Source organism: Colwellia psychrerythraea, from assembly GCF_000764225.1.
In the GTDB taxonomy this organism is placed as follows: Bacteria; Pseudomonadota; Gammaproteobacteria; order Enterobacterales; family Alteromonadaceae; genus Colwellia; species Colwellia psychrerythraea_D.
In genome coordinates, this window is record NZ_JQED01000017.1 from 115,344 (window position 1) to 230,686 (window position 115,343).

The 115,343-nt window shown below is 38.4% G+C and carries 110 protein-coding genes and 1 riboswitch (2 of these 111 cut by a window edge); of the genes, 59 read left to right on the plus strand and 51 right to left on the minus strand.

Going from position 1 to position 115,343, the window contains the following annotated elements; all coding sequences use genetic code 11:
* The 3 genes from ND2E_RS22385 to ND2E_RS12190 form a co-directional block, all read left to right on the plus strand.
* A protein-coding gene (locus ND2E_RS22385; protein WP_052056449.1) for an alpha-L-fucosidase crosses the window boundary here: on the plus strand, positions 1-404 show its end. It extends 1,456 nt beyond the left edge of the window; only the last 404 of its 1,860 coding nucleotides appear in the window; its start codon lies beyond the left edge, outside the window; it ends in the stop codon at positions 402-404.
* Positions 405-710: 306 nt separating this feature from the next.
* Positions 711-1,835 carry a DUF3083 family protein gene (locus tag ND2E_RS12195; protein WP_033093748.1) on the plus strand — a complete coding sequence of 375 codons (1,125 nt, stop codon included), beginning with the start codon at positions 711-713 and terminating at the stop codon, positions 1,833-1,835.
* A 165-nt stretch (positions 1,836-2,000) separates the two neighbouring features.
* Positions 2,001-2,999 (plus strand): aldo/keto reductase, encoded by a 999-nt coding sequence (locus ND2E_RS12190; protein WP_033093609.1) that lies wholly within the window; start codon positions 2,001-2,003, stop codon positions 2,997-2,999.
* 525 nt (positions 3,000-3,524) lie between these two features.
* Here the strand turns inward: ND2E_RS12190 and ND2E_RS12185 are convergent.
* Both ND2E_RS12185 and ND2E_RS12180 read right to left on the minus strand, forming a co-directional pair.
* Positions 3,525-4,064: a hypothetical protein gene (locus tag ND2E_RS12185; protein ID WP_033093610.1), complete on the minus strand. Its 540-nt coding sequence runs from the start codon at positions 4,062-4,064 to the stop codon at positions 3,525-3,527.
* 33 nt (positions 4,065-4,097) lie between these two features.
* Complete coding sequence (locus ND2E_RS12180) at positions 4,098-6,578, minus strand: hypothetical protein (RefSeq protein WP_033093611.1); 2,481 nt, start codon at positions 6,576-6,578, stop codon at positions 4,098-4,100.
* Between the two features lie 329 nt (positions 6,579-6,907).
* Between ND2E_RS12180 and ND2E_RS12175 the strand changes: the two genes are divergently transcribed.
* On the plus strand, positions 6,908-7,810 hold the full coding sequence (locus ND2E_RS12175) for a GntR family transcriptional regulator (protein ID WP_033093612.1): 903 nt from the start codon (positions 6,908-6,910) through the stop codon (positions 7,808-7,810).
* 129 nt (positions 7,811-7,939) lie between these two features.
* Here the strand turns inward: ND2E_RS12175 and ND2E_RS12170 are convergent, their stop codons facing one another.
* From ND2E_RS12170 to fucP, 10 genes are all read right to left on the minus strand, one after another.
* Positions 7,940-9,397: a sulfatase-like hydrolase/transferase gene (locus tag ND2E_RS12170; RefSeq protein WP_033093613.1), complete on the minus strand. Its 1,458-nt coding sequence runs from the start codon at positions 9,395-9,397 to the stop codon at positions 7,940-7,942.
* A 72-nt stretch (positions 9,398-9,469) separates the two neighbouring features.
* On the minus strand, positions 9,470-9,823 hold the full coding sequence (locus ND2E_RS12165) for an L-rhamnose mutarotase (RefSeq protein ID WP_033093614.1): 354 nt from the start codon (positions 9,821-9,823) through the stop codon (positions 9,470-9,472).
* A gap of 45 nt (positions 9,824-9,868) precedes the next feature.
* Positions 9,869-10,834 carry a sugar kinase gene (locus ND2E_RS12160; RefSeq protein WP_033093615.1) on the minus strand — a complete coding sequence of 322 codons (966 nt, stop codon included), beginning with the start codon at positions 10,832-10,834 and terminating at the stop codon, positions 9,869-9,871.
* Positions 10,831-11,481, minus strand: a complete 651-nt coding sequence (gene eda, locus ND2E_RS12155) for a bifunctional 4-hydroxy-2-oxoglutarate aldolase/2-dehydro-3-deoxy-phosphogluconate aldolase (RefSeq protein WP_033093616.1) — start codon at positions 11,479-11,481, stop codon at positions 10,831-10,833. The genes ND2E_RS12160 and eda overlap by 4 nt, the downstream gene beginning before the upstream one ends.
* Positions 11,475-12,947, minus strand: a complete 1,473-nt coding sequence (locus ND2E_RS12150; protein WP_033093617.1) for a mannitol dehydrogenase family protein — start codon at positions 12,945-12,947, stop codon at positions 11,475-11,477. Before ND2E_RS12150 ends, eda begins: the two co-directional genes overlap by 7 nt.
* 21 nt (positions 12,948-12,968) lie before the next feature.
* Positions 12,969-14,483, minus strand: a complete 1,515-nt coding sequence (locus ND2E_RS12145) for a UxaA family hydrolase (protein ID WP_033093618.1) — start codon at positions 14,481-14,483, stop codon at positions 12,969-12,971.
* 86 nt (positions 14,484-14,569) lie between these two features.
* The gene (locus ND2E_RS12140; RefSeq protein WP_033093619.1) at positions 14,570-15,400 is read right to left on the minus strand and encodes an amidohydrolase family protein; all 831 of its coding nucleotides are present in this window, start codon (positions 15,398-15,400) and stop codon (positions 14,570-14,572) included.
* A gap of 27 nt (positions 15,401-15,427) precedes the next feature.
* On the minus strand, positions 15,428-16,444 hold the full coding sequence (locus ND2E_RS12135) for a zinc-binding alcohol dehydrogenase family protein (RefSeq protein WP_223303590.1): 1,017 nt from the start codon (positions 16,442-16,444) through the stop codon (positions 15,428-15,430).
* 431 nt (positions 16,445-16,875) lie between these two features.
* Positions 16,876-18,381 carry a sulfatase-like hydrolase/transferase gene (locus ND2E_RS12130; protein ID WP_033093620.1) on the minus strand — a complete coding sequence of 502 codons (1,506 nt, stop codon included), beginning with the start codon at positions 18,379-18,381 and terminating at the stop codon, positions 16,876-16,878.
* A gap of 129 nt (positions 18,382-18,510) precedes the next feature.
* Positions 18,511-19,929, minus strand: a complete 1,419-nt coding sequence (fucP, locus tag ND2E_RS12125; RefSeq protein WP_052056457.1) for an L-fucose:H+ symporter permease — start codon at positions 19,927-19,929, stop codon at positions 18,511-18,513.
* Positions 19,930-20,228: 299 nt separating this feature from the next.
* Here fucP and ND2E_RS12120 point away from each other — a divergent pair, with 299 nt between their 5' ends.
* A complete protein-coding gene (locus ND2E_RS12120) occupies positions 20,229-22,409 on the plus strand; it encodes a multiheme c-type cytochrome (protein WP_033093621.1) in 2,181 nt (726 codons plus the stop codon).
* A gap of 93 nt (positions 22,410-22,502) precedes the next feature.
* On the opposite strand, the gene ND2E_RS12115 is transcribed toward ND2E_RS12120, so the two are convergent.
* Entirely contained in the window at positions 22,503-23,768 is a 1,266-nt protein-coding gene (locus ND2E_RS12115; protein ID WP_033093751.1) for a leucine-rich repeat-containing protein kinase family protein, read from the minus strand.
* Between the two features lie 93 nt (positions 23,769-23,861).
* Positions 23,862-24,164 carry a hypothetical protein gene (locus ND2E_RS12110; RefSeq protein ID WP_223303591.1) on the minus strand — a complete coding sequence of 101 codons (303 nt, stop codon included), beginning with the start codon at positions 24,162-24,164 and terminating at the stop codon, positions 23,862-23,864.
* 167 nt (positions 24,165-24,331) lie between these two features.
* Between ND2E_RS12110 and ND2E_RS12105 the strand changes: the two genes are divergently transcribed.
* The 4 genes from ND2E_RS12105 to ND2E_RS12090 all read left to right on the plus strand — a co-directional run bounded on the left by ND2E_RS12105 (position 24,332) and on the right by ND2E_RS12090 (position 29,728).
* Positions 24,332-25,111 (plus strand): SapC family protein, encoded by a 780-nt coding sequence (locus ND2E_RS12105; protein ID WP_033093622.1) that lies wholly within the window; start codon positions 24,332-24,334, stop codon positions 25,109-25,111.
* Between the two features lie 161 nt (positions 25,112-25,272).
* Entirely contained in the window at positions 25,273-27,093 is a 1,821-nt protein-coding gene (locus ND2E_RS12100) for a coiled-coil domain-containing protein (RefSeq protein ID WP_033093623.1), read from the plus strand.
* 370 nt (positions 27,094-27,463) lie between these two features.
* Positions 27,464-28,099 (plus strand): YjaG family protein, encoded by a 636-nt coding sequence (locus ND2E_RS12095; RefSeq protein WP_033093624.1) that lies wholly within the window; start codon positions 27,464-27,466, stop codon positions 28,097-28,099.
* Between the two features lie 54 nt (positions 28,100-28,153).
* A complete protein-coding gene (locus tag ND2E_RS12090) occupies positions 28,154-29,728 on the plus strand; it encodes a serine hydrolase (protein WP_033093625.1) in 1,575 nt (524 codons plus the stop codon).
* Positions 29,729-29,805: 77 nt separating this feature from the next.
* On the opposite strand, the gene ND2E_RS12085 is transcribed toward ND2E_RS12090, so the two are convergent.
* Positions 29,806-30,360 carry a methylated-DNA--[protein]-cysteine S-methyltransferase gene (locus ND2E_RS12085; RefSeq protein WP_395858419.1) on the minus strand — a complete coding sequence of 185 codons (555 nt, stop codon included), beginning with the start codon at positions 30,358-30,360 and terminating at the stop codon, positions 29,806-29,808.
* 26 nt (positions 30,361-30,386) lie between these two features.
* Positions 30,387-31,025 (minus strand): 16S rRNA (guanine(966)-N(2))-methyltransferase RsmD, encoded by a 639-nt coding sequence (gene rsmD, locus ND2E_RS12080; protein WP_052056459.1) that lies wholly within the window; start codon positions 31,023-31,025, stop codon positions 30,387-30,389.
* A gap of 155 nt (positions 31,026-31,180) precedes the next feature.
* Between rsmD and ftsY the strand changes: the two genes are divergently transcribed.
* From ftsY to hemB, 12 genes are all read left to right on the plus strand, one after another.
* Positions 31,181-32,554, plus strand: a complete 1,374-nt coding sequence (gene ftsY, locus ND2E_RS12075; protein ID WP_033093627.1) for a signal recognition particle-docking protein FtsY — start codon at positions 31,181-31,183, stop codon at positions 32,552-32,554.
* 270 nt (positions 32,555-32,824) lie between these two features.
* A complete protein-coding gene (gene ftsE, locus ND2E_RS12070) occupies positions 32,825-33,532 on the plus strand; it encodes a cell division ATP-binding protein FtsE (RefSeq protein WP_033093628.1) in 708 nt (235 codons plus the stop codon).
* Complete coding sequence (ftsX, locus tag ND2E_RS12065) at positions 33,516-34,490, plus strand: permease-like cell division protein FtsX (protein ID WP_033093629.1); 975 nt, start codon at positions 33,516-33,518, stop codon at positions 34,488-34,490. The genes ftsE and ftsX overlap by 17 nt, the downstream gene beginning before the upstream one ends.
* Positions 34,491-34,782: 292 nt before the next feature.
* A complete protein-coding gene (gene rpoH / locus ND2E_RS12060; RefSeq protein WP_033093630.1) occupies positions 34,783-35,640 on the plus strand; it encodes an RNA polymerase sigma factor RpoH in 858 nt (285 codons plus the stop codon).
* Positions 35,641-35,936: 296 nt separating this feature from the next.
* On the plus strand, positions 35,937-38,390 hold the full coding sequence (locus tag ND2E_RS12055; RefSeq protein WP_033093631.1) for a TonB-dependent receptor plug domain-containing protein: 2,454 nt from the start codon (positions 35,937-35,939) through the stop codon (positions 38,388-38,390).
* 253 nt (positions 38,391-38,643) lie between these two features.
* Entirely contained in the window at positions 38,644-38,901 is a 258-nt protein-coding gene (gene tatA, locus ND2E_RS12050) for a twin-arginine translocase TatA/TatE family subunit (protein WP_033093632.1), read from the plus strand.
* A 3-nt stretch (positions 38,902-38,904) separates the two neighbouring features.
* Complete coding sequence (tatB, locus tag ND2E_RS12045; protein ID WP_033093633.1) at positions 38,905-39,369, plus strand: Sec-independent protein translocase protein TatB; 465 nt, start codon at positions 38,905-38,907, stop codon at positions 39,367-39,369.
* On the plus strand, positions 39,366-40,127 hold the full coding sequence (gene tatC, locus ND2E_RS12040) for a twin-arginine translocase subunit TatC (RefSeq protein WP_033093634.1): 762 nt from the start codon (positions 39,366-39,368) through the stop codon (positions 40,125-40,127). Before tatB ends, tatC begins: the two co-directional genes overlap by 4 nt.
* Positions 40,127-40,651, plus strand: a complete 525-nt coding sequence (locus ND2E_RS12035; protein ID WP_033093635.1) for a hypothetical protein — start codon at positions 40,127-40,129, stop codon at positions 40,649-40,651. Before tatC ends, ND2E_RS12035 begins: the two co-directional genes overlap by 1 nt.
* Before the next feature lie 12 nt (positions 40,652-40,663).
* Positions 40,664-41,494, plus strand: a complete 831-nt coding sequence (locus ND2E_RS12030) for a TatD family hydrolase (RefSeq protein ID WP_150113736.1) — start codon at positions 40,664-40,666, stop codon at positions 41,492-41,494.
* Complete coding sequence (locus ND2E_RS12025; RefSeq protein WP_223303593.1) at positions 41,491-42,372, plus strand: GGDEF domain-containing protein; 882 nt, start codon at positions 41,491-41,493, stop codon at positions 42,370-42,372. Before ND2E_RS12030 ends, ND2E_RS12025 begins: the two co-directional genes overlap by 4 nt.
* A 12-nt stretch (positions 42,373-42,384) precedes the next feature.
* Complete coding sequence (gene hemB / locus ND2E_RS12020; RefSeq protein WP_033093636.1) at positions 42,385-43,431, plus strand: porphobilinogen synthase; 1,047 nt, start codon at positions 42,385-42,387, stop codon at positions 43,429-43,431.
* A 123-nt stretch (positions 43,432-43,554) separates the two neighbouring features.
* On the opposite strand, the gene ND2E_RS12015 is transcribed toward hemB, so the two are convergent.
* A complete protein-coding gene (locus tag ND2E_RS12015) occupies positions 43,555-44,202 on the minus strand; it encodes a glutathione S-transferase family protein (RefSeq protein WP_033093637.1) in 648 nt (215 codons plus the stop codon).
* A gap of 329 nt (positions 44,203-44,531) precedes the next feature.
* On the opposite strand from ND2E_RS12015, the gene ND2E_RS12010 reads away from it, so the two are divergent.
* On the plus strand, positions 44,532-45,101 hold the full coding sequence (locus ND2E_RS12010) for a TetR/AcrR family transcriptional regulator (RefSeq protein WP_033093638.1): 570 nt from the start codon (positions 44,532-44,534) through the stop codon (positions 45,099-45,101).
* Positions 45,091-45,384 carry a hypothetical protein gene (locus ND2E_RS12005; protein ID WP_033093639.1) on the plus strand — a complete coding sequence of 98 codons (294 nt, stop codon included), beginning with the start codon at positions 45,091-45,093 and terminating at the stop codon, positions 45,382-45,384. The genes ND2E_RS12010 and ND2E_RS12005 overlap by 11 nt, the downstream gene beginning before the upstream one ends.
* Positions 45,385-45,423: 39 nt before the next feature.
* Here ND2E_RS12005 and ND2E_RS12000 read toward each other — a convergent pair whose 3' ends face one another.
* Together ND2E_RS12000 and rhlB are read right to left on the minus strand one after the other, a co-directional pair.
* The gene (locus ND2E_RS12000; protein WP_052056461.1) at positions 45,424-46,389 is read right to left on the minus strand and encodes a Ppx/GppA phosphatase family protein; all 966 of its coding nucleotides are present in this window, start codon (positions 46,387-46,389) and stop codon (positions 45,424-45,426) included.
* A gap of 30 nt (positions 46,390-46,419) precedes the next feature.
* The gene (rhlB, locus tag ND2E_RS11995; RefSeq protein WP_033093640.1) at positions 46,420-47,706 is read right to left on the minus strand and encodes an ATP-dependent RNA helicase RhlB; all 1,287 of its coding nucleotides are present in this window, start codon (positions 47,704-47,706) and stop codon (positions 46,420-46,422) included.
* A gap of 427 nt (positions 47,707-48,133) precedes the next feature.
* Between rhlB and trxA the strand changes: the two genes are divergently transcribed.
* The 4 genes from trxA (at position 48,134) to fre (ending at position 52,501) form a co-directional block, all read left to right on the plus strand.
* The gene (gene trxA / locus ND2E_RS11990) at positions 48,134-48,460 is read left to right on the plus strand and encodes a thioredoxin TrxA (RefSeq protein WP_011041050.1); all 327 of its coding nucleotides are present in this window, start codon (positions 48,134-48,136) and stop codon (positions 48,458-48,460) included.
* Positions 48,461-48,702: 242 nt separating this feature from the next.
* Positions 48,703-49,962, plus strand: coding sequence for a transcription termination factor Rho (gene rho / locus ND2E_RS11985; protein WP_033093641.1), 1,260 nt, complete (start codon positions 48,703-48,705; stop codon positions 49,960-49,962).
* 84 nt (positions 49,963-50,046) lie between these two features.
* Positions 50,047-51,528 carry a 4-hydroxy-3-polyprenylbenzoate decarboxylase gene (gene ubiD, locus ND2E_RS11980; RefSeq protein WP_033093642.1) on the plus strand — a complete coding sequence of 494 codons (1,482 nt, stop codon included), beginning with the start codon at positions 50,047-50,049 and terminating at the stop codon, positions 51,526-51,528.
* A 253-nt stretch (positions 51,529-51,781) separates the two neighbouring features.
* Positions 51,782-52,501 carry an NAD(P)H-flavin reductase gene (fre, locus tag ND2E_RS11975; RefSeq protein WP_033093643.1) on the plus strand — a complete coding sequence of 240 codons (720 nt, stop codon included), beginning with the start codon at positions 51,782-51,784 and terminating at the stop codon, positions 52,499-52,501.
* A 107-nt stretch (positions 52,502-52,608) separates the two neighbouring features.
* Here the strand turns inward: fre and ND2E_RS11970 are convergent, their stop codons facing one another.
* From ND2E_RS11970 to coaBC, 4 genes are all read right to left on the minus strand, one after another.
* The gene (locus tag ND2E_RS11970; protein WP_033093644.1) at positions 52,609-53,268 is read right to left on the minus strand and encodes a response regulator transcription factor; all 660 of its coding nucleotides are present in this window, start codon (positions 53,266-53,268) and stop codon (positions 52,609-52,611) included.
* 369 nt (positions 53,269-53,637) lie between these two features.
* A complete protein-coding gene (locus ND2E_RS11965; protein WP_033093645.1) occupies positions 53,638-55,101 on the minus strand; it encodes an aminoacyl-histidine dipeptidase in 1,464 nt (487 codons plus the stop codon).
* Positions 55,102-55,244: 143 nt separating this feature from the next.
* Positions 55,245-55,841: a nucleoid occlusion factor SlmA gene (gene slmA / locus ND2E_RS11960; protein WP_033093646.1), complete on the minus strand. Its 597-nt coding sequence runs from the start codon at positions 55,839-55,841 to the stop codon at positions 55,245-55,247.
* Between the two features lie 62 nt (positions 55,842-55,903).
* Positions 55,904-57,115, minus strand: a complete 1,212-nt coding sequence (coaBC, locus tag ND2E_RS11955; protein ID WP_033093647.1) for a bifunctional phosphopantothenoylcysteine decarboxylase/phosphopantothenate--cysteine ligase CoaBC — start codon at positions 57,113-57,115, stop codon at positions 55,904-55,906.
* A gap of 124 nt (positions 57,116-57,239) precedes the next feature.
* Between coaBC and radC the strand changes: the two genes are divergently transcribed.
* The 8 genes from radC (at position 57,240) to mutM (ending at position 62,102) form a co-directional block, all read left to right on the plus strand.
* A complete protein-coding gene (gene radC, locus ND2E_RS11950) occupies positions 57,240-57,977 on the plus strand; it encodes a RadC family protein (protein WP_081962026.1) in 738 nt (245 codons plus the stop codon).
* Between the two features lie 95 nt (positions 57,978-58,072).
* Complete coding sequence (locus ND2E_RS11945; protein ID WP_033093648.1) at positions 58,073-58,387, plus strand: PilZ domain-containing protein; 315 nt, start codon at positions 58,073-58,075, stop codon at positions 58,385-58,387.
* A gap of 106 nt (positions 58,388-58,493) precedes the next feature.
* On the plus strand, positions 58,494-59,162 hold the full coding sequence (locus tag ND2E_RS11940; RefSeq protein WP_033093649.1) for an AAA family ATPase: 669 nt from the start codon (positions 58,494-58,496) through the stop codon (positions 59,160-59,162).
* On the plus strand, positions 59,149-59,586 hold the full coding sequence (locus ND2E_RS11935; RefSeq protein WP_033093650.1) for a hypothetical protein: 438 nt from the start codon (positions 59,149-59,151) through the stop codon (positions 59,584-59,586). Before ND2E_RS11940 ends, ND2E_RS11935 begins: the two co-directional genes overlap by 14 nt.
* Positions 59,587-59,845: 259 nt before the next feature.
* Entirely contained in the window at positions 59,846-60,082 is a 237-nt protein-coding gene (gene rpmB / locus ND2E_RS11930; RefSeq protein ID WP_033093651.1) for a 50S ribosomal protein L28, read from the plus strand.
* A gap of 24 nt (positions 60,083-60,106) precedes the next feature.
* Positions 60,107-60,262, plus strand: coding sequence for a 50S ribosomal protein L33 (gene rpmG / locus ND2E_RS11925; protein WP_011041084.1), 156 nt, complete (start codon positions 60,107-60,109; stop codon positions 60,260-60,262).
* 473 nt (positions 60,263-60,735) lie between these two features.
* On the plus strand, positions 60,736-61,251 hold the full coding sequence (locus ND2E_RS11920) for a hypothetical protein (protein WP_033093652.1): 516 nt from the start codon (positions 60,736-60,738) through the stop codon (positions 61,249-61,251).
* 35 nt (positions 61,252-61,286) lie between these two features.
* Positions 61,287-62,102, plus strand: a complete 816-nt coding sequence (gene mutM, locus ND2E_RS11915; protein ID WP_033093653.1) for a bifunctional DNA-formamidopyrimidine glycosylase/DNA-(apurinic or apyrimidinic site) lyase — start codon at positions 61,287-61,289, stop codon at positions 62,100-62,102.
* Here mutM and coaD read toward each other — a convergent pair.
* The gene (gene coaD / locus ND2E_RS11910; RefSeq protein WP_033093654.1) at positions 62,099-62,578 is read right to left on the minus strand and encodes a pantetheine-phosphate adenylyltransferase; all 480 of its coding nucleotides are present in this window, start codon (positions 62,576-62,578) and stop codon (positions 62,099-62,101) included. The genes mutM and coaD overlap by 4 nt on opposite strands.
* A gap of 237 nt (positions 62,579-62,815) precedes the next feature.
* Here coaD and ND2E_RS11905 point away from each other — a divergent pair, with 237 nt between their 5' ends.
* The gene (locus tag ND2E_RS11905; RefSeq protein WP_033093655.1) at positions 62,816-63,472 is read left to right on the plus strand and encodes a TetR/AcrR family transcriptional regulator; all 657 of its coding nucleotides are present in this window, start codon (positions 62,816-62,818) and stop codon (positions 63,470-63,472) included.
* Positions 63,473-63,478: 6 nt separating this feature from the next.
* Here ND2E_RS11905 and ND2E_RS11900 read toward each other — a convergent pair whose 3' ends face one another.
* The 3 genes from ND2E_RS11900 to bioH form a co-directional block, all read right to left on the minus strand.
* Positions 63,479-64,486, minus strand: coding sequence for a putative metalloprotease CJM1_0395 family protein (locus ND2E_RS11900; protein WP_033093656.1), 1,008 nt, complete (start codon positions 64,484-64,486; stop codon positions 63,479-63,481).
* Between the two features lie 26 nt (positions 64,487-64,512).
* Positions 64,513-64,815, minus strand: coding sequence for a hypothetical protein (locus ND2E_RS11895; RefSeq protein ID WP_033093657.1), 303 nt, complete (start codon positions 64,813-64,815; stop codon positions 64,513-64,515).
* Between the two features lie 106 nt (positions 64,816-64,921).
* A complete protein-coding gene (gene bioH, locus ND2E_RS11890) occupies positions 64,922-65,743 on the minus strand; it encodes a pimeloyl-ACP methyl ester esterase BioH (protein WP_033093758.1) in 822 nt (273 codons plus the stop codon).
* Between the two features lie 71 nt (positions 65,744-65,814).
* Here bioH and ND2E_RS11885 point away from each other — a divergent pair, with 71 nt between their 5' ends.
* Entirely contained in the window at positions 65,815-66,597 is a 783-nt protein-coding gene (locus ND2E_RS11885; RefSeq protein WP_033093658.1) for a ComF family protein, read from the plus strand.
* Between the two features lie 12 nt (positions 66,598-66,609).
* On the opposite strand, the gene ND2E_RS11880 is transcribed toward ND2E_RS11885, so the two are convergent.
* Positions 66,610-69,198 (minus strand): M14 family metallopeptidase, encoded by a 2,589-nt coding sequence (locus tag ND2E_RS11880; protein WP_052056463.1) that lies wholly within the window; start codon positions 69,196-69,198, stop codon positions 66,610-66,612.
* 184 nt (positions 69,199-69,382) lie between these two features.
* Between ND2E_RS11880 and nfuA the strand changes: the two genes are divergently transcribed.
* From nfuA to ND2E_RS11855, 5 genes are all read left to right on the plus strand, one after another.
* A complete protein-coding gene (gene nfuA / locus ND2E_RS11875; protein ID WP_033093659.1) occupies positions 69,383-69,961 on the plus strand; it encodes a Fe-S biogenesis protein NfuA in 579 nt (192 codons plus the stop codon).
* Between the two features lie 25 nt (positions 69,962-69,986).
* The gene (locus tag ND2E_RS11870) at positions 69,987-70,259 is read left to right on the plus strand and encodes a hypothetical protein (protein ID WP_033093660.1); all 273 of its coding nucleotides are present in this window, start codon (positions 69,987-69,989) and stop codon (positions 70,257-70,259) included.
* The gene (locus tag ND2E_RS11865; RefSeq protein WP_033093661.1) at positions 70,260-70,622 is read left to right on the plus strand and encodes a VanZ family protein; all 363 of its coding nucleotides are present in this window, start codon (positions 70,260-70,262) and stop codon (positions 70,620-70,622) included. It begins immediately after the preceding gene.
* Between the two features lie 114 nt (positions 70,623-70,736).
* Positions 70,737-71,018, plus strand: a complete 282-nt coding sequence (locus ND2E_RS11860) for a hypothetical protein (RefSeq protein WP_033093662.1) — start codon at positions 70,737-70,739, stop codon at positions 71,016-71,018.
* A 172-nt stretch (positions 71,019-71,190) separates the two neighbouring features.
* The gene (locus ND2E_RS11855; RefSeq protein ID WP_033093663.1) at positions 71,191-72,264 is read left to right on the plus strand and encodes a polysaccharide deacetylase family protein; all 1,074 of its coding nucleotides are present in this window, start codon (positions 71,191-71,193) and stop codon (positions 72,262-72,264) included.
* Between the two features lie 42 nt (positions 72,265-72,306).
* Here the strand turns inward: ND2E_RS11855 and ND2E_RS11850 are convergent, their stop codons facing one another.
* The 11 genes from ND2E_RS11850 to ND2E_RS11800 form a co-directional block, all read right to left on the minus strand.
* Positions 72,307-72,972, minus strand: coding sequence for an SCO family protein (locus tag ND2E_RS11850; protein WP_033093664.1), 666 nt, complete (start codon positions 72,970-72,972; stop codon positions 72,307-72,309).
* Between the two features lie 91 nt (positions 72,973-73,063).
* A complete protein-coding gene (cyoE, locus tag ND2E_RS11845; RefSeq protein WP_033093760.1) occupies positions 73,064-73,984 on the minus strand; it encodes a heme o synthase in 921 nt (306 codons plus the stop codon).
* A gap of 25 nt (positions 73,985-74,009) precedes the next feature.
* Positions 74,010-75,068 (minus strand): COX15/CtaA family protein, encoded by a 1,059-nt coding sequence (locus tag ND2E_RS11840; RefSeq protein WP_033093665.1) that lies wholly within the window; start codon positions 75,066-75,068, stop codon positions 74,010-74,012.
* Between the two features lie 4 nt (positions 75,069-75,072).
* The gene (locus ND2E_RS11835; protein ID WP_033093666.1) at positions 75,073-75,708 is read right to left on the minus strand and encodes a hypothetical protein; all 636 of its coding nucleotides are present in this window, start codon (positions 75,706-75,708) and stop codon (positions 75,073-75,075) included.
* Between the two features lie 45 nt (positions 75,709-75,753).
* Positions 75,754-76,572 (minus strand): SURF1 family protein, encoded by an 819-nt coding sequence (locus tag ND2E_RS11830; protein ID WP_033093761.1) that lies wholly within the window; start codon positions 76,570-76,572, stop codon positions 75,754-75,756.
* Positions 76,573-76,582: 10 nt separating this feature from the next.
* Entirely contained in the window at positions 76,583-77,467 is an 885-nt protein-coding gene (locus ND2E_RS11825) for a cytochrome c oxidase subunit 3 (RefSeq protein WP_033093667.1), read from the minus strand.
* A gap of 26 nt (positions 77,468-77,493) precedes the next feature.
* Positions 77,494-78,069, minus strand: a complete 576-nt coding sequence (locus ND2E_RS11820) for a cytochrome c oxidase assembly protein (RefSeq protein WP_052056465.1) — start codon at positions 78,067-78,069, stop codon at positions 77,494-77,496.
* 5 nt (positions 78,070-78,074) lie between these two features.
* Complete coding sequence (gene ctaD / locus ND2E_RS11815) at positions 78,075-79,697, minus strand: cytochrome c oxidase subunit I (protein ID WP_033093668.1); 1,623 nt, start codon at positions 79,695-79,697, stop codon at positions 78,075-78,077.
* A 10-nt stretch (positions 79,698-79,707) separates the two neighbouring features.
* Positions 79,708-81,282, minus strand: a complete 1,575-nt coding sequence (gene coxB, locus ND2E_RS11810) for a cytochrome c oxidase subunit II (RefSeq protein ID WP_033093669.1) — start codon at positions 81,280-81,282, stop codon at positions 79,708-79,710.
* A 590-nt stretch (positions 81,283-81,872) separates the two neighbouring features.
* Complete coding sequence (gene lexA / locus ND2E_RS11805) at positions 81,873-82,508, minus strand: transcriptional repressor LexA (protein ID WP_033093670.1); 636 nt, start codon at positions 82,506-82,508, stop codon at positions 81,873-81,875.
* 53 nt (positions 82,509-82,561) lie between these two features.
* Entirely contained in the window at positions 82,562-83,167 is a 606-nt protein-coding gene (locus ND2E_RS11800; RefSeq protein WP_033093671.1) for a HutD/Ves family protein, read from the minus strand.
* Between the two features lie 187 nt (positions 83,168-83,354).
* Positions 83,355-83,452, plus strand: a riboswitch (TPP riboswitch).
* 139 nt (positions 83,453-83,591) lie between these two features.
* On the opposite strand from ND2E_RS11800, the gene thiC reads away from it, so the two are divergent.
* The 6 genes from thiC (at position 83,592) to ND2E_RS11770 (ending at position 90,055) form a co-directional block, all read left to right on the plus strand.
* Positions 83,592-85,580: a phosphomethylpyrimidine synthase ThiC gene (gene thiC, locus ND2E_RS11795; RefSeq protein ID WP_052056466.1), complete on the plus strand. Its 1,989-nt coding sequence runs from the start codon at positions 83,592-83,594 to the stop codon at positions 85,578-85,580.
* A gap of 13 nt (positions 85,581-85,593) precedes the next feature.
* Positions 85,594-86,793 carry an FAD-dependent oxidoreductase gene (locus ND2E_RS11790; protein WP_223303594.1) on the plus strand — a complete coding sequence of 400 codons (1,200 nt, stop codon included), beginning with the start codon at positions 85,594-85,596 and terminating at the stop codon, positions 86,791-86,793.
* Positions 86,793-87,005 carry a sulfur carrier protein ThiS gene (gene thiS / locus ND2E_RS11785; RefSeq protein ID WP_033093672.1) on the plus strand — a complete coding sequence of 71 codons (213 nt, stop codon included), beginning with the start codon at positions 86,793-86,795 and terminating at the stop codon, positions 87,003-87,005. The genes ND2E_RS11790 and thiS overlap by 1 nt, the downstream gene beginning before the upstream one ends.
* Positions 87,005-87,802, plus strand: coding sequence for a thiazole synthase (locus ND2E_RS11780; protein ID WP_081962028.1), 798 nt, complete (start codon positions 87,005-87,007; stop codon positions 87,800-87,802). Before thiS ends, ND2E_RS11780 begins: the two co-directional genes overlap by 1 nt.
* A gap of 146 nt (positions 87,803-87,948) precedes the next feature.
* Positions 87,949-89,562, plus strand: coding sequence for a thiamine phosphate synthase (gene thiE, locus ND2E_RS11775; protein WP_033093674.1), 1,614 nt, complete (start codon positions 87,949-87,951; stop codon positions 89,560-89,562).
* Positions 89,563-89,593: 31 nt separating this feature from the next.
* Positions 89,594-90,055, plus strand: coding sequence for a methyltransferase family protein (locus ND2E_RS11770; protein ID WP_033093675.1), 462 nt, complete (start codon positions 89,594-89,596; stop codon positions 90,053-90,055).
* A gap of 121 nt (positions 90,056-90,176) precedes the next feature.
* Here the strand turns inward: ND2E_RS11770 and ND2E_RS11765 are convergent, their stop codons facing one another.
* Positions 90,177-91,028 (minus strand): delta-class carbonic anhydrase, encoded by an 852-nt coding sequence (locus tag ND2E_RS11765; protein ID WP_033093676.1) that lies wholly within the window; start codon positions 91,026-91,028, stop codon positions 90,177-90,179.
* Between the two features lie 404 nt (positions 91,029-91,432).
* Here ND2E_RS11765 and ND2E_RS11760 point away from each other — a divergent pair, with 404 nt between their 5' ends.
* Both ND2E_RS11760 and ND2E_RS11755 read left to right on the plus strand, forming a co-directional pair.
* Positions 91,433-91,639: an AbrB/MazE/SpoVT family DNA-binding domain-containing protein gene (locus ND2E_RS11760; protein WP_033093677.1), complete on the plus strand. Its 207-nt coding sequence runs from the start codon at positions 91,433-91,435 to the stop codon at positions 91,637-91,639.
* A gap of 44 nt (positions 91,640-91,683) precedes the next feature.
* Positions 91,684-92,391 (plus strand): lipoate--protein ligase family protein, encoded by a 708-nt coding sequence (locus tag ND2E_RS11755; protein ID WP_033093678.1) that lies wholly within the window; start codon positions 91,684-91,686, stop codon positions 92,389-92,391.
* A gap of 66 nt (positions 92,392-92,457) precedes the next feature.
* On the opposite strand, the gene ND2E_RS11750 is transcribed toward ND2E_RS11755, so the two are convergent.
* Positions 92,458-93,045, minus strand: coding sequence for a peroxiredoxin family protein (locus tag ND2E_RS11750; RefSeq protein ID WP_033093679.1), 588 nt, complete (start codon positions 93,043-93,045; stop codon positions 92,458-92,460).
* 209 nt (positions 93,046-93,254) lie between these two features.
* Here ND2E_RS11750 and ND2E_RS11745 point away from each other — a divergent pair, with 209 nt between their 5' ends.
* Positions 93,255-93,470, plus strand: a complete 216-nt coding sequence (locus ND2E_RS11745; protein WP_033093680.1) for a cysteine-rich CWC family protein — start codon at positions 93,255-93,257, stop codon at positions 93,468-93,470.
* A gap of 134 nt (positions 93,471-93,604) precedes the next feature.
* The gene (locus ND2E_RS11740) at positions 93,605-95,092 is read left to right on the plus strand and encodes an FAD-dependent oxidoreductase (RefSeq protein WP_033093765.1); all 1,488 of its coding nucleotides are present in this window, start codon (positions 93,605-93,607) and stop codon (positions 95,090-95,092) included.
* A gap of 70 nt (positions 95,093-95,162) precedes the next feature.
* Here ND2E_RS11740 and ND2E_RS11735 read toward each other — a convergent pair whose 3' ends face one another.
* Positions 95,163-95,843, minus strand: coding sequence for a phosphoglycolate phosphatase (locus ND2E_RS11735; protein WP_033093681.1), 681 nt, complete (start codon positions 95,841-95,843; stop codon positions 95,163-95,165).
* A 356-nt stretch (positions 95,844-96,199) separates the two neighbouring features.
* Here ND2E_RS11735 and ND2E_RS11730 point away from each other — a divergent pair, with 356 nt between their 5' ends.
* Positions 96,200-96,754, plus strand: a complete 555-nt coding sequence (locus ND2E_RS11730) for a hypothetical protein (protein WP_033093682.1) — start codon at positions 96,200-96,202, stop codon at positions 96,752-96,754.
* On the opposite strand, the gene ND2E_RS22390 is transcribed toward ND2E_RS11730, so the two are convergent.
* Together ND2E_RS22390 and ND2E_RS11725 are read right to left on the minus strand one after the other, a co-directional pair.
* Positions 96,751-99,588 carry a serine/threonine-protein kinase gene (locus ND2E_RS22390; protein WP_052056470.1) on the minus strand — a complete coding sequence of 946 codons (2,838 nt, stop codon included), beginning with the start codon at positions 99,586-99,588 and terminating at the stop codon, positions 96,751-96,753. The genes ND2E_RS11730 and ND2E_RS22390 overlap by 4 nt on opposite strands.
* Before the next feature lies 1 nt (position 99,589).
* Positions 99,590-100,630 carry an FHA domain-containing protein gene (locus ND2E_RS11725; RefSeq protein WP_052056472.1) on the minus strand — a complete coding sequence of 347 codons (1,041 nt, stop codon included), beginning with the start codon at positions 100,628-100,630 and terminating at the stop codon, positions 99,590-99,592.
* A 222-nt stretch (positions 100,631-100,852) separates the two neighbouring features.
* On the opposite strand from ND2E_RS11725, the gene ND2E_RS0121440 reads away from it, so the two are divergent.
* From ND2E_RS0121440 to ND2E_RS11710, 5 genes are all read left to right on the plus strand, one after another.
* Positions 100,853-101,773 (plus strand): GGDEF domain-containing protein, encoded by a 921-nt coding sequence (locus ND2E_RS0121440; protein ID WP_052056474.1) that lies wholly within the window; start codon positions 100,853-100,855, stop codon positions 101,771-101,773.
* Between the two features lie 237 nt (positions 101,774-102,010).
* Complete coding sequence (locus ND2E_RS11720; RefSeq protein WP_223303595.1) at positions 102,011-102,331, plus strand: hypothetical protein; 321 nt, start codon at positions 102,011-102,013, stop codon at positions 102,329-102,331.
* Positions 102,331-103,962, plus strand: coding sequence for a PepSY-associated TM helix domain-containing protein (locus tag ND2E_RS11715; protein WP_052056478.1), 1,632 nt, complete (start codon positions 102,331-102,333; stop codon positions 103,960-103,962). Before ND2E_RS11720 ends, ND2E_RS11715 begins: the two co-directional genes overlap by 1 nt.
* The gene (locus tag ND2E_RS0121445) at positions 103,962-104,285 is read left to right on the plus strand and encodes a DUF3325 domain-containing protein (RefSeq protein ID WP_052056479.1); all 324 of its coding nucleotides are present in this window, start codon (positions 103,962-103,964) and stop codon (positions 104,283-104,285) included. The genes ND2E_RS11715 and ND2E_RS0121445 overlap by 1 nt, the downstream gene beginning before the upstream one ends.
* 85 nt (positions 104,286-104,370) lie before the next feature.
* Positions 104,371-105,129 carry a TSUP family transporter gene (locus tag ND2E_RS11710; protein WP_033093683.1) on the plus strand — a complete coding sequence of 253 codons (759 nt, stop codon included), beginning with the start codon at positions 104,371-104,373 and terminating at the stop codon, positions 105,127-105,129.
* A gap of 51 nt (positions 105,130-105,180) precedes the next feature.
* Here the strand turns inward: ND2E_RS11710 and ND2E_RS11705 are convergent, their stop codons facing one another.
* The 5 genes from ND2E_RS11705 to ND2E_RS11685 all read right to left on the minus strand — a co-directional run bounded on the left by ND2E_RS11705 (position 105,181) and on the right by ND2E_RS11685 (position 111,158).
* The gene (locus tag ND2E_RS11705; protein WP_033093684.1) at positions 105,181-106,881 is read right to left on the minus strand and encodes an OprO/OprP family phosphate-selective porin; all 1,701 of its coding nucleotides are present in this window, start codon (positions 106,879-106,881) and stop codon (positions 105,181-105,183) included.
* Between the two features lie 237 nt (positions 106,882-107,118).
* Positions 107,119-107,415, minus strand: a complete 297-nt coding sequence (locus tag ND2E_RS11700; RefSeq protein WP_033093685.1) for a cytochrome C oxidase subunit IV family protein — start codon at positions 107,413-107,415, stop codon at positions 107,119-107,121.
* Positions 107,416-107,424: 9 nt separating this feature from the next.
* Complete coding sequence (locus ND2E_RS11695; protein ID WP_033093686.1) at positions 107,425-108,045, minus strand: cytochrome c oxidase subunit 3 family protein; 621 nt, start codon at positions 108,043-108,045, stop codon at positions 107,425-107,427.
* Between the two features lie 125 nt (positions 108,046-108,170).
* Positions 108,171-109,553 carry a cytochrome c oxidase accessory protein CcoG gene (ccoG, locus tag ND2E_RS11690; protein WP_033093687.1) on the minus strand — a complete coding sequence of 461 codons (1,383 nt, stop codon included), beginning with the start codon at positions 109,551-109,553 and terminating at the stop codon, positions 108,171-108,173.
* 180 nt (positions 109,554-109,733) lie between these two features.
* Positions 109,734-111,158 carry a sigma-54 interaction domain-containing protein gene (locus tag ND2E_RS11685; protein ID WP_033093688.1) on the minus strand — a complete coding sequence of 475 codons (1,425 nt, stop codon included), beginning with the start codon at positions 111,156-111,158 and terminating at the stop codon, positions 109,734-109,736.
* 406 nt (positions 111,159-111,564) lie between these two features.
* Here ND2E_RS11685 and ND2E_RS11680 point away from each other — a divergent pair, with 406 nt between their 5' ends.
* Complete coding sequence (locus tag ND2E_RS11680; protein ID WP_052056481.1) at positions 111,565-112,827, plus strand: GGDEF domain-containing protein; 1,263 nt, start codon at positions 111,565-111,567, stop codon at positions 112,825-112,827.
* Positions 112,828-112,888: 61 nt separating this feature from the next.
* On the opposite strand, the gene ND2E_RS11675 is transcribed toward ND2E_RS11680, so the two are convergent.
* Entirely contained in the window at positions 112,889-113,869 is a 981-nt protein-coding gene (locus tag ND2E_RS11675) for a methylenetetrahydrofolate reductase (RefSeq protein ID WP_033093689.1), read from the minus strand.
* A 609-nt stretch (positions 113,870-114,478) separates the two neighbouring features.
* A protein-coding gene (locus tag ND2E_RS11670) for an MlaD family protein (RefSeq protein WP_033093690.1) crosses the window boundary here: on the minus strand, positions 114,479-115,343 show its 3' portion. Its footprint extends 2,231 nt past the window's final position; only the last 865 of its 3,096 coding nucleotides appear in the window; its start codon lies beyond the right edge, outside the window — the gene reads right to left on this strand; it ends in the stop codon at positions 114,479-114,481.

The window sequence follows — 115,343 nt, forward strand, 5'->3', positions numbered from 1 at the left end:
TAAAAGATTTCTCTCGCCGTTGGTATGTAAAGGTGCCAACTGCAGGTAGCTATCAAGTAAAAATAAGCTACAAAATGCACTTTAAAGAGAAAGATTTTATTTTGATGAGCCCCAATGATGAATTGGCTTTTAGCCTTAAAGGCCAGAAAGGAACAGCGGAAAATTCTCAGGTATTCGATGGAAATGAAGAGACTTTTGAAACCACCAATAATGTCGGCAAAAATTATCATAGTATCATTGGTAATTTACACTTTAGTGCAGCAGGTATTCAAAAAGTTACTTTAAAGCAAGGACAGCTCTTCGAACTAAAAGCGAGTACTAATGCATTTAAGGCTCAAGATCAGCGCTATCGAGCAATGAATATAGAGATAGATTCAATAGAGTTACTTACACCAAAAAATTGATTTTTGTTTCTATTAAAGCTTTGGCTAGACGGCTAAGAAGTTACCCAATACAGACAGTCTCAATATTTTTGAACTGAGCTAAAGTTTCACTGGTTTAATCATTTCATTGATCAATTGATGCGTAATAATTGATTGTATTCATACTGGCTTGCAATAGTGTTTTGATTGCTACTAGCGAAAAAGTATCTTTAAACTGGGTGATCATTATTGACATTTTTTCTTACCTATTATAGTGTTTGTTATAAATAAAGGTCACTATTGGTGCTTGTAGCATTTATCAATATTAATATAATATGTGAGGGTAATATGAAAAGAGCTAGTTCAATAGTAAGAAAACATCGAGCATCAGAAAAAGTATATGTACCTGCCAATGCTCGCGATAACCACTATATTATTGCTGAGATGCCACTAACTGATACGCTGATTAAGCTAATGGGTGAAGAAATAAAATTATCATCTGATCAACCTTATCTGAAGTTTTATCAGAGCTTAGCCAAATTGGTTTGGGATGTGGTCGAAGAGTGCAATATCGAACATGCTAATTTTGTTGCTAATAATCGTTTAGTACGTGTAAGAAATAGTGATGAACAACAGGTTTTACACACAGATAAACAATCCTTTTTCTTTTATAACCCTATGAATAATAGCACTTTCAAGGGCTATTTTGATGGTGCAATACGGTCTAATAAAGTTAAATTTTTGTTTTTAGCGACCGGTGAAAACCTGCGTGAAGGTGCGGCTAAGTTTCATCAAAAAGTTTATAAAGCGGTAAGAGAAATATCTCAACGTATTGGTCTTAAACAAGGTGAGTTGAAAGTGCGTGATCATCAGCACCTTACGTATGATATTTTTGCCAGAGAGAAAGGGAGTAGAGAAAGTATTAGTCATACTTTTCGTGAAATCTCGACTCGCTATTTACAGCAAGAGGTAGTGATTGAGGGCGATTATAGTGCCGTAACCTATGCTGTAGTTAGTGTGCCTATGACGAGACGTTTGTTAAAAGGCACAGAAATAGACTATGAAGATAATAAGCCCTTTTCATTGTTGTATGAAAAAATTTACCAGGCTTTTACTGAGTCAAATTTAAAAAATCATATTAACCGTGCGACTATGATAGCTAACGGTTTATCCCCCATTGTTCGTTATGATGAAAATGAAAGAGTTATCGTTAATGGGGACATTATTTCGCTAGGTTATAACCCAAGTGATGCAAGCGGCAAGATTAATTGTCAATGGGAAGCTGAAAAGTTAGTTGACACAATTCGGTTGGTCTTTTTTGCTACAGATTTAGATCAAAGCCACAAGACCTACGGCAAGTTTGTTAATCAAGTTGTCAAGTCTGTAGAAAATATGGCAGAAATACTTGATTGGAAAAGAGATAAAGATTATATGCTTATGCGCATGAATCAACAACTTGTTCGGCGAATCTAGTTTGGCTTTTCACTACGTACACAGGTTTTCATGTGCAGGAATGTGGATACTAGTAGCTTGAGTAAAACGTTATAAAAATAGCATAAAATTATGAAACAATTGTACGGTATTGAGATTGACTACAATTGCACTTGGTTAGATAGGTAAATGGGCAGAGCGTAAAAGATGACTGAAAAGAATTCATTTCCAAAAGTAATATTTGGTACTAGCAGTTTAGGTAATTTATTTGTTGAGTTAGACAGTGTGACTAAAAATCAGCTGGTGAAAGCGGCAGTGGAGAGTAGTCCTAATACTCCTGTGTTTGATAGCGCAGGTAAATATGGTGCTGGTTTGGCATTAGAGTCGTTAGCAGCAGGCCTTAAGGCGCAAGGAGTCTCTCCTAGTGCTGTGAAAATTAGTAACAAGCTTGGCTGGAAGCGCGTGCCATTAAAAACTTCTGAACCTACCTTTGAACCAGGAGCATGGATAAATCTGAAACACGATGCGGTACAAGATATTTCATATCAAGGCATACTTGACTGTTACCAACAGGGTAATGAGTTGCTCGGTGATTATGAGGCAAAAATTGTTTCTATTCATGATCCTGATGAATACCTTGCTCGTGCCGAAAATAAAGCTGATTTAGTAAAGCGAGAACAAGACATTCTTGATGCGTATAAAGCGCTGATAGAACTTCGCGATGCAGGTAAAGTCGACTCAGTTGGTGTTGGCGCAAAAGATGTCAGTATTATCGACTTTATCAGTGATCATATCCAACTTGATTGGGCTATGTTTGCTTGCTCGGTAACACCGTATACGCATGAAGCATCGACAATATTGCTGTTAAAGAAATTAAATAAGCAAGGTGTTAAAGTGATTAATTCAGCAGTATTCAATGCAGGCTTTTTGATTGGAAGTGATAACTTTGATTATAAAAAAATAAGTAGAGAAACACATGCCAAAGAATTTGCCTGGCGAGATAAATTTAATGCTTTGTGTGAAGAGTTCGAAATAAAACCAGCAGAGGCGTGTGTGCAATTTTCATTTTTATTTGATGGGATTGTATCGATAGCCTTGAATTCTAGCTCACCTAAAAGGATTAAGAGTAATATCTTATTAGCAGAAGCGAAGGTTCCAGATAAATTCTGGCAAGCGATGAAAAGTCATGGGTTAATTTCAATATAGTCAGCTACTCTAACCTTATTTTTTAGTATAGCCCTTACTCCGATAAGTGAAGGGTTATATGTTTTGTATTTTCCCTCGTTTATTAACCCTTGGCGTCAAGTACCACTGAGTTATAAGTAGTTGACGCTAACAGGCTAACTTCCAGCATGCTAGTGCTGCCAAATCATCCAGCGTCGACAATTCTCTTCAATTCTAGTTCAATGTTAAGCAGAGCACTTTGCTTTTGAACCACGAAAGCAAGGCTGTTAATTTAGGTATATATCTCGTTGTCTGACTTTAGATAAACCTAATGATGAAACTCATCTTATGATGCCGCTTTAATCGTTATCTGGCATATGCCGCTAATGCTTTTGTATGAATGTAGATCTTAACTACAGGCCTTATGATGTAGAGTCATTTGGTCACATGAATTATGTCGGATAGAGCGAAATAGCTTATGCCGTAGATTATTAAGGCTTATCTAATGACTAAAAAAAGCAGTGCTTTTAAAGCACTGCTTTTGAGTTTTACTTTTTATGTAAATAATTACTTCTTAAGTCTTTGGTGTTGAACCAGAGACATTAATATAGCTAATCCGAACAAGATGACTGTTTGTGGTTCTGGAACAGAGGTAATTGACATTGAATCACTATCTATGTCAGATAGGTTGAACGCGAAAGGTTCGTAAAATTCAATATTAGAAAATGAAAAATTAGAAGTTCCTACAGCTGAAGCTGTCAATTCGAAGCTGGCCAAAACAAAATTGCTAGCATCTGCTATTGTCAGTATCGGTTCAAAAATACCAAAATAACTAAATGCTAGTCCGTTTGGAAACTCGGTAACTGCATACGAAAAAGGGTCTAACGGGGTTATATCACTAGTAAAACTTGTTGAATCGTAACTAAATAAACTCGTATCGAAATTTAAGTCGAAATTAAATAGGTCTGTCGTAATATCGTTAGCAATTATATCGACCTGTATTTTCTCTCCAATTACCACTTCGGTATCAGACAGGTTTATTGAAATTAACCCCGCATGGGCATTAAAACTTAAAATAAATGTAACTAAAGCTATTATTTTTTTCATATGAATTCCTAATAATTTATATTTAATGCGTTGCTATAGAGCACATCGGTTACGTGTACATAAGTTAACTAATGCGCGCACATCTAAACCATTAATAGTGCCATCGCCATTAATATCGAATGCCAAATTAACTGGTAATCGAGCTCTTAGTGCAGACATTAGGCCTCTAATGTCGTTGTTATCTATATCGCCATCTTCATCCCAATCACCTTGTAAACCAGCAGTTTTAAATTGCCATAAATCGCCAGAAACGGTGCCTGAAGGTGTCACCGCATCTACACGCCAGTAATAATTTTGGTTAGGTTGCAATGTACCAGGGTCAAAAATATTGTTGGTTAGGGTGCTTACTAATGCGAGGCTAGCTTCATTTTTACCTAAGTAAACATGATAGCTTGTTGCTTGATATGCTGGTCGCCAAATTAAATCGGCGGTTAATGCAATATTTTCGCTTGCTAACGAGGGTATTGCGCCTGTAGTTTTAGCTTCACGACGACCAGGATACCAATAATTGTTTATACCTGAACGGTAGCTTCCTGAATAGGTTAAAACCCCACCATGATGTGCTGTTAAATCAGCATCGGTAATAGCATCACCTGTATGTAAAGCGGAATAGGTTGTTGGCCTAAAGTCATTGTTTTTAGGATCGCGTAACTGTTTAGATACTAAGGTGCCAATGTCATTTGCGTTGAAGTTGTAACCATATTCAACTCTATCAAGAATATCTGCAACTGAAGCCCTTTGACTTGAAATAACATCTCCGGCATTGTTTGTGATAATACTGCCACGGTTTGCTCCACCTAACACCCCTCCAACATTGGCATCATCTAGGATAATTAAATCACTACGCTTAGCTTCTTTTGTATCAAAAACAGTATTGTGATAAACACGGTGATCTTCACCTTTGACCATCATGCCATTAGCATTCCATATCACGTTATGATGGGCTAGTGAATCACTGCCATAAATCCGAGCCGGAATTGGCGCATCAAAACGGATCCCATATTTACTTGAATCATGTAGCCAATTATATCTAACAACAGAGCCTCTTTGCCCAGGAATTCTTAGTTGAATTAAAGCGCCATCACTCTGTGCAAAGCCTGTATCAGAGATATCATTGTATTCAACGGTAATTACACCGCCATCGACACCAGTATATTTACCTTTTCCTTTCGGTGGAGCATACGTTGTTGCAATTGTTTCAGAAGTTCCTGCGGTTTTGATGGTGTTTTGACGAAAAGTTGAATAGTTTCCGTGGAACACTAGAGAGGAGCTTGGTGCATAAGTTTCTGTTGCGGCCCAATCAATATTTTCAAAAAGAGAGTTTTCAACGAGCGTTTTATTTCCTCTCATTAATAGACCCTGTCCATCAACATTTCTCATCGTGATATTACGTACTATATTCTTGCTATCATGAGTTGGGGTTAAGTTATTTGAAGCAATGAAAAGTATCTCAGATTTTTGTCCTACTTCACCTAATGCTCGACGTGATGAACCACCATATTCAAAGTTTGCATTTTCCAAAGTAAAGCTTTCACAACTACCGCAACGTAATGATTCTGCAAATACATCGATATTTTTAATGGTTGCATGCTCCCATCCGCCAATATCAAAAGCGTAAGCTTGTCTCTTAGCTCTAATTTTTTGCGTTGGTGCACCAGATGAAGAATATAAATAAGCGGTCTTGGTTTCTTTATTAAAGTACCACTCATTATCATTATCAAGTAACTCAATAAGACCTTCTACATAGTAGTAAAAGTGCTTTTGATTTTTCCAGATTCGTTTAGTGGCTTGATATTCGAAACTATTAGAGTTTTCTGTATGATCAGTTATCCTTTTAGTCCATGTATCAAAGCTACCAACATTAGCAACCACTATTGCATCTGTCAGGTTGATATCTCGTAGGTTTTCGTCACTGGCTAATGAATTATCAACCATTAACCCTGATGCGTTACCGCTAGTATTCGCATGTGCCCAACTATTTCTAGTGTATATTGAGGCAATGCCATCTTTAGCATCACCAAAACGAGCATTTGGCCATCGAGCGTTGTTTTTTTCTTGCCAGGTATCACCCTCTTCAACAAATAACTGCCAAATATCTTCTCCAATATACTTACTGTAAATATTACCGCCTTCATTGTGCCAGTCGTTAGAAATATCTATCGAGCCATCGAAGAGCACTTTCTCATCTTGGTAGGCTTGCACGGTAATTGGACGGGTAGGTGATCCCTTAACACCACTTCTAGTGACAGTCTCTGTATATCTACCTTCTCTTAATTGAATAGTATATGGAGATCTATCTTCGCCGCGGTTATATTTTGTTTCGGCATAATCAAGAGCATCATTGATCCTTTTAAAAGGGTGAGTGATAGACCCATCAACTCCAGCAGCTCCTTTTAATTGTCCACTTAGTGGATCAACAAAAATGTCTTTATCTTCTGCTGCAATAGCTAAGGGGTTTATTAGACTGGATAAAATGACGAGCAATTTAAACTTTTTAAAAGTGGGAGGGTGCATGTGTGCCTCTTATTATATTTTATGATTATTAATAAATGTGTTTTCTATAGGTAAAACACACCCACCTTGTGCGTTGTATAAATAAAAGTCAATTTAATTTGTTTTGATATGAGTTTTTAACTGGACATTTTTTATTTTTATATATAATAATCATTTTCATGATGGAAAGGGGGGCTAAGCAAGGTAAAAGGCAAAAATTTGATATAAATTTATGTATTAATTCCGATAAAGACATAAAGAATTGATACAGCATTAATAAATCAATGTTACTATTAATAAACAACACCTAGGTATGTTATACCTAATTTAGGACGAGAGGGAATGTTATTGTGAATGTTCAAAGTTACCTTATTCAAGAAACAGTAAATGGAATTTTAACGGAAATTTCTGACTTCCAAGAGGGTGAAATGCTGGTATTAAAAGATAATACTTTGGCAAAGAAACTTAAAGTGAGTAGAACAACCATTCGTACAGCAATCACTGAGCTGGAAACAAAGGGTATTGTCGAAATTAATGGTTCACATAAACAAGTGCTTAGGTCACCGAACAGTTCAGATTACTTTGATACTAGTAATAGTGTTTCTTCGAAAGAGGAAATAATTGAAAAATATTTTTTAGATTTGATTAATCGTGGAAAGCTTCTACCTGGTGATAAGTTTTCTGAATTAGAGTTAGCCAAATCATCAGGTTGTAATACTATTACAGTACGTGAATTTTTAATTAAATTCTCTCGCTTTGGTCTGATAGAAAAAAGTCCTAGAGCCAAATGGCAGATGGTTAAGTTTGATGAAAAATTTGCGCTAGAATTGGTTGAATTTAGGCGAATACTAGAAATGAACTCTATTACTCAATTACTAGCCGTACCTGAAGGTGACGCTGTTTGGAGTGAATTAAGTGAATTATTGGATAAACATCTTGCTGTGCTTGAAGATGTTGAAAACCGATACACTGAATTGAGTGAGTTGGATCGTAAATTCCATTTTATTGTGCAGCGTGCATCTGATAATAGATTCTTTATGCAATTTTTTGATGTAGTTTCACTGATATGTCATTACCACTATCAATGGAATAAAGGAGATGAATTAGAGCGAAATAAAGTTGCGTTAGAAGAGCATGTTGAGATTATTACCCAGCTATTGGCTCATAATACTTCAGGTGTCATTATCGCTATGGAAACCCATTTAAATACAGCGAAGAAAACCTTACTACGTTCCGCACATGGTTTAGAATAAGGCTATATAGTTTACCTATAAACTATAATAAAGGGCGCATAGTCCTTTTTTATTACGTTCTATTAAGCTCGTTAAATGGGTAAGAGTAGCTCTAACAGCGTTGATTTAATGATATGTGGTATTTGGTACTTATTGCTTCCAAAGCTGACTTTGTACAGTAATAGCCTTATCCCAACTTAACTCTTGTCTTTTGCGATACTTCGGATCGTTATCTTGTTTAGGTTGTGCCTTTGCAACGTTAACTAAGGCTATTTTTGCTGCGACAATTTTAGGTTCTTTACTATCAATTAAATTAACCTTTTCTTCAGGATCATTTTGTAAATCCACTAGCTTTTCAAAAGCAAGTTGAGGTGAGGCTTTTACATAGAGTTTGTATCTTTTATCGCGGATAACTCGATCTCTAAAAATATATTTATTTTCAACCCCTTGATTTGATACTTCAGCCTCATTTTTGCCACCCATAGATAGAATTGAGTTGCGTGATCCATCTGCTTCTTGATTAAGAATATAAGGGGCAAAGGATTTACCATCTAATTTGTAGCTCTTTGGAATATCAGCCTCAGCTAAGTCGGCAAGTGTTGGCAATATATCGGTGAAGTCTATTAAGGTATCGCTCACTACGCTTGTTGGTACAAGACCAGGTGCACTGACAATAAATGGGGAGTTGATACCATTTTCAGTGGTTAACATTTTACCACCACGAACTTTACGCCCATTAAGTGTGCCAACTAGACCCTTATTGGTGCCATTATCTGTTGTCCAAATAATGATGGTATTTTCATGCTCTCCCATCGCTTCAAGTCGTTTGATCATTTTAGCTAAAATATAATCAGCATATTCAACCATGGCTTTATGCTTATCAATATTGCTGGCTAATTTAGTTTTATGGGGTGTAGTGGTGTAAGGAGCATGGGGCAAATTCATAGCGAAATACGCGAACCAAGGTTGCTCTTTATTTTTATTAATGAAGTTTAATAAAAACTCAGAAAAAATATCTTCACCAAACTTACCGGTATAAGTTCTACTACCTGTTTTGGTGTGAATGTAAGGATCCCAATAACGTTTGGCACTGGCAGGCACACCAGTTTCATAACCTGTCCACATAGCATAGTCATCAAAGCCGTGTTTGCTCATAGCTTTTGGTTCAATCCGAAAATCATTTACCTGCCATTTACCAGCAGCGGCTGTTGCGTAACCTGAATCATTCAAAACTTTTGCCACACTTTGGTTTTGTTGCCAATCCAGATAAGCTTGTCCCCACCGAGGTGTATCCCAATGGTTGACCCAACCATTGTGGTACGGATATTGTCCCGTGATTAAAGAAACACGAGAAGGCGTGCATTGTGGATGCGACCAGACATTATCGAATCGAATTCCTTGATCGGCTAATTGATCAATATTAGGCGTTTTTATATCTTCTGCACCATAGGCACTTACCCATTCTTTACCTAAGTCATCGGCCAGAATAAAGAGTATGTTAGGTCTTTTATCTTCATTCTGTATGCCATCAGCACTTGCAACTGCTGCTAGGGTGAAAGAGCTGAAGATACTTAGCGAAATTAAAGCGTTTATATGTAACTTTTTCATTATATCATCTTTATTGTATGTATCGTGCTCAAGGTACTTTATGGTCTGAGGGAAGATAGTTGTTATTATTGGTTATGGCTGCTCAGTTAGTTTGAAAATTTCTTCCATAGGTAGCCACTTTTCACCCGCTTTAGCCCATGGTAAAGCTTGTTGAAATTGCCACATTAAGGTTTCCCATCTTTGCACTTCTGGGCATAGCGCATCAGCTTTGGCTTTGGTGGCAGCATCAAATGAATTATCGACTTCCATAATCATAAACAAACGATTTTCAATTAAGTAAATCTCCATTTCAACAATGCCGGCATCACGAATGCTTTTAGCTACGGCAGGGAAACCCTTTCCTGGCTTGTGGTATTCTTTATATTTTTTGATTAGCTCAGGGTTGTTTTTTAAATCTGTCGCTAAACAATGGCGGATAGTTTTCATAGTGTTTCCTTAGTAAAACTGAGTCCCTTCTGCATGTGCTTTACGCTATATTGGACAATCTAGTAAGTGTTTAGAAAATGCAGAATCATCGACAATTGCGCCCTTGTGTTGAATAACACAAGCAGACGCCTTAGCGGCAAAGTTTGCTGCTTGCCTAGGCGTTCTTCCAAGTAATCTTGAACTCAGGTAAGCACCGTTAAAGGCATCTCCAGCTGAAGTGGTATCAACCACCTTTTTAACTGGGTCTACATCAATATAGCTACGAATTCCGTCAACACTTAACAACATGCCTTGCGAGCCATTTTTTATAATAATTTCATTAATAGCAAACTGTTCTAGAAAACCTGCAACGTCCTCAGCACTTTTGGCATTGTATAACACCATATGATCATCAACACCTGGTAAGGCGATATCTGCCAATTCAAATGCTACGGCGTAAGCTGCTCTTGTTTCATTGATAGTACTCCATAGTGTTGGTCGATAGTTGGGATCGAAGATGATTTTAGTGCCTGATGCTTTAAGCTCAAAGATAAAACGCCATAACTTTTGTCTGTCTCTTTCAGATAAAATCGCAATAGAAATACCTGAGAAAAAGAAGCTATCTACATTTTTAAGTGCTGGGTTATCTAAATCATCACTGAGAAATCTAACCACTTGCTTTGCCGCTGATGTTTCACGCCAATAACTAAAACTTCGTTCGCCTTCATCATCAACATCGATTAAATACAAACCCATTTGCGCACTGTTTGATTTATAAACTAAGTTTGTTTCAATTGACTCATTTTTCATCATAGCGAGCATTTCATTGCTGTTTTCATCAGTCCCAATAGCAGTTAAAAATTTAACGTTGGCTTGTTCTTTAACACAGCGTTTAATGTAAATTCCTGTATTGAACACATCACCAGCAAAGCTCTTTTTATAGAGGTTACCACTACTTGATAAGCTAGTCGCACGGCCGAACTCCACCATACATTCGCCCATGACTATTATATTGGCTATGTTTGTTGTCATGCGCATCTTCCCAACTTATGAATGGCAGCAATAGCTTGCTCACTTAACAAAGTGATAGCGTCCCAATCTTTGTTAGCAATAAGATCTTTAGGAACCATCCAAGAGCCGCCTACAGCAAAAATACTGTCATTGGCAAAGTATTCACCTAAATTATCAAGACTTACACCACCTGTAGGGCAGAATTTGACCTGACTAAAAACACTCGCTAATGCTTTAATTGTTTTAATACCGCCATATTGTTCGGCAGGGAAAAATTTGACTTCTGTAATGCCTAACTCTAATGCTTGGGTAATTTCAGAAGGTGAAACTGTACCTGGCAACATAGGTAAACCCGTTTTAATCATGGCTGTAGCTAATGTTCTCGTTAATGATGGGCTTACTAAAAATTGAGCACCAGCAGCTACTGAATCGATAACCTGTTTTGGAGTAGTTAAGGTGCCGACACCTACGGTCATCTCAGGTACTTGCTTTCTTACTGCTTTAATACAATCTAAGGCAACTGGTGAGCGTAAAACGATTTCAGCACAGGTGATGCCACCTTTATACAAAGCTCGGCTGACATGAACAGCTTCTTCAATACTTTCCATGTGTAACACGGGGAGAATAGGACTATTTTTAACTAAGTCTGAAAAACTTGGCTTTAACATAACTTCTCCACGACTGAATTGATATTACTTACTTCGCTAAGCCGTAGGGCTGATAAGCTATTGACTAATTGGGCTTTTAACTTAGTATTCTTTGCAAGTGTTTGACCAAAAATAGACTCAATAGTTAAAAAGGCTTCGACAACTTCTGCGCTGTCATTACTAAGTAGTGCTGGCTGTTTGGCAAAGTCGCTCGCAAGTGGGTCAATAATCTCTCTACCTTCTTTTAAAGCTCGACAAATAAACTCGAACCAACAGGCCAAAGATAAAGACAGCAACTTGGTCGAACGACCAAGCGCTAAGTTATCTTCAATGATAGGTAAAATTCGCATTTGTACTTTTTGTGAACCATCCCATGCAATTTGTGCCAATAAATGACGAATTTCAGGGTTTAAAAAGCGTTCAATAATCTCTTTACTGTAGCTTTCAACATTTAGTTCTTTCGGTGGAACGAAAGAGCCAATCACTTCTTGGTTTGCAAGCTGACAGATGAAATCATAAAAAGCTTCGTCGCTTGTAACATCATAGACAGTTTCAAAGCCAGCAAGCGAGCCAGCATAGGCTAATGTTGAATGTAAGGAGTTAAGTAAGCGTAGTTTGGCTTTTTCAAAACCATCAACGTCTGAGGTGAATACTACGCCAACTTTTTCCCAAGCTGGGCGAGAACCATTCCAATTGTCTTCGATAACCCATTGAGTAAATTGTTCACGTTGAATTGGCCACTCATCCCGAGCTCCTATTGCACTTGTTACACTATCTACGGTGTAATCTTCAGTCTTAGGGGTAATACTATCAACCATGGCATTAGGGAAAGCGACATTAACTTCAATCCAAGTAGCTAAAGCTGCATCTAATTGTGTCGCGTAATCAATAACAGCGCGGCGCAGTTTATCGCCATTACCTGAAACGTTATCGCAACTTAATACGTTAAATGCAGCAACACTATTGATTTTTCTTTGTCCTAAGGCTTGTACGATGTAACCAATAGCACTGATAGGTTGACTTCGGTTAGATAAGTCATGAGCTATGTCACTGTGCTCTAAATCAAGACGACCATCTGAGCCAAGACAGTAACCTTTTTCTGTGATGGTTAAGGTCACAAGTTTGGTATTTGGTGATGTTAATCGGTCCATTACTTGTTGCAGTTGCTCACTGGCAACCAATACTTCTTTAATGGCGCCAATGATTTGATAATTAATTTCTTTATCTAAAATGGCTAAAGTGTATAGATTGTCTTGCTTAGCCAATACGTCACGTGCGGTAGCACTTCTTAATGACACGCCACAAATACCCCAGTTGCCACCGGCTAAATTCATGGCATTTTCTGTGTATACAGCCTGATGCGCTCGATGAAATGCACCAGGACCTAAATGCACAATACCTATTTCGGTATTTTCTCTGTCGTATTGAGGGGTTACTATAACTGGATTAGTAGCTACTTTTGCTACGGTGTTACTTGCTAAATTCATGATTATTTATCGACATGACCCTTACAGGGTTACACCGCCTTTCCAAATTGATATTTCTTTAAATTGATTAAGTTCATTTTTCGTTGCTTTACCGGAGGCTATTTCAAGTAATAAATTAAAAAACTCGTTGGTACATTCATCTTGCGTTTTATCAAGACGTAGCAACTGCCCAGCATCATAATCAATCCAATGCTTTTTGCGCGTTGCTAAGTTACTATTTGAAGCAATTTTAACAGTTGGTACTGGCACGCCTAATGGTGTGCCACGTCCAGTGGTAAATAGCACCATGTTGGCACCACTCGCTGCTAGTGCTGTACAAGAAACGGCATCATTGCCAGGGCCTTGCAATAAAGTAATGCCATTTTTAGCGGTAGCTTTTTCTCCATATTTGATGACATCTTGCACTGGTGCATTACCACCTTTTTGAATAGCGCCAAGAGACTTGTCTTCTAGGGTTGTTAAGCCGCCGTCTTTATTACCGGGGGATGGGTTTTCATAAACAGGCTGATTGTTCTCGATGAAATATTGTTTAAAGCCATCAACAAGAGAAACTATGTCTTTATAAACGGACTCACTTGCCGCGTTGTTCATTAAGACCTGCTCAGCGCCAAACATCTCTGGTGTTTCGGTTAGAATAACTGTTGCGCCATAACCGGCCATTTTTTCGCTGATACGGCCTAACAAAGGATTAGCAGTCAAACCACTCAAACCATCAGAGCCACCACATTTCATTGCTAATGTTAGTTTTGATACTGGGCAGGTTACACGTTTGTCATCGGCCATGGTAGCCAACAATTTCTCAATATGTGCCATACCCTCGGCTTCTTCATCCTCAACTTGTTGCGCGTTGAAGTAAGAAATACGCTCACTCATTTCGCTTGGTAGCTCAGCTATTAACGCCGACAATTGGTTGTTTTCACAGCCTAAACCTAAAAATAAAACGGCCCCTGCATTGGGATTGCCAGCAAGTGATGCAAGTAGCTGTTTAGTTTGTGCTAAATCATCTCCTAATTGTGAACAGCCAAAAGGGTGAGTGACAGCGAGAAAATCATCGGCCAACTTACTAAATTGTGCTTTACATTGGCGTACTAAAGATTGAGCTAAATGGTTAACACAACCAACACTGTTGATAATCCATAGTTCATTACGAATACCCACTAAGCCGTTGCTGCGCGGATACCCCATAAAGGTTGGCATCGTTTCATTATCATTCGCTAAACTATGTTTAGCTGGTTGGTAGGAGAATTTATCATCATCACTTAACAAGGTTTTTAAATTGTGACTATGAACCCAATCACCAGCTTGAATAGCTGATGTTAGGTAACCGATTGAATAACCATATTTGATAATTTTTTCATTTTCCACTTGATTGCTTAACGCAATTTTGTGACCACGGTTAATATTTTCGTTTAAGGTGATATCTTGATTGTTTAGCGAAATAATTGAGCCTTTCGCTAAGTCTTCAAGCGCCACGGCAACATTATCTTTGTTATGGACTTGAATAAAACTTCTTACTTGTGGCTGTACTATGCTCATGATGTTTTCTCTTAACATATTTTCTAAGCTTGCTAACTCGCAGTATCATTGAACCTTGGTAAGGTAACTTAGCAATATAGTCTGATTTATAACTGGTAAAACTCTTGGGCATTTTGCCCCAAAATTAAGTCTTTAGCGTGTGGGGCATTTTCGTTGACAAAATCAAGTACTATCTCTTTGGTTTGGCTATATTCTGCGGCGACTAAACAGACTGGCCAGTCAGAGCCAAACATAATTCTGTGTGGTCCAAACAAATGCAAAACCGTTTGCATAAAGGGGTGAAAATCTTTTAGTTGCCAATTAAGCCAATCAGCCTCGGTGACCATGCCTGAAAGTTTGCAATAGCATTTTGGATTACGTGCAAGGATGCCCATACCTTGTTGCCAAGTATTGAAGTCACTTTTTGACTTAATATCGGGCTTGGCAATGTGGTCAATAACCACATGTAAATGAGGCACTTGCTCAAGCATTTTTATTGCTGCAGGTAGCTGATGAGAAAAAATCAGTAAATCATAACGATAACCTTTATCAGCAAGCATTTGTAAACCGCGAATAAAGTCAGGGCTTTGCATAAAATCAGGGTCTGTTTCCCCTTGAATAACATGACGAAAGCCTACTAATTTTTTATGCTTTTTAAGTCGATCTAACTGTTGTGATAAAGTGTTACTCTTTAGGTCTATCCAGCCTACGACCCCTTTAATTAAAGCCGTATTTTGAGCAAGTTCTAATAACCATAAGGTTTCCTCTATGGACTGTCGAGCTTGTACGGCTATGCTGCTTGAGAAGCCATTATGATGAAGTGTTTTCTCAAGATCTCTGATAAGGAAGTCTTTTTTTAAAGCTGCCATTGAATCATCGATCCAGTCGTAATCAACTGGATCGAATTTCCATAAATGATGGTGGGCATCGATATACATGCAGACCTCCTAATAGTTAATAATTCTCTAGTTAATTTCAATAACGGCTTTAACAACACCTGTTTGTGGTTTAACCCACTCAGGAAAGATAGCTGGGAAGTCATCAAAGCTAGTTTTGTGTGTAACCATAGCCGTAGACTTAACCGACCCATTACTTAAACAAGTCACTACGTGTTCGAAGTCTTCTTTGGTGGCATTACGACTACCTTTTAAAGTGGTTTCACGTTTATGAAACTCTGGATCATTAAAGCTAATATCAGCCTTAACCACACTAACAAATACCAATGTACCGCCGTGAGCTAACCAACCAAAGGTTGATTGCATCGCTCCAGGATTGCCAGTGCAGTCAATAATCACTGTTGGGAAATCACCGTTTGTAAGACTGTCAAGCTGAGCCTTAACATCGTTTTTACAGTCAACGGTAGCATCTATGTTCAATTCAGCTTTTGCGAACGCTAGGCGCTCATCATTAACATCGGCAATAAAAGTTTTAGCGCCAGCAACTTTAGCAAATTGCGCAGCACCTAAGCCTATAGGGCCAGCGCCAAGTACCATTACTGTATCTTTGCTTGTTACCTCACCGCGGCGAACTGAATGAGCACCAATCGCTAAACATTCAACTACGGCTAATTGATCAAAAGGCACACCTTCAGTAACCACTGCATGCGAAGCAGGTAAACATAAGTATTCGCACATGCCGCCATCACGATGTACACCAATTACTTCAATATCAGTACAGCAGTTTGTTTTACCTGTTCGACAGGCAACACAATCACCACATTCTAGGTAGGGAATCACATAAGCAGGTTTACCTACAGGTAAGTCTACACCAGCACCCACTGCTTCAATTTCACCAGAAAGCTCATGGCCAAGTACACGAGGGTAGCTAAAGAATGGCTGATTACCACCATAGGCGTGAATATCTGTACCGCAAATACCAATAGCGCGAATTTTAAGTAATACCTCACCTGGTTTAGGCTGTGGCTTAGTGCTTTCTAAAAAATTTAGCTCTCCGGGTTGTTGGCAAACGATTGACTTCATCATAGGTGATTCCTTTTGGCGACTATAAAAACCTGTATGCTTATAGTTTATTAAGTTGTGTACATTAATTATAGTGTACACCTAGGTGTGTTTTAATGAAAGGACTTTTTTATCTTTTTATAAGTTTCTAGTTAATAGAAGACAAAATAAAGATTGCAACATGGCAGGTGAAGCTCGTTAGCTGCTTGAATTTTTAAGGAGTACAGTGGTATTAAAGCGGCTTACTTTGTGAGGAGACTTTTTTGTGTATTTTATAAGTAGGTGGCAAATTTAATGGAGGAGAATAAGTGAAAAATTATTGCTCATAATGGCAACATATAGCCCAATACAGCTAATACTTGAAATATAGAACGTTTTTTGAATTAGGGTTAAAAGGTACTTACCTCAAAGATTAGAATAAGAGGTAAGTACAGGGAAATTATTTGGTGTTGTGATTAATGTTCTTTGAAAACGGTTTGTTTAATACCTATTTTATCTTTTTGAAAGCCAGGTCTTACTTTCCCTGTGAAAGGCTGATAACTATTGACAGGATCATCGTTAGTTAAAGGATCGCCTACTTCAACTTTTAGCTCTTCCAATTTAGCAGTTAGTTCTTGAATAATACTAGCACTGCCTTCTGCATTTGAAATATCGTGCATTTCCCAAGGGTCATTCATTAAATCAAACAATACATTTCTTTTTAGTAATGGATAGTAAACTAATTTGTACCTGTGGTTTCTGGCCATACGTTGAAAATGTCGATAACTTCCATAGATATAATTATTCATGACAGTCTTTTCACCACGGATAATAGGTAGCACACTCGGGCCTTGAACAGATTCTGGGGTATCAATACCAGCTAGTTCTGCTGTTGTAGCAAAAATACTGTTTAAATAAAACATACCCTTTGCACGAGTATTTTCTGGAATCCCATTACCGACCATGATAAACGGAGTACGAATACTATGATCATAAACACTTTGCTTCCCAGCTAATCCATGCTTTCCAACTGCTAAACCGTGATCGGAAGTAAAAATAATATATGTATTGTTAGCGTATGGTGATTTTTCTAAACTATCAAGGATTCGACCAATTTGATCATCCATGTGTTCAATCATGGCGTAGTACTCACCAATAAATTCCTTTGTTTGTTTTTCAGTACGTGGGAATGTCATTAAAGCTTCATCACGAATATTATAATCACCTGCATCTATTTCTGGCATAGGTAAAAAGTTTGGCGGTAGGTTGATACTTTCTGCTGGGTACTTATCCACATAAGACTGTGGAGATTGGCGCGGGTCATGTGGTGCTGTAAAGGCCACATACATAAAAAAGGGATTGTTGTTTCTTTTTTCTTTAGTTTCAATATAACTTATTGCTGCATCAGCAAAAGCTTCGCTGGTGTGTTGGTTTTTTTGCTTTTTAGCCCACTTAATTTTCTCGCCGAAATCAGTCAACCAAGGCTTCCATTGACCACCTTTTCTTATGGGAGCCATTCCTCCTTCATGTACGGCGCGACCTATATTAAATGAGCGTTTTAATGCATTGTCACCCACATGCCACTTGCCGGTAATAAAGGTTTCATAGCCTGATTGACGAAAAGTTTCACCCATTAACGGGTAGGTAGTTTTATTTGACACAGGAGAGAAGCCCGTCATATGTAGATTACGGCCAGTGTTAATCATTTGGCGGCTTGGCGCACAAACGGCACCAGACCATGAGCCTTGGTTGAAGACATGGGTAAATGCCATACCACTGTGTGCTAGCCTATCTATATTAGGTGTTTGGATTGCTTTGTTGCCTAATGCGTTGATTGTATCTATAGATTGGTCATCTGTGATAATCAGTAATATGTTAGGGCGCTCATTTTGTTCAGAATAACTTGGTGAAACTGTAAGGGAGCTTATTGCGCACAATATTATAAATAGAAATTTTATTGCTCTAAAGGTGTTGTTCATCATAAACCTTAATTTAGTTTTGCTTATTATAAATAGAAATTGTCATGGGTAATGGTTAATTTTTATCTACTATTTTTAAATAAAAGAGCAACTTAAGCAGCCCTTTTTATGATTGTTATTTGCTTTAACTCGTTACGCTTTATGGATGTTATGAGCTCTATAGCCATAAGCAGCGATGACAATAAAGCAAATTAGTGGTAATAAAAATGAAGTTTGTACCGAAGGAATACCAGCAATAATTGATGGGCCATCTATCATATTACCTTGTAGTGGTGGCATTAATGCGCCTCCAACAATAGCCATGACTAAACCCGCAGAAGCTAAGCTTGCATCATTACCTGTATCTTTTAGAGCAATACCATAAATTGTAGGGAACATTAATGACATACAAGCTGATGTAGCTATAAGGCAGTACAACCCAGCCATACCACCAATAAAGATAGTACCAAATGACAGTATAATGCCGCCAATAGCTAATATTTGTAGTAGTTGTCCAGGGCGGATTTTAGCTAGTAGGAAGGTGCAAATGAAACGACTGGCTAAGAAAATTCCCATCGCAATTATATTAAATTGTTGTGCTTGAGCGGCAGTTAAACCAACGGAAGTGATCCCGTAATGTATAATGAAAGTCCAACACATAATTTGTGCACCAACATAAAACGCTTGGGCGATAACACCTTCACGGTATCTCGCGTTGGAAAGTAAACGAACAAAAGTAGCTTTTAATACATGAGCGCTTAAAGGCTCATCATGAGTAATAGTGTCAGGTAATTTTCGAAATAAAAACACAAGAAATAGTAATGCCACTACCGAAGCAATGGCAATATAGGGGCCGCGAACCGTTATTAAGTCAGCAGCTTGCATAGCTTGATGAGCAGCTGGCTCTGCAGTTGAAAAGTCAACCAAAGCTTGTGTTAATTTCCCATCAACTACAGAAGGTAACATCTCTGCGTATTCAGGATGAGCAGACTTTTCAAGCGCACGGAACTCCTCAACTTTGAGCTCACTTAAAATGTAATTGGAAGCAACGAACATACCGCCAAGGGAGCCAATAGGGTTAAAAGCTTGCGCTAGGTTTAAACGTTGTGTTGATGTTTCTGGAGAGCCCATTGAAAGAATGTAAGGGTTGGCAGTTGTTTCTAAGAGGGCAAGTCCGCAAGTTAACACACATAAAGCTAATAAAAAGAAGTTAAACTGAGCGGTGATACTGGCGGGTAAAAACAATAATGCGCCAAGAGCATAAAGTGCTAAGCCTAGTAATATTCCTGCTTTGTATGAGAAACGACGGATAAAAATAGCTGCTGGTATTGCCATAATGCCATAACCTAAATAAAAGGCGAATTGCACCATCGAGCTTTGGGCATTGCTAATTAGGAAAATATCTTTAAAAGCTTTTACTAATGGATTAGTGATGTCATTAGCGAAACCCCATAATGGAAATAATGCCGCGACGAGTATAAAAGGAAACAGGTACTCCTTAGATAGTATGGGCGTTTTAGAAACGTTTGATTGGTTGATAGTATTGTCTACTATCTTGGCTGTGGTTGTCATATTGACCTCTCATGCATTAGTTTATCACTTTTTAGATATTATTTTTCAGCACTGTCAGGGCTTAATATTGTGTGATTTTTATAGTTAATGTACACAAGGTACTTATTATAGGCTATTCTGTCAACACATTAACTGTTGATTATTATTAAAGGTCAATATGGTTTGTCGTTGTTATTTGGTTAAGAGCTGTCACTTTCAGCTACGATGGTGACAAGATATTGGGCTATTATTTTTGTAAAGTAATGACATTGATTGACAATTTAAACAGATGAAATTCGGCTTCTAGGAACTTAATTGAAATGAGAAATACCTATCTACTACTAATTATTGTTATCAGCTTAAACTCTCTTATGATAACTGAAAGCTATGCAAAAAGTACAATTGAGGATAGCCAATCTGATCAATCATGTATTCGTTGTCATACTAGTTCAGTACAAGCATGGCAAAAATCTGATCATGCCAAATCAATGGCTTTGCCGGATAAAAATTCAATACTTGCTGATTTTAATAATACTGACATTGAACATTATGGACAGAAGGCACACTTTTTTATTAAAGATAATGAATATCAAGTAACTATTTCTTATAACAATAATATTGACCAATACCCTATAAAGTACACTTTTGGATATTTCCCCGTACAACAATATTTAGTTGAAACGGAGAAAGGAAAATTGCAAGTATTACCCTTCGCTTGGGATGCTAGAACCAAAGAAAATGGTGGCCAACGTTGGTATCATAACTATAGCCATGAAGAAATTAGGCCAGAAGATAGGTTACATTGGCGTCAACCTCTACAAAACTGGAATGGCATGTGCGCCGATTGTCACTCTGACGGTCTTAAAAGAAATTACGATAGCGACCAAAACCAATTTGAGACGACATTTGATAATATCAATGTTGGTTGTTTATCATGTCATGACGATATGTCGGAACATGCAAAAACAACTAAACGTAATGTTGCCAATGATATCACCTCAACAAAACACCCTACCGGTCAGTGGCTAAGAGCAGCGGCAGATAAAACCGCTAAATGGCAGGGCGCGAAACGCAATAATAGTTTTATGGATAACTGCTTTGCTTGTCATGCTTTGCGCGCTCCACTAACCGATGGTATTAAAGTCAACACACCTTTTCTGGATCAGTTTATGCCACAACTACCTTCTGCCCCTAGCTACCATGCTGATGGACAAATCAAAGAAGAAGTTTATGTCTATGGCTCTTTTTTACAGAGTAAAATGTATAACAAAGGCGTTAACTGTTTGGATTGCCATGATAAACACACCATGAAATTAAAAATTGAAGGCAATGGCTTATGTCTACAGTGCCATGGCGGCGAAGTTTATAACGTGACATCTCATCATCAACATCAGGAGTCATCGACTGGGGCACAGTGTGCTAATTGCCATATGCCGACAAACCGCTATATGGGCGTAGATGACAGACGAGATCATAGTTTTAAAATTCCAAGACCAGACTTATCTGTTGATTTTAATACACCTAATGCGTGTACACAGTGCCATGAGGATAAAACTAATCAATGGGCGAGTGATAACTTAGAAAAATGGCATGGTAAGCCAAAAGCTATATCAAAGAGTAAGCAGTTTTTAATAGTATTAAATAACGGCCAAGCTATTAACCTTGAAGATCACTTAAGTATTATTGCCGATACCAAGCTTGATGTAATAAGCAGAGCCAGCGCGCTACAAATGCTTAGCTTCACTACGCAAATGATCACCATTGAGATATTAAAACCCTACTTAGAACACTCAGAGAGTTTATTACGACTCAGTGCTGCAAATGCTGCATTATTGTTAACTCCAGTGGAAAGAGTAATACATCTTACCCCTTTATTAGTTGATGAATTTAAAGCGATCCGAGTAGCAGCGGCAAGAAATTTAGTGGCGAGCAAAATTTCAGCAAAAAATCAGCAAGCGTTTGATGAAGCGCTCAGTGAGCTATTTGATACGAATGAGTTGAGTAGTTGGCGCGGAGAAGGTCGAGCTAATCAAGGTGCTATAGCTATAGAAACAAATGATTTCTTGGCAGCAGAAAAATATTTTCGAGGATCGATAATAATTGAACCATACTTTGAGGCAAGTTATATCAATTTAGCTGATGTCTACCGAGTTCAGCAACGTTCAATAGAAGCCGCTGCAGTGTTAGTTGAAGGAACAAAAAACTTACCAAAATCAGCAGTAATTAAATATGCGTATGGTTTGCATTTAGTTCGACAGAAAAATTATGTTAACGCAGTTACTTTGTTCGAAGAAGCTGTGCATTTATCTCCTGAAAATTCTCAATATGCTTATACCCTTGTGCTTGCGTTAGATGGAATAGGGCACAGTAAAAAGGCATTAAGCAAACTTAAAACTCTCATTCTAGATTATGAAGATAAGGCTAAATTAAAAGAGCTTGGTTTGTATCTTTCTCAAAAAAGCAATAATAAAGCTGATTATGATTGGTTTATTAAGTTATAAGTGACTTGGGACTTCCACTTAATTATTTTTACTGTTAAATGCACGTATGCTTCCTTGTTGTAGCTTGTAGTTACTTCCTTTTTTAATAAAGCTTTAGTTATTAACGTGTTTTTTTAACAGATTGAATTCGTTTGAATTTATATCTTCTTCAGCACAAATACTTAACAGGTCGTCAATAAAGTACTTTAACGCTCTGCTTTCAATATTTTTAACCTTTTCTTGTTGTGTAGGCGTTAGCATTTGATAGCTAGTCGCCGCACCAAAGTCACCAAAAATAATATTACCTTGGCTATCAAATAAGGTGTTGTGAGCGTATAAATCACCGTGACATACTTGATTGTTATGCAAGTGCACGAACACGTCTTGCATTTGGCTGACGATGCGGTTAATGAGCTGAATGGGTAAGTTAAAACCTGGTGGAAAGGTATCTCGGGTGCAGCTTTTAAAACAAGGTGGTAAACCTAAGTTTTGATAATTCTCAGGGATCAACGTCATGATTAATGCAAGATAGTTTTCTTCATTCACTTGCGCCACTGATGCTACTAAATTTGGATGATGCCCGGCTTGTAAGCAAGCTTGTAACTCATCTTGCGGGTAACCATCGCTGGTGATTTCACCTTTAAATACTTTTACGGCGATTTCTTCAGGAAATTGTGATTGTGGTGCATTCCAATGAGCCTTGGAAATAATACCTGAAGCGCCTTGGCCTAATACATTTTCTAAGGTATAGCTTGCTGATGAAATTTCAGGGACGGATTTTATTTGGGCGTGAATATCACTATTAATCTTAGCTTCAACCTTTGTAAATGGGTTGCCGGCAAAGGCAAACCAGGCCAAATTAGGTAGATCTAATAGTTGTTCAGGGCATTCTGTTAGTTGATTAGCAGAAATACGTACCAGCTCTAGGTTACGAGATTGTGCTAATGTTTGCGGCAGATGTGTTAACTGGTTACCCGCTAATGCTAACTTTTGTAGCCTTGGGCGCTCACCTAAACTATTGGGTAGAGTTTCAATTAAATTATCCGTTAAGATTAACCAACGTAATTGTGCTGGCAGCGATTGTTCGGACACCCGCTTTATTTTGTTTGACTTAAAACCAATCATTTCTAAGCTAGGTAGCTGCCCTAATATGTCAGGCAAATGTTCAAATTTATTCTGTGAGGCAAAAATAATTTTGAGCTTTTTCATATGAGCTAATTCATCAGGCAATGATGATAAGGCATTATTAGATAAATCGAGGATCTCTAAACTGTCAGCTAACGTTAAAATTTCTAGGGGGAATGTCTTCAGGCTTTCAGATAATTTTAATTGACTGATGCCGGCGAGCTTACCAGAGCGAAGTTGAGAAAGCGTATGCAACATAAAATGTCCGTAGAAAAGAATAAAAAGGCGCGCTAGTGTACAAGAAACTCGTTATTAAATCTTGGGCAATCGCGCAGTGATATTTTGCCTTTATCTCTTTTGATATTTTGGATGTAAACTCAAATAGTCACACCAAATACTAAAGTTAGAGTGATTGTAACGTATGTCCGTAGCAGTAAACCATTTTGAATATTCAATGGCCTTGAGACGAAATAGAATTTTATTACCGTCAATAGCAACATGACAGATTAAATTTTCCATGGTCTTATTACTTACTTGCACTTGGGCAAATCCCTTGGCATTACGTTGATGTTTTACTGCTATCTTAGGCATAGATAAAGCGCTAACAGAGAATAAGAATGCAGTGAGCAAAGCAAATAGCTTTATAGTCATTGTTATGTTATTTCAACCATTTATAAAATAATGTCAAGTTTAGCATTGAAAGCGAATTAAGTGTCTCCATAACTTATAACAACGCGGTAATTTCATACTAATTATTGCAACTCAATTACAATATTTTAAAAATATGCTTAATAAAAGCATTTACAAGAGATAAAGTCATGGCTAATTTCGTACCTGTTAGAAAAGAACAACATCAAAATCTTAAACTTGCTAGCAAGCGCGATCTTGCACATATTGCTGGTCAACACATTGTTTCTTTAACCGCTGCTGAATATGCGCAAGCATCGGCAAGTTATCCTGTGTTACTCGTTAAAAATCCGAACTCACCTCGTTACCGAAGCGTTGCTATGTTAGGTTTAGAATCAGGTGAAAACTTATATTATAAAGATGAAAAGTGGAGTGGTTTATCATTACCACAAAGTGTTGGCATGGCACCCTTTGCTTTGGGTTTAGATCCTGACAAAGAAAATACCCTAACAGCCTGTGTTGATATTGATAGCGATTTAGTTGCTGAAGACAAAGAGCTTGCTTTGTTTGACGCTGACGGAAAAGAAACAGAGTTATTAACTAACGTACAAAACTCACTAGGTCGTTTATATGAAAATGAAAAAATGACTGAAAACTTCATTAAGGAACTTGAAGAAAATGAATTACTACAAGAGCTTGAGTTAAATATTGATTTTAATAATGGTGAAAAGAAAAAGCTTACAGGTATTTTTACTGTTAATGAAGATAAAGTTAAAGCATTAGCCGACGACAAAGTTTTAGATTTCCACAAACGTGGGTTGTTTGTGCCAATTTATGCAATGTTAGGTTCTTTAGGGCAAATTAACCGACTAGTACAATTGCGTAACCAAACTGGTAATGCTCAAATTACTAGCATTCAAATTGCACCCTTAGCTCAAGAAGAAATAAAAGAAGAAACTGCAGAGAGTTAATTCATCTGCTTATACGGTAGTAATAAAATATATAGAATAATATCAAGGGGCTTTTGCCCCTTTTTTGTTGCTTTTTTGTTAAAAAAAATTACTTTTCATATTCCTGTGCTGGTACACCTGTGATAATTTAAGCTATAGCGATTTATAATAATGAGAATAATATGGTCGATAAAAATAAATTTTCTAAGGATGTAGAAGAGCAAATTCAAAGCTTAGCTAGTGATATATATATTCAAGTAGAAGATAAATTAACGCATTTAATATCTGCTGCAGTTAAGACTGAGGCGAGTAAAAACATTGATCAGCAAAACCAATATCTGTCAGAGAAAGAACAATCATTACATAAAGATTTTGCGGAAAAACAGCAATTACAACAAGAAGAAGTTTCACAGCTTAAACAAGCGTTAGCTGAAAAGCAGTTAGATGAAGCGACAAATAAGCAAAATTTTCAGGTAGAACTCACGCAAAATACTATTAATTACACCGAAACTATTGAATGTCTAGAAAAAGAAATTGTTAATTTAAAACAGCAACAAACGCTGCAACAAGACAGAAATCAAAGTAGTGATAATAAGTTAGATGAGAAACTGATTGAAACAGAACAAAAATTAAATGATAAAAACCAAGAAATTGACGGCTTAAATGGCCGAATTATGGTCTTAACTGAGCAAGAGCAAAGTTTGACCACACAATTAACTGCTGCTAAAGAACAGGTTCAGCTAACGGCAAAGCAACAAAGTGAGGCTGTAACTGCCGCTAAATCTCAAGCCGATGCATCCGCTAAAAAACAAATTGACATATTGACTGAGAAATTACAGTTAAATGAAAAGCAGCATAGTGAGGCGCTCACAACGATTAAAAATGAAACGGAAGCCTCTGCTAAGCAACAAATTGAAGCGCTAACTGAAAAATTTAAGGTAAATGAAAAACAGCAGGGTGAAGCGGCCTCAGTTATTAAAAATCAAGCAGAATCAGCGGCTAAACAAAAAATCGAGGTGTTAACCGAGAAGCTACAGAAACTTGAAAGTGACAGTGCTCAAATTCTGGCTGAAACACAGCAAAAGGGAAATACGAAAGTAACAGAGTTAGAGCAACAGATTTCTCAGTTAGAAAAGCAAGCGCAGCAGCAAAAAAACAGCGAGACTGAATTACAGCAGAAACTATTGGCACAGCAAAAATTAATTGATTCAGCACAAGATAAACATAAGAAATCTGAACAAAAAAGCCAAGATTATCAATCACAAATAATTAAAGTTACCGAACAAGCAGCCATTGATAAACAGCAACTTTTGGATGAAGCAAAGTCTCTCAAAGAAAAGGGTGAACAAGAAATACAGCAACACCTTGAAGAGAAAAAAGTCATTAATGAGAGCGCTGAGCAAGTAAAACAACAGCACCTTGATGAAATAAAAGCAATTCAACAGCAAGCTGAACAAGCAAAGCAGGTACACCTAGAAGAAATAAAAGCTGTTCATGAAAGCACTGAAAAAATCAAACTGCGACATCATGATGAAATGAAAGTGATTAACGAAACAGCAGAACAAGTTAAGCAATCGCACCTTGATGAGATTAAAAAAATTAATGAAAGCGCTGAAGAAGTGAATAAATTACAAGCAGCAGCGCAGCAAAACATTATCGAATTAGAAAAAGCTAACGAGCAACTAAACAATCAAATAGCATCTGAACAAGATGAGGTGAAATTATACCAGCAACAAATTTCAGTACTTAATGAACAAGTGAAAGTCGCACAAGAAGGGCAAGAAAACATTTTGCAACGGTTTAATAAAAATCGTGAGAAACAAGAAATTGAAAATAATAAAGTGCGAGAAACCATTAAATTCTTACGTGATGAGAATCATCAATTGATTAGTGATATCAGTGAACAAAAAGCTCAATTTCATGATCAAATAAGTGAACTGGAACATAAGTTAACCGAGTATAGATTGAAGTTTGAGTATGCACAGAAACAATTAACCAGCTAGTTGTTTCGATATCTATATACCCAAACCACTTGAAGATGAGTATTTCAGTATGCTTGAGCGATTCATGATCAAGACGCCTCTTTTTATTAAGGGTTATTTCCTTAAAAAAGGAGGCAACGAAGAGCATGGCTTGCTCACACGTCCCCGCAGGGCTGGTTTAGAAACGCTTTATACTGCGTTATTGATTTTGACAATATAATAACTATTCTCTTCAACCAATGCCTTGCCTAAAGGCATTTCTAATTCCAGCTGAAACCTGCATCTTCAGGTAGTTTGGGTATACAATACAGCCATGAGTAAACCAAGCTTATTCGCATTTTGCATAAGCTTGGGTATAATCCAGTTAATTATCTCAACCGAGTATATATAAGTGGCTATTCACCTTCCTTTTGCCAAGTTAAGTCATTGGCATCAAATTGCTTTCTCTGCAGCATTACTTGAGCGCATGTTACCTAATTATCAAATGTTTAGTGAAGGGGCTGAATTTGGTAATGCTAACGTATTACGTAATCAACTCGATATTATTTGGCAATGGCTTGATAATAGCAGTACGGTAAAAATTAATAGCGATGCCCAATTACTTAAATTAGAAGCTGAAACTCCGGACCCCGAAGCGTTTGATTCTTTTGGTGTCTTTCCAGCGCTTGATGCTTGCATGGCGCTGTCAGCTTTGTGGCAATTAATGCAAGTTAAACCGCAGAAGAAACCAAAAATATCAGAAGTTGATATTGACGACATCCAAAGCATCAGTCGTTTATCTCACAATAGTGTGAGTTACTATGTTGAGCTGTTATTGCTTGAAGAAGTGGCAGAGTCTGTTGAGGAGGAATTTACTATCAGTCCTGAACAAATGGCTGAACATCCCCTGATGCAGTGGGAAAAAGACACGCAAAATGAGCTGTTTGATTTTCTAAAATTTGCTGCCGCCGATAAACGTACTTGCAAGTTAGCTAAGCAGATGAGTTTGTCTGAAGGTTTATCTAACTTAGGCATAGAGATCGCTTAGTAATGAAGCTTAACCTCAAGTTCAAATAAAAAACTCTTAATTTAGGAAATTAATATGAAGTTATTTAATTGTGCATTTTTTGCAATTATCTTGTTTGCCATTATGCCCGTGCATGCAAAAGCTGTTGTTGATAAAAACACTAAAATTGAGCAGGCTATTACGCAAGCTATGACAAGGTTCCAAGTGCCCGGTGTAGCCGTAGCAATTATTAAAGATAATACCGTGGTAATGAGTAAGGGGTTTGGTGTTATTGAACATGGAAAACCCGCTAAAGTTAACGCTGATACAGTCTTTGGCATTGCTTCTAATACTAAAGCGATGACTGCTGCGTTGTTGGCTAATTTAGTCGATGAAGGCAAGTTAACTTGGCAAACAAAAGTTATTGATATCATCCCTGAATTTCAGATGCCAAATGCCTATGTGACCCGTGAATTTACTATTACTGACTTACTCGCTCACAATTCAGGTTTAGGCTTAGGTGCTGGCGATCTAATGATTTGGCCACATACTACATTAACTAATGATGATGTTATTAAGGGTTTAAAGTACTTACCAGAAGTCTCGAGTTTTCGTAGTGAATTTGCTTATGATAATTTAATGTACATCATTGCTGGCGAAGTAATTACTCGTGTTACTGGCAAACCTTGGAGTGATGTAATTCAAGAGCGCATTTTTACTCCCCTTGGCATGAAAAATACTAGAGCAACTTTCTCATTAATCGAGAAGGAAAATAACAATGTAGCAAGAGCGCATGTACCACTTAATGATGAGTTGAATGTTGTAGGGGGCAACTTGTTAGAGAAGTTTTCATCAGCTGGCTCTGTGGCGTCTAGCGTTAATGATATGAGTTTGTGGTTAAAGGCTCAGTTAAATCAAGGTGCTTATGGTGACAAATTAAATGAAAATTCCCCTCGTTTATTTTCAGCTAAACAAAGTCATACCATGTGGAAACCACAAACCTTACTTGCCGTTTCAGACAAAGCAACAGTGCAAGATAAAACACATTTTTCAGCTTACGGTTTGGGCTGGTTTATGAAAGATTATCATGGGGTTAAGTTGATTCATCACAGCGGTGGTATTTTAGGCATGGTTTCTAAAGTAGTGTTAGTGCCTGAAGAAAATCTCGCCTTGGTCATTTTAACTAATCAACAATCAGGCTACGCTTTCAATGCAATTTATCAGCAAATTTTAAATGAGTATCTTGAATTACCTAAAAAAGATTGGGTTACTTATTATTATGAGAAGCAGCAGAAAAATGTTGCTAAAGAGCAAAAGCGTTTAGCTCTCGCGGCAGAGACAGTAAATAAAAATTCAGCGCACTCCTTAGTATTGCGCGAATATGCGCAGACTTACGTTGATAATTGGTATGGTGAAATTCACATTAGCTTTAAAAATAATAAGTTACATATGCAATTTGGTAATACTCCAGAATTAATAGGCAGCTTAGAGCATTACCAGCATAATACCTTTATTGTTCGTTGGCATGATAGAACGCTTGAGGCTGATGCTTTTGTTAACTTTAATCTCAATGAAGACGGCGGAATTAATTTCGTCACGATGAAAGCAGTATCTCGAGCAACAGACTTTAGCTTTGACTTTCATGACTTAAAGCTAGTGCCGAAGAAATAATCGCAGATATTTAGCAACCTAAAAGGAGTGCTCAGTGGTACTCCTTTTTAATGTTAAATTTTTAAAATAGTGAAGTATTAGCGTAGGAACTGTGTTTTTCCTTGGCGTTTGTGAATAACATCCTTTATATCTAATCGGTTATTCTCATCGGAATTTTTTACCTCAACCCCTTCATGATTTAGTAGCCATAATTTCCGCTCAATACCACCGGCATACCCAGTTAATGAGCCATTACCACCGATAATGCGATGACAAGGAACAATCAAGGTAATAGGGTTGCGACCGTTAGCACCGCCTACAGCTTGAGAGGCTTTCGGTTTATTGAGCATCTTGGCTATTTCGCCGTAGGATTTCACTGTTCCAAAGGGAATTTTTACTAAGCAGTCCCATACGGATTGCTGAAATTCAGTGCCTTGGGGGTCTAATGGCACGGTGAAAACTTGACGCTGGCCAGCAAAGTATTCTATTAATTGTCGCTTGCACAGAGCCGTGATGTCATTGGCTTTGCTTTTAGCTGTTATGTCAGCATTGACTTGCTCACCACAAAAAATGGCCTGGCGAATACCTTGCTCGGTTGCCATAAATTCAAACAACCCCAATGGCGTGTCGAGATAATCAATGTACATATTCATGGTCCCCTAAAATACACCGAATGAGCTTATCCCTGATATTGATACAGTTGATAAATTACCTGACCAGAAATTTTTTCTTTAATTAGTTGCCAATTTTCGGGCATAGCTTGTGTGCTTTCTGCTTCCATTTCTACATAAATAAGCGCCTGTTCAGTCAAAAAATGCTGACTCAGTAATTGTGCCGTTTGTTCCACTAGCTGTTTCCTAAAGGGGGGATCGAGAAAAACGAGATCAAAAGACTTGTTTGCACAGGTGGTTATTGCTGATTTACTAGTGTCTGTTTTGAGAAAAGATAGTGCGTTATCATTAATGACGGTCATGTTATCCGCTTTGAGTAATGCTTTATTCTCAAGTAGTTGATTCGCTGCCGCTCTATTTAACTCCACTAAGGTAACGTGATCAGCACCGCGTGATAACGCTTCAAAACCCAAGCTACCAGAGCCAGCAAAGCAATCTAGGCAATTTGCTTGGTTAATATAAGGCATAAGCCAATTAAAGACTGTTTCTTTAACTCTATCGGTAGTTGGTCGTAATCCTTCAGCCATTAATACTGGTAATTTTCTTCCTTTGTGTTTACCTGCAATAATACGAATTTTACCGGCAGACTTCCCTTGACCTCTTCCTGACAAGAGCTTTTTACTGAGTTGTTTTTTTGCTTGATTCATATCACTGACAATTTTGCTATTAAGTGCTAATATAGCGCCAATTTTATCCTTGTTTGGTCGTTAAACCAAACAAATTTATCCTTGTTTGGTTTAACGACCAAACAAATTCATAGTGAAATATATTTAGGTAGCAAAACGTGTCGAAGAAAAAAGGTATGTTGTCTTGGTTAGGTTTTGGCAAAAAAGAGAAGCAGCCAAGTACTGAAAAAGAAAATAATGAAGCTCTCTCTGTCGCTGAAGATGAGCAAGCAACGACGGCAGAACCGCTTGAGTCAGTTGTCGATCAAGCCGAAGAGTCTATTACAGAACAGCAAGTAGAAAAAGAAGTACCTGCTGATGTAGTTAACGAAGATGTTAGTGCTCTAAATGACGTTATTGAGGACTCATCAGCAGAAATTCCAGATGATAAATCAGTTGAGCTTGACCAGATTGTTTTAGCAAATGAAGAGCAAACTAAGGATGTTGATACTGAATTAACGAAGAGCATCACCAGTGAAAAACAAGCTGAAGCTAACTTATTAGCCGAAATGGAAGCGGCTGAGCAAAACGATTCGGTTGATGATGTTGAGTTTATAGAGGAAGCTGTTGAAGTAAAAGCTGAAAATAAGCTTGGTTTCTTTGCTCGCTTAAAGCAAGGCCTGAGTAAAACAAGGCAAAACTTAGGTGGTGGGTTAATTGATTTGTTTCGTGGTAAACAAATAGATGATGACTTATTTGAAGAGTTAGAAACTCACTTACTCTTAGCGGATGTTGGTGTTGAAACCACCATGAAAATTATCGATTCATTAACGCAAAGTGCCAATCGAAAGCAATTAAAAGATGCCTCTGCTTTATACGACTTACTGAAAATCGAATTAAAGAAAGTTATTGAAGATGTCACGAAACCATTAGTTATTCCAGAAGAAGAAGGTCCTTTTGTTATCTTGATGGTGGGTGTGAACGGCGTAGGTAAAACTACTACTATTGGTAAGCTGGCTAAACAATTCCAAGCACAGGGTAAATCTGTCATGCTAGCAGCAGGTGATACATTTAGAGCTGCAGCTGTAGAGCAATTGCAAGTGTGGGGTGAGCGTAATGATATCCCTGTAATTGCTCAACATACTGGTGCAGATAGCGCCTCAGTTATTTTTGATGCTATCAGTGCCGCAAAAGCACGTAACGTCGATATTATCATTGCTGATACCGCAGGGCGCTTGCAAAACAAAGCTCACTTGATGGAAGAATTGAAAAAAGTTGTGCGAGTCATGAAGAAGTTGGATGTTAATGCTCCTCATGAAGTGATGTTAACGCTTGATGCTGGTACTGGTCAAAACGCGTTAAGTCAAACCAAGTTGTTTGATGAAGCTGTTGGCTTAACTGGACTAACGATTACTAAGCTAGACGGCACAGCCAAAGGCGGTGTGGTTTTTGCTGTGGCAGATAAATATCAAATTCCTATTCGATATTTAGGCGTTGGTGAAGGTATAGATGATTTAAGACCTTTTATTGGTGATGACTTTATTGAAGCGCTTTTTAGTAAAGATCAGTAAAAAATTTTCAATGAGCTTCATCGCTACAAAGTAAATATGTTTGGTGTAAGTCATACTTGTTTACCGCATCTTTTTATTAAGGCGATAACCTTAATAAAAAGATGCGCCATGTTTATGAAGCCTTTTATTCTTCTGAAAATATCTCTCTTCAATCACAGTTTTGCTTATAAGCCTTTTACCCACATAAGTGTTCAATAAATTAGTCCGATTGGTATCAAAGGGTAATTGTGCTAAGTTAGCCAACTTATTCGTACAAAGCATTTAAGTAATATGATTAATTTCAATAAGGTAAATAAAACTTACCCAGGCGGTTTTCTCGCATTAAAACAAGTAAGTTTTAGTCTCGAAAGTGGTGAAATGGCGTTTCTAACGGGTCATTCAGGCGCAGGTAAAAGTACTTTATTAAAGTTAATTTCATTAATGGAAAAACCCAGCTCGGGTAGTATTCAAGTAAATCATACCGAACTCTCTAATATTCAATATAAGCAAGTACCCTATGTACGCCGTGGTATTGGTATGATTTTCCAAAGTCATAATTTGCTTAAAGATCGTACTGTTTTCGATAATGTCGCCTTACCGTTAATTATCGAAGGTGTTAGCCACAGTGAAATTAAAAAACGTGTCGCAACAGCGTTAGATAAAGTGCATTTAAGCGCTAAATTGAAGTGTTATCCGCATATGCTTTCGGGGGGAGAACAACAACGTGTTGGTATAGCGCGTGCGATTGTTAACAAACCTCCTATTCTTCTTGCTGATGAGCCTACAGGTAATTTAGATCCCAAGTTATCATTAGATATCATTCGTTTGTTTGAAGAGTTTAATGCTGCGGGTGTAACAGTCCTCATTGCTACGCATGATCTTGGTTTAATTGCGCGTATGAAATATCGTACCCTGACACTGAAAGAAGGCACCATGATTAATGATGGTATTGTTGATGGCTTACAAGCACAGGGGGCTGCTGATGAGCGATATTCATAGTAGTGGTTTAAAAACACGCTCCAGCTTTATAGCTCGTTTGCTATCTTTACCTATCCGCCATTTTCAGCAAGCGATAGGTAGTTTAGGCAATTTATGGCGAACACCTTTTACCACAGTGATGACGATTTTTGTTTTAGGTATCAGTTTAGCTTTACCTGCAACTTTGCATCTTTTTGTTAAAAATGCAGAGCAAGTCAGCGAGCAGTGGGATAGTGCTTCACAAATTACCTTATTTCTCAAGTTATCAACCAGTGAGAAGAGCGCCCAAAACTTAATAAAGCGCATTCGCCTTTATAACGAAGTAGCAGAAGTACGCTATATTTCAGCTAAGCAGGCTTTAAAAGAATTTAAAATTTTATCTGGCTTTGGTCAATCACTTGAGTATCTAGATAAAAACCCTTTACCAGCGACAATATTAGTAACACCAACACAAAGAGCCAGCCAAGCCCAAGCAGCAAATGCCCTCTTAGCAAAACTGACTAAAGAACGAGAAGTTGGGCAAGGTAAGCTTGATTTGGAATGGTTAACGCGTTTAGAGGCGATGGCTCGATTAATTGAAGATATTGTCTTAGGCGTGGCTTTTTTACTGTGTTTATCAGTGGTGCTTATTGTCGGCAATACTATTCGTTTAGCTATTTTGAATGAAAAAGACGCTATCGCTATTATGAAGTTGGTTGGTGCGACAGATAGTTTTATCCAAAGACCATTTTTATATTCAGGTATATGGTACGGTATTTTTGGCGGCATACTTTCGTGTATTGCCGTGACTATGCTTGCTTGGTATTTAGGTTATGCTATTAGTGACTTGAGTGAACTTTATCAGAGTAATTTTCAGCTCCAGGGCTTATCCAGCAGTGAAGCCTTAATGTTGATCGGTTTCGCAATTGTGCTTGCTTTACTTGGTAGCTACATCTCGGTAAGCCAACATATTAAGGCCATTGAGCCTAATGCGGATTAAAACCGTCACCGCTCTGATTTCTAAAGTAACATCTGATTTTATTAGTGCGTTTCGCAAGGCAGCTGCGTAGTTGCTTACCTTGAAATGATAAAGAACGACTTATATAACCAACTGTTTATTATAGGTAATTCCTTTATCTTACAAATCGTCACATTTAATTCACAAAAAACTTGAAAGATCGCCTTGTGCCCCCCTTTCTATTAAGCTAATGTTCATGTCCCCGCTATCGCAAATAGTGTCGATATATGTTATTATCGCGGGCGAATTAAAGAGAGAAAGAGAGGTTTTTTTTATGAGTGAAGCAATGCAACTGACCTTACCCAAAAGTGGTAGTATCGAATCATATATGCAATCTGCATATAGTATTCCAATGCTGTCAGCAGAAAAAGAGCATGATCTGGCTACTCGCCTCTACAATGAAAATGATTTACAAGCGGCGCAAGAGTTGATTATGTCGCATTTACGTTTTGTTATTCATGTTGCTAAAGGATACTCTGGTTATGGGTTACCTCATGCTGATTTAGTCCAAGAAGGTAACGTGGGTTTAATGAAAGCGGTTAAACGTTTTAATCCTGAAGTAGGTGTACGTTTAGTTTCTTTTGCTGTGCATTGGATCAAAGCAGAAATTCATGAATTTGTGCTTAAAAACTGGCGTATTGTTAAAGTTGCAACAACGAAAGCGCAACGTAAATTATTTTTTAACCTCCGTAAAAATAAAAAACGTCTAGGCTGGTTCAGCACTGATGAAGTCAATACTGTTGCGGAAACCCTTGGCGTCACAACTAAAGATGTTATGGAAATGGAATCTCGTATGAGTAGCCATGACCAAGCATTTGAATTATCAAAAGATGATGATGATAATATAGGTGCTAGTAACTTTTCACCTGCTCAATATCTTGAAGACAAACAATCAGATTTAGCGATTGAAGTTGAAAATGATAATTGGGATAACCATGCCAATCAACGTTTATCAACGGCACTAGTAACACTTGATGAACGTAGTCAAGATATTATAAAAACACGTTGGTTAGCGGAAGATAAAAGTACGCTACAAGAGTTAGCTAATAAATACCAGATCTCAGCAGAACGTGTAAGACAATTAGAAAAGAATGCTTTATCTAAACTCAAAAATACTATGGTTTTTGATTAACGTTTTGTCACATTCCTTATTTAAAAAAACCGACGTAATGTCGGTTTTTTTATGTCCAATAACTTTAAAATAAAGTTATTGGACGTCTTTTCATGGGCGATGGTCTCAGCCGAAGACTACCAATCGCCAATGGGCATACAAATAATCACATGTTTGTATGCGAAAGTAACTACAACGTTACAGGTTTAACTAAGTTACAACACTTGAGAACGAACTTCTTCTATTAAATCCAGCAGTATTGTTAGCAATTGATAAACATCAGTTACCAACAAACTAACGATAATAAGGTAGAAGTAATGAGCCTAAGAATAGCCAGAAAGAATCTAGTAAACCGCGCAGTAATGGTTTCACTTGCCGCAGCATCAATCACTTCAATACAAGTAATAGCCAAAGAGGGAGCAGAAGACGTTGAGCGTATTGCAGTAACCGGCTCTCGTATCAATAGAACTGATATTGAAAGTGCTAGCCCTATCACTGTTATCTCTTCAGATTTTATCACTAAGAGTGGTTTTACCTCGGTACAAGAAATATTGTCCATGCAACCGGCGGCCGCAGGGATGAGTCTAGGTGCAACGTCGAACAATGGCTCAGGCGGTTCGGCGACTGTAAACTTACGAGGTATGGGAGTGCAACGTACATTAGTATTATTAAATGGCCGACGTATGGTCGCATCAGGTACGGGAGCGGACTCTTCGGTTGATTTAAATACTATCCCTGTTTCTATGATACAGACCATTGAAATTTTAAAAGATGGTGCTTCAGCAGTTTATGGCTCAGATGCTATTGCTGGTGTTGTTAACATCATCACTAAGAAAGACTTTCAAGGCACTGAAATAACGGCGGACGGCAGTATTACCGACAAAGGTGATGGTGAAAGCGGTGGTTTTAGTATTTTACATGGTCGTGACGTTGCGGGTGGTAACTTAGTTATTGGTGCCCAATATTCAAACCGTGGTGAAATTATTCAATCTGATCGTGATTTTGTTCCAGCGGGTGAATCGTCATTTGTGCCAGGGGGGTCTCTCGGAGGCATGGTACCAGACGGGGAAGGGGGGTTTGTGCCACGTGAAGAGTCTTACGATTACACTGACGATAGTTATGCGCAAACACCAAATGAATTATTTAGCTTATTCACTAATTTTAATAGTGAAATCGCAGATGATACTGAATTAAGCGTAGATTTTATGTACACCCGTCGTGAGTCAAATCAACAAATGGCACCGCAACCAGCGTCTATCGATTTAGATACCAGTTTATTAGAGGATAGCTATACCGATCAATTTAAAGATGAAAATGGCGTTTTGCCTGAAGAATTAGAATATAGACGTCGAATGACAGATGCCGGCCCTCGTATTTATGGCCAAGAAACTGATACCTATCGTGCCTCTGTTGGCTTAACGGGTTACTTAAGTAATGATTCACAGTGGGATATGTCGGCAACTTATGGTCGTAATGACTCAAAAGATAGCGTTGGTAATTCCATTCATGCAGGGAACATGGAAAAGAGCATCTACAATCATCAAGATGATTGGTTCAGCGGTGACCCAATGAGTAGTGATTTTTTAGCCAGTGAAGGCATTATGTACACGGAACAAAATGAAGGTGGCAATGAACAATTCATCTTAGCCGCAGGTTACAGTGGCGTTAATGAGCACGACATAGGTTATGCCGTTGGTGTTGAAAGTCGTTTTGAAAGTGGTTATTACACACCGGATTTAATTACTCAGGCTGGTGAAAGTACTGCAGCTCAACAAGATCCAACAGAAGGTAATTATTCTGTACAGTCTATCTATGGTGAAATATCTGTACCTTTAACTGACTCTTTCACGGTAGAGGCAGCAACTCGTTATGATAATTATTCGACTTTTGGGGGTGCAGCTACTTGGAAGTTAGGTGCTACTTACAGTATTACCGATGGTTTAATGTTTAGAGCGGTAGCGGCAACTGGCTTTAGAGCACCGAGTGTAAGTGAGTTATACGGTGGTAACTCAGGCTCTTTTGATTATTTAACCGACCCTTGGGGCAATGAACAAGATTCACAAATCTTGGTAAACTATACCAGTGATGCCGATTTAAAACCGGAAGAAAGCGAATCATTTACCGCAGGAGTTGTCTGGGAAATCGCCGAAGGTTTATCTACTACGATGGATTACTGGCAGTTTGATATAACTAATGCTATCAGCCGGGTGAACGTTCAAAATGAAATGAATAAGTGTTTTGCTGATGACCTTGTTGCTTGTGATACTATCGGCATTACACCCGGTGGAGACTTATCTGAAATGACCTCGACGTTGACTAATATTGGTCAGCAAAATACTTCAGGTATTGATTGGAATGTAAGCTACACTGCTGGCATTTTTAAAGTCATGTTTGATACGACTTACTTACTTGAATTTGAAGAAGACGGTATTAGCTATGAAGGGACTATTGGCGGCAATATGGGCGGTTACTCGCAGCTTAAGTCTAATTTAACTGTTAGCGCTGACTTAACTGAAGATGTAAACTTACTTTATACTGCTAACTACATTCAGGGTATGGAAGGTGATGGTTATACCACTGATGATGTCATTTATCACAACGTTTCCGCTGCTTATCATATTAATGATGCTTGGCAAGTAACGGGCGGTATTAAGAATTTATTTGATACTGAGCCAGAAGAAGTACCAGATGGAAATGATATGAATACAGTTCCAAATATCTACGATGTTGTTGGCCGTACTTTCTTCATTAACACTTCATTTAAGTTTTAATTACCCGCATTATTGTCGATAATTAAAGCAATTTAAACAAAAGGCGACATCTAAGTTGCCTTTTTTGATCGCATTAATTTGAATAGAAGATACTTATCCTCAGAATAAATATTGTTTTAGCTCATAATTTACCAATTCATTTGCTGCTTTTACTCGTTTCCCAACATTATTTAGGTATATAATGTTGGTACATAGAGCATGGGCTAACACATAGGTTCGTCATGCGAGCATCAAATATCAGGAGTTAATTATTATGGGTGGAATCGGAATTTGGCAACTAGTTATTGTTGCTGTGATCGTCGTGTTATTATTTGGAACTAAAAAACTACGTAATATCGGTGGTGATTTAGGTTCAGCAGTTAAAGGTTTTAAAAGTGCAATAGGTGAAGATAAAGAACAAAAAAATAGTGCAGAAAAAACATCAGATACTTTAGCTGATAGCTCAAAGAGCAGTACAGAAGAAGTGGTTAAAACAACAGAAAGTAAGACTAAAGAATCAGATCAGGCTTAATGTATGTTTGATGTTGGCTTTTGGGAATTAATTCTCATAGCAATTATGGGCTTAGTTATTTTAGGCCCTGAACGCTTACCGGTTGCAATCCGTACTATTCGTGGCTGGATATCTGGTGCTCGAAAATTTAGTGATACAGTTAAATCTGAGCTCACAGAAGAATTACGCGTACATGAACTTCATGCTAATTTGAAAAAAGCAGAAGAAAGTAACTTAGAGAACTTAAGTCCCGAAGTTGCAGAATCATTGAAATCATTGCAAGAAGCAGCGGACTCTGTAACAGAACCTTTCAAAAAGGTTGATAGACAACCGATGGATTCAATGATCGCTTCTTCACTAGCCTCAGCTCCGCATGCCAAAGCAGAGCCCGAGAGTACTCAAGATACTGAAGATCCAAAGATATCGAATAGTCCACCAGAAAATCTAGACAAACCTGTTAAATCAGAAAGTGATAAACTTCAGTCATGAATACTCCCCCAGCACAAGGCGCAAGCCTTTTTGACCATCTTTTAGAGTTACGTAATCGCTTATTAAGATCAATCCTCGGTGTCTTAGTTGTCTTTTGTTGCTTAGTTTATTTCGCGCAAGATATATATCAATATGTAGCACAGCCACTATTAGCTACTATGCCTGAAGGCTCTCAAATGATAGCCACCGATGTCGCGTCACCATTTTTTGCACCGTTTAAGTTAACCTTGGTTTTATCTTTATTTATTGCGATGCCTTTTGTCTTATATCAAGTGTGGTCATTTGTTGCGCCGGGTTTATACACAAACGAAAAGCGCATGATTGCTCCGCTAATGCTTGGCTCTACGTGTTTATTTTATAGCGGTATTGCCTTTGCCTATTATCTTGTTTTCCCTGTTGTATTTGCCTTTTTTACTTCAGTTGCTCCGGAAGGTGTTGTTATTGCAACTGATATCAGTAGTTATCTCGATTTCATTTTGAAGCTCTTCTTTGCTTTTGGGGCTGCTTTTGAAATCCCTATTGCGATTATTTTAATGTGTTGGACAGGTATGACGACACCTGATAGTTTAAGAGAAAAACGGCCCTACGTTGTCGTAGGTGCATTTGTTATTGGTATGTTATTGACACCACCTGATATTATTTCTCAAACTATGTTGGCTGTGCCAATGCTACTTTTATTTGAAGTGGGTATTATTATTGCCTCGTTTTATCATAAAGAAGATGAGGACGAGTTGAATAATATAAAGGAAACTGATTAATGAATAAGATTATTAAGCTCACTTATTTTGTGGTAACGACTAGCTTGTTATCACAAACCGCAATTGCTGAAGAGGAAACTCTTTCAGAAAGAGTGTTGGGGTGTGTAAAAATAACTCAAGATAAGGCAAGACTTACATGTTTTGACCAAGCCACTGAGCAGTACAGCAATAAAAGTGTTGATTTGGCCGTAACTCCCTTGGCAGCTCAACAAGTTGATTCCAATGTGACTCAATTGACGGCTGAACAAGTTGATTCTTTTTCTAAAGACCAAGTGAAGAAAACGGCTGAAGAAACAGCAAAAGAAATAGCCTCCATTACCCTGACGATCAGTAAATTAAGTAAATCACCTTATGGTCAATGGAGAATTACTTTTGAAAACGGCCAAAAGTGGCAGCAAAAAGATAACTACAAGCTTAGTCTAAAAAAAGGCCAGCGCGTTATTTTAACTAAAGGGGCAATTAGCTCCGTATTTTTGCAAAAAGAAAACAGTACAAAACGCATTAGAGTAAAAAGGCTTAAATAGAACGAGAATAATTTGAATAAAAGCACTTTGATAGATATTGGCGTCAATTTAACTAATAAACGTTTTGAGAAAGATCGTGAAGAAGTGATTCGACGAGCTCAAATTGCTCAATTGAATGGTTTGTTGGTCACTGGTACTAGTGTTGAAGAAAGCCAGAAAGCGTTAACTTTGTGCCGGTATTATCAAACTATTTTTCCCGACTTTTTATATTCTACAGCTGGTGTTCATCCTCATGATGCTGACCACGTAAGCCCTGATTATTTAGATCAACTCAGGATGTTAGCGAAACAAGAAGAAGTGAAGGCCATTGGTGAGTGTGGTTTGGACTTCAATCGAAATTTTTCTGAACCCGCTCAGCAACAAAAAGTATTTAGTGAACAAGTTGCGCTGGCTGCAGAAATGCAAATGCCACTCTTTTTGCATCAAAGAGATGCTTTTGAGCCATGGTTCAGCACATTATCCCCCTATTTATCTAAAGTTCCGGCTATGGTTGCGCATTGTTTTACTGGCTCAAAATCTGAGCTCATACAGTGCATTGCTGCGGATATGTATATAGGTATCACCGGTTGGTTATGCGATGAGCGAAGAGGTCAAAGCTTACGAGATATCGTGAGTTTAATCCCTCTAAATCGATTACTTATTGAGACAGATGCCCCTTACTTAACACCGAGAACAATCCGTCCAAAGCCTAAAGGTAGCCGTAATGAACCGTGTTACTTACCATTTATAGCAAAAGAAATAGCCAGTATTACAGGCCTTGACCAAGAGGAGATAGCTTGGCAAACTAGCCGTAATGCCAAAAAGGTATTTGATTTCCCATCAAAAAAAGAAATGTATAAATGAAGCCATTGGTTCGAGCAAAAATTGTCGGTTTTACGTCTTGGCTGATTACATACTCACCTACAAGTTTTGCCATTACGGAACAAAATGCTGAGCATTTATGCTTTGGAATGGGTTTTTTTTTAGGCTCGTTAGCTACTCTTTTGCTTGGTTTGTATTTAACCCGGCATTATCGAATGAAATACCAAAAAATATTGCAACAGCTTAAACTTGCTAAAAGCAATGTTAAAATAGCCGAACAAACAATGGTAACCTTGGCTAAAGAACAACAAGATAGTCAAGATTTATTAGAAGAAAGAGTGCAAGAACGAACACTTGAACTCAATATAGCGCTGCAAGAGTTGGAAAGTGCAAACCAAGAACTCGAACGTAAAAATGTTTTAGATGAATTAACTGGCTTACATAATCGTCGGTTTTATGACCAGAAAATAGTTGCAGAGTATCGTCGCAGCCGTCGAAACCTAACAGCATTAAGCTTAGTGTTAATTGATGTCGATCTTTTCAAAACAGTTAATGATACTCATGGACACCTTGCAGGTGACCAATGCTTAATTTGGTTGGCCAATCATATAAAACAGAGTTTAAAGCGAAGTACCGATAGAGCATTTCGTTACGGCGGGGAAGAGTTTTGCTTAATCTTGCCTAATACTGATGCTGAGGGAGCATTACTCTTTGCCGAGCAACTACGCCTGCAAGTGCATGAGCAACCCTTTCAATTTCGAGATATTAAAATTCCATTAACAATCAGTTGTGGAATATCAACCTATCAACAACAAGTTGATATTGGGCCAGAACAAATATTTTCAGGCGCCGACAATGCCTTATATCAGGCCAAACATAATGGTCGAAATCAAACGAAACAACATATTTTTACAGAATAATTAGGAATCTTTATGTCCCACAATGGTAATTCAGCATTTGGTCAATATCCAGCCCGTCGCATGCGTCGTATGCGTGTTGACGATCATACTCGCCGTTTAATGGCTGAGTCACAGTTAACCGTTAATGATTTAATATACCCAGTGTTCGTACTTGAAGGTGAAAATCAACGAGAAGCGATAGCGTCAATGCCTGGAGTCGAACGTAAAAGTATTGATCTGTTATTGGTAGAAGCGCAAGAATTGGTTGATTTAGGTATTCCAGCCATTGCACTTTTCCCCGTTACACCAAGTGATAAAAAGTCACTGATGGCAGAGGAAGCGTATAATCCTGATGGATTAGCACAACGTACAGTACGAGCACTTAAAGCTAAATTTCCACAGCTTGCCGTGATCACTGATGTTGCTCTAGACCCGTTTACAACGCATGGTCAAGACGGAATTTTAAGTGAAAGTGATGAAAACAAAGCAGGGAAAACAGGCTATGTTTTAAACGAAGTCACGAAAGACATTTTAGTAAAACAGGCTTTATCCCATGCTGAAGCGGGTGCAGATATTGTTGCACCTTCAGATATGATGGATGGGCGTGTTGGTGCCATAAGAGAAGGGTTAGAAGAAAATGGTTTTGTTAATACCAAAATATTAGCTTACTCTGCTAAGTACGCATCAAATTACTATGGGCCATTCCGTGATGCTGTTGGCTCGGCAGGCAATATTAAAGGTGGTAATAAGCATACCTATCAAATGGATCCTGCAAATAGCAATGAAGCGATGCATGAAGTTGCCCAAGATATCGCTGAAGGCGCTGATATGGTGATGGTTAAGCCAGGTATGCCATATTTAGATATAGTGCGCCGTGTTAAGGATACCTTCCAAGTACCAACTTATGCTTATCAAGTTAGTGGTGAATATGCCATGCATATGGCGGCGATACAAAATGGTTGGTTAGCTGAGAAACCTTGTATAATGGAGGGATTATTAGCATTTAAACGGGCGGGAGCTGATGGTATTTTGACTTATTTTGCTAAACAAGTTGCTCGTTGGTTGAAAGAAGACGCTTAAGAGTTTTGCGCTATAAATAATCGCTAGTTAGCCGATTGCAGGCATTGTAGGAATAAAAAAAGCGCGATCAAATCGCGCTTTTTTCTTGGCAAACCCGACTTTCTTGATATTTTACTGTTTTCGTTAAAACTCCTTAGCTGTTAGTACCTTTTGACATGCTGGTCTTGTCATTAAATTAGCTAAATATTTTTCTACTTTGGGGTAGTCAGTTATCAAGTTAAAGCCAGTAGGTAAGCAGGAAATATAATGTAACATTGGCGCTAATAAAGCATCTGCGATGGTAAATTCCTCAGAAGTTAAGGCATTTTCTTCTTGTAACATTTGTTCAATAATTGCAAAAGTAGCTGCTGCCTTTGGCTGTACTGTTTTAATGACGTCAATGCGGATGCTACCCTTTTCTCCTTTGGGGAAAGCAAATTCTAACAAATAATCCCGAACTAATACTTTATCTATGTCTATTGAGATAAGTGCACACAGTGCATCGTGTTGTGCATCTACTTGGCTATTTTGGTGTGGTTGTAACTGCTTATCTGCATCAAGGTAACGACAAATACTGGCGGTTTCGGGCATAACTAGTTTGCTTGTTAATAACACGGGAATTTTACCAAAAGGATGCCATTTTAAATGTTGCTCGCCCTTAAAAGTAACATTGCTACCATTAACGTCAAAACCAACGGTGTAAGCAAGCTGTTTTTCTTCGCAAACGAGCATGACGGAACGGACAAAATTTGAAAAACGTGGTCCGTAAATATGTACTGAATTTGCTGTCATATAATTTCCCTTATTAATTTAATTAACTTGATTAACCTGAACTCGGTTTAAGAGATACTTAACCTATTGAAATATCAATATAAACTATTCAGATGATTTTCTGGCTTGATAGTTTTTCTTTATTCAAGACAAATTTCGCGTCAATAACTGGTCTATTGCAAGTAAATTTAACGCAGAAGTTAGGAAAAATAACTGCTAGATAAACATTTGTTAAGCCGAGTTCAGGTTGATTAGTATTTAATCTAGCCTCATTGACAATATGTTCAAGAACATATTTTAAAAGTATGAAATACTGTTTCTATGATTTAATAGGCAAATGAGGCTTTTCGATGGCGTGGCAAGAAACTCATAAAGAGCAGTCTAAAGATAGGATATTAAAAAGTGCAGCGATGCTTTTTACTCACTATGGTTTTGAAAAAACATCGATAGATCAAGTGATGAAAAAGGCGGAACTCACCAGAGGCGCATTTTATAGTCACTTCAATTCGAAAAGTGACTTGTACGCACAGGCGATAAGCAAAGGTGCAAAAGTTGCGGCTAAACGTAAACCAGAAAATTTCCCTCAAGACATGAAAAACTTTGCGAAGTATTACTTGAGCACTGAACATAGAGATAATAATGATGAGCAGGCATGTCCATTAGCTTTTTTAGTTTCTGATATTAATCAACAAGATAATCAAGTTAAAAAAACGTACACCAATACATTAAAAGCTTTCATCGAGCAGGCTCAAACATTAACTATTGATCGAGAAAAGACATTGCAAAGTATTGTGCTGATGATCGGTGGCTTAGCTATTGCTAGAGCGTTAAACGATGAAGATTTTAGTGATGAGCTCTTAGCTGCGTGCAAGTCAGGGGTTATTTCCTTATCAACAGGAGAGAACGCTGATGTCAGCTGAATTGAGTATTATATTGCTTAATGCTGTGATTATTCTGATCGCTTATGTTTGGGTATATCCAACATTGGCGGGGAAAAATATCAATAAAATTGCGGCACTTGACTGTGTTACGTCGGGCTTGGCCCTTGTTATTGTTGCAAATAAATACTGGGGGCAAGGTATAGAATTTACTTTGTTTCAGTTTGAATTAAACTGGTTTTGGTTTACCTTGATTAGTTACAGTATAATTGAGATCCCAATAGCGCTTTGGTACTTTAAGGCTAAGTTATCAAAAGGAAAATAAAGGCGTATTAACAGTAAAAACTAACGTACAAAGGGGTTGTTAAACAATTTTAGCGTCGGGGACTAATTCAAAGAGTAAACCTTCGCGTAATGCGCCACTTGAAAGGCATAACTCTTTAATCGATAGGCTTTGAAATAATGCGATTAAGATACTTAAACCGCTGGCTAATACTGCTTTACGATCTGCTCTTAGTCCTGCTATTTCAATAGCATCTATTGTCTTACAATCTATTAATATTTTTTGGATTTCATAAAGAAATGTTAAGGTAATAACGGGTGCTTGCTGACGTTGACTAAGTATTTCCATCATGGCTTGCATGGTACCAGAGCTACCCACCGCAGATTGCCAACCTAGCTGAATAAACTCATCGTTGATCGTGTTAATAATATCTGTAGCAGCGTTAATGCACTCAGTAAAACTTTCTTTTTTAAGCTGATTATCAGCAAAATATTTGCCAATAAAGCTGACACAGCCAATATCTAAACTGACCACTTTTGTTGCGCTACAACCGGCACCAACAATAATCTCAGTGCTAGCACCACCAATATCGACGACTAATTGTTTACTTTTTGATGAGGAAGTATGGGCGACGCCAGCATAAATTGTTTTAGCTTCTTGCTCTCCGCTCAGTAACCTTATTTCTTTAGGTAAAATTTTCTTAGCAGCATCAAAAAATATCTGATTATTCTTAGCAATGCGTAATGCAGCTGTTGCGACAATTAGGACATTACTTACAGGGATACTCTTGAGGTACAAGGCGAAGTTGCTAAGGCAAGTCAGACCACTCGTTATGGCCTCATCAGTCAGTATATTATTACTGTCTAAACCTGCAGCTAAGCGAACTTTTTCCTTAACTTTGTTGACGGGTATTATCGTTTTACCCGTGGGTGTCTTCACTACTTGGGTAATAAGAAGATGAAAACTATTAGAGCCTAAATCAACCACAGCATAATGATTTTCATCATACTGTGGTATTTGTTGATATTGGCTCTCTACGTTAGTCAATGTGCTTTATTTCCTAGGCATGCTAATAAATTAGCTTCGGTTGCCACGATGAGCATTGCCACTGCGATTTCCTTGTCGAGAATTCGAGCGGTTACCTTGTCTGTTGCCACCAGTTCTAGGACGACGTTGACGAGGTTTAGGTCTTGGTAGATCAGTTAATAACGCATCGTGATCATACTTAGTCACTGGTAACTCATGCTCAATATAGGTTTCAATTGCTGGTAAATTAAAAACATATTGTTCACAAGCTAAACTGATGGAATGACCAGATGCTCCAGCGCGACCTGTACGGCCAATACGATGCACATAGTCTTCACAATCATCAGGTAAATCATAGTTAAACACATGTGTTACGCTTGGAATATGAAGGCCACGAGCAGCAACATCAGTTGCAACGAGAATATCTACTGTACCGGCAGTAAATTGCTCTAATATTTTTACCCGCTTTTTCTGTGGTACATCACCAGTTAATAAACCAACACGAATTTTATCGGCAACTAAATGGTCATAAATTTTTTCACAAACGTGTTTGGTGTTCGCAAAAATGATGGCTTTTTCTGGCCAGTCTTCTTCAATCAATGTTTGTAATAACGTCATTTTATCTTCGTTAGAAGGATAAAACAGTTCTTCACTGATACGAGTATTAGTTTTTTGCTCTGGTGCAACTTCTACACTGGTTGGTTCGTTCATGTGATCAAACGCAAGCTCTTTCACCCGAAATGATAAGGTGGCAGAAAATAGCATGCTCAAACGTTCAGTTGCTGCAGGCATTTTATTAAACATATAACGAATATCTTTAATAAAACCTAAGTCAAACATTCTATCAGCTTCATCAAGCACTATGGCTTCGATGTTATTAAGGTTATAAACACCTTGTTTCATGTAATCGATTAGACGACCACAGGTTCCAATAAGAATATCAACACCAGCTTCTAGTTCTAAACGTTGACTTTCATAACCTTCGCCCCCATATACAACACCAAGGCGTAATCCTGTGCTTTTAGCCATTTCGATTGCATCACGGTGAATTTGTATAGCTAATTCACGTGTAGGAGCCATGATTAAGGCACGAGGCTGATTATGAGTAGGTGCTTCTTTTTGAAGCAGATGGTGGAAAGTTGCGGCTAAAAAGGCAATAGTCTTACCTTCACCTGTCTGTGCTTGGCCTGCTATATCAGTGCCTTGCAAAAGAACGGGTAAAGATTTCGCCTGAATAGACGTACAATATTCGAAGCCCATGGCTTCTAATCCGGTCACTACTTGCGGAGCAAGATTTAGGTCAGCGAATTTCGTTTCTGTTAAGTGTGTATTTTTCATGGCGCTAGCTTAACATTTTTGTTTACGAAATAGTTGCTTAATAAATAATTAATTAAATTTTATGCTAACTCTATTGAGTTATTTCCCACTCGATGAGAAATAAAAGGCTTAGAGGCTAGGGTTTGACTGAAGTCGATGGAATTTTGCATTAATTTAATAATGCTGAATATAAGTCTTTTGAATGAGTATTTTGCTTATCTGTCTGGAAAGTGATTACGACACAAGTCTGTTTTATTTAGAATAATTAGATCTACACAAACTTTATTTGTTCTAACTGACTGACGTTGAGCTAAGCTGGGCACTAACTAATTAGGATTGGCATAACTGCTGAATTAATAACAATGTTACATAAAACAGTATTGGAAAAGCAGTGAATCACGGTATAATTACCACAAAGGCGTTTTAGCCATAACAAACGGAGAATATGATGAGCGATAAAATTGTTCAGCTAACTGATGATAGTTTTGAAGCAGATGTATTAAAAGCATCAGGTTTAGTATTAGTTGATTTTTGGGCTGAATGGTGTGGTCCATGTAAAATGATTGCCCCTGTACTTGATGATATTGCCACAGAATACGATGGCAAAGTAACTGTTGGCAAATTAAACATCGATCAAAACTCAGCGACACCACCTAAATATGGTGTACGCGGTATTCCAACATTATTACTTTTTAAAGATGGTGAAATTGCTGACACTAAAGTGGGCGCACTATCGAAAACTCAATTAAAAGAGTTTTTAGATAAGAATTTGTAAGTATAAAATTAAAAGCCTGATAACTGATACTTAAGTTATCAGGCTTTTTTGTTTTACAGGTAAAATATTTACTTACATTTTTTTTTCTGGCTTTACCTAATCAAATTTTAGTGCTAAATTTACCACCTGAGTACAAAATAACATCGCTTTATCTCTATTCTCATTATAAAAAATATTAAAAACATACTAGTGTCGGCAATCGCCAAAGGCACTGTCACTTAAAATAGTTTAAGAAACCCCCTATGAACCTTACCGAACTGAAAGAAAAATCCATTAATGAATTGGTTGCGCTTGCCGCGACAATGAAGCTTGAAAACCTTGCTAGAACACGCAAACAAGACATAATTTTTGCTATTTTAAAAGCACATGCTGAAGGCGATAATGATATTTTCGGCGGCGGTGTTTTAGAGATTTTACAAGATGGTTTTGGTTTCTTACGCTCAGCAGATTCTTCATACTTAGCAGGGCCAGATGATATTTATGTATCACCGAGCCAAATTAGACGCTTTAGTATGCGCACAGGTGATACCATCCAAGGTAAAATTCGTTCACCGAAAAAAGGCGAACGTTACTTTGCCTTATTAAAAGTAACTGAAGTTAATTTTGACCGACCAGAAAATACTCGCAATAAGATTTTATTTGAAAACTTAACACCTATTCACCCAACAAACCGTTTATCAATGGCGCGTGGCAATGGTTCAACTGAAGATATCACTGCACGTGTTTTAGATTTAGCCTCACCAATAGGTAAAGGACAACGTGGTTTAATCGTTGCGCCACCAAAAGCAGGTAAAACGCTTCTACTTCAAAACATTGCCCAAAGTATCGCGCATAATCATCCAGACGCTGAATTAATGGTATTGTTAATTGATGAACGTCCAGAAGAAGTAACTGAAATGCAACGCCTTGTGAAAGGTGAAGTTATCGCATCAACGTTCGATGAACCTGCCAGTCGTCATGTACAAGTGGCTGAGATGGTGATTGAAAAAGCAAAACGTTTAGTTGAACACAAAAAAGACGTGGTTATTTTACTTGATTCAATTACCCGTTTAGCGCGTGCTTATAACACAGTAATACCATCATCAGGTAAAATCCTAACAGGTGGTGTTGATGCTAATGCTCTGCATCGTCCAAAACGTTTCTTTGGTGCAGCTCGAAATATTGAAGAAGGCGGTAGTTTGACTATTATTGCTACAGCCTTAGTGGAAACTGGCTCTAAAATGGATGAAGTTATCTACGAAGAATTCAAAGGTACAGGTAATATGGAATTACACCTGTCACGTAAAATTTCTGAAAAACGTGTTTTCCCTGCTATAAACATTAACCGCAGTGGTACACGTCGTGAAGAGCTTATTACTAAACCTGATGAATTACAAAAAATGTGGATTTTACGTAAGATAGTTCATGAAATGGATGAAATAGGTTCAATTGAATTCCTAATCGACAAACTTGCCATGACCAAAACTAACGATGAGTTTTTTGATTCAATGAAGCGTAAATAATCGCGGCATTAATTGAATAACCTTAATTGATGAAAACCAGTCTAATGACTGGTTTTTTTATTTTACCTCTTCCTGGTAACTTATATGAAATATAGTGATTTAAGAGACTTTATTAGTCAGCTTGAGAAAATAGGCCAACTTAAACGTATTACTCAGCCGATATCGACTTATTTAACAATGACAGAGATCAGTGATAGAACACTGAGAGCTAAAGGGCCTGCATTGCTTTTTGAAAATGTTGTCAATGAAAATGGCGAATCTTATGGTATGCCAGTACTTACTAATCTTTTTGGTACTCCTGACCGAGTCGCTTTAGCTATGGGCCAAAAAGATGTCAGCGCTTTACGCGATGTTGGCAAGTTGTTAGCTATGTTAAAAGAGCCTGAGCCCCCAAAAGGTTTTCGTGATGCTTTAGGTAAGATACCTGTATATAAGCAGGTATTGAATATGCCGGTAAAGGTCATTAAAAAGCCTTTATGTCAGCAAATTGTACTCACAGGTGATGATGTTGATCTAACTAAATTGCCTATACAAAATTGCTGGCCTGGCGATGTAGCGCCACTGATTACTTGGGGATTAACGGTTACCAGAGGCCCACATAAAGAACGTCAAAATCTCGGTATTTATCGACAACAAGTTCTTGATAAAAACAAAGTTATTATGAGGTGGTTATCACATCGTGGTGGTGCTATTGATTTTCAAGAGTTTAAAAAAGAAAATCCGGGTGAAAAATATCCGGTTTCCGTCGCTTTAGGCGCAGACCCTGCCACTATTTTAGGTGCGGTAACACCGGTACCAGATACGCTCTCTGAGTACGCATTTGCCGGTTTATTGCGTGGTGCAAAAACTGAGGTAGCTAAATCAATCAGTAATGATTTAGAAGTTCCAGCTACAGCAGAGATTATTTTAGAAGGTTATTTAGATCCTGATGAAATGGCACCAGAGGGACCTTATGGTGATCATACGGGGTATTATAATGAAGTAGATAACTTTCCCGTTATGACGGTGACGCATATCACTATGCGTAAAGAGGCTATCTATCACAGTACCTATACCGGAAGACCGCCTGATGAACCTGCAATTTTAGGCGTTGCCCTTAATGAGGTCTTTGTTCCTATTTTACAAAAGCAATTTCCTGAGATTCAGGACTTCTATTTACCGCCTGAAGGTTGCTCATATCGGTTAGCTGTTGTGACGATTAAAAAACAATATGCGGGTCATGCAAAGCGCGTAATGATGGGAGTATGGTCGTTTTTACGACAATTCATGTATACCAAGTTCGTGATAGTATGTGATGATGATGTTAATGCCAGAAATTGGGAAGATGTTATCTGGGCAATGACCACGCGTATGGACCCGAGTCGCGATACTGTTTTAATAGAAAATACGCCAATCGATTATCTTGATTTTGCATCTCCTGTCTCCGGCCTCGGCTCTAAAATGGGCATGGATGCAACCAATAAGTGGCCTGGTGAAACAGATCGTGAGTGGGGCGAACCCATTGAGATGACCCAGGAAATAAAAAACCAAGTTGATGAACTTTGGGATGAATTAGATATTTTATAAACATGCTAGTGAAGCTTGCTATCTAATAAAATACAAATTTCGGTGAGCTTAAGCTAACTCAATAATTACTGAAATCCTGCATTTTGTTTTATAACGGGTATATAATTAAATACACTAGCAATTTTAGCGTATACCAAGCGGATTCATTCTTGCTAAGTGACCACCAAATTAGCCCGATTAGTCGTATTACTTATTGGCACAATGAATTAGGTTACTGACGAGAAATCACTAATAAAGTAGAAAAGGTTAAAAAATGAAAACAGTTAGTTGTCAAATACAGTCGTTATCATCGTTAACGCCTCATGTTTATAAAGTACTATTAAAACCTGATGAGAAGGTTGATTTTATTGCTGGTCAATATTTGAACTTTATTATGAGCGATGAGGATAAGCGTCCGTTTTCAATTGCTAGTTCACCAAATAGCGAGTTAATTGAACTTCAAATAGGTGCTTTTGTTGCTGATAGTTATCCTATGCAAGTGATTGAGTGTATTAAGGCTAGCCATACCAGTGGTGAGGCGGTAACCATTGAAATTCCTTTAGGTCATGCGCAATTACGTACTGAGAGTGAACGACCATTATTACTACTTGCTGGTGGTACTGGATTTTCTTATATCAAATCGATGTTTGAATATTTAGCAGAGCAAAAGTCGCAACGTCATATCATGGTCTACTGGGGATTACGTGAAGAAAGCGCTGTCTATGAACTAGAAAAAACGATTGCTACTATTGGTGAGCTTCCTTACGCCAATTTTATTCCAGTGATTGAGAATATTAATGAAGCGAATGAAAATCCATGGCAAGGAAAGACTGGCTTAGTTCATCAAGCAGCTATGCATGATATTGTCAGTTTTGAACCCTATGATATCTACTTGGCGGGACGGTTTGATATGGTTGGCGCTATTCGTAGTGACTTTGTTGAACATGGTGCGTTATTAGAGCACATGTATGCAGATGCCTTTGCTTTCATTTAGTGATTAAGGGCCAACAAAAAACACGTTAATGAGTTATCATTGACGTGTTTTTTTATCTACAATAGCAAGTCTGTAAATATGACTTTTTAACAAATACTGTAACTCTATCAACTCTCATTAAATCCTGCTTCAGTTAAATTTAACTGAGCGATAGCAATCACTGCTTGTGTGCGATTTCGAACGTCTAGTTTTCTAAAGATAGCCGTCGCATGTGCTTTGATTGTCGCTTCTGATACATTCAAATCATAAGCGATTTGTTTATTTAGCATACCTTGTGCGAACATCATTAATATTCGATATTGCTGTTGAGTTAAACTAGCAACGCGTTCAGCAATTTCACTGTCGTTGTTATCCTGTTGCTTTTGTTCAAAAGAATCAGGTAACCAAGTACCTCCAGACAAGACAGCCACAATAGCAGAGTAGATGTCATCAACGGGAGTCGATTTTGGTACAAAACCAGCGGCACCGTATGACATTGCCTTGCTAATAGTGTCATGATCTTCATGAGCAGATACGATAACTACCGGAATTTGTGGGAAGTGATTTCGAACATGGATTAGCGTATTAAAGCCATGAGCGCCTGGAATATTGAGATCGAGTAAGAGTAAATCACTATCGCTATTGTTTGCGAGTTGTTGTTCAAGCTCTTCTATTGTTTGCGCTTCAAGCCACACGGTATAAGTTAGTTTGGCCTTTAATGTCCCTAATAAAGCTTGTCTAAATAAGGGATGATCGTCAGCTATTATTATTTTTTCTGGCTGAATCATAACAAGTATCCTAAGGAAAGATTACTCCATTCTAACGGAAAAATTTTTAATAACAAAGCTTAGTTGTCAATAGTTAGTATAGTCTGTTAAAACATAAAGTTGTAATGCTTCTTATTAACTTTATATCCATTGGAAATGCGAAGAGTGGTTGATCTTTCAGATGCAAAAGTTTTTTGAATGGGCGAGTATTAATTCATGAGAAAATTGTTTGATATTAATTTATAGACAATATCTGTTAACAGAAACGAGGCTCTTTGCGCGTGCCTATCACCAGCACATAAATTTATCGGATTATTATCAGGTTGTAAGGCGCTTGTTTTAAGATTGGTAATTGATTACTTTAGTTATCAATTACCAATCTTTAGCCATCTATTTTTTTGGAATATTAGCTAATACAGTCACTAACAATTGCCAATATTGCTCAACAGTTGAGATTTCAATTTTTTCATCTGGCGAGTGAGGAAATTTAATTGTTGGTCCTATAGATACCATATCCCAATGCGGGTAGGCAGTCTTGAATAAGCCACACTCTAAACCAGCATGGATTACCATTACCTCAGGTACTTTATGAAATATACTTTCGTAAGTATCTCGTACAGTCTGCATTATTGCTGAATCAGTATTAGGCTTCCAGCCCGGATAAGCACCTGAAAAAACAACGCTGGCGCCGGCAAGTTCAAAGACAGATTGTACCATTCTTTCAGTTTCTAAACGGCCATCGTCATGCAAGCTACGTATTAATACCATGGCATTAAGTTTGCTGCCACGGGTATGGATAACCCCTAGGTTTAGTGATGTTTCAACAATGCCTTCAATATCATCGCTCATACGAATGACGCCATTAGGGCATGCATTTAGCGCGCGTAAAATTGCAGCTTGTGTTGAGTTCGTCCAACATTGCTCGAAGTCTTCAGGTGAAATCAATAACATATCGATATCGGTTTCAATGGCCGCTAAATTAGCACTGATAGTGGTAAGATAGTCAGCTAATGCTGCTTTTAATGCGTCGACTTTCTCTTTTGCAACAACAAAACTAGCGTTAGCTTCTCGTGGAATTGCATTACGTAAACTGCCACCATTTAGCTCTGTAAGCCTAATATCAAAATCAATGCTGGCATTTAATAAGAATCGTACTAATAACTTGTTTGCATTGGCGCGTCCAGTATGAATATCAACACCAGAATGCCCCCCTTTTAGACCCGATATAGATAAATTAAACGCTTGATAATTGCTAGGTACATCTTCAAGGGTCAGTGTAAAGGTAGCATTACCATCAATGCCACCAGCACAACCCATATAAACTTCACCTTCTTGTTCTGAATCGGTGTTAATCAATATATCGCCATCAAGCCAGCCAGCTTCTAAGCCAAAAGCGCCAGTCATCCCAGCTTCTTCATCAATAGTTACTAGTACTTCTAATGGACCGTGCGGAATATCATCACTCGCTAAAACAGCTAATGCTGAAGCTAAGCCTACGCCATTATCTGCGCCTAATGTTGTGCCTTCTGCTGTTACCCAGTCGCCAGAATCGATAATATAAGGTTTAATGGGGTCGGTTATAAAGTCATGGTCAGTGTCATTATTTTTCTGCGGCACCATATCCATATGTGCTTGCAAAATTATGCCTTTACGATCTTCCATGCCAGCGGTTGCTGGTTTCTTAATAAATAAATTGCCTACCGCATCTTCTTTAATAGCTAAGCCAAGCTCTTGAGCCCAGTCTTGGATCCATAAAGATATTTTTTGTTCATGTTTAGATGGGTGTGGAATACTGCAAATTTTTTCAAATAATTGCCATAAACTGGCAGGCTTTAACTGTGAGAGAGTACTCATTATTTTCCTCTGGTTTGTAATTTGTTGACTATAAATAGTATATACCCGTTATCAATCAAGATGCATGTTTCAGAGTGTTTGAGCTAGTTCAATTGAAGCCACATTGTAAATGATTGCTGCCGCTCGTTAGATGATTATGGGAATTACTTGTTGGCCATCAAAAATTGCCACTGTTCATTAAAGTCTGTACTTGGCTTTTTACTGTAGCCAGATCGAACATATTGACTGATTTTGCCTTCAGCGAAAGACACTAATAAACTCGCTAACGCTGCTTCATTAATGGTAAAGGTTTTACCTTCACGTAGTTTTCGTTCACGCAATACTTGCTTAAATTGAGATTCTAACTTTTCAAAAAGCTGGTGAACTCTGCCGCGTAGTCGTTCATTTTCACCCATCAATGCATCTCCCGCTAATATACGGCACATACCAGGGTTGCGTTCTGCAAAAACTAATAAAACGTGTAATATGTGATGGCAACGAACGAGCGCTTCTTTATGGTCGGCTAGAATTAAATTAATTCGTGAAAAAATGGATTCTTCAATAAAGTCGATTAAACCTTCAAACATACGCGCTTTTGATGGGAAGTGTCGATACAAGGCGGCTTCTGAAAAGCCAACTTCTGCAGCTAGCTTCGCGGTAGTGATACGCTGCCCAGGACAGTTTTGTAACATTAACGCTAAGGATTCTAATATTTGGTGTTTACGGTTTGGCTTTGGGGTTTTATTTTGTGTTGCGACCATATAAAAATATTCTCTACTGTGATTGTTTTATCCATCAAGTCTAAAAAGTAAATTTAATTACCTTATTTCTCAGTGTTTTTGGCTAAGTAATGCTGATTGATTAAAGATACTAGCTGTTTAGCAACAATTTGCTTATTGGCTAGCGGTATTTCAATTTTATCTATCGCACTATAAAGGGTTAACGCATTATCATCACTGTTAAACCCCTGACCGGCCTTAGCAACATCATTCGCAGCAATTAAATCCAAGTTTTTACGCATTAACTTGCCACGTGCATAGTGTTCAACATTTTGCGTTTCTGCCGCAAAACCGACGATAAAAGGTTTATGGGCTGATTTTGCAACATCGGCAACGATATCATGGTTCTTAACGAGTGCTATTTGCATATGTTCATTATCTTTTTTGATTTTCTCATCAGCAATATTGGCAACTCGATAATCAGCTACAGCTGCACAGGCTACAAAAGTGGTTGCCTGTGAAACATAAGTTAACGCTTGTTGATGCATTTGCTCGGCACTAGTCACTTGGACCAGCTCACAGCCTGCGGGAGCTGGTATATTAACGGGGCCAGAAATTAACGTTACTTGAGCGCCAGCACGCAATGCGGCATGAGCAATGGCATAGCCCATTTTTCCTGAGCTATGATTTGATATATAACGAACGGGATCTATTGCTTCACGTGTTGGTCCTGCAGTAATCACCCAATGCTGACCTTGTAAATATTTGTCGACAAAAAAATCACTACTTAAAGTTACTAATTCATCAACTTCTAACATACGGCCTAAACCGACATCACCACAAGCTTGTTCACCAGCACCTGGGCCCCAAATATGAAACCCCCATTGCTTTAATGTGGTGATGTTAGCTTGCGTTGCTTTGGCATGCCACATTTGCTGATTCATTGCAGGAGCTATGGCAATTGGTGCGCTGGTCGCTAAGCATAACGTTGAAAGTAAATCATTCGCCATGCCAGCAGTAATGCGGGCGATAATATCGGCAGTAGCGGGCGCGACAATAATTAAATCTGCCCATTTAGCCAGTTCAATATGTCCCATAGACAATTCGGCTTGGCTATCTAGTAAGCTATCTGAAACGTGGTTGCCCGAGACTGCTTGAAGAGTTAACGGTGTAATAAAAGCTTTTGCGCCGTCGGTCATTACCACACGTACATCTGCGCCTTGGTCTTTAAGTCGACGCACTAATTCTGGTGTTTTGTAGGCAGCGATACCACCTGTAATACCCAATACTATTTTTTTGTCCTGAAGAATTTGCATAAGCTGCTAATATTAAAGTAAACAATATGGTCGATAAGATAACATTTATTAGCTTTATTTAGAAATAAGAGTTGCTAAAAAAGCAAGGTTGCTTAGCGCAAAAATGTAAAGCAAGGATGCACTTATGTTAAAAGAGTCAAGGCTCAAAGAATCCAGGTTAAATGAATCAACGTTAAAGAATAATGCCCTAAAAAACTGGCCAGAAATGGAAAGGCCACGAGAGAAATTGCTCAATTTAGGCTCTTCAAGCTTAAGTGATGCTGAATTATTGGCTATATTTTTACGTACAGGTGTAAAAGGTAGTAATGTGGTCGATCTTGCGAGGCAATTATTGAGTAGTTTCGGCAGCCTTAGCGCCATATTTTCGGCCAGTCAGCAAGATTTTTGTGCAAGACATGGGCTCGGAACAGCAAAATATGTGCAATTGCAAGCTTGTTTAGAAATGTCTAAACGTTACTTGGCAGAAGAAATCAAAGAAAAAACTTGTACCCTCAGCTCCTCACAGGCAACAAGAGATTATTTACTTAGTGAGTTGCGTTTAGAGAGCCGAGAAATATTTGCGGTACTGTTTTTAGATAATCAGCATAGAGTTTTAATATTCGAACGATTATTCTTTGGTACCCTTAACGCTGCAGCAGTCTACCCTCGAGTTGTGGTAGAACAAGCACTCAAACATCATGCTGCAGCCGTCATTTTAACCCACAACCATCCCTCAGGTATTGCTGAAGCAAGCCTTGCTGATAAACACATAACAGATAAATTAATTCAAGCACTACAATTGATTGATGTGCGTGTATTGGACCATATTATTGTCGCAGGTCATCAATGTTATTCTTTTGCTGAGCACAATCAACTTTCCTGATATTGCAGATTATAAGTTTGAATATTTGCTAAAAATAGGAAAGGCAATTACTTTTATAAAGACTCTGGTGCAAATAAGAAGAGAAGGATCATCTGATGACCGATAGCAGTAAAAATGTAACGGACCGACGTAAATCGTTTCGTTTAGATATGGAAAAAGAGTTGGTAGATATTCTTTGGACTGATGAAAAAGGTCAAGAGCAGCATAAGAAAATTGCTTGTATAGACTTTGCTCGTGGTGGATTAAAATTAGAATGCGATCAAAACATACCGGTTGATACCTCCGTAACCGTGGTATTTCAATCAGCAAATGATAGTAGTCAAAGACTTTACAGTAAAGTGCTTCGAAGTATCAAACAAGAAAATGGCTGGTTTGAAATAGGGCTAGCGCTAGATAAAGGTGCTCAATAAGCTAAATAGATATTAGGCTTGTTGAGGTAAAAGCATTTTCCTATATGTGGACTACAATTATCACGGCAAGGTGTTATTTATATTGTGGTAAAGGACGGTATTAAACATGATGATATTAGTGGGTGGCGAAAAAGGTGGCAGTGGTAAAAGCTGCTTGGCTCAGAATTTAGCGGTATATTTCGCCAGAAATAAAAAAGCAATTGTTTTAATGGTTGATTGTGATCCGCAAAGAACAACATCTGATTGGATACAAGTCAGAAATAGTGACCCTTCACTACCGGCAATTAATTGCATTCAATTGTATGGAAAGATTCGTAATGACTTACTGAGTTTAGTGCAACATTATGATTTTGTTATTGTCGATTGTGGTGGTCAAGATAATCTAGCTTTGCGGGCAGCCATGTCAGTTGCAGATCATGTAATTATCCCCTTAAGGCCTAAAAGACGTGATTTGAAAACGGTACCCCATATGGAAGATATGCTCAGTACTTGCAAAATGGTAAACCCAAAAATGATAGCTTCTTTTGTTATTACACAATGCCCAGCGTTACCAAACCAAATAGGACGAATTCTTGAAGCGAAAGAGGTCTGTAGATCTTATGGTATTAATGTCTTAGATGCCATAACCTATAATCGAAATATTTATGATGATAGCGAAGAGCAAGGTTCTTCTGTTATTGAAATTGACCCAGCGGGTAAGGCTGCCAATGAAATGATGTCTATTGCTGAAGAAATATTGGCGATGGAACCGGATAATTCACATGAGTTTAACTGATTTAAAGAAAACCAAAGATCACAGAATAAAAAAGAAAAAATTTACCGTTGATGAGTTTATTTCTGATGCTGAAAATTACGCAAAAGGTATGCCTAAAATTGTTAGTGAAATCTCGAACAGTGAACAGCTAGGTCATAAAATTAGCCTGAAACAAGCGATTAGTGAAGCTAAGCGTTATGTTGAATTAACTGAAATGGAGCATCAGCAAGCGAGTAAGAGCAAAGTAGGTGATAAGGGGAGGGTTGCTAAACCCTTTAGACGGGCAACTTTTACCCTTAGTGAAGAAGCGATAGAGCAGCTTCAAGCTTTATCTGAAGATTCAGACTTAGCTAAATCACATATATTGCGCATTCTCATTGATGAGTTATGTAATAAAGAACAAAATGAAAAGCTGCAGAAATTATTGCAATCTGGAATTGGTTAACTTTAATAGATTTGTTGGCTTTTCACCCATGAAGAAGACAAAATTCAATCGAAAATTTAGATTTTCAATACGTTTTATCCTTATATTATCCACTTAACTGCATGAATTTTTTTAACAAATATACTTTCTTTAGTATTTTTTTATAAAGACTAGTATTCGTTATTCAGTTTCTCTATAATATGCCACCTTTTTCAGGATCCCGAGACGACGGTCTTGGGGAACAAATAGCTCGAGCTGAAATTAATATTGGAGTACTCACATGTCTAAAATTTGCCAAGTAACAGGCAAAGTGCCAATGGTTGGAAACAACCGTTCTCACGCAAGAAACGCGACTCGTCGTCGTTTTTTACCTAACCTTCAATCTCACCGTTTTTGGGTTGAGAGTGAAAATCGTTTCGTTAAATTACGTTTAACTCCGAAAGGAATGCGTATTATCGATAAAAAAGGTATTGATGTAGTCTTATCTGACATCCGTGCCCGTGGCGAAAAAGTTTAATAACTTTATTTTAAGGAAATTATTATGCGCGATAAAATTCGTTTAGTTTCTAGTGCTGGTACTGGTCATTTTTATACTACTGATAAGAATAAAAAGACTATGCCTGAAAAAATGGAAATCAAAAAGTTTGATCCAACCATTCGCAAGCACGTAATCTATAAAGAAGCTAAAATTAAGTAATTAGTTTTGTTTCTAAAAAAAACCCGGTTTACCGGGTTTTTTTATGCCTGAAAAATAGTGTTATACCAATTCCACTAAATTCATTTCCATCTCAGTGCTGAATCAGACTAGTTATCACAAACAAATTTGTGCAATTATTGCTTGGCTGACAAGCTCTCAAGGGGAGCTTAAAAGGCTACACGCTATGGCATTAATTTTGATAAGGGAATAAGCATTTTATTCAACAACTACATTGTCTCTGAGCCTCTTAATTCTCACTGAGTGGCAGGCAATGTCATGGGGTTAGTATTGAGTACATATGTTTGAATGCTATGGCAGTTATTCGCGCTATTCAATGAAAAGTTCAGTATGATATAGCCGTTACCGATTAAGATGCATGTATTAGAGAGCTGGAGCAATGTAAACTGCTACAGAAATCTTGCACTTTGCATGGTAAAGGGGACGTATATATTAGGCTTATTGGAATTATTTAAATGAAATTATCTCGCACCGGATGGAACAACGTCATTATTTTTTCAGTGATGATTATTATCATATTGATCAATGCGACAAACGATAAGCTGTTTCCGAACGAAGAAAGCAGTACTAATGGTGAGCGATTAATTCTGCCGCAACATAGTGTTATTTTAACGTTATCGATTGACTTATCAGAGAAGCAGTACGTGTTATTAGAACGTGTTGGTCGTACTTGGCAGCTAACTACCAAAGGCATAACATTAGAGAAAACAGAACAGCAAATTGAGCAGATGATGTATGCTTGGCAACAGAGTAGTGGTCTAGTGCAGGCAGCTGAAATTATGATTGATAGTGCTCAAGGTATTTCCGTGAACATTGCATTAGCAGGAGAGTCAGAAGTGAGGACTTTCATTTTATACCCGTTAGATGATCAGTTGTTAGTATATCAGCAAAAAGATAAGCTATGGTTAGCGCTACCTGCAACGTTAGCCCAACAGCTGTTACCTGTTAATTTGTATGGTCTCAATGAATAAGTGACGCTTACTTTTAGTATTCAGAAGAAGAAATTATGCCAGAATTGCCCGAAGTAGAAGTGTGCCGCTTAGGTATTAGTCCTCATGTGATTGCTCAAGAAGTCAGTGAGGTCATTATTCGTAATGGACGCTTACGTTGGCCTATTCCTGATGAAGTCTGTTCTGTTGTGGGTTTACCAGTACTCAAAGTTGAGCGACGGGCAAAGTATTTGTTGTTACGCTTTTCGATAGGAACACTATTATTGCATTTAGGCATGTCTGGTACTATTAGGGTCATTGCAAAAGATACACCGGTGGCTAAACATGACCACTTTGATTTAGTTTTTAAGCATGGTGAGAGTCTACGGTTAAATGACCCTCGGCGCTTTGGTGCAGTTCTCTGGTTAGCAAATGATCAAGATGAACTTGGTTTATTAACTAAACTGGGACCCGAGCCATTGAGTGATGGCTTTTCTGAAGGTTACTTGTTTAATAAGGCAAAAAATCGCAATGTCCCTATCAAGACTTTTTTAATGAATAACCGAGTAGTTGTGGGGGTTGGCAATATTTATGCTAACGAAGCATTGTTCCAAGCAGGTATCTTACCGACAGCGAAAGCAAAGGATATCAATGAACAACGGATGAATAATTTAACGACTATTATCAAAAAAGTATTGGCTTCTGCTATTACTCAAGGCGGAACTACACTTAAGGATTTTACTCAAGCTGATGGTCGCCCAGGTTATTTTGCCCAATCTCTTATGGTCTATGGTCGGGCAGGTGAAGCATGTGTGGTGTGTCAAACAAAATTACAGGAGATTAGACAGTCTAACCGCAGCTCTGTTTTTTGCCCTAGTTGCCAACAAGATTAACTGTTGGTTTTATCAAGGGCGGCTTTTACTACAGGATGAACAAACTGGCCAACGTCTCCTTGGTGAAGGGCAACTTCTTTTACTAAGGTTGATGAAATAAATGAATTCTCTTCTGCCGGCGTTAGAAATACGCTTTCAAGTTCAGATGATAAGCGACGATTCATGTTGGCTAATTGAAATTCATATTCAAAATCAGAGACAGCGCGTAAACCACGAATAAGGACTTTAGCTTGGTATTGCTTAGCAAAATCGACCAATAAACCACTAAACCCAACAACCGTTACGTTTGTTAGATCCTGAGTGACTTGCTCAAGCATGGCAACTCGTTGCTCTAAATCAAAGCGAGGTTTTTTACTGGGGCTAGAAGCCACACCAATAATTACCTCACTAAATAATTTGCTGGCACGAACGATTAGGTCACTATGGCCATTCGTTACGGGATCAAAAGTACCTGGATATATAGCTCTTATCATCATTTTTTACTGTATTTTCTAACGGTTGATATTGGTCATTGTAATGGGATAAGCAACGAAGTGACAAGTCTTTATGCTTCCAATTTTGTTGCTAAGCCATCGAGAATCAACAAAATTGAAAAGTTAATCACATAAAAAAGCAAAAAAGACTAAAGTATTTACTCAAAACACTTTATATATACTGAATTTTGATAGTATTATTGTGCTAGTTTTAATCAAATTAAATTAAGAAGTAGCTGCATGAAAACCCGCGATAAAATAATCCAAGCCAGTATTGAATTATTTAATGAGCAAGGAGAGCGTAATGTTACCACCAATCATATCGCTGCTCACTTAGCCATTAGCCCTGGTAATCTGTATTATCATTTCCGTAATAAAGAAGACATTATTTTATCTATTTACGAAGAGTATGCACGTAGCTTGCTATTAGAGACTTTGCCAAAGGTGTCCTCAGAAGTGAAACCATTAGATTCACTGGTTTTGTATATGGATTCTGTTTTTCAAACCACCATGAAATTTCGTTTCTTCTATAGTAATTTACCTGTGTTATTGGATAAAAACCCGATCTTGCGGGAAAAATATGTCGAAGTACAACAGTCTATTTCAGAGCGTGTTGGTCAACTGCTGATTTCATTAAGAGCTGCTGATTATATTGACTTCAGTGATGATGAGTTAGCTGATATTGTGAGTATATTACGTCTTATTAATACTTTCTGGGTTAGTTTTCATCAAACTCAGACGATAGTAAATGAAGTGAATGATTCAGTTTTCTACCAAGGTGTACTTAAAATATTAGTGATTTTACGTCCTTATACCAAAGCGCATGCAATTAGTGAGCTGAATCATGCTCGTGATGTTTATCAACAAAGATATCGTGAAGAAGCAGAAATAGCTTAATTGTAGTTATGCTGTTATTTTGAATTGAAAGTTATCAGGTTTTTCATAACCTTGACTGACACTGAAGTAATAGCTTTCAATACGCTGTGCGCGCTGTAGAACCTCGTTTGTTTGTACGGACTTTATACTTAGGTTTGAGGCTAGTTTTTGATCCGATGAGTCAGAAATCACAGCCTCTTGTGCGGTTAATGTTTGATTAATTAATGCATCAAACTCATTAATCTTATCATGATGGTTTTCATATGCAGAAGTAACATTTGTCTTTTTATTCAGGCTTTTATCTGCGAAACTTGATTGTTCGACTGCATTATCTTTAAGTGCTAATAACTCTGATTGCGCCGTGAGTATATTTTGTGCTGCGCTAGCTGCTACCCTTGTATCTTGTGCTGATGGGTTCGTTGGTGCCATTGCTGCCGCGTGTATTTTTTGCATCTTGATTATGGTTGCTTGAGGGTCGCCTGCAACGACACTTAAGTCGACTGCAACTTCCCCATCCGTTGCATATTTTTTCCCATCAGGCCCTATTTCAAAAGTATATGAAGGAGACCCTGTGGCAGCACCGCCTGCCGTTGCATGTGCTAACTCATGAGCTCTTACTTCTTTATCTCTTTGCTGTAACTGAGTAATTATTTTTTCATTAGTGCTAACTTGCTGAGTACTTTCATCCCCTTTATCATTCTCAGAGGAGTTACTGCTGGCATTAGTAGCCTGATCTTCCTGCTTTTGTTGAGAGTGGCCTTGTTGGTCATCTTTTGAGCTTTCTTGCTCAGAAATAGAACTAGCTGCAAGTTCCGCCTGTTTTCTCAAAGTAGCAAAATCTACTTCTTCATTAGTTTGCGCGGGTGTACGGGCTCTATCTTTGTCTGACGCGACGCCTTTTTCAGCTACGGAAGGGTGAGTCGCAGTAACTTGAGTAATGATTTCTCGTTGATGGTTCTCACGACGCAAGCCTTCCGTTGGTGGATTGACCACTGTGGCTAAGGGTAAGCTTGCTGTGTGAGGGGTAATGTTCATAAGGAGATATTAATTACCTAATAAGCTTAAGCAGTTACATCAATTAGGGTGCCAAGTGAATCATCAGCACTTTTAATAACTTCTGTCGAAGCTTTTGCTTGGAATTCAGCCACTTTCAAATTGACAATTGCTTGGTTTAAATCAGGTAACTCTGCATGGCTATTTGCATTATTTATTTCAGTATTAACCTCGATATTGTCGGCAGAATTATTTTGTGGTTCATTACTAGAAGTCGTACTGGCGACAATATCGGCAGCAGCTTGATCCGCTGTTGCTCTGGCACTTTGTAAACCTTGCAAGCCTGAATTTATTGCAGAAGGTATTTCCACAGGTAAGCCTCTTTTACTTATCAACTAGGTTGATTAATTATTAATCTAAATGGTTGGAAAGTAAAGGCGAAATTACCCCAACATAGTCCAATGCTTATTTATGATATTACTTGAAGTGTGAATCAAGCCAAGCGACTAATACCTGATGAAAATTTGTAAGGTGAGAAATAAATGGCGCATGGGAAGCTTGCTCAAATAAATAGTGATCACTATCGGGTGCTAAGTGATTAATCTGTTCGATGACACCTTTGGGGACTAAGCTATCATTATGTCCGTATAAGCGTAAAAAAGGCTGTTTGATAGTCGATAAATGCTGTCTCAAATCACACTGACTTAATAGGGCTAATGAATCCGCCAGAATTTTCTGGCTCGGCAGCGCATGTGCCATCACTAATTGAGTGATCAGCTTTAAATCCTGTCGGATATGAGGACTGCCCATTGCCTGGATTTTTAAAAAACCGCTGATTGTTTTTGCAGTATCTTGAGCTAATTGCTGATGAAAGCTTGCTAATACATTTTCTTTTATACCTGGCCAATTATTGTCGGTTTGTTCAACAAAATAAGGGCTACTGGCAACACTAATTAATGCCAGTACTTTTTCTGGGTACTTAAGAGACATTTCTGTTGCGACTAAACCACCTAATGACCAGCCAAGATAGATAGCTGGTTGATCAATTACTTGATCAATATAGTAGCAAATATCTATTAAAGAGTATGACTCTATATCTACAGAACTATTGATACCAAAGCCAGGTAAGTCAATCGTAATTAGTTGGTAGTTATTCTCATTATTTTCCTGGAATAAGTCTAATAACGGTTGCCAAACGCCTGAGTTCAACCCCCAACCATGAAGAAGTACGATAGGAATTATATTTTTATTGAGTGAATTGCTTGGAGGAAATGTGGAAATTGTTAAGCTTTTTGCCATGCTTATTACTGCACTATAAAAATCAGACCGATAGTGTATCTCAAATTTGGTCATAGCAAAAGGCAAGTGATATGGCATGGAAGCTAGAGTTAAACACGTTTAAGCGTTACTTCATTGATACCTTCAAAAATATTAGTTGCTGTGATTTGTGTGGTGCAAACGTCAATACTAGTTACCTATTGGGTTATTCGTTGTCACAGGCGCTTGTTTGTCAATCTTGTATCAATGATTTGCCCTATTTCAACCAAAACTTGATTACAGGTAACCTACTCAGTTGGCCTGCGATTCATCGTGCTTTACCCAATATCTACTTTGACAATCTCTTTGCACTGTCACCTTATATTTATCCCTTTAATAAATGGTTAGCCCAAATGAAATATTTAGGGCGTTTTGAGTTAGCCGATTTATTCAGCTCCCTGCTTTGCGCACAATGGCAAGCAAGTGTTATAAACCAAGCAATTTCTCCTATTGATATCGTATTATCAGTGCCCTTGCATGTGAAAAAATGGCAGACTCGTGGTTATAACCAAGCACACCTTATTGCCAAATCATTTGCCAGCGAATTGTCATTACCTTATGACGAAAACATGCTAATAAGAATAAAAAACAATGACAGTCAAATGGGGAAAACAGGTAGTCAGCGACGTAAAAATTTAGCCAATGCCTTTGTGCTACGAAGTGGGCTGGCAAGTCACGTCAAACATGTTTTACTCGTTGATGATGTTGTGACAACAGGCACCACAGCAAGTGAGATAAGCAAAATATTAAAACAAAATGGTGTTAAAACCGTTACCTTAGTAACGGTTTGTTTAGCCTTACCTAATAGGACGAAGCATGTTGTCGCTGTTAGTTAACTATTTGACACATTATTTAAGTGGAGCTGAAAATGCTTTACTGAAAAATAAACTGTTCGCGAGTAACTTTGCACTCCCATGCCAATAGCCTCTAAATGTGAGTACTTCTGTTGTTGCTATCACTCGGCCTTTGCCAAAGTTATGAGCAACAATAGCTGCATTATGCGCTAACCGGTTGACTAAGTTTTTGTCGGTATAGCCACTCATCAAAGGAGATGGAGTATATTTTGCTATGGTCACAAATGGTTTTTGTGGATGCTCCATAATCAAATTACTATTACGAAACATTGGTAATAAGTTTTGCTGGTAGCCATAAGCTAATGGGTGACTAGTATCTAATTCAACCTGGAAAATTGCCCCTGCAATACGTTTACGACTAGCGAGTGCATTTCTATCTTCATAGTTGAGGTTTTCATGATCAAATAATTGATTAATCTGCTCCTGCGTGACAAACCTCGCCTGTAGAATTTCTTGCTTTGCTAACCAAAGCGCAGCGCGCTTTTGACTAATGACTACGCCGCCCTGTTTAACCCAAGCTTTGATTTTCTTCACGGTATCATCGGCAACATGCTGGTAATCACCATCGACGAGAATGAGATGGCTATAGTCTGACAAGTCGACTCGTTTTAATTGGTTATGGTCGATAATTGACAATGGAATATTGAGTGTTTCATCCAGATAGAAGCGCACCTCGCCTGCTTCATATTGTGATATACCTGCGCCGCCTAATAAAAGTGTTTTAGCCTTACTGATTGGTTTTAATGAGCTACTGCCAATATCAACACCTTTCATGGTTAAACCGGTACTAATACGGCTTAATTTTATCCCTGCTCTATTACTGGCAGCAATTAAATGCTCTTGCCATTTTTCATTTTCTTGGATGCCAGTAGGGATAATTATACTGCCTGTTTTAAAATGCTTTGTTTCACCATTGATCAAGCTAGAGAAAGGCTTAGTCGATACTTTTGCTTTGATATTACGACTGAGAAGACTATTAAGTAACTTTGGTGCTAAAAAGTGATGCCATTCGAAAATGTAACCGTAAGCTGATTTGTTTTCATTATTTTCATTGAACCCCGCAGGACCGTTCCAAGCTTGTTTTGCCACTTTTAGTCTGCGAGTTCGGTTTACCTGAATAGATTCAATATTCATTGCTAACGGCATTGTCCAGCCTGAAACATCATAAAAAGTATTATCTTTAAAGTGAGTTTGTTGGTTAAATAAGGCTTGAATTAGTCGAAATTGAGGTTGTGCAAGAGGCACATAATAACTGTTATCTTTTTGGTACTCTCGATCTTCAAATTCGAAGTTGGCGGTGAGCGGAAACACCTGAATTTTATGCTGTGTTAGTTTTGACAACAAGGCATTGAGACGAAAGTTATCTTTGCTTTCGTGTAATAAATAACCTGAGAAATCTTCGTTTTTAGCGAGTTTTTTACTTTGCTGATAAAAATTACTTCGATATTGCTTCAATTTTTCTTTATTTTTCCACGCACCATGGATGGTAGAAAGTGATGTAGTGACATGATTTTCTATACTAAATTCTAATGTCAGCAAACCATTGATTGTGTCTTGTTGCATTCCTCTTGCGCTTGCTTGTTCGAACAATATGCCAATGCTGCCATTTATGTCAGGATAAGTTGAACCTTTGCCATAGTAAAAGTCATCAAAGTTCTCTTCGCTATAATAAAGGCGATTTTGTTTATCCAGTGCTGAAGCATGAAACTTTGCCAGTGTGGTCGTTAATTCAACATTTCTTTTCGGTGTCAGTGGGTGGGTGCGGCTTTGGATGCCCGGTTGGAAAAAGTAACTGCTGTTATGGCCCATTTCATGAAAATCACCGACCACATGGGGCTGGTATTGGTGAAAGTATTTTAATCGATGCTGGCTTTCTTGTTGGGATAGCAATAACCAATCGCGGTTTAAGTCAAACCAAAAATGATTGGTGCGCCCCGTTACCCAACTCTGGTGATGTTCTATATGATTAGCGTCGCTATTGTTACTTGAATTGCGATAAGTGCTCACCCAATTAACAAATCTATCCATACCATCAGGATTAATACTCGGTTCTATCACTATCACGGTATTGGCAAGCATTTCAGTTAGTTTTTCATCCGTGCTAGCTGCTAAATAATAAGCAACTATCATGGCTGCATTTGCTCCACTTATTTCATCGCCATGTACGCTGTAACCTAACCAAATAACTAAAGGGGCATTGTCAGATTTTTGCTTTTCAAGTTGACTTGTCTTTAGAGAAACCTTTTGAGATAAAATATCTCGCTCACTGAGGATACTCGATAAGTTGGCTAAATTTTCAGGGCTAGAAATAGTTACCAGTAACTGATCTCTTTGTTGAGCCGTTTTCCCCATCGAGGTAATCTTAATTCGTTCTGAATCTTGGGCTAACTGATAAAAATAATTTTTTAATTGATCATGTCGAACATGACGTTGACCGATTTCAAATCCTAAGCTGTCACTTGGTAGAGTAATTTTTTTATTAAATTGGCTATCTGCAGGCAAGTAATCTTGTGCTGGCATGGCAATAATCGTGCAAGCGAAGAGCAGAGAAATGGATAAAATTATAAATCGAAACAGTAACATCTAGGTGGCCTCTATATTTGACTTCTATAAAGTATCAAACAAAAGCGTAAAAATCATTAGCACATAATTAAATTGCAGCGTAAAATAGTCATACTTGAGTAAAACAGTCAGGTACTTTTTAATTGATTTCTTTAACGTAATTTTAAAGTTATAAAAGTAACCGAGAGCAAAGAGAGCTATAACTATGATCAGTATTTCAGAAAATGCTCAGAAGCATTTTATAAAATTACTTTCGCAACAAGCTGAAGGTACCCATATTCGCGTTTTTGTTGTAAATCCTGGCACAGCGAAAGCTGAGTGTGGCGTGTCATATTGTCCGCCTGACGCAGTTGAAGCAGATGATATTCAACTGCCATTTGATGGCTTTTCAGCTATGGTTGATGCCGATAGTAAAGGCTTTTTAGAAGACGCTGAAATTGATTTTACCACAGATCAAATGGGCTCACAGCTTACACTGAAAGCGCCAAATGCTAAGTTACGTAAAGTTGCTGATGATGCGCCACTATTTGAACGCGTTCATTATTTCTTACAAGCTGAAGTTAACCCTCAGTTAGCAGGTCATGGCGGTGAATGTACCTTAGTGGAAATTACCGACGATGGTTATGCCGTATTACAATTTGGCGGCGGCTGTAATGGTTGTGCACAAATTGATGTCACCGTAAAAGATGGCATTGAAAAGCAATTAATTGAACTAATGGCTGGCGAAATTGTTGGCGTTAAAGATGCGACTGAACATGAGCGTGGTGATCATTCGTATTACTAAGATTTAGCTTTATAACTAAGTTTATATGATTAAGTTACTCGAAAAAATAGGCCAAAATCCACAATACAGTTTAACACTGTTTTTACGTGGGCTTGGCCTTTTTGTTATGGGTTTGCTCTTTATTGCCTTAGGATATTTCTATCATCATTTATGGCAAATTGTTGGCATTATTATATTGGCTATCGCTTGCCTATTGGCTGCATGGGGTTATCTGGGGATTTTTGCTAACCGCTGGTTAAATATTCTTTATCGCACCCGACCCGTTAATAAGCGTTCAACCGAGAAAAATTCACATTAAATGCCCTCAATAACTACTTTTATAAAACAATATTGGCTTTTCATTACGGTTTTTTTACTTACCGCTATCGCCACTTTATCGTTATGGCCCGCCGAATCTTTACCCCAAGTTCCGGGTAGTGATAAAACTCACCACTTTATCTCCTATGGTGCTTTAATGTTCCCGGTGGCATTGCGAAAACCTAAATACTGGATATGGATTACATTCGGTTTTGCTGGCTTTAGTGGCGCTATTGAATTGATTCAGCCTTATGTTAATCGTTATGGGGAATGGCTTGATATGGCGGCAAATGTTGCAGGTTTAGCTTGCGGTATCATACTCGCAAAGATTATTGAGTATCTCTTCTTGAGTAACACTAAGTAACACTTGATTACATAACGTATACAAGCGATTTGTTTTTAGTTGACCGGCATCAAGCTTGATAGCTCTTACCGTGTTAGTATACTTTTATTATCACATTATTAAGTTAACTGCCTTATGTCGAAAGAAACTCCTGCGCACCATCTTCCGGTAGCACATCCACCGAAGCGATTATGGCAAAAAATATCGTCAATTATTGCAAAAGCAAGCTTTGGCTTAGCTGCTGTTGGCGTTGTGGTAACGCTCATTTATGGTAATGATGTTGAAGCTGATATTAAAGCGGCATTGGGTGCAACGACCTTTTTTTGTTTTGCTGTTGGTGTTGTCTGTCAAGCGATGGGCGGTACGAGTATTCCAAACTTAAAACCGACATCGAAAGATCCTGATGATTCGAAATAATTATAAGACCTAGTTTTAGACTGCAAAAAATAGAGCAAAAATAAACCCGTAGTCAAAAACCTTATTTAAGTGAATCGAAACGACTAGTTTTAGTCAAAAAAAATCCTAAAGTCCTAGTGGTTTAATGTAAAAGGCGTTATTTTATCCCTTCTGATTTTTAAAGGTATATTCCATGAAATATTTGTTGCAGACATTCGTTTCAGTTGCATTTTTATTGAGCATTGCATTTGGCAGTCATGCCGCAGTAATTTTACAATATCATCATGTTAGCGATAGCACACCGGCAAGTACGAGTATCTCTCCAAAACAATTTGAAGTGCACTTACAATACCTTAAAGATAATAACTTTAAAGTTGTGGCCTTATCTGAGTTAATTGAAGGTATTAAAACTCAACAAGCTTTACCTGATAAGAGTGTCGCTATCACCTTTGATGATGCTTATATTGATGTGTTAACCCAAGCCAAACCAATTTTAGATAAGTTTGCATTTCCCTATACTATCTTTGTAAACCCAGGCATTATCAATCGCAATGAAAAAAATAATGCTTCACATTATTTGTCATGGATTCAACTCAAAGCGCTTTCAGATGAAGGGGTGATTATTGCTAATCATGGCTATGAACATGATTCTATGGCACGAATGACTGAAGGGTTAACGCAAACACAATGGCTGAGCAAACAAACCGAGCTATTGTTAAAGGCTGAAGCTGAGATTAAAGAGAATACCGGTCAAAGCTGGCGATATTATGCTTACCCTTATGGTGAATATGATGTTGCGATACAAGCATGGACTAAAACTAATGATTTTGTTGCTTTTTCTCAACAATCTGGCGCAATCGATTTAACCACGGACTTAACCAGCGTACCTCGTTTCCCTGCTTCAAAGCCTTATGACAAAATTTCAGGTTTACGTGATAAGTTGAATTCATTGGCGTTTAATATTCGTTTAGAAGGCGAGCAAGCCGAAACTATCTTTAAACACAAGGAAGCCAAAAGTATCAATTTCGCTATTGAAACTGGGGACTTTTATAAATCAGCGCTCAATTGCTATATTTCAGGCTTAGGTAAGCAAAAAATCACCTGGAATGATGACGAAAGTTTTAGTATTAACTTTAGCAAAGACTTACCTATAGGTAGAGTTAGAGCTAATTGTACAGCGGCAAGTATCAGTAAACCGGGTCGCTATTATTGGTACTCTAAACCATGGTTTATCTTAAAAGGTGATGGCAGTTGGTACCATTTATAAATAGCTAAGCGACTAATTCTGTTAAAAACCAATTCTTGATTATTAAAAGAGAGCGACTATTTTTTGATAGTCGCTTAATAACTTTTCATTATTAATACTAGGCACTTCACCTACTTCTTGCTCAGGCCTAAATATTGCGGCTATCTTTCCGGCGGGATTTATTAATACTAGTGAAGCGCTGTGATCAACCCAATAGCTTTCATCTCCTGTTGGTACTTCAACGTCGCTTTTACTTGCCTCTTTACTCGTGATGGCGTACATCAACCCTAAATTTCGTGAAAAGGGAAATAACACGTCGTGCTCCGCGCGGAGTGCTTTAAAATTAGGGTTAAAATAGCCAATGTACTGTTCAAGTTTTTCGCGACTATCTCTTTTAGGATCAACAGAGACTAACAATACTTGGCTGTTAGTGGCAATGGTGACGAGGTCCTCATAGATAAAATTAAGGTTTTGCAAAGTGGTGGGGCATACATCTGGACAAGAAGTATACCCAAAGAAAACCAATGACCATTTGTCACGTAGATGCTCATTATTAAAAGCCTGACCTAATTCATCTGTTAAAGTAAAAGCAGATATTGGCCGAGGCTTTTGATAATGCAAAGCGTATTCAGGTAGAGGTAGCTGCTTTGTTTGATTGATAAAATAAAAACCAGCGGCTCCGGCACAAATTGAAACTAAGGCAATAATGCTGTAAATATGTCTATTCATCGAAATCCTGTATTTAATGCCAATGTCACGGTGTGATAGCTAGTAGGTTATTGATAGCCAGGCAATCGGTGCCTCGGCTGTATTTCTATGGTTAGCCGACGGGCAACCAATAATGATCACACAGTAAAATAATGAAAAGCAGCATTAAATGCACGATGGAAAACTTAAATGTTGCCATTGCGGTCTCTGCTTTTGCATTAAACTTGAGTTGCCAGGCATAACCAATAAATATCACATTCAAAGCACATGCCCCCAGTAAGTAGAACCAATTACTCATGCCGACTAGATAAGGCAGTAAGCACACAACAAAGAGTAATACGGTATATAGCAATATCTGTGTTTTTGTGAAACTCACACCATGAGTTACCGGCAACATGGGAATATTAACTTTGGCATAATCATTTTTACGATGAATCGCTAAGGCCCAAAAATGTGGCGGTGTCCAAGTGAAAATAATTAAGACTAGTAACAAAGCGTTAGGCGCAACTTCATTCGTCATTGCTGTCCAACCTAATAATGGTGGAATAGCTCCAGCTAAACCGCCGATAGTGATATTTTGTGGTGTTGCCCGTTTTAAGTACATGGTATAGACAAAACTATAGCCAACTAAGCCTGCTAAGGTCAAAAAAGCAGTTAGCGGGTTAACTAAGGCATAAAGTAAAATAAAACCAAGCAGGGCTATGCTAGCTGCAAAGACAATGGCATTAGTTATGCTAATTTTACCCGCAGGTAAAGGCCTGTTATGAGTTCGTCCCATAAGAGTATCTATTTTTTCATCAACAATATGATTGATAGCAGCGGCCGCCGAGGATAATAAAGCGATGCCGAGCATGGCAGGTATTAATACTTGCCATGGTAAAGCGCCAGGGACAGATAAACTCATGCCAACCAATGCCGTCAGTACCAATAAGGCCACAACTTTAGGTTTTGTTATTTCGTAATATGCACGCCAATTAGCAAAAATGTTTCTCGTAGAAAAATGATGATGATCGACATGAATTGCCGTAGACATGGATGTTATCGATTTATTAATAACTTTACTCATTGAGAGACTCCTCGGAATTTTGTTTTAACTGATAAGTTAAAGTGATCAAACTTAGCATTAAACAGGCAGCGACTAGATTGTGCGCAACAGCCACATTAAGTGGCAACGAAAACCAGATATTACTTACTCCTAAGCTTATTTGAATGACTAATAATACCAGTAAAGCAATAGCAGATTTTTTTGTTAAGGCAGTGCTAGTTTTAATAAAGATGCTGACGGCTAACCAAGTAAGAAATATGCTGGTAATGATGGCTCCTAAGCGGTGGGTCACATGAATAGTGACTCTTTCATTATGCGCTAGGTGACCAAATTCATAGCTATCTTGCTCAGGGGGGATCAACTCAAATGACTGAGCAAAATTTAAATCGGATAACCAATCCCCCTGACAGATGGGCAACTCTACACAACTCATTGCGGCATAATTTGATGAGGTCCAGCCTCCGAGGGCAATTTGCGCGGTTAAAATAGTAATACCAACAAACGCATAACGAGTGTATTTTTTTAGCGGCAGCTCAACTTGGCTTTTTCTCTGTGTTCTTGTTGTAGCTTTAATACGTAAATATAATAAGAATAGTAAGCAGAGCGTTGTGAAACCGCCGAGTAAGTGTCCCATAACCACTATTGGCATTAATTTCAGCGTCACTGTCCACATGCCTAAAGCCGCTTGAAAAATAACAAGACATAAAATACTTAATGGTAGGAATAGTGGATACCTGAAGCTGGAGTTTTTTGAATAACGTAATCTAAGTGACAATAATGCGATTGCCGCGATAAGCAAGCCAAGACTGCCGGCGAAATAACGATGAATCATCTCATTCCAAGCTTTAGCTGGTTCGACCGGTCGCTCTGGATAAGCTTGCTCAGCCGCAGCAATTTGTATACTTGTTTCAGGCACATCAATCAAACCATAACATGTTGGCCAGTCAGGACAGCCTAAACCAGCATGTGTTAATCGTGTATAAGCACCTAAGCCAATAACAACCATAGCTAATAGTAAACTAATCAATACTAACCGAGTTAATGTCTGCGAATGCTTATCCTGTTCAATCATTGAGTTAACCAACCTTAGAGTATTTCAACAGTTTTTTCATATCGGCGACAATAGCTTTACCAAAGGCTGCTTGAAGCTGCTCTTGTTCAGGTACTTGGTGTCTTAAAATAATATTACCTAAAGGATCGGCGATAAGTACTTGTGGTTCATGAAGTAAATTATTCATCTGCGGCGTCAACGCAAGTATTTTCCATTGGCTTTTAGCGAGTTGCTTACTTTGCTGCGTCGAAAAAACATTTTCCTTTAGCAGCACTGCCGATACTCTTGGCATATCTTTCCCTAGGGCAACATAGCTGTTATGCACGGTTTCAATGCTATGCAAGCATATGTCGGGACATACACTAGGTAGTCGGTAAATAATAAGCCACTGCTTAGATAACTCTGACTCATCTATACCTAAGTCTTTTAATGTTAAGGGCTGTGTTAATAACTTTCCTTGATTGGTCACCCCTAAATTTAGCCATTGATTATCTAGGGCTAATTTAGCCAATAATATTGGCAATATAAATACTGCTAATAACAAGAGTAAGCTGCGGCGATTTCTCTTATTCGGCATAGAACTTGAGGCATGCTCTGATTTCTTAATACTGGGTACAGTCTTACTATCAATCGAATCAGTTGGGTTTAGTGACTTAGCCATAGTGTAACGCCTCATTTTTTTTCTATTATGGGTAATATTTTTTGTTCATATATTGTGTAAAACATCAGCTGAATTTTTCGCATCAAGATGAACTCTTCTACTTGATTTAACTCGTAAACAAATCATTAGTATTAACCAAGCTGTAGCTAAAGCGGCCCATTGGAAAGCATAGCCGAAGTGCTTCTCTGCAGGCATCACTATAGGGTGCCAGTTTTTTTTATAACCAAGGGTTTCTGTTTGATCTACATAGATAACAAAGGGGAGGAGCGGTTTTTCTATTAACGGAGAGATTAATGCAGAAAATTTATCTAGTTCAATTTGTTGCACGCGTAATGGCCAACTTGCTTGAGTAAAATCTTGCGCGGTAAGCATGATGCCTTGCTCAATAATGCGCACATGACCTTTGAAGTTATATTGACCATTTAGTGGTGTGATCTTTGGAAGTTCACTGCGATTAAGTGAGCCTTGTACCCAGCCCAAATTGATTAACACAGCATGACTTTGTGTTTGAATCACTTGCAATACGCGATACCCGAGTGAGTTTTTTTCGACTTGATTATCGAGTAAAAAGACATACTCTCGATTAAACTGACCAGAAACGGTGACCGGAAAATCATTAATACTCTCTTTACCAGTGAATTGCTGTTCCGTCGTTAGTTTTACGACTTCGCTTAGCGTTAATGGTGATCGTTGATTAAGTTGTGTTATACGTTTAGTACGTTGTTCTTTCTCGACACCACGATCATATTGCCAGAACGACAATTTTACTAAACAAAAAAATACAATAAGCGTTAGCCCTAACCAAAGGGCACTTCTTATCAATGATTTAGTAAATTTCTTTTCCCGCTTATCGATAGTCTGCAAAAATAAGACCTTATAAAATATAGACAAAAACAAATAGCATTACCCACACCACATCAACAAAATGCCAATACCAACTCGCTGCCTGAAAAGCAAAATGATTTTCTGGGGTGAAATGTCCTTTTAATACTCTAAACCACATAACTATCAACATGATACATCCCAAGGTAACATGCATTCCGTGAAAGCCAGTCAGTAAATAAAATGTATTACCGTAAACGCCACTGTCTAAAAATAGACGCATTTCTTCAGAGTAACCGTGAGCGTACTCTTGTACTTGAAAAAACATAAATGTTAATCCAAGCACTATGGTCAGACCCAGCCATGCCTTGAGTGGACCACGATTATTCTTAATTAGGGCACTATGAGCAAAATGAGCGGTAATGGACGAAGTTAATAATAAAACGGTATTAATTAAAGGAAGTCCATACCACCCCATAGCTGTAGTGGTTGTACCATCTGGAGTTTTTAATAAAGGCCATTGCGCCACAAAGTCAGGCCAAAGTACTGCGCCCGTCGATACGTTATTGCCTGCCCCACCTAACCAAGGCACAGAAAACACACGTAAATAGAGTAAAGCGCCAAAAAAAGCGGCAAAAAACATGACTTCTGAAAAGATAAACCAACTCATACCTTGGCGAAATGAATTATCCATCTGATGTGAGTATTTACCAGTTAAGGACTCACTAATGACATCACTAAACCAACCCACTAACATATAAACAACCAGTGCAATACCAGCCAGCAGCAAATACCCGCCGTAACCACTGGTTTCACTTGCTAAGTCGCTTACATAGGTTGCGGCACCAAAGGCAATCATAAATAGTGCCGCTGCGCCGACTATTGGCCAGTGACTTTGACTGGGTACGTAATAACTTTCATATTCTTTATTTGTCATTTTCTATCCCTTTTTCGAGTAGAACCTTATGACGACTTCTCGGTTATGTCATACAAGGTATAAGATAAAGTTAAAGTATTTATATCTGTGGGCAGCTCTACATCAACATAAAACTGTAAACTCATTTCAACATCTTTCCCCGCAGCTAGCGGCTGTTGTGTAAAGCAAAAACATTCAATTTTATGAAAATAGTTTGCTGCTAATCCAGGTGACACCGAAGGCACCGCTTGTCCGGTAATGGCGTGCTCAGCTTTATTTTTTGCATAGAATGAGACTAATTTCATCTCACCAGGATGCACATTTATTTCATTAATGACTGGCTCAAACTTCCATGGAATACCTTTAGCGTTTCGGGTAATAAATTGCACCTTTACAGTACGTGATTTGTCTATCCCGCCGTCTTCATAAGTTGCTGCTGTATCATTTGTTTTACCATTTAAACCGGTAATATCACAAAATACGTCATATAAAGGCACCAGAGCAAAACCAAAGCCAAACATAGCAAGCACAACAAGCAACAATTTTTTTACTGTTCTATTATTGCTTTGGATACCTGAATTAGTATCTTTATTGGTGTTAGCTATGTCGTCATTAGTACTCATATTCGCTAGTGCTCGTGCTGATCAGCATTATCAATATCTTGCTGTGGTGGCGGTGTACTGAAGGTATGGTATGGGGCAGGGCTTGCTACCGTCCATTCTAAACCTATTGCACCATCCCAAGGTTTTGCTGGTGCTTTCTCACCGCCGCGAATACATTTAATTACGACCGCTAAGAAAATGAGTTGCGACAAGCCAAAGGCAAAACCGCCAATGCTGATCCATTTATTAAAATCGGCAAATTGCAGTGCGTAATCTGGAATTCTGCGAGGCATGCCTGCTAAGCCTAAAAAATGCATAGGAAAAAATAGTAAATTTACAGAAACTAATGAACACCAAAAGTGCCACTTGCTCAAGGTATCGTTGTACATGTGACCCGTCCATTTAGGTAGCCAGAAATAAGCGCCTGCATAAAGAGAGAACAATGAGCCAGTAACCAGCACATAATGAAAATGTGCGACAACAAAGTAGGTGTCATGGTATTGAAAATCGACCGGTGTCATTGCCAACATTAACCCTGAGAAGCCGCCTATGGTGAATAAAATGACAAAGGCAATCGAAAACAGCATTGGAGTTTCAAAGGTTAATGAACCACGCCACATGGTAGCGACCCAATTAAATACTTTCACCCCAGTGGGTACCGCAATTAACATAGTGCAATACATAAAGAACAGTTCACCAAATAATGGCATACCGGTAGTGAACATATGATGTGCCCAAACAATAAATGATAATAAGGCAATAGATGATGTTGCATAAACCATTGAACTGTAACCAAATAATCGCTTGCGTGAGAAGGCTGGGATTGTGGTTGAGATTATGCCAAAGGCAGGCAAAATCATGATATAAACTTCAGGGTGACCGAAGAACCAAAAGATATGCTGGAACATGACAGGATCGCCACCACCTGCAGCGTCAAAGAAACTCGTGCCAAAATAGGTGTCGGTAAGTAACATGGTCACTACGCCGGCGAGCACTGGCATTACAGCAATTAATAAATAAGCGGTGATAAAGAAGGTCCAAACAAACAAAGGCATTTTCATGTAAGTCATGCCAGGAGCACGCATATTCATGATGGTGACTACAATATTAATAGCGCCCATGATTGAAGAGATACCCATGATATGAACAGCAAAAACGAAGAACGCAGTACTGCCATTAGAATAAGTCGTTGAGAGAGGTGCGTAAAAAGTCCAACCAAAATTAGGTGCACCACTTTCCATAAAAAAAGAACCTAATAAAATAGCAAAAGCAAAAGGAAGGATCCAAAAGCTCCAGTTATTCATTCGAGGCAGTGCCATATCTGGTGCACCTAACATCATAGGGAGCATCCAGTTAGCGAAACCAGTAAAGGCTGGCATAATGGCACCAAACACCATAACTAACCCATGGACGGTGGTTAATTGGTTAAAAAAATCTGGTTCAACTATTTGTAGGCCGGGCTGAAATAACTCAGCTCTGATCACCATAGCTAAAGCGCCACCCGTTAAAAACATAATAAAAGCAAACCATAAATATAGGGTACCGATGTCTTTATGGTTAGTGGTATAGAGCCAGCGTTTAATCCCAGTCATTTTATGGTCATCATGATGTTCGTCGTGCGAATCTTGTGCTATAACGTCTGTAGTCATTTTATTTCCCCTACTTCGCACTTGCAGCATCAACAGCTGCAGGTTGTACTAAATCACCAGTATTATTTCCCCAAGCATTACGCTCGTAGGTCACAACTGCCGCTATTTCAGTTTTGGTTAATTGACTACTAAAAGCAGCCATAGCAGGATTTTTCTTACTGCCGTTAAGTACCATATCTATATGAATTGCAATATCTCCCTTTGCAATTACACTGCCTTTTAGCGCAGGGAATGCTGGAGGTAAACCTGCACCAGTTGGTTGATGACAAGCAACACAGGCTTTCATATAGACCTTTTCGCCCATAGTCATTAATTCTTCTTGGCTATACACTTTAGTTAAATCCTCGATGACCGCTTTTTCTATAACTGTTTCTACTGTAGCTTCAACTTTTGTTTTAGTTACAGCGGGCAGGGTTGCATCCTGTGACGTTCCTTCAGCAGAAGAGTTTTCAACAGCAGATTTCACGTCAGCGCTTTGCACCAAATCACCGGTATCATTGCCCCAAGCATTTCGTTCATAGGTGACAACTGCGGCTATTTCTTTCAAACTCAATTGTTTGCCGTAGGCTTGCATACCCGTTCCGGCTTTACCGTTGTAGACAATCTTTATATGATCTTTGATCGTGCCAGTTGTGGTTACAGGACTAGCTTTCAAGGCCGGGAAGGCTGGGGGTAAGCCTAAGCCTGTTGGTTGATGACAAGCTGAACAATGAGCTGTGTATATTGTTTCGCCTAATTGCATAAGCTCTTCTTTTGACATGGAAGCACTTAATGAGGCTTGTTCGGCGCTAGCAGCTTCTGCGATAAGTTGCTTTTGTTCATTCAACCAAGCGTCATAGTCTTTGGTTGATTTTACTTCAACAACAATGGGCATAAAGCCATGATCTTTTCCACATAACTCAGCACATTGACCACGGTAGATTCCAGGTTCTTCGACTCGAGTCCATGCTTCATTGATGAAACCAGGATTAGCATCTTGTTTAACGGCAAAAGCAGGTACCCACCAAGAATGAATGACATCATCAGAGGTGATTAAAAACCTTACTTTTTTATTGGCGGGGATAACGAGTGGTTTATCAACTTCAAGGAGATAATTTTTACCTTTGACAGCATTATTTTCTAATTGGTTTTGGTATTGTTCGCGGGGAGTGGAAAGGACTGAGTAATACTCAATATCTTGGTCAAAGTATTTGTAATGCCATTTCCATTGTGAACCGGTTATTTGAATAGTAACATCTGAATTCTCATTGTCTTCCATCGCTATGAGTGTTTTTGTAGCAGGTATTGCCATGGCGATTAAAATAACAATGGGTATGGCAGTCCATAGAATTTCGACTTTAGTGCTTTCATGAAAGTCAGCAGGTTTTACACCCTTAGATCTTCTGTGAAAAGCAATCGACCAAAACATGGCACCAAAAACTAACACACCGATTGCAGTACAAATATAGAGTACCAGCATATGCAAATCATATACTTCTCTACTAACGGCAGTGACCCCTTTAGTCAAATTTAACTGTGTCTCTGCCCAGGTTGAATTGGTAAATAGTGTTACCAACACTAGCCAAGTTAGCTTATGTTTCCCCACACGGCATCTCCTCTTTTCAATGATAGAGAACAGATGTGCAGCAATGTACTTCATAACTCACTGAACTGAATATCTGTTGTTGTTATTATTTTTATCAACTAACAAGAGCTCGGTTTAGCCACGGCTTCGCGATGTAGAACGGTTCATGACGAATATACTGATACCATTTGGTATTTAGCCAGAGATCAGGTTAATTATCGACGTGAATTAGTAATCAGTCACTGCAAAATGTGTAAGTGAACTAGTGTGACAGGATTAGAACATTGACGTCTTTTTATTCTTATTATGTTCGTTTTGTATGCGTTACTACTTATAGAATTACGCTAAAAATTGATCTAGGTCAAATTTTTTATCTCATTGAAATAGTAAAAAAGTCATTTAATTCAATGGAGTAATAGCTCTAAAGAGAGTGTGAGCTATGCTGTGGCTAGCTTTTATTGAATTTACTGTCGGGATTTGAAAAAAAAGAAAATTTATAAAAATTGAGAAGTAAAATATATTTAAGGCGAAAATAGAAACGCCATATCAATCACGCAATCTATATATATATAGCAATGTAATATGGCGAATAAGGGATCGTATTAATAGAATTACATCCAACGACCACTTCGAATAATACCAACGGCAATACCTTCAATATTAAACTCTTGATTAGCTAAATCGACTTTAATAGGAGAGAACTCTTCATTTTCGGCATGTAAATAGACAACATTACCTTCACGTTTAAAACGTTTTACCGTGACGTCACTTTCAACGCGGGCAACAACAACTTGTCCATTTTGTACATCGGTTGTTTGATGAACAGCGAGTAAGTCACCATCTAAAATGCCGATATCCTTCATGCTTTCGCCATTTACGCGTAAAAGATAATCAGCAGCAGGATGGAATAAGCTACCATCCATTTTATAATGCTCTTCGATATGCTCTTGCGCCAATATGGGTTCGCCCGCAGCGACACGTCCTATCAATGGCAAACCTTCCTCTTCAAGTATCTCCTCAACTAGGCGAATACCACGAGAAGTGCCGGCAAGCATTTCAATGTAACCTTTTTTTGCTAACGCTTTTAAATGCTCTTCGGCAGCATTGGCTGATTTGAAACCAAAAAAATTAGCGATTTCAGCACGCGTAGGTGGCATACCCGTATCTTGGATCTTATCTTTGATTAAATCATAAATTTGTTGCTGTCGTTTAGTTAGCGGTCGTAATTCGGTAGTTGAGTCTATCATAGCTTTAGCCTGTAAATTTACACAGTATTACTGGTAGTATATACAGCTAGGCTTTAAAGGCAAGCTTTTACTTTCAGGGTGATGACAATCATATTCTTACCAAAAATCGTAGTATCTGCGACGTGATCATTTGTGGAGGTACTGTTAGGTTGATATTTGATAAGGTGTTCAACAGGGACAGATAACTCGTCATTTTGAGACGTAGAAATAATTATGTCGTCAGTTAAGCTATAGGCGAAAAGTAGACTACCTGCTGTCAATTTAACAGTCACACTTTGTTGCCTAAGGTAGCAGTTCACTATAGGTGTAAAGGTACGCTGGTTAGTCATAATGTTGAAGTCTCTAATTCCGCCATTAACTAAAGCGCCATGTGTATTATTACCGCCATCAAAGCGAGCGATATCGAGTAAGTTAGTTAATTCATCAACATCACCATTACCGTGATCTAATATTAAACCTTCACCTTCAATGAGTACTAAATTACGTTGATAACCAGCAAAGTTTGAAAACTGACCATCATTAACCACACTAGCAATACTTAAGCGCCAATCAAATTTATCTAAAGTACCCCCATTACTAATAGCTAATTCAGTGGTATGGCCTAAACCATTTTTCCATGGGATTGTTTTAAAGTTTTCAGGAGAGAATAGAGTAAGCATGGTGACCTTCAGTATAATTTTTTGACATATTACTTAGGGGCTGTAGATCTTTCAAGGTTGTTTACCTTGATTGTCGTAGATTCATGCCTAGCTTTATATTACTCGTGACATTAGCACTTGCTATGCGAGCAGAGCTCACGGTAGAATCTAACTGCGTTATCTAAATTCTAATGAGGATTAGTAAGCGCAACACTTGTCGGAGTGCCAAAGGCTGAGATCGCGAAAGCGGGATCCGTAAAACCTGATCAGATTAATATCTGCGTAGGAAACAAGAGAGAGTAATTAAGCCATTGTGCTTAGCTTTTCAGCATACTCTTTTTGCCTCTTTTTAACTAAAAAACTAGTTAAAAAAACTCCGCCTATTTTTATTTTTTTCTTGCTTTTATACCAATAAACCAAGAAAAACCAAAAACAAGGTGCGACTATGAACAAGCCAACTGATGCTGTAAATGCAGTGAAAAAACCACAAACACGACGTGAAAAGCGTGAAGCGGCAGAAGAATTTTTAAAAAACGTTTCAGACCAATCATTCCCTAATTCCAAAAAAGTGTATGTACCCGGTAAAATTCACGATATTAAAGTAGGTATGCGTGAAATTACCTTAACGGATACGTTAGTAAGTGGTAGTAAAGACAACGCAGTTTATGAAAAAAATGAACCTCTGTGCGTTTATGATACCTCGGGTTTTTATACCGATGAAAATGTAGAAATAGATGTTCACAAGGGTATTACCCGGTTACGTGAATCTTGGATTGATGAACGTGACGATGTAGAATTTTTAACTTCTAATAGTTCGTTATACGCGCAACAACGTCTTGCCGATGAGGGTGTTGATCATATTCGCTTCGAACATTTACCTAAAATGCGTATCGCTAAAAAAGGTAAAAACGTAACGCAAATGCACTATGCTCGCCAAGGCATTGTTACTCCAGAAATGGAGTATATTGCTATTCGTGAAAACTTAAAACGTGAACAAGTAAAAGATGCAACGTTACTGCTACAACACAAAGGTCAATCCTTTGGTGCTAGTATTCCAGAGAAAATCACGCCTGAATTTGTCCGTGACGAAGTAGCACGTGGTCGCGCTATTATCCCGGTAAACATCAACCATCCTGAATGTGAGCCAATGATTATTGGTCGTAACTTTTTAATTAAAGTGAATGCGAATATTGGTAATTCAGCAGTCACTTCTTCTATTGAAGAAGAAGTAGAAAAGCTTGTTTGGTCAGCAAAATGGGGCGCAGATACCGTCATGGATTTATCTACTGGCCGTAATATTCACGAAACCCGTGAATGGATCATGCGTAACTCACCAGTGCCTATTGGCACAGTACCAATCTATCAAGCACTTGAGAAAGTAAACGGTATTGCGGAAGATCTTACTTGGGAAATATTTCGCGATACCTTAATCGAGCAAGCAGAGCAGGGCGTCGATTACTTTACTATTCATGCAGGGGTTTTATTACGCTATGTACCTATGACGGCTAAACGAGTTACTGGTATTGTTTCTCGTGGCGGTTCTATCATGGCGAAATGGTGTTTAGCGCATCATAAAGAAAACTTCCTCTACACGCATTTTGAAGATATTTGCGAAATCTTAAAGCAATACGATGTGTCATTTTCTTTAGGTGATGGTTTACGTCCTGGTTCTGTGGCTGATGCGAACGATGAAGCACAGTTTGCTGAATTACATACCTTAGGTGAGTTAACTAAAATAGCCTGGAAACATGATGTACAGACTATCATTGAAGGTCCTGGTCACGTGCCACTTCATATGATTAAAGAAAATATGGAAGAGCAAATTGAACATTGTGGTGAAGCCCCTTTCTATACTCTTGGGCCATTAACTACCGACATTGCACCAGGCTATGATCATATTACCTCTGGCATAGGTGCCGCTAATATTGGTTGGTACGGCTGTGCCATGCTGTGTTATGTAACACCAAAAGAGCATCTAGGTTTACCGAATAAAGATGATGTAAAAGAAGGTTTAATCACATACAAAATTGCTGCACATGCCGGTGATCTAGCGAAAGGTCATCCCGGTGCGCAAATTCGTGATAATGCCATGAGCAAAGCGCGCTTTGAATTTCGTTGGTATGATCAATTTAATATCGGATTAGACCCTGAAACAGCACGCGCTTATCATGATGAAACCTTGCCACAAGAGTCGGGTAAAGTTGCGCACTTTTGCTCTATGTGTGGACCAAAATTTTGCTCAATGAAAATCTCACAAGAAGTACGAGATTACGCAGCGAATCTTGATGAAAATGCTATTAAAATTCAATTGCTTGATGAAACTATTACCTTGCTCCCTGAAGGAATGGCTGATGAAGCTATTGAACAAGCGATGCAAGAAAAGTCTGCTGAATTTAAAGCAACTGGTAGTGAAATCTACCAGCTTGCTGAATAAATACGGCGGATAAATGATGAATATTGCCATTGTTGGCGCGGGATTGATGGGGCGGTTACTCGCCCTGTCTTTACTCCGAGGTGAATGGCTAGGATCTAAGCAGTCAGAAAAGGTAAGTATCACGTTATTTGATAAGGATAATAAGCTCGCCTGCAACAGTGCTGCATATGCGGCCGCAGGTTTATTAACGCCTTTAGGCGAGTCACTTCATTGTGAGCCTAACATTGTGACTATGGGGTTTGAGTCATTAAGTTTATGGCCTGCGTTGCTCGATAGCTTGGATGAATATACTTTTTTTCAGCAAGCTGGCGCCATCATGGTAAGCCATGAGCAGGATAAAGGTGACTATCAACGTTTTGTTAGACACCTTGGCAACAATTACCCAGAACATGAGCAATATGTCCTAAACCGTACTCAATTACTTGAGCTAGAGCCTGAAATAGGGCGAAGCTTTAATCAAGGTTTATACTTACCTCAAGAAGGGCAGCTTGGTAACCGTCGTTTGTTGATTGCTTTACGTAAACAGCTCGAAAAAGAAGGTGAGTACTGTAATGGCGTTAACTCACTAAACTGGTTAAGTGAGTGTCAGGTAGTTGCTATTGATAATGCTGGTCTTAGCAGTAAGGTCAGTTATCAACAGTGCGGCATCAATTGTAGCCAATCATTTGATTTAGTAATTGATTGTCGAGGTACTGGCGCAAGTAGTAAAAATAGTCACAGTGCTTGTGCCCCTTTGAATGATTTGCGATCAGTACGTGGAGAGCTCTTTCAACTTATTGCTCCTGAGGTGAATATCTCAAGACCAATCCGTTTGATGCATCCTAGGTATCAGCTTTATATTGCGCCAAAACAAAAAGGTTTTTATGTCGTTGGTGCCACTGAAATAGAGAGCGACGATGATGCACCGATGACGGTGCGCTCAGCAATGGAGTTATTGAGCGCAGCGTATAGCGTGCACCCCGGATTTGCTGAAGCCAATATTCGTCAACACGTTAGTCAGTGCCGGCCAGTCTTTAGTGATAATCAACCGAAAATCACTCGCAAGGGTAGTTTAATACAAGTAAACGGTTTATTTCGTCATGGATTTTTAATTGCCCCAGTAGTACTTAAGCAGGTGTTAACACTGGTTAATAACCAGATAAATAAGAGCAATGATAACTTGCCTTACAGTGATTATTTAGACACTGAGCAAGAGCAAGAAGAGGTGATTTAATGAATATTCACATTAATGGAAAAGCTTACTCGTTAAGCAATGAAGTACATATTAGTGTTAGCTCTGCTCTAACGTTACATTTTATCGAACCGCAACAAAGTACTTTTGCTGTGGCACTTAATGGTGACTTTGTTGGTAAAGCAGATTATGACACTACGTTAGTAAAAAATGGTGATAGCCTTGATGTGTTATTGCCAATACAAGGAGGTTAATGATGGCACTTAACATCTATGGACAGCAGCTTAATAGTCGCTTGCTGATCGGCAGTGCGCTTTATCCGTCGCCACAGGTGATGAAGCAGGCCATACTTGCGAGCGGCTCACAAGTAGTAACCCTTTCACTTAAACGTCAAAACCCAGCAGAAAAATCTGGGCAACAAATATGGCGTTACTTGCAAGAAGTTGTCGCTGAAGTTAATGGTCACTTATTGCCCAATACTGCCGGTTGTAAAACGGCAAAAGAAGCGATTACCTTGGCAGAAATGAGTCGAGAAATTTTTCAAACCAATTGGATTAAGCTCGAAGTGATTGGCGATGATTACAATTTGCAGCCTGATCCTATTGAGTTACTCAATGCCACTGAGCAGTTGATCAATGATGGTTTTAACGTATTGCCCTATTGCACCGATGATTTAGTGCTTTGTCAGCGATTATATGACTTAGGTTGTCAGGTGATCATGCCGTGGGCTTCACCAATCGGCACGGGTAAGGGACTAATGAATCCTTATAATTTAGAAACCATTCGTTTGCGTTTACCTGATGCCACCTTAATTTTAGATGCTGGCATTGGTAAACCGTCCGATGCGTGTTTGGCGATGGAAATGGGCTATGACGGTGTATTGTTAAATAGTGCGGTTGCCTTGGCAGATAATCCGGTATTGATGGCAAAAGCCTTTGGACAAGCATTGCAAGCAGGTGAGCAAGGGTATGTCGCGGGAATTATGGAACAAAGACAAACGGCACACCCATCTACGCCAACACTCGACACGCCTTTTTGGCACCAGAATTAAATTACTTATTGCTGTGATGTCAAATTAAGGCGTCAAAAGTACTCATTGACTAGCGTCAACTCCGTGCTATTTCCTTGTAATTGGACATCACAGCTTCAATTAATGTAATTCATTTTATCGTTATTGAATGAAAGAAGATTAAATTGATGACAGACAATATTAAGAAAAAGCCGATAATCTGGACCATTTCGGGTAGTGATTGTTCTGGTGGTGCAGGTATTGCTGCCGATATTAAAACGGGGCATGGTTTGGGGGTGGAAGTGTGTCACTTGATTACCGCCAATACTGTGCAAAATTCGCATCAACTATTATCAGTAAATGCCATTTCGGTTGAGCTTTTACAGCAACAAGCTGCAATACTCATGGATGATAAACCACCATCGGTCATCAAAATCGGTTTAGTCGCTAACGTAGAGCAAGTGCAGTGGTTAGCTCAGTTTATTGAACAGACAAAAAAGCTAATACCCCACTTAATTAGTGTTTATGATCCTGTTGGTCAAGCTAGCGTTGGTGGAAGTTTAAGCACTATTACCATAGAGCAACTAACGCCTTTATTACAGAAAGTTGATGTGCTTACGCCTAATTTAATGGAAGCGAAAAACTTAGCGAACTTCGATGGTTTAACGGATGAAAAATGCGTTGAGGTGCTTGCGGATAAAATCCATCAAGGCTTTGCTATTAACAGCATTATCGTTAAAGGAGGGCATAGTCAGGGTGATGATAGCTATGCGACGGATTACTGTCTCCACCAATTAAATCAGCTAAATGGCAAGCAAGATAATCAAGATAAAACGAAAACATCGATTAGTTATCAGTTAAGTGCGCGGCGTATAATAAGTCATTATAGTCACGGTGGCGGCTGTAGTTATGCCAGCGCATTAGCCAGTTTTCTCGCGCAAGGTTATTTGATACGTGATGCCTTTACGTTAGCGAAGGCATTTATCAGCCAAGGCTTGAGCATGAGTAAACAAGTAAGTGAATTACACGGTCATCAATATTATGGTGCGTTTGAACAATTAGGTTGGCCAAGTAATGCTGAATGTTTTCCTCAAGTTATTGATAAGCTCAGTCAGCAATATGAGAATTTACCCGCCTTTAATTCACTCGATTTAGCAGAAAAAAAACTTGGCCTTTATCCGGTAATCGATTCACTATATTGGTTAGAGCGCTTGTTACCCTTAGGTTTAGAGATAATTCAGTTACGGGTAAAAAACTTGGCTGAAAATGAACTAGAGCAAGTTATTATTACCGCCGTCGCACTGGCAAAAAAATATAATACGCGTTTGTTTATCAATGATTATTGGCAACTAGCGATTAAACATGGTGCATATGGCGTTCATATTGGTCAAGAAGACTTGCAAGATGCTGACTTAGCGGTGATTCAACAATCGGGAATACGTCTAGGTATCAGTACCCATGGTTGTTATGAATTTTTATCAGCACAGCGATTGCAACCATCATACTTAGCCATTGGCGCAATTTTTCCTACGAAAACTAAAGACATGACAGGGCAAATTCAAGGCATTGAAAATTTGAAACAGGTGTTATCCTTACGCCCTGAACATAATAATAAAATACCTGTGGTTGCTATCGGTGGTATAAATCTTGAGCGTGCGCCAGAAGTTATTGCTACAGGCGTAGAGAGTATTGCGGTAGTGACTGCAATAACTGAAGCTGAGAGCTCACATGGTCTTTCACCTGAGCAAGCTGCCGCCTGTTTTCAAGACCTTTGTATAAAACCAGCTAGTCTTTGTATATGATGACTTTCACGAATATGAGTTAAGGAAAATAATGAAAGTGTTAGAGAATAAAATACCGCCGCCTTTAGTGGGCTTATTGATTGCCCTAGGGATGTGGGGGATAAGTACAATAACACCTGTTATCTTATTAACAAGTACGGTAAAAATTTCATTAGTTGTAGCCTTTATGGCTGTCGGGACATTCTTTGATCTTGCTGGCGTCATCTCTTTTCGAATGGCGAAAACAACGGTGAATCCGTTAAAACCTAACACGGCTAGCTCCTTAGTCACATCTGGTATTTATCAAGTGACCCGTAATCCCATGTATGTAGGCTTTGTTGCTTTTTTATTGGCTTGGGCAAGCTTCTTAGGTTCGGTGTGGGGACTCATTTTAATTCCGCTGTATATACTTTATATTCAACGATTTCAGATAGTGCCAGAAGAAAGGGCGCTAACAGCATTGTTTAAAGAAGAGTTTATCCAGTATAAAGCCAAGGTCCGGCCTTGGTTATAATGGTTGAGTGTTACGAATAAAGCTAAGGTTTAGAAAATAGTATTACTTATGAAGAGAAAAAGGGGAAATACCCTATGGTATTTCCCCTTTTTGTTATGCATTGCTTGTAGTCAATGAAGACCTACATTGCTGATAATAGTCTTGGATTAACCACCAAGTTTCTAACACCGTGGGCGTGATCTTCTTTAAAGGCATTGCCTTTACACCACTGGCCAACCGATTCGATATTTACCTTTGCCACTTTTGGACGAACGCTCCATGAAACTTGAAATGGTGAACCTTTTTCATTATACCCAGGGCCTGTGGTGGAGCCTGTGTATTGAACAGGAGAGCCAGTATTACTCGGAATGTTTAATGCCTGCTGATAACCACCTTTAACACCGTGTTTAGTTAATTCATTAAAGTTTAAAGCCTTACTATCATTAACTAAAACATAAACTTGTGTTTCAACACGTAATTGTGGGTTACCAATTGATTCACTTAAACATGCACCTAATGTCGGGCCAGGTACTATTTGTGCGGTTGAATGGACATAATGTACTTCAATAGTATCACCGCTATTTAAAGCACCGTGCTTGCTTGGGCAAACTGCTGACTTGGTCGCTTTCTTTTCACTTGAAGTTAATTTGCCTGAATAAACAAAACCACTTTGAAATCCATGGCCATCGCCATTGCCAGCGTATTTACTAAACTCGCCACCTTTATGTTCAGCATTTTTATGAAAGTGAATATTACAAAGATTCATCTCGGTGTAGGTAGGAGCAGCACCGAAAATTCGGGCATTGCTACCTTTGATTGAATCAATATCCCTTGGTGATTGTGGTCCAAAACCCTTACCATCAGTATTTTTTGCTAGCATTGCACGTTGCTTGGCAATGACTTTATCTGAAACGTTATCATGAACGCTACCAGCACAAGCTGTTAATGGTACTAGTATTGTGGCAATAGCCATTGCAATAATATTTGTTTTCATGTTTTACCCTTAAGGTTGTTGATTAACTGGTTACTTACGGCGAATAGCACTATTTAAGTATTGTCTACATTCTTAAGCCAATATATAGCCAAACTACTTGAAGATGTGTGTTTCAGGACGCTTGAGCGACTCATGAACAATAGGTTTGGGTATAGACAGTAGTTTTACAGATAATCAATTGAAAACAAAGCTAAGCTTCGTCTTTTATTGCTCTATGCCATAAATCAATGGTTCAGTATGCCAGAGAAAGTGGTGGTATTAGTTGCTAGTCTTATCCTGTTATAAATGACCTAATATGGTTAAACAATCAATGTTGTGAGTAAGAAATAGCCAGCTATAATTTTAATAGTTGCAGACATGGAGGCCTTAGTTGATATGTCTAGCATTTAATGAGGAGTATTATTATGATTGAGCTGAAAGTACAGGCAATTGGTGCAGGATTTGGCGTAGAACTGCCACCAGAAGTGCTAAAACAATTGCAAACCAGTGAAGGGGAAACTATCTTTTTAGAGAATATGTTTGATGGCAGTTATTGTTTGACTAAGCATGATGAAAAGTCTGCTGAATTAATGATGCTAATTGACGGTCAAATGCACGAGGAAGACTCTTAAAGGTATCAACATAACTATGGGTAAACATGGCGTAAGAAATGAACATGAGTCGTAATAAATTACTACGTTATAAGCAGATTTCTGTCGCTAAGGTGTTTGATAAAGAAACACAGCTTATTGCCCAAATACAATCGGGAGAACTCAAACAATGCTTAATGTTATGGCAGGCAAATGAAGCGACTTTGGTATTACCTGCGGGTAAGAAGTGGATAGCGTCTGAAGAGCTTCAAATGGGGCTATTTGCCGATGGCTGGTTATTACAAGCGCGTAAAACAGGTGGAGCACCAGTGCCGCAATGTCCGGGAATTATTAATTTATCTCATCTGTACCTTTGGTCAAATGAGTCACCTTATTCAATCACCCAAGCCTATGAGAATTTATGTACCGTTTTACATGGTTTCTTTGCTCAATTTAACTTAGTTAGCCAAGCCCATGCGACAAAGTTTTCTTATTGCGATGGTGACTATAATATCAACTTGAATGGTAAAAAAATTGTTGGTACGGCTCAGCGAGTGATATTAAAAAAAGGTGGCGGCAAGATAGTGTTAGCACAAGCCTTTATTCTGATTGATGTGTTACTGGAAGAGATCATCAAGCCAGTTAACTTGTGCTACCAGTTATCTGATAAGACTGAACGAGTAAAAGCGCTGGTACATACTACACTGTTTGAGCATATTAACGAGCGACCAACAATAGAAAAGCTATACCAACAACTTACTCAAGCGTTTGTTGATAGTGGCCTTTATCAATAAAATGGCCACTGATAATAATAGCATTCACTTATAAAATGAGTGTTATTAAAGCGGAGGAAGTAGTGCTTAAGAATCCTTTTTTAGTTGCTGATAAAGATCTGCAAATTTAACGCGCTTCTTGTACCCCTTGAAAAAATGCTTATGTATCACATTACCTTGGCTATCAATTACCACGACACCTGGGTAAGGGATGCCATAATGATCACTGCCTGGAACATATTCACTGTTAACAATACTGTAGGCTTGCATTGTTTGTACTTTTTGGTCTGATAATAATGGGTAGCTGATATTTTTCTGATCGGCGAAGGTTGTTAAAATATCAGTATTATCATAAGAAATAGCCGCTAAGCCATAACCTAGTTTGGTAAATTGTTCGGCATGTTCATTTAATTCTATCAGGTGCTTTTTACAAAAGGGACACCAATCAGCAGAGCGGAAAAATAAGATAATTAAACCTCGCTCACCACTCAGTTCTTTGATATTTACCGCTTGCTCTTGAGTATTTAACACCGAAATTTTTGGCGCTTGTTCACCTATTGTTGGACCAACATTTATGCTGGTATTGGCCAACGCATTATTAGTTAATAACAAGAGCAGTGAAAAAATTGAGATTGATAGTTTTTTTTTGATGCTGGAGTAAAATTTGCTGTTCATTTAAATTATGGAGCTTTGTGGGTTATGACCTAAAAGACCGCTTGATGAAATAAAAATTTCATTGTAAATGATGCTAGTGGTTCTTAGTGCTATTTAGTGCTTAAATTTAGTTAACAAAGAAGCTCAATAAACATATGTTACCCCTGCAGGTAAAGCTGTTATTATGCTCATCACTATTCGTTTTACCCAGTAAATATTATTGAGTGTATATGACAGATAAAAATGACAACAGTGTTTGTCCCTTATGCCAGCAAAAAAATCACTGTGGTGTCAAAACGGCTAGTAATTGTTGGTGTATGAATACTCAAGTACCTGAGGCGCTGCTCGCAAAAATACCAGCACATCAAAAAGGCATTAGTTGCGTATGTAATGCTTGTATTGATCGTTATTGGCTTCAACAAGGTTTAAATACCAAAGAAGAATAATTTGATTTTTATCATGACTTAGTAGCGTAACAATAAAAGCACAACAGTATAAAGACTTTTTAGGGCTTAGCTCTACGCAAATAGTTCGCATTCAAGTAACATAGCTTCTATAAATGTATTTTCTCGAAACTGTTATGAATAAAACCTCAGAGGCCTATCAGCCATTACTCAACTCTTCAGCAAAAATAGCCATTATTGGTGGTGGTGTTGCAGGTTCAACTATTGCTTTGCGCTTTGCTGAATTAGGTTTAGATACCACGCTGATAGAAAAGGGTCCAAGCTTAGTTAATGGCCCGCCTATTTGTCACTTGCATGCTGGCGGTAACTTGTACCGTGAGATTTGTGATGAGCAATGCCTTACGCTATTACAGCAATCGATAGACACGGTTAAAGTTTATCCTCAGAGCGTTAATATTCGGCCAACAGTGATAGCTTTGCCTAAAACCGATAACGGTCAACCGGAAGATTTATTACCTCGACTAAAGAAGTTACGTGCTAAATACCGTGAACTTGTCACTCAAGATAGTGATAACAAGGTACTTGGGGAGCCAGAAAACTATTTTCGCTTTTATTCACGCGCAGAGCTTGATGCTTTACGGAACTTACCTCTAACCAAAACAGCACAACATGATAGCGATTGGTTAATTGCTTTTGCACAACACGTTGATTTAGATAGTTTGAAATTTCCGGTATTGTTAGTGCAAGAATACGGTTTATCTGCATTTCGTTTTGCCGCTATCGCAAGCTTAGCGATAGAGGAGTTACCTAGTTGTCATCTGCAAACCGATAGCCAAGTGGTTGCCATTGCCCAGCAAGAAAGTAGCTTAGGTTGGCAAGTATCTACTCAAGCATCAGTTCAACACCAGCAAAGCCCAACTGTCATTGAACAACACTTTGACTATGTTATTAATGCCTGTGGTTTTAAAAGTGGTGAAATTGATGACATGGTCAGCGCCAAACGTAAACGTATGGTGGAATTCAAAGCGGCTTATGTTGCCCATTGGCCTCAATGCCAAGGGTTATGGCCTGAGATTGTTTTTTATGGCGAGCGAGGTACTCCGCAAGGCATGGCGCAATTGACCCCATACCCTGATGGGTATTTCCAGCTACATGGCATGACGCAAGACATCACTTTATTTGACCAAGGATTAGTAGCGAGTTCGTTAGAAAGTGCGCAGCCGCAATTAGCAAAACGCTTTATTGAAAAAATTGATAAAAAATGGCCTGAGCAGTTAGTGCATAATAGAACCTTAGGCTCTATTGAGCATATTGCGCAGTTTGTTCCTACTTTTGATACTGCAACGGTTGCAGCTAAACCGCTATTTGGTGCGCAACAAATACCCGGTGAAGATGCTGATTTACGTGCTGCCGATGTATCATTCTATGGTCAATACTATGCACGTACTGAAATAGTTAAAGCCTCATCGGCTTTAGCTGCAGCCGATGCGATATTAAATAATCTAGTCGATTGCGGATTAGTTGACGCAGTACAATTAGGCGATTATCTAACACAGCATTACTTCCCCGTAAGTCAGCAGTGCTGCGAAATAAAAGTGACTGAACGTGCAATGATGTTAGCCAAGCAGCGTGATTACCCAATGGCGTTAGCAAAAAACCTGTAAAATTATCTCTATTCTTAACGTACAATTCTTATCGCACTATGCTTAGTGCGTTATGGCTAGCGCACTATCGCTAATGTTTTAGTGCGGTTAGTAGTTCAGCAAACGTATCAAAGCACCATTGCGGCTGATATTGATTGATATCTTCACCGTAGTTATAACCATAAGTTAAGCCAACACTATCTATGTTGGCTGCTTTTGCCGCTAAGATATCATTTTTAGAATCGCCAATCATCACACATTGTTCAGCCGTGACGTTAAGCTGCTCTAGGGCATAGTGTAACTGCGCTGGATGGGGTTTTTTATCCGCTAAGGTATCACCACCAATCAATAACTCAAATACATTATCAATACCTAAGCCTGTTAATATCGGTTGAATAAAAATGGCCGGTTTATTGGTAATAATCGCAAGGCGAAAGCCTGCCGTTTTTAAGGTCAATAACCCTTGTTTCACATCATCATACAATACTGATTCTATACATAAGCACTCTTGGTAATGCTTCAAAAAGATGGCTAACGCCTCTTGAACCAGTGATTCTTCTAATTGCTTATCGATGATTGCTGAGCCTGATAATGCGCGTTCAATTAATACCTTGGCACCATTACCTACCCAATGGTGAATGGTATCTTGATCGAAAGTCGCTTTGTTTAACTCTTTAAGTGTTCTATTCACAGCTAAAGCAAGATCTGGTCCGCTGTCTACTAAGGTACCATCGAGGTCGAATAACAGGACATTTTTTTCTTCAAGGCTCACAGCTTTCTCAATAGGGGATAGGGGAAATATTGGCGGTTATTTTATCATGTCATCTGTAATAGTGCAGGCAAAAGTATTACCAAAAATAGCCAATCACCTGAGCTTTGATTTTATCGCCGATATTCTGCATGGAAGTTCCGTAAAGTCATTACCATTTGCCTAAAATAAGGTGACACTTTTTACTGTAAATAAGCAGTGAGGATGAATTTTCAAGAACAAGGTGTTTACTTAAGCAATGAGAAAGTCTGCATAAATATTACATCGTATTACAGCCACTATTACTTTCAATCTTCCTATGCCTATAATGTCGTTACTTGTTTATGCAGTTGAAATTTAAATTAAAAAAGGAAAGAGTTATGAATGCACCGGAAAACCTAGTACTTGATACGCAAACCATTACTGTGCCCTTCATGTCTAATATCGATGATGATTTAGTTGGTTCAGTGGTAACTTTCTTTAAAGTTCAACCTACTCAAAGTGGTGAGGATTGGGTAACTGAATTAGTTAATACCTCCACTGCGACTGTATCAATAGCACCCCCTTTATTGTTTGATTTTGAATCGATTGCTGCTCCTAGTGGTATACAAAAAGAACTTGAACCGCATCAGAAAGTAACGCTAATTGTTGACCTCCAACAAAGTGATACAGAGTTGTGGCAATTTTATGGGGCAGGTGTTGTTTTTATTGATGAGCCGCCAGCAAGTCAATTGCGCGTGCAAACCGAAATAAAATATCAAGGCCAACGTTTGGTTATTACGATAGATAATGTCGATAATAATTTAGAGTTTACCGAATTAGCCTTCCGCTATATTGCTTCGTGTATCGATGTGAGAAATAAAGGTGCTGGCGAACTGAAAGTATTTTATTCGCAAGACCCTACTATTGGAATTCGTCGTCGTAAAGAGAATTAATTTTGACTTAAAAAGTTCAGTTGGCATCGCTCTATTTTGCCAGCTTTTGCTAATATTTTTTGAAAATCAGTGTTACTACACAGAGGATCAAACCATGGAAGATTAAACCAAACTAGTCCAAAACCAGCAGATAAGGCTTCTTCTACTTGATTGACTGCTGATACTTGTTCTCCTAGCTGGCTATAGATTAATGCAGCAATGAAAGCGACTTGTCCTGTATCAGGAAATAATTTTTTTGCTTGATTAAGGGTTTTTATTGCTTGTTTATGTTGGCCTAAGTGCACATAAGCTTGAGCCATTATTAATAAAGTTTCAAGATCTTGTTGTTTGTGAGACAGTTGAATGACCTGTTGATATAAGGGAGTAGATTGTTCTGTCATGCCTAATATCAATTTGATATCTGCTAAATTTGATATTCTTGTTGGGTGTTTAGGGCTAGTTTTTACTGCCAATTGAGCCATCTGCAAGGCATCTTGATAACGGCCGGCTAAGGCATAAGCCAGACCTAAGCGATCTATGTCATTACTCTGCGGGTTTACTTTGATGATGGCTTCATACATGGCAATGGCAAGTGTTAGCTCTCCTTCAGATAAATAGATATCGGCTAATAATTGTTTGGCATCATAATCTTGGGGTATGGTATTGAGTAATATTTTAAGGTTTTTTTTAGCATTGGTAAAATCACCTAATAGGTAAAAGCTTAACGCCAAGTTATATAAATTTTTTGTACTAGGGCGTAGGGTTAATGCTGATTGGTAATTTGCTACTGCTTTCGATAAGTCATTGCTATCCATCTGCAAGGCTGCTTGTAACTCTAATCGTTTAGACTCATCTATGCCGCGTTGTATAGCAATATTCAGTTGCTCGTTCGCCTGGGGAAAATCACTTAAACCGAGTGAGATCCAAAATTCATCAATGGCTTGGAAAATGCTGTATTTATATTCTGGTGGCGCTAGTGATAACACTTTTTTCGCAAGTTCTGCGTACTTTATTTCGTTGGTTTTATAGTATAAATCAATCGCTGTTTCTCTGTATAAGGCATAAGCACTATATAAATAGGGCGAACTAGTGAGTATGTTTTGCAATTGTTCTAATGTATTGTCATCACTGCGACCTTCTAACAAAACACTATTATAAAGCGTGGCAAAAAGAAGATAATCTTGTTGTTGAACCGACTGTTCGGTTAAATGTTTTTCATTATACTGTGGGTAAATGCCAGCAAGGTATGATTGGGTAATTTCTTTGATATCATAATAATTCTCTATTTGACTCGGCCATTTTTTCTGCGCTAAGACGGTCCACTTGTTAATCTTATTATTATTACTTACCGTGAGTCGCGACAAGGTAACGTCACATTTCACATTATTACAGCTAAGCTGAGTGGTAATAATATCACTAGCACCTGTTGCCGCAGCTATGCTGGCAAGGGAGGCTGTTTCACCTGTTGAGTTTTTACTGACTCCAGCAACCTCACGACGAGAAATCAACCTCAGGCCTTTGGTATTAATAATGTTTTGGCGAATAGCATCATCTAGCGTCGCTGTGACTAAGTCTTTTTGCATATCAGCAATGGGGTTTTCAGCATTACTATTTGTGATAGTTGCTGGTAGTACTACGATATAACGTGCTGGCAAGTCAGCAGGAGCAAATAAGGTTTCACTATAAATACCCACGCCCACTAACAAACTTACCAACAATGCAACCCCTGCAAAAATGAATCGTCTGTTTTTATGTTGAGTAATCGCTACGTTATCTGTGGTTGTTTGGTTAGTCGCTAGCTGATTAGCCGCTAGTTCATTAGTCGATAAGACACTGGTTGATAACTCATTGGCAGTTAGTGCAGCAGCAAACTCTGTTGATAGTGCGTCAGTAATAGGCTGAGTATCTTCAGCCAGTATTTCTTGCTGGGTAAGATGCTTAGTGATTTGTTCAAATTGTTGAGTAACCCACTGGCTAGATTGCGGGCGACCTTCTGGTTGATGAGCTAATAATTTATTGAGTAAATTGATTAACTCTCTTGGTAACTGCGGCACTATGTCTTGTGCTTGTTGGCACTGTGCATTGAGAATATTTTGCGCTGTTTGCGTTGCACTTTCACCAGCAAAGGGATGGCGGCCGCTAATTAATTGAAAAGCGATAATACCTAAAGAAAATAAATCACTTCTAAAATCAATAGTATTGTCTGTTTTGTCGTCTATTGTCTTGGCATTAGCATTGGCAACAGGTAAAACTTGGTAAAGTTGCTCGGGCGACATTGCTGTTTGACTGCCAAAACTATGCGAATTATTTGCGGTTTCGGAATTTCCACTGGTCAGTTTGGCAATGCCAAAATCAATAATTTTAACGCTGCCATGATCATCAATGATGATGTTGCTCGGTTTTAAATCACAGTGCACTATGCCCTGAGCATGTGCTGCGGTTAAGCCCTTACTAATTTGGCTGATAATGGCAAGCTTCTGTGAAAGCGAGCTAACGTGCTCTTGTTGGTAATGATGTAATGTTTTACCTCCAAGGTATTCCATCACCAGACATATTTGTCCATCTTCTTGCGTAATATCGTAGATTTGCACAATATTGGCGTGATTTAGCTTAGCTAATAACTGTGCTTCTAGTAATGCGTTTTCTATTAGATTAGCATCGTAGTCATCAGTACTAGCAGTGTTATTTGGCGCGGAGTGCGTCGTAGCAAATGCTGGCTTGATAGTTTTAATGGCCACTGTGCGGTGTAATCGCTGATCTTCGGCCAAATAAATTTGTCCCATGCCACCTTGGTTGAGTAGCTTGATAATTTTGTAATGACTGAGGTGAGTGCCGAGTGGGCTTACGTCTGACAAATTAGCTGACTACTTTATTAGTGGGCGCAATTGATGTTTGCACAAGAGAGCCCGAATCTGGTGAAAGTGAACATTCAAGTTTTTGACCTTTATAAATTTTAAAGCTCGGACAACCAAAGCGCACTCGGCGTAATTGCCGCTCAATTAAGTCTTCAGCGTTAATTACATTAGTTAATAATTCAGTGAACTGTTTTCGGCTACGATGTATTTGAATGTTTAGGTATGACATATCAACCCCTAAATCTCTCAGTAAACAGTCAGTGTTTATCCAACCCTGTTCGGCAATGGGCATGCCTTTCTCGGCATCAGCGACTCTATATCTAGCTAAATTCAAGGTTAAATAGTGATGGCTACGACTCTGCAAATCAATACTGCCTTGTGCCGACTTTACTGTTAACTTGGTAATCTCTTCATCTAAGCTGAGTTCAAAAAGGCAATGTATGTTATCAATGTTGAGTTGAGGTTTTGCTTGAATCTCTGTGCTGTCAGCTAAATGACTTAACTGAAATTGCCAGCGTTGGTTATCAAACTCAACAAGGTCATGTTCGCATAACAAACGCGGTTCTAACTGAGGTTCATTAATATATTCGATACGCCATTGACCCGTTATTTGATTCAAAATCAAGGCTATTTCGGGGGCTTTTTCATTAGGTAATAAATGATAGGGCTGTAGTGAAATTGCCTCTTTAGGGTTACCGCGAAGCTCTTGGATACTCTCAGAATAAGGGATCAACTTAACGCTAGGTGGATTTAATTCACCGACAGTAAATACAATTTCATCGTCATTGGAGAAGCGAATTTCGTCACCCACGTTGAGTAATTTTGGTTGTTGTTTAGTCAGTTTTTTTTTATTCAACCAAGTGCCATTGCTGCTTAAGTCACGAATAAACCATTGCTGATTTTGCCATTCAATAACCGCATGCATTTTAGAAATACGGGGGTTAGTAATCAGGGTATCTACTGAATAAGCGAAGCGACCAAAATTATGATAAGCATATAAATAACATCGTGTTTGTGACTGATGATTAAATAAATAAGCCATAGTAAAACCTAACTAAGCAAAACCGAAAGTGAATTTTTGTGGGAAAAAGTAGAGTAGCGTTTATTAGTAGTAGTGTCCAGTCGTTTACCTTTAGTTAACTTATTAACATCGCTAGTTTTTATCTAGCTGTAATAAGATGTAATATTTTTTTTCTGTTAACTCGATATGCTTACCCCAGAACCAAGATACTTATTGTTATATAGCTAACATATCGATGGCAACATGATAAAAAAACTTAAAAGTAACTACCAACTCTTAAACTTCAATAGCGCTCATCCTCTGTGGTTAAACGCCATTCTCAAAACGGAGGCTATTGAGCGTGTTAGCTATATTTTACTCTGTCGTTTGCAAACGACGGTTGAGCCAGAACTATTATTTTCTATTTTTCATCAAGAAGTGAGCAAGTACTTACCTATATTCAATGTTCGATTTGTGGCAAGTAACTTTGAATTAGATCTACTAGAGCAAGATCAAGGTGGTTATTGCATAAGCCAGAGGTTGGCAGCTAAAGATAAATCCCTTGGTTGTTTGAAATGTTATTTCACGGATAAGCCAACATTAGCCCAAGTACAGTTGCTGAAAAAACTAGTGAAAATACTGTCTTATCCTCTGAATAACGCCATACAATATCAGCAAGTAAAACATATGGCATTAACGGATAATTTAACCGGTTTGGCAAATCGCAATCAGTTTGAAACGACTTATCAAGTTTTAGTAAGTAAAAACCTTGAAAAGCAAACTTGTTTTTCCTTGTTAGTCATCGACCTAGATGGTTTTAAAAAAGTGAATGATCAATTTGGTCATCAAACAGGCGATCTTGTACTGTGTAGCTTCGCTAAAATATTATTAGCGTGTTGTCGTGAACAAGATAAAGTTTTTCGCTTTGGCGGTGATGAGTTTACGATTTTATTGAATGATACGAGTGTTGAATCTGTGCCAAGAATAGCACTGCGTATAGCAAAGCTAATGGAAACTTGTCAGTTATTAGCAAAGTTTGGTTTGTCTTGCAGTATAGGCAGCGCGCTATACCATCGTTATGATGAATCTAAGCAGCTTTATGGCCGAGCAGACGAAGCTTTGTATCGAGCAAAAGAGAAAGGGAAAAACTGTTTGGAAATGTCGCCTTGCAGCCAAATGACCTAAATAGCTAAAGCTCAACTTCCCCGTTGTAGAAATACACCTTACTTAAAATTCCTCATTTCTTTGTGCTCAAATAAGAAACCCTCAATAAAATACAAACGCTAATGATTTGCATTACATGTTGTGGTATCGTACTGCTCTGATTTAATGCCTGTACTGTAGATGCATTATCCGTTTGTTATCTCTTCAAAGTATCTGAGTACAAGGGGCGATGCAGGAGCAGTAGATATGGAATGTTTAGTGTCTTATTTTATAAATTTTTTTAATGAACCTAGCCCTCGTTGGGCTATTTTTTCTCGCGTATTGGCAGCTACTTTTGGCGGTTATGCATTAGCAACATCTAGTGCTCTTTTTATCAGCCAATTACTCTCAAGCAGTGCAGGGAGATACCAAGCTATTCATATTGGATTATTACTCTCATTCCTTGTGTATGCCTGTGCTGCCATGTGGGTATTTTCGGCATCAAATGCCACTAAGGCATGGATAGGCCTAATAAAGTGGAATCTAGCCTTTTTATTCGGGACTTGGTTATTAATGCAGTTTTCGGGTGCGAGTCACTAATGAAAGATAACTTTAGACAATCAATGAAGTGGTTTCATACTTGGGTGGGCCTGAGTGTTGGCTGGATCTTATTTTTTATGTTCTTAACCGGAACACTCGGTTACTTTTACCAAGAAATTACCCGTTGGATGGAGCCCGAGCGACCTTTTATTGAGCATAACTTGAGTAATGAGCAATTAATTACTACTGCACAAACATATTTGCAGAAAAATGCTCAGGGTATTGATAAATGGGACATATATTTACCAACCGTTCGCAATCAAAATTTGCGTGTCGGCTGGCGTAATCCGCCAGAAGATGGGAAGAAGCGTGGTCGGTATAAGACAACTGTGTTGGATATAACCACAGGCGAAAAAGTCGAGAGTCGAGCAACGGGTGGCGGTAGGCTGCTTTATAGAATGCATTATCGTTTGCATTATTTATCCACTAAAATCAGCTATTGGATCGTGGGTTTCTGCGCCATGTTGATGTTGTTAGCCGTTGTCACTGGCGTTGTTATCCATAAGAAAATATTCACTGATTTTTTTACTTTTAGAGCAAAAAAAGGGTTGATTGGCTGGTTAGATATTCATAATGTATTGAGTGTTATTGCCCTGCCATTTCATTTTATGATCACTTACAGTGGTTTACTCTTTTTCCTTTTCACTTACATGGCACTAAGTACCAATCTGCAAACCAATGAAGATGAATATCGGGAAATGCGCAAAGAGATATTCCCTCGAACGATTCATACAGATAGTGCAAATCAAGCGGCAGCAATGCAAGATTTATCATCGCTATATCAACAAGCGAAAAACACGTGGAAAAAAGATGAACTAAGTGCAATTGAAGTGTTTGCTGCAAACGATATCAATGCCCAAGTACGCTTCATTCGTCATGAAACTGATATCACTTATAATCCAAATGATTATGTGAGAGTTAATGCAATTACCAGTGAAGTCATCGAACAAACACCGAGAGAGTATACTGTAGCCGGTATGATTCATAATGGTTTTTATTCGTTGCACGAGGGCCAATTTGCCGGACCACTAGCCCGTTGGATATACTTTTTAACCGGTCTTATTGGCACAGCCATGATTGCTTCAGGGTTAATTCTGTGGACCACTAAACGTAAACCTAAGCAACTGAAAAAGCTGAACGGCCCCGATTTTGGTTACCGACTAGTTGAACAACTCAATATTGGTACAATTGTTGGCTTGCCTATCGCTATCGCGATGTATTTTTATGCTAATAGGTTGTTACCTGTTTCAATGGTTGGTCGAGTAGATTGGGAAGCTAATGTGATGTTTATTAGTTGGGCATTATTATTAATTTACCCTGCGTTTCGCCCTGCTACTAAAGCATGGCGTGAACAGTTACAACTTGCCGCACTGGTTTATATAGCACTACCCTTAATCAATGCATTAACCACAGATAAGCACCTTGTTAATAGTTTGTCGCAACAAGATTGGGGTTTTGCTGCTTTTGATCTGACATTCTTCACCGTTGGCTGTTGCTTTGCTTTTTCGGCTTATAAGTACAAAACACTGCAGCCTAAAAAAGTAGTGAGCAGAAAAAAAAGACGACAAGACAATACATTAGATAATGACAATCGACTACAGTTGCCGCGTATTAGTAAGGAGAATGGCTAATGCTCTTATTAACCAGTTTAAGCTTTTTAGCTATGGTGCTTTTTTGCCTTGCGATGAATAAACATCGAAAACAAGTGTTCGAGCAAACACTGCCTAAGCTTGCGGTATTACTTTTTAGACCTTTAGCTTGGTTTGTGCTGATGTTTACCGCCTATTTAAGCGTGGCATTGTTTGGTTGGTCTATTGGGCCGGCACTGTTATTCGGAGCGCTCACCATGGCAACCTTCTTGTTGATAATGGTGCTGACGTATAACGCGAAAATAGTACCACAACTTGCTATTGCTTCGTTATTAATGGTTAGCGTAAGTGTGTTAACTCACTAGTTGCGATATTGATGTATTGCTTATTACCCAGTAGTTGCTTACAGTCCTTGCCTCACGACTATTAGTAAAGTGTAGAGGAAGTCTCTTGGAGTTTGCCGGTTTAACTATTGAAATAGCATTATTTTTATTTAGCATTGCCATTATTGCGGGTTTTCTTGATACCTTAGCAGGCGGAGGTGGCTTATTAACGCTTCCTGCATTGATGATGAGTGGTATGCCACCACTGTTAGCGCTGGGTACCAATAAGTTGCAATCTTGCGTGGGAGCAGGGACTGCCAGTATGATGATGCTGCGAAATAGACGGGTGAGGTGGCGTCAGATTAAAGAGTTAATGCCAGCTGCTTTTATCGGATCTGTTATTGGTACCGTCATTGTTCAATTCGTTAATACCGAAGCGTTAACGTTTATCATTCCTGTGGTGATTAGTGTTATTGGCATTTATTTCTTACTAACCCCGACAGTAGATGCTGAAAATAAACCTGCGAAAGTCTCGGCAGTAAGTTATAGAAACTTTGTTGTACCTTTGATCGGTTGTTATGACGGGGTTTTGGGGCCAGGCACAGGTTCTTTCTTTACTCTGGCTGGTCGTGCACTGCGAGCACAGAAATTTCTCGAAGCAACAGCGATAGCTAAAACGCTGAATTTTTCTACCAATATTGCCTCGTTGCTTGTGTTTTTATTTGCCGGGCAGGTTATTTGGCTGGTTGGCTTCATTATGATGTTGGGTCAATTTATTGGTGCTTGGTTAGGCGCCCATTGCCTATTTAAAATTCCGGTAAATTATTTAAGGTATTTAGTGGTTATCATGTGTTTTGGCATGTTGGCTAAATACGTGACGACGTAGTTGCTCTGGTACATAAAGTATAACCTCCATACAAAGTGTAAGATTTATTGATCATAAGAACAATGCTAAGCGTGTATTAAAACCGCTGCTTCTACCTTGTAAGTCGCAGGTTTCAGAGATAAAACTACATCGGTCTAAATCTACCCAACGGTAATTGAAATTGACGTTAAATTTTGCAGTTAACCACCAAGCAAAACCGACAGATAATATTGAGGTATCTCCCGCTGCTAAACCACCATCACTGCCATCAAATACAGACCAACGAGTACTGACTTCCAGTGCTCCCCAGCCTCCTTGTTCAACACTGCGAGCTACGCGTAGTGGGGAGAAGGTGCCACTCCTTTTATTGTATTCGCGCATTTCACCAGTGACTGAAAATACCGCGCTAATATGGTAGCCAGAAAGCTCTGGATTTTGTAGATAATTGGCTGCGATTTTATTTTTGCTATATTCACCAATCAGCCAAACAGGACCCTTACGCCAAGATGCTTCAAGGTTATAAGTGATGCTGTTATCAGCATCAATATCTCCGGTATCGACAAAGAGGACAGATTTATTAAATTCAGGTTCAGAAGCGTACCTTAATCCTTCTTTTGCATTACTATAGCGTAGGCCAAAAGCCAGGTGGATTATTTCATCTTCATCTGCTGATAGGTAAGGCAACCAAGTTGTTCGCCCGACGAGTTCTGTGGAATTCTCGCTAAGTGAGCCTTCGTCCTCTAGCCAGTTATTAAAGACACCGCCTGCCCAAGTTACCTTTTGATTCAGTGAAATGCCACTTAAGACAGCACCAAAGTTACGTGAGGGCAGTAATGCATCAGAAACCAAGGCGCGTTCCTGCATCGGTAAAAAAGTCATACTCATTAGTCTTTCCATCGAAATAGGCTCTTTTTGCTTACCTATACTCAGGGTAGTGTTATAAAAGCTAGGTATATCAAGGCGCCAATCCATAAAACTGATATTATCTGTCGTGTTGGTGTCATAACCTTTATCGAAGGCATTAGTGGCTCCTGTAATCATATAGATCCAGGGTTTATCAAATTTTATTGCCCCCGCAAGGCCAAAACGCAGCGCTCGGATTTCACCGCCATTAAAATCTTGTAAATCGCCGACTTGCGCTAAGCTAGTATCATCTTGTGATTGCCAGCTTTGTCTGTCTAAAGCCAGCGCACCAATTAATATGGTAGAAAAATAGTCATTATCAAACTTTATCCAATCGGCATCTTTATAGTTACTGGGTAAAACAATGGGCGGCGGGGTATAAGATAACCAGCCTGCACGCTTTGGTTTTATTCTTTTCTGTTCTGCTAATGCAGAGATATTACTCTCGGCTCTGAGGTTATTTCGAATAATAACGCCGTTATGGATAGCGAGCAGTACATGTTTTTTAGTGTCGAGTAAGGCCTCAATATTCTCATGAGGGTCAGCATCTAAAATTAGAAAATTGGCAATTTCTCCTGATTCTAGTGAGCCGAGAATAAAGCCATTTTGCGCATCAAAAATAATATCACCGTGGCCAACATCGATATCATCTTTTGTTACTAGGTCGAATAACTTATTGGTGATAACTAAGTTAGCGGTAGTGCTCTTCTTTTTTTTTGCAGGATCGACAAAGGTGATATTGCGAATGACTATTTTTTGTTCGACTGCCTCAGGGGCATTGGGCACTGCTTTTTGTGAAATCTTTTCGGCTTGGCAAATAGATAATTGACTTAACGTAAAAATGGCCAATGTCAGAGTTGTCCAGAGCATGGTGAATATATTTCTTTTTATCCTCATCATGTACCTATTTATCAAGTGGATGATAACAAGTACTAATATGTGCTGAGCTCTGTATATAATTTATGACGCAACGCAAATTAATCAAGTTATTTCATTATTGATATTATTCTAGACTACATTGTGAACCTAAGCCTTAAACCATGCTAAGTTTCGCCTTATTATCAATGGTTTTTGCTTAATATGACAATTTCATTGAGTATGTCACTGCTAAATTGTCGTTAAACTGGCAAGCTCTTCAGAAAATAGATCAGTTAAAAAGATGAGTGCCGGAAAAACATGGAAGTAGCTGCGCATAAAAAATTGAATCGTTTCATTAGCATGATTTAGTTCCATGAAATAATCCATAATTCGCCTGCCCTTATAGGCAATAGAGCAACAAATAATGGCGGTAATAGCCAAGCTTGGCTCAGCTGTTTCGGCAACCAAGGCATTAGCAGAAGTAATAATCATTAGTAAAATCCATGAGAAATCTAATGCATTGAGTGTGAAGATATTTTTTATCATGAGGATCCCTTATCGAAGTACGTATAACAGTGGAAAAATGATTACCCAAGCTAAATCGACCATATGCCAATAACAAGCGATGGCGGTTAATCCGATATGGTTTTGTTTGGTATAACGACCAACTTTGAGTTGATGAATAGCCCAAAGTAAACTACCGCTTGCCCAACCAACATGTAATAAATGGTTAAAGGTCATGTAGTAATACATGGTATAGAATTTGTTGGTATTGGTTTCAATGCCCTGATCTACATTCCAATGATATTCCCAAACTTTGATCACAAGATAAAGGCAGCCACAGAACACTGCTCGCCATAGCCACTTTATACTTTGCTCAGGGTCATCCATGCGAATGGACGCCAGTGCTTTGGCAACAAAAAAGCTACTCGTGATTAAGGCAAAGGTATTTAAAGTGCCTGCTAACGTGTTTAACTGTTGTGGTCCTTGGTTAAATTGTTCTGGGTAGTGCGCTTTGGCAATAAAGTACACTAAAAAAAACAGAGCAAATTCAGTTAATTCGGCGAATATACCTACCCAAATAGCCCGGTTACCCGGTATTTTATTTAGCGTTTCCGGTTCTTTAGTGACTGAGCCACTGCCGTTTAAATTAAAATCTGTTGCGGTAATAGTCATATAATTCCTTACTCGTAGACAAGTGACTGACTAAGCCATCACTCACCTTTCAGAGTGAAGTTAATAATTAAGAGTTAATAACAACAAAGCGACTGGTCTGCGAGGCTTTGTTGTTATTCCATCTGTTAGTTACGAAAGAACACAGTCTTTTTCTGCACTAAGATATTCGGTTGTTCGACGGCTTGAATAATAAAATCAAAGTTAGTGATTTTTTTCTCAAGCTCATAACCATCTAACGCAATGGTGACAGGGATTTCTTCCATCACCCCTGCGGCTATGCGTACATTTTTAGGCAGCTTTGATTTTGTATCGCTTAAATTCTTCACCTTGATATCAAAGTGCAAAGGTTGCTGGGTTTTATTGAGAATTTTTAAGGTATAGGTGTTCTCAACTATACCTTCATAATTGACGCGGAACAGTGCCGTTCTATCACGGATAATATTCGCTTCTAATGGGATTCTGCTATCGATCCAAATACCTAATAACAGGATAAACATTAAGGTCAAACCTGCATAAGAAGCGAGCTTTAAGTTAAAGCGGCTACTTTTTTTGCCTGCGAGTTGTTGTTCACTGGTATAGCTAATCAACCCCTTTGGATAGTTAAATCTTTCCATGGTTTGATCGCATGCATCAATACATAGACCACAGTTAATGCACTCGTATTGGATGCCGTTACGGATATCTATGCCGGCAGGGCATACATCAACACATAAATTACAGTCAACACAATCACCTAGACCAAGTGCTTTGGCATCATCCTTGCGTTTTCGCGGTGCTCTATTTTCACCACGCTTAGCATCGTAGGCAACCAACAGTGTATTTTTATCAAACATGGCTGACTGAAAGCGTGAATAAGGACATAGGTGAATACACACATGCTCTCTCATCCAGCCCGCATTACCGTAGGTAGCTAGGGCAAAAAACAGTACCCAAAACGTGACGGCACCGCTCCAATCGAAAGTTAACATGGTGCTATATAATTCATTTACAGGAATGAAATAAGAGATAAAGGTCGTTGCGGTAAATAATGACATTAATTGCCAAATGATGTGTTTGAGTGTTTTTCTGTACACTTTATTCAGGTTCCACGGGGCTTTATCTAGAGCCATTCGTTTGTTGCGTGTCCCCTCTATTCGGTGCTCAACCCAGACATAGGCTAGTGTCCAAACGGTTTGCGGGCAAACATAGCCACACCAAACCCTTCCCAGCCAAGTGGTAACAAAAAAAAGTGCAAAGGCTGCCACCATAAAAATACCTGCCAGCAAGATAAAGTCTTGTGGCCAGAAGGTGAGATTAAAAATTCTAAACTCTTGTTTCACTACATCAAGTAAAACAGCTTGTTGCTCGTTAAATTGCACAAAGGGTAGGGCAATAAAAATAAACATAAGTAGCCAGTTAAGATAACGGCGTATTTTTTGGTAGAAGCCTTTTTGTTCTCTCACATACACAGATGTTTGAGATTTATAGGGCTTAATGATGAGGTGCTCTTCTTTGATATCAAACTTCATAAATTACTACAGGGTCATAATTAAGTAATTACTCTATATCAATAATCACGCCAAAACGCCTAATAGTTAAGTTGTTGTAATTTAAGTGTAAAATAAACTGGTAAATGGCTCTATGGCACGATATATCGTGTTGGTGCGATATATCGTGTATTTTGAGCGGCCATTTACAAGGGAATAGGATCAACTTCGCTGTATTTTTAGCTTTATCATCCGTGACCTTAGGGTACTATCAGGTAAGCCAAGTATTTTTGCGGCACCATTTTTACCGCCAATTCGCCAGTTACATTCATTGAGTACTTCAACAATATAGGCTTTTTCAATATCCGCTAGGGGTTTTTTAAATGTCCGCACAACCGATTGAGATTTATCAAATTTTTGTTGAATATGCAAAGTTGTTGAAGTGGTTAGAATGACTTCCCGCTCTAGAATATTCTGCAGTTCTCTGATATTTCCAGGCCAATGATAACTCGCCAACTTATTTAAGCTATGCTTACTTATGCTTTTAATCTCTTTATTCAGTTTACTATTAAGTTGCGCTAAAATGCTGTGGCAAAGCAAGGGAATATCTTCAATTCGCTCTCTTAATGAAGGCATAATAATGGGAAAGACATTCAATCGGTAATACAAGTCCATTCTAAATTTACCTTCTTCAACCATGGCAAGTAAATTTTGGTTGGTAGCAGCTATAATACGAATATCAACCTTGATGGTTTTGCTACCTCCGACACGCTCAAATTCACGTTCCTGTAAAACACGTAACAACTTACTTTGTGCGTCGGGGGAAAGTTCACCAATTTCGTCTAAAAATAGCGTGCCTTTATCGGCGAGCTCAAAGCGTCCTCGTCTTTTTTCACTCGCACCAGTAAATGCGCCTTTTTCGTGGCCAAAAAGCTCCGATTCTAATAAATTTGATGAAAATGCAGCACAGTTCACTTTTACTAAAGGAGTATTGTGACGTTGGCTTAATTGATGCAGATTTCGCGCTACAAGTTCTTTACCTGTACCGTTTTCACCTAATATAAGAACAGTACTATCTGTTTGAGCAACGAGTTTTATTTGCTGTAACATGGCAAGAAATTTTGGGCTGTTGCCTTCTAGTCCTGACCCATGCCAATTCTCATTTATTTCTTCTTGTAAATAACTGTTCTCAGCTTGTAGCTTTTCCGTGAGATCTTGCACTTTTTTTAAGGCCGCGCGAAGGTTGCTATCCGCTAACCTTTGTTGACTAACATCACGAAAAACGGCAACTGCACCGATAAGCTCCCCATTTTTAAAGACAGGGGTTGAGGTATATTCTACCGGAAAGCTCGTTCCATCTTTACGCCAAAATACTTCATCGGTAATTTTGCGTTCCACACCGTCGCGCATCGTATTATATATGTTGCACTCTTCACTCGGATAATGCTCACCATTAGCATGAGTATGGTGATGATATTTATGAATGTTTTTACCGAGTAATTCTTCAGATTTCCAACCGGTCATTTGTTCAGACGCAGGATTTACAAATACTGCATTACCGTCTCGATCAAAACCATAAACCCCTTCGCCAACGGCATTGAGAAGTAGCTGTGAGTCAGCTAAAAATTCTTTTATATTTACAGGCATAGCTTGGTTTCTCTTGGTAAAAATCACATACACGACATATCGTGGCGTAATCACAGTTTATCAGGTATAGGAGGATAAATCTGGCGGGAGATCAATAAAGTGGTGATATTCAAGCGTGTGTACAAGCAGATCGAGTGAGTTTATATTTAAAAAATATTCGAACGAAATTCACTCCTAAAAGTTAAGAAACCTTTATGCTTTATCGAGGTTAAGTTGATTTCAATCAATCGTTCGTAAATTTATGCATTTATATTACATGTATCAGATGCACTATGGTTTTGGAATTACATTTTTGTGTTTAAGTACTCACGGTATTTAGCTAGTCATGTATTCATTGTCGATAAGTCATTGCAATATGCATATCTGAGTACTGACGCTTCACTTTCAATCATTAATTAGATAAAAAATGACGAATAAGAAACAGAATACAATAAACAAATTTGATAATAATGTGGAACCTATTGTCAAAAGCTTTGATACTGAAGATCAAGGTAATACAGCTTCTGCCAGTGATGAGCGAAGAAAAAGCTCAAAAGATTCAGCATTGTTCAATTCTTATTTCACTCTAGACCGGCACGTGTTAAGTGATTTGCTTTCAACTAAATTACATTCAGATGACTTTATTGCCACGCGTACTAGTTACATAACCATTCGCCTCTGGTTTATGTGTATGTTTTTTGCTTTGTCTGTGCCGATATTTTCAGGGTTTGATTTTGTCTTTTTTCCAAATGCTGAAGCGCTTGAGCTTCTTGTAGCGCGAATTGTTTTATCCTTATTATTATTCTCATTGGCGTACCTGTTAAAAATTAGAGCACAGGTGACTACTGTTCGATTTGTTATGCCGCTGGCCTTTTTAGCACCAATGATATTTTATGTTGCTAGCATGATGATTGTAAGTGATTTACCTAAAGATGAAATACCAAGTATTTTTGCCATGCTGCCATATTTTATATTGGCTATGTTAGGTTTGTTTCCTTTGACAATTAGTGGCGGAGTTATTGTTATTGTTGGTATTTTGGTTCCGTTTATTAGCTATGAAGTATTTTTTATTCAGCAATCTATTTGGTTACTTGTTAATAGTGTATGGCTATTTCTTTTATTCGCGGGCATCAGTTTATGGTTACAAGTTGGTCAATTATCTATGCTGATGAAGCTCTATAGAGAATCAACCGTGGATCCGTTAACCAAGTTGATTAATCGACGGGTATTATTGAGGTTGGCGCAACGTAGTAATGAAGGTCAGCAAGTATACTCACTTATTATGTTTGATTTAGACCGTTTTAAGCGAATTAATGATAATTATGGTCATGCAGTAGGTGATAAGGTACTGGTTAATGTAGCTAAAATTATTCAAGAAGAGTTACGGACAACAGATATTGTTGCACGTTTTGGTGGTGAAGAATTTGTCGCCGTTTTACCTAATATTGAGCTGAGTGATGCTAAAAATATCGCGAATAGGGTGGCATTGAGTATTAGCCGTCAACCAGTCATTCTCGCTAATAATACAGAACTTAAGATCACCTCGAGTGTCGGAGTTACCCAAAGAAAGCCAGGTGAAATTTTAGATGAAACGTTAAAACGCGCTGATGATTTACTCTACTTTGCAAAAAATAATGGGCGAGACCAAGTGATTTGTGATGATGATTTCAACCAAGCTATTCAAGCATAAAATAATAACTTTAAGGACCAATAAATCAGTGGTTTATTGAGTTTATAAGTCCTTCGAGTCGCTATGACTGGTTATTTAACGCCGATAATTCTTTTTTAGCTAAAAAATTATCCATTTTTGAACGTAAGAGTTTGTATAATAAAATGGAACCGTCTATTTCTTCCTTACGATTTGTTAAACTCTCTATATTTAAGCCTAAAGGTAAATCGTAAGGAAGTACCGCATCTAAAATTTGTTGCAAGCTATTGACACAAAACTGAATTGATTCATACAAAGGGCTCTGCGCGTTCAGGATTCGTAAACTTGTTGCTTCAGGAACATTAACGCCTAACCATTCAATAAATTCTAAGGTTTTTTCACTGCCACATGGAGAGAACGTTAAGATCAACCGTTGTGGTTTTACACCTTGTTTTTGGCATTCAATGGCATAACGAGTGAGTAAATCTATGGTGGCTTGTGGATTGTATATCGCTTGCGAAATAAAGAAACTACAGCCTTGCTGATGTTTTGCCATTAAACGCTCATGTTCATTTTTATTACTTGCATGGCGTTCAGCAATAGTTACGCCACCAATGAAAAAGTCATGCGGATTATCTACTAACGTTTTATAAGCATCTGCCAAAGATAAAGATATTTTATTATCCTTTGATGGGCTACCAACCAATACTACATCTTTTACACCGTATTTTTGCCACGCTTCGTTCGCCCATTCATTAAAATCATTGCAATTCGATTGAACAACGCTTTTATAAGTAATGACAGGGCGAGTTGACTTTTTATTCAATAAAGAAGAATAAAGCCGGGTATCATGGGTTGATTTAAATGGAAAAGGTCTAGGTTTGCTAATACGCGAATTTTCATCTTGAATGTCATAAACAATTAGGCCATCAAAGTCGATATCACTGACGCGATCAAGCAGCTTTTCTGCAATCTCGGTCACTTTATCAAGTGGTGTATCACTTTTAGGTGGTGTTGTACCAATAAAGTAGACCCCTCGATTTATATCATTATATCTGGCTTGAAGCTCTGACTGTGTGTTCAAAATATTTCTTCTTACTTTCTTTAGACGTTTAGATGGCTATATGTTCATTCAATTAACTTCTTTTGTCAACCACTGAGTGCAGGATAAGTTGAAATTTTATTCACTTTGCTTACAAACTGAATTTTGTTCGGGTTATGCAAATACGACTTGATTGTAACGTACCTTAAATTAATCATTTTAATTCAATGGTTTAACTTGTGACGTTACTAAGGGGCATATTCATGCCCCCTGCAAACTGGAGATTAAAAGTTAGAGGCTATAACTATCGGATCTATGCAGCGAGACGTAATAAAGGGTAATAGGCTTTGAGCTTAAAAGTATCAATCGGTTTTTGAATAGAGAGTAGCTTTCACAAGCTTGTGAAGAAGCCACTATTAGCCAAAAAGAAAGTCTAAGGGAAAGCAGCATTGTTCATTTTGCTAATACTGATGCATGGGTGCCGTGTGGCCGATATTAGCTAAGCTTATTGTTGAAGATGATGTAGGAGTTGAGCTTATTCTCCTGCATCATCTTCAACCAATATCACACATTAAATCTTTAACTCTATAGGATAAACAATAACATCGTTTTTATGATAGCTTGTGTCTACATCATTTCTGCTTTTACTTGTTATTCGTTAAGGACTATTTTTGGCTGCCACTCTAGCCAGTCTTTATCGACGTCTTGATGTAAGATAAAGCTTGAAGGTAAGGCAATTGTTTTAATTTCAGTATCAGGCTCTGTATTATTTTTATTATCAAAATCAGGTGTGGCAAAGGCAATACCTCCTGCAATTAATGTTTCTATCGATTCAGAATCAATATTTATGCCGGAGAAAATACCTGCTTCTATATTAATACCACTAGTATTCCAAAACTGACTTTTCTCGTTAACAAGTGGTGCATAGCGTTTGGCAATATTGATAAATATATTTACTTGGTCAGCCGTAGCAGATAAATCAATTCCGATGACTTTACCGACCTTTATTTGACGATATAGCACAGGATTACCTACACGAACTGAGCCAAGACGTGTTGCCGTTAATTTGACATTTAAGCCATAATTCAGCTGCTCAACAGTGGGAGCTAACTCAAGTGCTTCGAATTCGTTCTTTAGTGTAGCTTTTACATCATATGATGGTAGTAAACCAATAAAGGCACCATCAAGTAAAGCGGCAACATTTTTCGACCCTACCAGTCCAATTTGTGGCTCAACTTTCCAAAACTTTGTTCCTTGACGAGCGAATTGACTACCTAAATCATTTAATAGTACTAAGGCGGTAACGCCAATTTTGTCATCAGAAAATATTAAACGCTCGATTGCACCTAAGGTTTGCTCTTGGTAAATCACTTTTGTATTTACTTTTAAGCCAGAGATATCATTAAAATGGATGCTAATCGTTTTCCCTGCATTTTTGGCATGCTCTTCATGTTTAAATAAGGTGAAGTTAGAAAGCTCAGCGATTTGATTGTTTGTTGAAGAGGAGCGCGTTAGT

Bases quoted from the DNA above. Each gene is read 5' to 3' on its own strand.
- ND2E_RS11740 (WP_033093765.1), top strand. From the start codon at position 93,605: ATGAATAAAACCTCAGAGGCCTATCAGCCATTACTCAACTCTTCAGCA.
- ND2E_RS11715 (WP_052056478.1), top strand. From the start codon at position 102,331: ATGAAAGATAACTTTAGACAATCAATGAAGTGGTTTCATACTTGGGTG.
- ND2E_RS11825 (WP_033093667.1), bottom strand. From the start codon at position 77,467: ATGACAAATAAAGAATATGAAAGTTATTACGTACCCAGTCAAAGTCAC.
- ND2E_RS11900 (WP_033093656.1), bottom strand. From the start codon at position 64,486: ATGAACATTACCCCTCACACAGCAAGCTTACCCTTAGCCACAGTGGTC.
- ND2E_RS12085 (WP_395858419.1), bottom strand. From the start codon at position 30,360: ATGAATATGTACATTGATTATCTCGACACGCCATTGGGGTTGTTTGAA.
- ND2E_RS12165 (WP_033093614.1), bottom strand. From the start codon at position 9,823: ATGAAAACTATCCGCCATTGTTTAGCGACAGATTTAAAAAACAACCCT.
- ND2E_RS11765 (WP_033093676.1), bottom strand. From the start codon at position 91,028: ATGAAAACAAATATTATTGCAATGGCTATTGCCACAATACTAGTACCA.
- ND2E_RS11885 (WP_033093658.1), top strand. From the start codon at position 65,815: ATGGCATGGAAGCTAGAGTTAAACACGTTTAAGCGTTACTTCATTGAT.
- bioH (WP_033093758.1), bottom strand. From the start codon at position 65,743: ATGGCAAAAAGCTTAACAATTTCCACATTTCCTCCAAGCAATTCACTC.
- ctaD (WP_033093668.1), bottom strand. From the start codon at position 79,697: ATGACTACAGACGTTATAGCACAAGATTCGCACGACGAACATCATGAT.
- ubiD (WP_033093642.1), top strand. From the start codon at position 50,047: ATGAAATATAGTGATTTAAGAGACTTTATTAGTCAGCTTGAGAAAATA.
- ND2E_RS11865 (WP_033093661.1), top strand. From the start codon at position 70,260: ATGCCCTCAATAACTACTTTTATAAAACAATATTGGCTTTTCATTACG.
- hemB (WP_033093636.1), top strand. From the start codon at position 42,385: ATGTCCCACAATGGTAATTCAGCATTTGGTCAATATCCAGCCCGTCGC.
- ND2E_RS12140 (WP_033093619.1), bottom strand. From the start codon at position 15,400: ATGTATATCGATGCCCACCATCATTTATGGAAATTCGATCCAGTTGAT.
- fre (WP_033093643.1), top strand. From the start codon at position 51,782: ATGAAAACAGTTAGTTGTCAAATACAGTCGTTATCATCGTTAACGCCT.
- ND2E_RS11905 (WP_033093655.1), top strand. From the start codon at position 62,816: ATGAAAACCCGCGATAAAATAATCCAAGCCAGTATTGAATTATTTAAT.
- ND2E_RS12015 (WP_033093637.1), bottom strand. From the start codon at position 44,202: ATGACAGCAAATTCAGTACATATTTACGGACCACGTTTTTCAAATTTT.
- ND2E_RS11800 (WP_033093671.1), bottom strand. From the start codon at position 83,167: ATGCTTACTCTATTCTCTCCTGAAAACTTTAAAACAATCCCATGGAAA.
- rhlB (WP_033093640.1), bottom strand. From the start codon at position 47,706: ATGAAAAATACACACTTAACAGAAACGAAATTCGCTGACCTAAATCTT.
- ND2E_RS12185 (WP_033093610.1), bottom strand. From the start codon at position 4,064: ATGAAAAAAATAATAGCTTTAGTTACATTTATTTTAAGTTTTAATGCC.
- thiS (WP_033093672.1), top strand. From the start codon at position 86,793: ATGAATATTCACATTAATGGAAAAGCTTACTCGTTAAGCAATGAAGTA.
- ND2E_RS12190 (WP_033093609.1), top strand. From the start codon at position 2,001: ATGACTGAAAAGAATTCATTTCCAAAAGTAATATTTGGTACTAGCAGT.
- ND2E_RS11680 (WP_052056481.1), top strand. From the start codon at position 111,565: ATGACGAATAAGAAACAGAATACAATAAACAAATTTGATAATAATGTG.
- tatB (WP_033093633.1), top strand. From the start codon at position 38,905: ATGTTTGATGTTGGCTTTTGGGAATTAATTCTCATAGCAATTATGGGC.
- ND2E_RS11725 (WP_052056472.1), bottom strand. From the start codon at position 100,630: ATGGCTTATTTATTTAATCATCAGTCACAAACACGATGTTATTTATAT.
- rsmD (WP_052056459.1), bottom strand. From the start codon at position 31,025: ATGAATCAAGCAAAAAAACAACTCAGTAAAAAGCTCTTGTCAGGAAGA.
- ND2E_RS11700 (WP_033093685.1), bottom strand. From the start codon at position 107,415: ATGATAAAAAATATCTTCACACTCAATGCATTAGATTTCTCATGGATT.
- ND2E_RS12010 (WP_033093638.1), top strand. From the start codon at position 44,532: ATGGCGTGGCAAGAAACTCATAAAGAGCAGTCTAAAGATAGGATATTA.
- ND2E_RS11820 (WP_052056465.1), bottom strand. From the start codon at position 78,069: ATGAGTACTAATGACGACATAGCTAACACCAATAAAGATACTAATTCA.
- cyoE (WP_033093760.1), bottom strand. From the start codon at position 73,984: ATGTCTACGGCAATTCATGTCGATCATCATCATTTTTCTACGAGAAAC.
- ND2E_RS12005 (WP_033093639.1), top strand. From the start codon at position 45,091: ATGTCAGCTGAATTGAGTATTATATTGCTTAATGCTGTGATTATTCTG.
- ND2E_RS12130 (WP_033093620.1), bottom strand. From the start codon at position 18,381: ATGATGAACAACACCTTTAGAGCAATAAAATTTCTATTTATAATATTG.
- ND2E_RS11755 (WP_033093678.1), top strand. From the start codon at position 91,684: ATGAGTCGTAATAAATTACTACGTTATAAGCAGATTTCTGTCGCTAAG.
- ND2E_RS11880 (WP_052056463.1), bottom strand. From the start codon at position 69,198: ATGTTACTGTTTCGATTTATAATTTTATCCATTTCTCTGCTCTTCGCT.
- ND2E_RS11750 (WP_033093679.1), bottom strand. From the start codon at position 93,045: ATGAACAGCAAATTTTACTCCAGCATCAAAAAAAAACTATCAATCTCA.
- tatC (WP_033093634.1), top strand. From the start codon at position 39,366: ATGAATACTCCCCCAGCACAAGGCGCAAGCCTTTTTGACCATCTTTTA.
- ND2E_RS11860 (WP_033093662.1), top strand. From the start codon at position 70,737: ATGTCGAAAGAAACTCCTGCGCACCATCTTCCGGTAGCACATCCACCG.
- ND2E_RS12195 (WP_033093748.1), top strand. From the start codon at position 711: ATGAAAAGAGCTAGTTCAATAGTAAGAAAACATCGAGCATCAGAAAAA.
- ND2E_RS12160 (WP_033093615.1), bottom strand. From the start codon at position 10,834: ATGACAACAAACATAGCCAATATAATAGTCATGGGCGAATGTATGGTG.
- ND2E_RS12180 (WP_033093611.1), bottom strand. From the start codon at position 6,578: ATGCACCCTCCCACTTTTAAAAAGTTTAAATTGCTCGTCATTTTATCC.
- ND2E_RS11965 (WP_033093645.1), bottom strand. From the start codon at position 55,101: ATGAGTACTCTCTCACAGTTAAAGCCTGCCAGTTTATGGCAATTATTT.
- ND2E_RS11940 (WP_033093649.1), top strand. From the start codon at position 58,494: ATGATGATATTAGTGGGTGGCGAAAAAGGTGGCAGTGGTAAAAGCTGC.
- rho (WP_033093641.1), top strand. From the start codon at position 48,703: ATGAACCTTACCGAACTGAAAGAAAAATCCATTAATGAATTGGTTGCG.
- rpoH (WP_033093630.1), top strand. From the start codon at position 34,783: ATGAGTGAAGCAATGCAACTGACCTTACCCAAAAGTGGTAGTATCGAA.
- rpmG (WP_011041084.1), top strand. From the start codon at position 60,107: ATGCGCGATAAAATTCGTTTAGTTTCTAGTGCTGGTACTGGTCATTTT.
- ND2E_RS11855 (WP_033093663.1), top strand. From the start codon at position 71,191: ATGAAATATTTGTTGCAGACATTCGTTTCAGTTGCATTTTTATTGAGC.
- ftsY (WP_033093627.1), top strand. From the start codon at position 31,181: ATGTTGTCTTGGTTAGGTTTTGGCAAAAAAGAGAAGCAGCCAAGTACT.
- ND2E_RS11695 (WP_033093686.1), bottom strand. From the start codon at position 108,045: ATGACTATTACCGCAACAGATTTTAATTTAAACGGCAGTGGCTCAGTC.
- ND2E_RS12135 (WP_223303590.1), bottom strand. From the start codon at position 16,444: ATGATGAAGTCAATCGTTTGCCAACAACCCGGAGAGCTAAATTTTTTA.
- ND2E_RS11790 (WP_223303594.1), top strand. From the start codon at position 85,594: ATGATGAATATTGCCATTGTTGGCGCGGGATTGATGGGGCGGTTACTC.
- ND2E_RS12110 (WP_223303591.1), bottom strand. From the start codon at position 24,164: ATGACTATAAAGCTATTTGCTTTGCTCACTGCATTCTTATTCTCTGTT.
- rpmB (WP_033093651.1), top strand. From the start codon at position 59,846: ATGTCTAAAATTTGCCAAGTAACAGGCAAAGTGCCAATGGTTGGAAAC.
- thiC (WP_052056466.1), top strand. From the start codon at position 83,592: ATGAACAAGCCAACTGATGCTGTAAATGCAGTGAAAAAACCACAAACA.
- ND2E_RS12145 (WP_033093618.1), bottom strand. From the start codon at position 14,483: ATGAGCATAGTACAGCCACAAGTAAGAAGTTTTATTCAAGTCCATAAC.
- ND2E_RS12055 (WP_033093631.1), top strand. From the start codon at position 35,937: ATGAGCCTAAGAATAGCCAGAAAGAATCTAGTAAACCGCGCAGTAATG.
- ND2E_RS11760 (WP_033093677.1), top strand. From the start codon at position 91,433: ATGATTGAGCTGAAAGTACAGGCAATTGGTGCAGGATTTGGCGTAGAA.
- ND2E_RS11705 (WP_033093684.1), bottom strand. From the start codon at position 106,881: ATGCTCTGGACAACTCTGACATTGGCCATTTTTACGTTAAGTCAATTA.
- ND2E_RS12025 (WP_223303593.1), top strand. From the start codon at position 41,491: ATGAAGCCATTGGTTCGAGCAAAAATTGTCGGTTTTACGTCTTGGCTG.
- ND2E_RS11835 (WP_033093666.1), bottom strand. From the start codon at position 75,708: ATGGCTAAGTCACTAAACCCAACTGATTCGATTGATAGTAAGACTGTA.
- ND2E_RS11780 (WP_081962028.1), top strand. From the start codon at position 87,005: ATGATGGCACTTAACATCTATGGACAGCAGCTTAATAGTCGCTTGCTG.
- ND2E_RS11935 (WP_033093650.1), top strand. From the start codon at position 59,149: ATGAGTTTAACTGATTTAAAGAAAACCAAAGATCACAGAATAAAAAAG.
- ND2E_RS12100 (WP_033093623.1), top strand. From the start codon at position 25,273: ATGGTCGATAAAAATAAATTTTCTAAGGATGTAGAAGAGCAAATTCAA.
- ND2E_RS11970 (WP_033093644.1), bottom strand. From the start codon at position 53,268: ATGATTCAGCCAGAAAAAATAATAATAGCTGACGATCATCCCTTATTT.
- ND2E_RS11920 (WP_033093652.1), top strand. From the start codon at position 60,736: ATGAAATTATCTCGCACCGGATGGAACAACGTCATTATTTTTTCAGTG.
- ND2E_RS0121445 (WP_052056479.1), top strand. From the start codon at position 103,962: ATGCTCTTATTAACCAGTTTAAGCTTTTTAGCTATGGTGCTTTTTTGC.
- ND2E_RS11870 (WP_033093660.1), top strand. From the start codon at position 69,987: ATGATTAAGTTACTCGAAAAAATAGGCCAAAATCCACAATACAGTTTA.
- ND2E_RS11945 (WP_033093648.1), top strand. From the start codon at position 58,073: ATGACCGATAGCAGTAAAAATGTAACGGACCGACGTAAATCGTTTCGT.
- ND2E_RS11745 (WP_033093680.1), top strand. From the start codon at position 93,255: ATGACAGATAAAAATGACAACAGTGTTTGTCCCTTATGCCAGCAAAAA.
- ND2E_RS11850 (WP_033093664.1), bottom strand. From the start codon at position 72,972: ATGAATAGACATATTTACAGCATTATTGCCTTAGTTTCAATTTGTGCC.
- ND2E_RS11840 (WP_033093665.1), bottom strand. From the start codon at position 75,068: ATGATTGAACAGGATAAGCATTCGCAGACATTAACTCGGTTAGTATTG.
- lexA (WP_033093670.1), bottom strand. From the start codon at position 82,508: ATGATAGACTCAACTACCGAATTACGACCGCTAACTAAACGACAGCAA.
- ND2E_RS12150 (WP_033093617.1), bottom strand. From the start codon at position 12,947: ATGAATTTAGCAAGTAACACCGTAGCAAAAGTAGCTACTAATCCAGTT.
- tatA (WP_033093632.1), top strand. From the start codon at position 38,644: ATGGGTGGAATCGGAATTTGGCAACTAGTTATTGTTGCTGTGATCGTC.
- ND2E_RS11770 (WP_033093675.1), top strand. From the start codon at position 89,594: ATGAAAGTGTTAGAGAATAAAATACCGCCGCCTTTAGTGGGCTTATTG.
- ftsE (WP_033093628.1), top strand. From the start codon at position 32,825: ATGATTAATTTCAATAAGGTAAATAAAACTTACCCAGGCGGTTTTCTC.
- ccoG (WP_033093687.1), bottom strand. From the start codon at position 109,553: ATGAAGTTTGATATCAAAGAAGAGCACCTCATCATTAAGCCCTATAAA.
- ND2E_RS12035 (WP_033093635.1), top strand. From the start codon at position 40,127: ATGAATAAGATTATTAAGCTCACTTATTTTGTGGTAACGACTAGCTTG.
- coaD (WP_033093654.1), bottom strand. From the start codon at position 62,578: ATGATGATAAGAGCTATATATCCAGGTACTTTTGATCCCGTAACGAAT.
- mutM (WP_033093653.1), top strand. From the start codon at position 61,287: ATGCCAGAATTGCCCGAAGTAGAAGTGTGCCGCTTAGGTATTAGTCCT.
- radC (WP_081962026.1), top strand. From the start codon at position 57,240: ATGTTAAAAGAGTCAAGGCTCAAAGAATCCAGGTTAAATGAATCAACG.
- ND2E_RS12090 (WP_033093625.1), top strand. From the start codon at position 28,154: ATGAAGTTATTTAATTGTGCATTTTTTGCAATTATCTTGTTTGCCATT.
- nfuA (WP_033093659.1), top strand. From the start codon at position 69,383: ATGATCAGTATTTCAGAAAATGCTCAGAAGCATTTTATAAAATTACTT.
- trxA (WP_011041050.1), top strand. From the start codon at position 48,134: ATGAGCGATAAAATTGTTCAGCTAACTGATGATAGTTTTGAAGCAGAT.
- ftsX (WP_033093629.1), top strand. From the start codon at position 33,516: ATGAGCGATATTCATAGTAGTGGTTTAAAAACACGCTCCAGCTTTATA.
- ND2E_RS12105 (WP_033093622.1), top strand. From the start codon at position 24,332: ATGGCTAATTTCGTACCTGTTAGAAAAGAACAACATCAAAATCTTAAA.
- ND2E_RS12170 (WP_033093613.1), bottom strand. From the start codon at position 9,397: ATGAAAAAGTTACATATAAACGCTTTAATTTCGCTAAGTATCTTCAGC.
- eda (WP_033093616.1), bottom strand. From the start codon at position 11,481: ATGTTAAAGCCAAGTTTTTCAGACTTAGTTAAAAATAGTCCTATTCTC.
- ND2E_RS11730 (WP_033093682.1), top strand. From the start codon at position 96,200: ATGAATGCACCGGAAAACCTAGTACTTGATACGCAAACCATTACTGTG.
- thiE (WP_033093674.1), top strand. From the start codon at position 87,949: ATGACAGACAATATTAAGAAAAAGCCGATAATCTGGACCATTTCGGGT.
- slmA (WP_033093646.1), bottom strand. From the start codon at position 55,841: ATGGTCGCAACACAAAATAAAACCCCAAAGCCAAACCGTAAACACCAA.
- ND2E_RS11685 (WP_033093688.1), bottom strand. From the start codon at position 111,158: ATGCCTGTAAATATAAAAGAATTTTTAGCTGACTCACAGCTACTTCTC.
- ND2E_RS0121440 (WP_052056474.1), top strand. From the start codon at position 100,853: ATGATAAAAAAACTTAAAAGTAACTACCAACTCTTAAACTTCAATAGC.
- fucP (WP_052056457.1), bottom strand. From the start codon at position 19,929: ATGACAACCACAGCCAAGATAGTAGACAATACTATCAACCAATCAAAC.
- coaBC (WP_033093647.1), bottom strand. From the start codon at position 57,115: ATGCAAATTCTTCAGGACAAAAAAATAGTATTGGGTATTACAGGTGGT.
- ND2E_RS12120 (WP_033093621.1), top strand. From the start codon at position 20,229: ATGAGAAATACCTATCTACTACTAATTATTGTTATCAGCTTAAACTCT.